The organism is Nocardia sp. NPDC055002 (assembly GCF_053608825.1).
In genome coordinates this window covers 630995-746337 of the sequence record NZ_JBSGWE010000002.1, presented here as the reverse complement: position 1 = coordinate 746337, position 115343 = coordinate 630995, and the positions used below count along the sequence as shown (strand labels likewise).

Annotated in this window: 107 protein-coding genes (2 of these 107 running past the window's edge); 46 read left to right on the top strand and 61 right to left on the bottom strand. The window is 69.2% G+C overall.

Going from position 1 to position 115343, the window contains the following annotated elements; translation table 11 throughout:
* The 4 genes in view from ACWF99_RS10665 to ACWF99_RS10650 are tightly spaced (at most 12 nt apart) and all read left to right on the top strand, a layout consistent with a single transcriptional unit that may run on beyond the window.
* Positions 1 to 756, top strand: partial view of a sensor histidine kinase gene (locus tag ACWF99_RS10665; protein ID WP_378627612.1) — the 3' end only. It extends 1590 nt beyond the left edge of the window; only the last 756 of its 2346 coding nucleotides appear in the window; the start codon falls outside the window, past its left edge; its stop codon occupies positions 754 to 756.
* 1 nt (position 757) lies between these two features.
* The gene (locus ACWF99_RS10660) at positions 758 to 1162 is read left to right on the top strand and encodes a roadblock/LC7 domain-containing protein (RefSeq protein WP_067453425.1); all 405 of its coding nucleotides are present in this window, start codon (positions 758 to 760) and stop codon (positions 1160 to 1162) included.
* A gap of 12 nt (positions 1163 to 1174) precedes the next feature.
* On the top strand, positions 1175 to 1549 hold the full coding sequence (locus ACWF99_RS10655) for a DUF742 domain-containing protein (protein ID WP_378627610.1): 375 nt from the start codon (positions 1175 to 1177) through the stop codon (positions 1547 to 1549).
* On the top strand, positions 1530 to 2135 hold the full coding sequence (locus ACWF99_RS10650) for a GTP-binding protein (RefSeq protein WP_101467406.1): 606 nt from the start codon (positions 1530 to 1532) through the stop codon (positions 2133 to 2135). The genes ACWF99_RS10655 and ACWF99_RS10650 overlap by 20 nt, the downstream gene beginning before the upstream one ends.
* On the opposite strand, the gene ACWF99_RS10645 is transcribed toward ACWF99_RS10650, so the two are convergent.
* Positions 2125 to 2991, bottom strand: coding sequence for an SDR family NAD(P)-dependent oxidoreductase (locus ACWF99_RS10645; protein ID WP_452535684.1), 867 nt, complete (start codon positions 2989 to 2991; stop codon positions 2125 to 2127). The genes ACWF99_RS10650 and ACWF99_RS10645 overlap by 11 nt on opposite strands.
* A gap of 117 nt (positions 2992 to 3108) precedes the next feature.
* Here ACWF99_RS10645 and ACWF99_RS10640 point away from each other — a divergent pair, with 117 nt between their 5' ends.
* Entirely contained in the window at positions 3109 to 3720 is a 612-nt protein-coding gene (locus ACWF99_RS10640) for a TetR/AcrR family transcriptional regulator (protein ID WP_452535683.1), read from the top strand.
* 103 nt (positions 3721 to 3823) lie between these two features.
* Here the strand turns inward: ACWF99_RS10640 and ACWF99_RS10635 are convergent, their stop codons facing one another.
* Positions 3824 to 4306, bottom strand: a complete 483-nt coding sequence (locus ACWF99_RS10635; protein ID WP_452535682.1) for a winged helix-turn-helix transcriptional regulator — start codon at positions 4304 to 4306, stop codon at positions 3824 to 3826.
* 53 nt (positions 4307 to 4359) lie between these two features.
* Between ACWF99_RS10635 and ACWF99_RS10630 the strand changes: the two genes are divergently transcribed.
* Together ACWF99_RS10630 and ACWF99_RS10625 are read left to right on the top strand one after the other, a co-directional pair.
* A complete protein-coding gene (locus tag ACWF99_RS10630) occupies positions 4360 to 5163 on the top strand; it encodes a thioesterase family protein (RefSeq protein WP_452535681.1) in 804 nt (267 codons plus the stop codon).
* A gap of 14 nt (positions 5164 to 5177) precedes the next feature.
* Complete coding sequence (locus ACWF99_RS10625; RefSeq protein WP_452535680.1) at positions 5178 to 6629, top strand: MFS transporter; 1452 nt, start codon at positions 5178 to 5180, stop codon at positions 6627 to 6629.
* A 50-nt stretch (positions 6630 to 6679) separates the two neighbouring features.
* Here ACWF99_RS10625 and ACWF99_RS10620 read toward each other — a convergent pair whose 3' ends face one another.
* Complete coding sequence (locus ACWF99_RS10620; RefSeq protein ID WP_452535679.1) at positions 6680 to 7024, bottom strand: hypothetical protein; 345 nt, start codon at positions 7022 to 7024, stop codon at positions 6680 to 6682.
* Positions 7025 to 7186: 162 nt separating this feature from the next.
* Between ACWF99_RS10620 and ACWF99_RS10615 the strand changes: the two genes are divergently transcribed.
* A complete protein-coding gene (locus tag ACWF99_RS10615) occupies positions 7187 to 9382 on the top strand; it encodes a molybdopterin oxidoreductase family protein (protein WP_452535678.1) in 2196 nt (731 codons plus the stop codon).
* 34 nt (positions 9383 to 9416) lie between these two features.
* Here the strand turns inward: ACWF99_RS10615 and ACWF99_RS10610 are convergent, their stop codons facing one another.
* Positions 9417 to 10463 (bottom strand): fused (3R)-hydroxyacyl-ACP dehydratase subunits HadA/HadB, encoded by a 1047-nt coding sequence (locus ACWF99_RS10610; protein ID WP_378627597.1) that lies wholly within the window; start codon positions 10461 to 10463, stop codon positions 9417 to 9419.
* Between the two features lie 107 nt (positions 10464 to 10570).
* Positions 10571 to 11089, bottom strand: coding sequence for a hypothetical protein (locus ACWF99_RS10605; protein WP_452535677.1), 519 nt, complete (start codon positions 11087 to 11089; stop codon positions 10571 to 10573).
* Between the two features lie 139 nt (positions 11090 to 11228).
* Between ACWF99_RS10605 and ACWF99_RS10600 the strand changes: the two genes are divergently transcribed.
* Positions 11229 to 11663, top strand: coding sequence for a Fur family transcriptional regulator (locus ACWF99_RS10600; RefSeq protein ID WP_056809750.1), 435 nt, complete (start codon positions 11229 to 11231; stop codon positions 11661 to 11663).
* A gap of 11 nt (positions 11664 to 11674) precedes the next feature.
* Entirely contained in the window at positions 11675 to 13903 is a 2229-nt protein-coding gene (katG, locus tag ACWF99_RS10595) for a catalase/peroxidase HPI (protein WP_378627593.1), read from the top strand.
* Positions 13904 to 13960: 57 nt separating this feature from the next.
* Here the strand turns inward: katG and ACWF99_RS10590 are convergent, their stop codons facing one another.
* Together ACWF99_RS10590 and ACWF99_RS10585 are read right to left on the bottom strand one after the other, a co-directional pair.
* Complete coding sequence (locus tag ACWF99_RS10590; RefSeq protein WP_378627592.1) at positions 13961 to 14416, bottom strand: SRPBCC family protein; 456 nt, start codon at positions 14414 to 14416, stop codon at positions 13961 to 13963.
* A gap of 57 nt (positions 14417 to 14473) precedes the next feature.
* Complete coding sequence (locus tag ACWF99_RS10585; RefSeq protein ID WP_378627590.1) at positions 14474 to 14884, bottom strand: nitroreductase family deazaflavin-dependent oxidoreductase; 411 nt, start codon at positions 14882 to 14884, stop codon at positions 14474 to 14476.
* Between the two features lie 113 nt (positions 14885 to 14997).
* On the opposite strand from ACWF99_RS10585, the gene ACWF99_RS10580 reads away from it, so the two are divergent.
* The 3 genes from ACWF99_RS10580 (at position 14998) to ACWF99_RS10570 (ending at position 17983) form a co-directional block, all read left to right on the top strand.
* On the top strand, positions 14998 to 15714 hold the full coding sequence (locus ACWF99_RS10580; RefSeq protein WP_378627588.1) for a metal-dependent hydrolase: 717 nt from the start codon (positions 14998 to 15000) through the stop codon (positions 15712 to 15714).
* A 215-nt stretch (positions 15715 to 15929) separates the two neighbouring features.
* Entirely contained in the window at positions 15930 to 17186 is a 1257-nt protein-coding gene (locus ACWF99_RS10575; RefSeq protein WP_378627586.1) for a lipase family alpha/beta hydrolase, read from the top strand.
* Positions 17183 to 17983, top strand: a complete 801-nt coding sequence (locus tag ACWF99_RS10570) for a HugZ family pyridoxamine 5'-phosphate oxidase (RefSeq protein ID WP_378627585.1) — start codon at positions 17183 to 17185, stop codon at positions 17981 to 17983. The genes ACWF99_RS10575 and ACWF99_RS10570 overlap by 4 nt, the downstream gene beginning before the upstream one ends.
* Here the strand turns inward: ACWF99_RS10570 and gloA2 are convergent, their stop codons facing one another.
* On the bottom strand, positions 17984 to 18370 hold the full coding sequence (gene gloA2 / locus ACWF99_RS10565; protein ID WP_378627583.1) for an SMU1112c/YaeR family gloxylase I-like metalloprotein: 387 nt from the start codon (positions 18368 to 18370) through the stop codon (positions 17984 to 17986). It lies immediately after the preceding gene.
* Positions 18371 to 18457: 87 nt separating this feature from the next.
* Between gloA2 and ACWF99_RS10560 the strand changes: the two genes are divergently transcribed.
* Entirely contained in the window at positions 18458 to 19330 is an 873-nt protein-coding gene (locus ACWF99_RS10560; protein WP_378627582.1) for an alpha/beta fold hydrolase, read from the top strand.
* A 15-nt stretch (positions 19331 to 19345) separates the two neighbouring features.
* Here ACWF99_RS10560 and ACWF99_RS10555 read toward each other — a convergent pair whose 3' ends face one another.
* A complete protein-coding gene (locus tag ACWF99_RS10555) occupies positions 19346 to 19696 on the bottom strand; it encodes a hypothetical protein (RefSeq protein ID WP_378627580.1) in 351 nt (116 codons plus the stop codon).
* A gap of 99 nt (positions 19697 to 19795) precedes the next feature.
* Positions 19796 to 20380, bottom strand: a complete 585-nt coding sequence (locus ACWF99_RS10550; RefSeq protein ID WP_378627579.1) for an HdeD family acid-resistance protein — start codon at positions 20378 to 20380, stop codon at positions 19796 to 19798.
* A 161-nt stretch (positions 20381 to 20541) separates the two neighbouring features.
* Between ACWF99_RS10550 and ACWF99_RS10545 the strand changes: the two genes are divergently transcribed.
* Positions 20542 to 21516: a glycosyltransferase family 9 protein gene (locus ACWF99_RS10545; RefSeq protein ID WP_452535965.1), complete on the top strand. Its 975-nt coding sequence runs from the start codon at positions 20542 to 20544 to the stop codon at positions 21514 to 21516.
* Here ACWF99_RS10545 and ACWF99_RS10540 read toward each other — a convergent pair.
* Positions 21498 to 21836: an ArsR/SmtB family transcription factor gene (locus ACWF99_RS10540; protein WP_378654704.1), complete on the bottom strand. Its 339-nt coding sequence runs from the start codon at positions 21834 to 21836 to the stop codon at positions 21498 to 21500. The genes ACWF99_RS10545 and ACWF99_RS10540 overlap by 19 nt on opposite strands.
* 184 nt (positions 21837 to 22020) lie before the next feature.
* Here ACWF99_RS10540 and ACWF99_RS10535 point away from each other — a divergent pair, with 184 nt between their 5' ends.
* Positions 22021 to 22782, top strand: coding sequence for a M23 family metallopeptidase (locus tag ACWF99_RS10535; protein WP_378627575.1), 762 nt, complete (start codon positions 22021 to 22023; stop codon positions 22780 to 22782).
* 6 nt (positions 22783 to 22788) lie between these two features.
* On the opposite strand, the gene ACWF99_RS10530 is transcribed toward ACWF99_RS10535, so the two are convergent.
* Positions 22789 to 23691, bottom strand: a complete 903-nt coding sequence (locus ACWF99_RS10530; protein ID WP_378627573.1) for a LysR family transcriptional regulator — start codon at positions 23689 to 23691, stop codon at positions 22789 to 22791.
* A 90-nt stretch (positions 23692 to 23781) separates the two neighbouring features.
* Between ACWF99_RS10530 and mqo the strand changes: the two genes are divergently transcribed.
* Entirely contained in the window at positions 23782 to 25224 is a 1443-nt protein-coding gene (gene mqo, locus ACWF99_RS10525) for a malate dehydrogenase (quinone) (protein WP_452535676.1), read from the top strand.
* 49 nt (positions 25225 to 25273) lie between these two features.
* Here mqo and ACWF99_RS10520 read toward each other — a convergent pair whose 3' ends face one another.
* Entirely contained in the window at positions 25274 to 25876 is a 603-nt protein-coding gene (locus tag ACWF99_RS10520) for a TetR/AcrR family transcriptional regulator (RefSeq protein ID WP_378627570.1), read from the bottom strand.
* Positions 25877 to 25990: 114 nt separating this feature from the next.
* On the opposite strand from ACWF99_RS10520, the gene ACWF99_RS10515 reads away from it, so the two are divergent.
* Together ACWF99_RS10515 and ACWF99_RS10510 are read left to right on the top strand one after the other, a co-directional pair.
* Positions 25991 to 26842 (top strand): SDR family oxidoreductase, encoded by an 852-nt coding sequence (locus ACWF99_RS10515; RefSeq protein ID WP_378654710.1) that lies wholly within the window; start codon positions 25991 to 25993, stop codon positions 26840 to 26842.
* Positions 26843 to 26946: 104 nt separating this feature from the next.
* On the top strand, positions 26947 to 27957 hold the full coding sequence (locus ACWF99_RS10510; RefSeq protein WP_452535675.1) for a hypothetical protein: 1011 nt from the start codon (positions 26947 to 26949) through the stop codon (positions 27955 to 27957).
* Positions 27958 to 28030: 73 nt separating this feature from the next.
* On the opposite strand, the gene ACWF99_RS10505 is transcribed toward ACWF99_RS10510, so the two are convergent.
* Positions 28031 to 28357, bottom strand: coding sequence for a hypothetical protein (locus ACWF99_RS10505; protein WP_378627566.1), 327 nt, complete (start codon positions 28355 to 28357; stop codon positions 28031 to 28033).
* Positions 28358 to 28563: 206 nt separating this feature from the next.
* Between ACWF99_RS10505 and ACWF99_RS10500 the strand changes: the two genes are divergently transcribed.
* Complete coding sequence (locus ACWF99_RS10500; protein ID WP_067453486.1) at positions 28564 to 28899, top strand: RNA polymerase-binding protein RbpA; 336 nt, start codon at positions 28564 to 28566, stop codon at positions 28897 to 28899.
* A 71-nt stretch (positions 28900 to 28970) separates the two neighbouring features.
* Here ACWF99_RS10500 and ACWF99_RS10495 read toward each other — a convergent pair whose 3' ends face one another.
* From ACWF99_RS10495 to ACWF99_RS10455, 9 genes are all read right to left on the bottom strand, one after another.
* Complete coding sequence (locus ACWF99_RS10495; RefSeq protein ID WP_358110415.1) at positions 28971 to 29771, bottom strand: ABC transporter permease; 801 nt, start codon at positions 29769 to 29771, stop codon at positions 28971 to 28973.
* Between the two features lie 86 nt (positions 29772 to 29857).
* Complete coding sequence (locus tag ACWF99_RS10490) at positions 29858 to 30847, bottom strand: ATP-binding cassette domain-containing protein (protein ID WP_378627563.1); 990 nt, start codon at positions 30845 to 30847, stop codon at positions 29858 to 29860.
* The gene (locus tag ACWF99_RS10485; RefSeq protein WP_452535674.1) at positions 30844 to 44511 is read right to left on the bottom strand and encodes an amino acid adenylation domain-containing protein; all 13668 of its coding nucleotides are present in this window, start codon (positions 44509 to 44511) and stop codon (positions 30844 to 30846) included. The genes ACWF99_RS10490 and ACWF99_RS10485 overlap by 4 nt, the downstream gene beginning before the upstream one ends.
* Positions 44512 to 44714: 203 nt before the next feature.
* Entirely contained in the window at positions 44715 to 46394 is a 1680-nt protein-coding gene (gene lnt, locus ACWF99_RS10480; RefSeq protein WP_452535673.1) for an apolipoprotein N-acyltransferase, read from the bottom strand.
* Between the two features lie 35 nt (positions 46395 to 46429).
* Positions 46430 to 48022, bottom strand: coding sequence for an amidohydrolase (locus tag ACWF99_RS10475; protein WP_378627555.1), 1593 nt, complete (start codon positions 48020 to 48022; stop codon positions 46430 to 46432).
* Between the two features lie 70 nt (positions 48023 to 48092).
* Entirely contained in the window at positions 48093 to 48296 is a 204-nt protein-coding gene (locus ACWF99_RS10470) for a hypothetical protein (protein WP_056809780.1), read from the bottom strand.
* A gap of 59 nt (positions 48297 to 48355) precedes the next feature.
* Positions 48356 to 48847: an FxsA family protein gene (locus tag ACWF99_RS10465; protein WP_378627553.1), complete on the bottom strand. Its 492-nt coding sequence runs from the start codon at positions 48845 to 48847 to the stop codon at positions 48356 to 48358.
* A 72-nt stretch (positions 48848 to 48919) separates the two neighbouring features.
* Positions 48920 to 49579, bottom strand: a complete 660-nt coding sequence (locus ACWF99_RS10460) for a response regulator (RefSeq protein WP_378627551.1) — start codon at positions 49577 to 49579, stop codon at positions 48920 to 48922.
* A gap of 70 nt (positions 49580 to 49649) precedes the next feature.
* Positions 49650 to 50825 (bottom strand): sensor histidine kinase, encoded by a 1176-nt coding sequence (locus ACWF99_RS10455; protein ID WP_378627549.1) that lies wholly within the window; start codon positions 50823 to 50825, stop codon positions 49650 to 49652.
* 56 nt (positions 50826 to 50881) lie between these two features.
* On the opposite strand from ACWF99_RS10455, the gene ACWF99_RS10450 reads away from it, so the two are divergent.
* Complete coding sequence (locus ACWF99_RS10450; protein WP_378627548.1) at positions 50882 to 51649, top strand: sulfite exporter TauE/SafE family protein; 768 nt, start codon at positions 50882 to 50884, stop codon at positions 51647 to 51649.
* Positions 51650 to 51661: 12 nt separating this feature from the next.
* Here the strand turns inward: ACWF99_RS10450 and ACWF99_RS10445 are convergent, their stop codons facing one another.
* Positions 51662 to 52312: a helix-turn-helix domain-containing protein gene (locus tag ACWF99_RS10445; protein ID WP_452535672.1), complete on the bottom strand. Its 651-nt coding sequence runs from the start codon at positions 52310 to 52312 to the stop codon at positions 51662 to 51664.
* 137 nt (positions 52313 to 52449) lie between these two features.
* Here ACWF99_RS10445 and ACWF99_RS10440 point away from each other — a divergent pair, with 137 nt between their 5' ends.
* From ACWF99_RS10440 to ACWF99_RS10430, 3 genes are read left to right on the top strand one after another with little or no spacing between them, the layout of a single operon-like run.
* On the top strand, positions 52450 to 53982 hold the full coding sequence (locus ACWF99_RS10440) for a TldD/PmbA family protein (RefSeq protein ID WP_378654736.1): 1533 nt from the start codon (positions 52450 to 52452) through the stop codon (positions 53980 to 53982).
* Positions 53983 to 53990: 8 nt separating this feature from the next.
* On the top strand, positions 53991 to 55370 hold the full coding sequence (locus tag ACWF99_RS10435; RefSeq protein ID WP_378628343.1) for a metallopeptidase TldD-related protein: 1380 nt from the start codon (positions 53991 to 53993) through the stop codon (positions 55368 to 55370).
* 51 nt (positions 55371 to 55421) lie between these two features.
* Positions 55422 to 56258, top strand: a complete 837-nt coding sequence (locus tag ACWF99_RS10430) for an HAD family hydrolase (protein ID WP_452535671.1) — start codon at positions 55422 to 55424, stop codon at positions 56256 to 56258.
* On the opposite strand, the gene ACWF99_RS10425 is transcribed toward ACWF99_RS10430, so the two are convergent.
* On the bottom strand, positions 56251 to 57402 hold the full coding sequence (locus ACWF99_RS10425; RefSeq protein WP_378627539.1) for an erythromycin esterase family protein: 1152 nt from the start codon (positions 57400 to 57402) through the stop codon (positions 56251 to 56253). The genes ACWF99_RS10430 and ACWF99_RS10425 overlap by 8 nt on opposite strands.
* 81 nt (positions 57403 to 57483) lie before the next feature.
* On the opposite strand from ACWF99_RS10425, the gene ACWF99_RS10420 reads away from it, so the two are divergent.
* Both ACWF99_RS10420 and ACWF99_RS10415 read left to right on the top strand, forming a co-directional pair.
* Positions 57484 to 58191 (top strand): TioE family transcriptional regulator, encoded by a 708-nt coding sequence (locus ACWF99_RS10420; protein WP_452535670.1) that lies wholly within the window; start codon positions 57484 to 57486, stop codon positions 58189 to 58191.
* Positions 58192 to 58203: 12 nt separating this feature from the next.
* Entirely contained in the window at positions 58204 to 58614 is a 411-nt protein-coding gene (locus ACWF99_RS10415; RefSeq protein WP_452535669.1) for a VOC family protein, read from the top strand.
* A gap of 2 nt (positions 58615 to 58616) precedes the next feature.
* Here the strand turns inward: ACWF99_RS10415 and ACWF99_RS10410 are convergent, their stop codons facing one another.
* Complete coding sequence (locus ACWF99_RS10410) at positions 58617 to 59906, bottom strand: acetyl-CoA C-acyltransferase (protein WP_452535668.1); 1290 nt, start codon at positions 59904 to 59906, stop codon at positions 58617 to 58619.
* Between the two features lie 76 nt (positions 59907 to 59982).
* On the bottom strand, positions 59983 to 60363 hold the full coding sequence (locus ACWF99_RS10405; RefSeq protein WP_378627531.1) for a PPOX class F420-dependent oxidoreductase: 381 nt from the start codon (positions 60361 to 60363) through the stop codon (positions 59983 to 59985).
* Positions 60364 to 60479: 116 nt separating this feature from the next.
* Here ACWF99_RS10405 and ACWF99_RS10400 point away from each other — a divergent pair, with 116 nt between their 5' ends.
* A complete protein-coding gene (locus ACWF99_RS10400) occupies positions 60480 to 61193 on the top strand; it encodes a VOC family protein (protein ID WP_378627529.1) in 714 nt (237 codons plus the stop codon).
* Positions 61194 to 61301: 108 nt separating this feature from the next.
* Positions 61302 to 62231, top strand: coding sequence for an SMP-30/gluconolactonase/LRE family protein (locus ACWF99_RS10395; RefSeq protein ID WP_452535667.1), 930 nt, complete (start codon positions 61302 to 61304; stop codon positions 62229 to 62231).
* A 25-nt stretch (positions 62232 to 62256) separates the two neighbouring features.
* Here the strand turns inward: ACWF99_RS10395 and ACWF99_RS10390 are convergent, their stop codons facing one another.
* A complete protein-coding gene (locus ACWF99_RS10390) occupies positions 62257 to 62826 on the bottom strand; it encodes a class I SAM-dependent methyltransferase (RefSeq protein WP_452535666.1) in 570 nt (189 codons plus the stop codon).
* 55 nt (positions 62827 to 62881) lie between these two features.
* On the opposite strand from ACWF99_RS10390, the gene ACWF99_RS10385 reads away from it, so the two are divergent.
* On the top strand, positions 62882 to 63670 hold the full coding sequence (locus tag ACWF99_RS10385; protein ID WP_452535665.1) for an AraC family transcriptional regulator: 789 nt from the start codon (positions 62882 to 62884) through the stop codon (positions 63668 to 63670).
* A 90-nt stretch (positions 63671 to 63760) separates the two neighbouring features.
* Positions 63761 to 64525 carry a 2-phosphosulfolactate phosphatase gene (locus ACWF99_RS10380; RefSeq protein WP_378627523.1) on the top strand — a complete coding sequence of 255 codons (765 nt, stop codon included), beginning with the start codon at positions 63761 to 63763 and terminating at the stop codon, positions 64523 to 64525.
* Between the two features lie 39 nt (positions 64526 to 64564).
* Here ACWF99_RS10380 and map read toward each other — a convergent pair whose 3' ends face one another.
* Complete coding sequence (gene map, locus ACWF99_RS10375) at positions 64565 to 65332, bottom strand: type I methionyl aminopeptidase (protein WP_378627521.1); 768 nt, start codon at positions 65330 to 65332, stop codon at positions 64565 to 64567.
* A 60-nt stretch (positions 65333 to 65392) separates the two neighbouring features.
* Positions 65393 to 66208 (bottom strand): mycofactocin-coupled SDR family oxidoreductase, encoded by an 816-nt coding sequence (locus ACWF99_RS10370; RefSeq protein WP_378627520.1) that lies wholly within the window; start codon positions 66206 to 66208, stop codon positions 65393 to 65395.
* A 119-nt stretch (positions 66209 to 66327) separates the two neighbouring features.
* Here ACWF99_RS10370 and ACWF99_RS10365 point away from each other — a divergent pair, with 119 nt between their 5' ends.
* Positions 66328 to 66591 carry a helix-turn-helix domain-containing protein gene (locus ACWF99_RS10365; protein ID WP_378627518.1) on the top strand — a complete coding sequence of 88 codons (264 nt, stop codon included), beginning with the start codon at positions 66328 to 66330 and terminating at the stop codon, positions 66589 to 66591.
* A 57-nt stretch (positions 66592 to 66648) separates the two neighbouring features.
* Here the strand turns inward: ACWF99_RS10365 and ACWF99_RS10360 are convergent, their stop codons facing one another.
* A complete protein-coding gene (locus ACWF99_RS10360) occupies positions 66649 to 69057 on the bottom strand; it encodes an MFS transporter (protein WP_378627517.1) in 2409 nt (802 codons plus the stop codon).
* A gap of 237 nt (positions 69058 to 69294) precedes the next feature.
* Complete coding sequence (locus tag ACWF99_RS10355) at positions 69295 to 70137, bottom strand: NAD-dependent protein deacetylase (protein WP_378627516.1); 843 nt, start codon at positions 70135 to 70137, stop codon at positions 69295 to 69297.
* A gap of 133 nt (positions 70138 to 70270) precedes the next feature.
* Here ACWF99_RS10355 and ACWF99_RS10350 point away from each other — a divergent pair, with 133 nt between their 5' ends.
* Complete coding sequence (locus ACWF99_RS10350; RefSeq protein WP_378627515.1) at positions 70271 to 70726, top strand: hypothetical protein; 456 nt, start codon at positions 70271 to 70273, stop codon at positions 70724 to 70726.
* Positions 70727 to 70808: 82 nt separating this feature from the next.
* Here ACWF99_RS10350 and ACWF99_RS10345 read toward each other — a convergent pair whose 3' ends face one another.
* The 5 genes from ACWF99_RS10345 to ACWF99_RS10325 all read right to left on the bottom strand — a co-directional run bounded on the left by ACWF99_RS10345 (position 70809) and on the right by ACWF99_RS10325 (position 78262).
* Positions 70809 to 71663 carry an acyl-CoA thioesterase domain-containing protein gene (locus ACWF99_RS10345; protein ID WP_452535664.1) on the bottom strand — a complete coding sequence of 285 codons (855 nt, stop codon included), beginning with the start codon at positions 71661 to 71663 and terminating at the stop codon, positions 70809 to 70811.
* Between the two features lie 91 nt (positions 71664 to 71754).
* A complete protein-coding gene (gene cobN / locus ACWF99_RS10340) occupies positions 71755 to 75417 on the bottom strand; it encodes a cobaltochelatase subunit CobN (protein ID WP_452535663.1) in 3663 nt (1220 codons plus the stop codon).
* Between the two features lie 272 nt (positions 75418 to 75689).
* Positions 75690 to 76172 carry a hypothetical protein gene (locus tag ACWF99_RS10335; RefSeq protein ID WP_378627512.1) on the bottom strand — a complete coding sequence of 161 codons (483 nt, stop codon included), beginning with the start codon at positions 76170 to 76172 and terminating at the stop codon, positions 75690 to 75692.
* Complete coding sequence (locus ACWF99_RS10330; RefSeq protein ID WP_452535662.1) at positions 76169 to 77554, bottom strand: DNA polymerase III subunit beta family protein; 1386 nt, start codon at positions 77552 to 77554, stop codon at positions 76169 to 76171. The genes ACWF99_RS10335 and ACWF99_RS10330 overlap by 4 nt, the downstream gene beginning before the upstream one ends.
* A 33-nt stretch (positions 77555 to 77587) precedes the next feature.
* Complete coding sequence (locus tag ACWF99_RS10325) at positions 77588 to 78262, bottom strand: hypothetical protein (RefSeq protein ID WP_452535661.1); 675 nt, start codon at positions 78260 to 78262, stop codon at positions 77588 to 77590.
* A 204-nt stretch (positions 78263 to 78466) separates the two neighbouring features.
* On the opposite strand from ACWF99_RS10325, the gene cobG reads away from it, so the two are divergent.
* Together cobG and ACWF99_RS10315 are read left to right on the top strand one after the other, a co-directional pair.
* Positions 78467 to 79750, top strand: a complete 1284-nt coding sequence (gene cobG, locus ACWF99_RS10320) for a precorrin-3B synthase (protein WP_452535660.1) — start codon at positions 78467 to 78469, stop codon at positions 79748 to 79750.
* Between the two features lie 81 nt (positions 79751 to 79831).
* On the top strand, positions 79832 to 80923 hold the full coding sequence (locus ACWF99_RS10315; protein ID WP_452535659.1) for an RNA ligase (ATP): 1092 nt from the start codon (positions 79832 to 79834) through the stop codon (positions 80921 to 80923).
* Positions 80924 to 81023: 100 nt separating this feature from the next.
* On the opposite strand, the gene ACWF99_RS10310 is transcribed toward ACWF99_RS10315, so the two are convergent.
* Positions 81024 to 82232 carry a low temperature requirement protein A gene (locus ACWF99_RS10310; protein ID WP_378627504.1) on the bottom strand — a complete coding sequence of 403 codons (1209 nt, stop codon included), beginning with the start codon at positions 82230 to 82232 and terminating at the stop codon, positions 81024 to 81026.
* Between the two features lie 35 nt (positions 82233 to 82267).
* A complete protein-coding gene (gene ddaH / locus ACWF99_RS10305; protein ID WP_452535658.1) occupies positions 82268 to 83131 on the bottom strand; it encodes a dimethylargininase in 864 nt (287 codons plus the stop codon).
* A gap of 131 nt (positions 83132 to 83262) precedes the next feature.
* Between ddaH and ACWF99_RS10300 the strand changes: the two genes are divergently transcribed.
* From ACWF99_RS10300 to ACWF99_RS10280, 5 genes are all read left to right on the top strand, one after another.
* Positions 83263 to 83700, top strand: a complete 438-nt coding sequence (locus tag ACWF99_RS10300) for an Lrp/AsnC family transcriptional regulator (protein ID WP_056809834.1) — start codon at positions 83263 to 83265, stop codon at positions 83698 to 83700.
* A 43-nt stretch (positions 83701 to 83743) separates the two neighbouring features.
* Positions 83744 to 84379, top strand: a complete 636-nt coding sequence (locus ACWF99_RS10295; protein WP_378627499.1) for a precorrin-8X methylmutase — start codon at positions 83744 to 83746, stop codon at positions 84377 to 84379.
* A gap of 5 nt (positions 84380 to 84384) precedes the next feature.
* On the top strand, positions 84385 to 85971 hold the full coding sequence (cobJ, locus tag ACWF99_RS10290) for a precorrin-3B C(17)-methyltransferase (RefSeq protein WP_452535964.1): 1587 nt from the start codon (positions 84385 to 84387) through the stop codon (positions 85969 to 85971).
* A 278-nt stretch (positions 85972 to 86249) separates the two neighbouring features.
* Complete coding sequence (locus ACWF99_RS10285) at positions 86250 to 86738, top strand: ubiquitin-like domain-containing protein (protein WP_452535657.1); 489 nt, start codon at positions 86250 to 86252, stop codon at positions 86736 to 86738.
* A gap of 157 nt (positions 86739 to 86895) precedes the next feature.
* Positions 86896 to 87438, top strand: coding sequence for a PadR family transcriptional regulator (locus ACWF99_RS10280; protein WP_378627497.1), 543 nt, complete (start codon positions 86896 to 86898; stop codon positions 87436 to 87438).
* 24 nt (positions 87439 to 87462) lie between these two features.
* Here ACWF99_RS10280 and ACWF99_RS10275 read toward each other — a convergent pair whose 3' ends face one another.
* The 3 genes from ACWF99_RS10275 to ACWF99_RS10265 form a co-directional block, all read right to left on the bottom strand.
* Positions 87463 to 88215 carry a cobalt-precorrin-6A reductase gene (locus ACWF99_RS10275; protein ID WP_378628338.1) on the bottom strand — a complete coding sequence of 251 codons (753 nt, stop codon included), beginning with the start codon at positions 88213 to 88215 and terminating at the stop codon, positions 87463 to 87465.
* A 213-nt stretch (positions 88216 to 88428) separates the two neighbouring features.
* Positions 88429 to 89703 (bottom strand): precorrin-6y C5,15-methyltransferase (decarboxylating) subunit CbiE, encoded by a 1275-nt coding sequence (gene cbiE, locus ACWF99_RS10270; RefSeq protein ID WP_452535656.1) that lies wholly within the window; start codon positions 89701 to 89703, stop codon positions 88429 to 88431.
* The gene (locus tag ACWF99_RS10265) at positions 89700 to 90452 is read right to left on the bottom strand and encodes an SDR family NAD(P)-dependent oxidoreductase (RefSeq protein ID WP_452535655.1); all 753 of its coding nucleotides are present in this window, start codon (positions 90450 to 90452) and stop codon (positions 89700 to 89702) included. The genes cbiE and ACWF99_RS10265 overlap by 4 nt, the downstream gene beginning before the upstream one ends.
* A 110-nt stretch (positions 90453 to 90562) precedes the next feature.
* Here ACWF99_RS10265 and ACWF99_RS10260 point away from each other — a divergent pair, with 110 nt between their 5' ends.
* Positions 90563 to 90961 (top strand): TIGR03618 family F420-dependent PPOX class oxidoreductase, encoded by a 399-nt coding sequence (locus tag ACWF99_RS10260; protein ID WP_378627492.1) that lies wholly within the window; start codon positions 90563 to 90565, stop codon positions 90959 to 90961.
* Between the two features lie 51 nt (positions 90962 to 91012).
* Here the strand turns inward: ACWF99_RS10260 and ACWF99_RS10255 are convergent, their stop codons facing one another.
* The gene (locus ACWF99_RS10255) at positions 91013 to 92140 is read right to left on the bottom strand and encodes a M24 family metallopeptidase (protein WP_378627491.1); all 1128 of its coding nucleotides are present in this window, start codon (positions 92138 to 92140) and stop codon (positions 91013 to 91015) included.
* Positions 92141 to 92237: 97 nt separating this feature from the next.
* Here ACWF99_RS10255 and ACWF99_RS10250 point away from each other — a divergent pair, with 97 nt between their 5' ends.
* Positions 92238 to 93212, top strand: a complete 975-nt coding sequence (locus ACWF99_RS10250) for a 5'-3' exonuclease (protein WP_378627489.1) — start codon at positions 92238 to 92240, stop codon at positions 93210 to 93212.
* A gap of 66 nt (positions 93213 to 93278) precedes the next feature.
* Here the strand turns inward: ACWF99_RS10250 and ACWF99_RS10245 are convergent, their stop codons facing one another.
* From ACWF99_RS10245 to ACWF99_RS10215, 7 genes are all read right to left on the bottom strand, one after another.
* The gene (locus ACWF99_RS10245) at positions 93279 to 94013 is read right to left on the bottom strand and encodes a DUF4333 domain-containing protein (protein ID WP_452535654.1); all 735 of its coding nucleotides are present in this window, start codon (positions 94011 to 94013) and stop codon (positions 93279 to 93281) included.
* 120 nt (positions 94014 to 94133) lie between these two features.
* Positions 94134 to 96815 (bottom strand): DEAD/DEAH box helicase, encoded by a 2682-nt coding sequence (locus tag ACWF99_RS10240; RefSeq protein WP_452535963.1) that lies wholly within the window; start codon positions 96813 to 96815, stop codon positions 94134 to 94136.
* A 21-nt stretch (positions 96816 to 96836) separates the two neighbouring features.
* Positions 96837 to 97790, bottom strand: a complete 954-nt coding sequence (gene tatC / locus ACWF99_RS10235; protein WP_452535653.1) for a twin-arginine translocase subunit TatC — start codon at positions 97788 to 97790, stop codon at positions 96837 to 96839.
* 110 nt (positions 97791 to 97900) lie between these two features.
* Positions 97901 to 98173, bottom strand: coding sequence for a Sec-independent protein translocase subunit TatA (gene tatA / locus ACWF99_RS10230; protein WP_378627484.1), 273 nt, complete (start codon positions 98171 to 98173; stop codon positions 97901 to 97903).
* A gap of 92 nt (positions 98174 to 98265) precedes the next feature.
* Positions 98266 to 99294: a 2-dehydropantoate 2-reductase gene (locus ACWF99_RS10225; protein WP_378627483.1), complete on the bottom strand. Its 1029-nt coding sequence runs from the start codon at positions 99292 to 99294 to the stop codon at positions 98266 to 98268.
* A complete protein-coding gene (locus ACWF99_RS10220) occupies positions 99291 to 100274 on the bottom strand; it encodes a helix-turn-helix transcriptional regulator (protein WP_378627482.1) in 984 nt (327 codons plus the stop codon). Before ACWF99_RS10220 ends, ACWF99_RS10225 begins: the two co-directional genes overlap by 4 nt.
* On the bottom strand, positions 100271 to 101266 hold the full coding sequence (locus tag ACWF99_RS10215; protein WP_378627480.1) for a helix-turn-helix transcriptional regulator: 996 nt from the start codon (positions 101264 to 101266) through the stop codon (positions 100271 to 100273). Before ACWF99_RS10215 ends, ACWF99_RS10220 begins: the two co-directional genes overlap by 4 nt.
* 98 nt (positions 101267 to 101364) lie before the next feature.
* Between ACWF99_RS10215 and ACWF99_RS10210 the strand changes: the two genes are divergently transcribed.
* Genes ACWF99_RS10210 through ACWF99_RS10200 form a run of 3 tightly spaced genes read left to right on the top strand, consistent with a single transcriptional unit; the run spans position 101365 to position 102895 of the window.
* Positions 101365 to 101670 carry a thiamine-binding protein gene (locus tag ACWF99_RS10210; protein WP_378627478.1) on the top strand — a complete coding sequence of 102 codons (306 nt, stop codon included), beginning with the start codon at positions 101365 to 101367 and terminating at the stop codon, positions 101668 to 101670.
* A 29-nt stretch (positions 101671 to 101699) separates the two neighbouring features.
* The gene (locus ACWF99_RS10205) at positions 101700 to 102515 is read left to right on the top strand and encodes a helix-turn-helix domain-containing protein (protein ID WP_378627475.1); all 816 of its coding nucleotides are present in this window, start codon (positions 101700 to 101702) and stop codon (positions 102513 to 102515) included.
* On the top strand, positions 102512 to 102895 hold the full coding sequence (locus tag ACWF99_RS10200; RefSeq protein WP_452535652.1) for a VOC family protein: 384 nt from the start codon (positions 102512 to 102514) through the stop codon (positions 102893 to 102895). Before ACWF99_RS10205 ends, ACWF99_RS10200 begins: the two co-directional genes overlap by 4 nt.
* Before the next feature lie 50 nt (positions 102896 to 102945).
* Here the strand turns inward: ACWF99_RS10200 and ACWF99_RS10195 are convergent, their stop codons facing one another.
* From ACWF99_RS10195 to ACWF99_RS10170, 6 genes are all read right to left on the bottom strand, one after another.
* On the bottom strand, positions 102946 to 103401 hold the full coding sequence (locus tag ACWF99_RS10195; protein ID WP_378627470.1) for a MaoC family dehydratase: 456 nt from the start codon (positions 103399 to 103401) through the stop codon (positions 102946 to 102948).
* Entirely contained in the window at positions 103398 to 104891 is a 1494-nt protein-coding gene (locus ACWF99_RS10190) for a long-chain-fatty-acid--CoA ligase (RefSeq protein WP_452535651.1), read from the bottom strand. The genes ACWF99_RS10195 and ACWF99_RS10190 overlap by 4 nt, the downstream gene beginning before the upstream one ends.
* Before the next feature lie 98 nt (positions 104892 to 104989).
* Entirely contained in the window at positions 104990 to 106189 is a 1200-nt protein-coding gene (pcaF, locus tag ACWF99_RS10185; RefSeq protein ID WP_378627466.1) for a 3-oxoadipyl-CoA thiolase, read from the bottom strand.
* Complete coding sequence (locus ACWF99_RS10180; RefSeq protein ID WP_452535650.1) at positions 106186 to 107343, bottom strand: acyl-CoA dehydrogenase family protein; 1158 nt, start codon at positions 107341 to 107343, stop codon at positions 106186 to 106188. The genes pcaF and ACWF99_RS10180 overlap by 4 nt, the downstream gene beginning before the upstream one ends.
* A gap of 16 nt (positions 107344 to 107359) precedes the next feature.
* Entirely contained in the window at positions 107360 to 108112 is a 753-nt protein-coding gene (gene fabG / locus ACWF99_RS10175) for a 3-oxoacyl-ACP reductase FabG (RefSeq protein ID WP_452535649.1), read from the bottom strand.
* Between the two features lie 16 nt (positions 108113 to 108128).
* Positions 108129 to 109280 (bottom strand): acyl-CoA dehydrogenase family protein, encoded by a 1152-nt coding sequence (locus ACWF99_RS10170; RefSeq protein WP_378627459.1) that lies wholly within the window; start codon positions 109278 to 109280, stop codon positions 108129 to 108131.
* Between the two features lie 128 nt (positions 109281 to 109408).
* On the opposite strand from ACWF99_RS10170, the gene ACWF99_RS10165 reads away from it, so the two are divergent.
* Positions 109409 to 110044, top strand: coding sequence for a TetR/AcrR family transcriptional regulator (locus tag ACWF99_RS10165; RefSeq protein ID WP_378654834.1), 636 nt, complete (start codon positions 109409 to 109411; stop codon positions 110042 to 110044).
* A gap of 94 nt (positions 110045 to 110138) precedes the next feature.
* On the opposite strand, the gene pafA is transcribed toward ACWF99_RS10165, so the two are convergent.
* The 5 genes from pafA to dop form a co-directional block, all read right to left on the bottom strand.
* The gene (gene pafA / locus ACWF99_RS10160; protein WP_194824832.1) at positions 110139 to 111497 is read right to left on the bottom strand and encodes a Pup--protein ligase; all 1359 of its coding nucleotides are present in this window, start codon (positions 111495 to 111497) and stop codon (positions 110139 to 110141) included.
* Positions 111498 to 111662: 165 nt separating this feature from the next.
* Positions 111663 to 112436, bottom strand: coding sequence for a proteasome subunit alpha (gene prcA / locus ACWF99_RS10155; RefSeq protein ID WP_301901013.1), 774 nt, complete (start codon positions 112434 to 112436; stop codon positions 111663 to 111665).
* On the bottom strand, positions 112433 to 113278 hold the full coding sequence (gene prcB / locus ACWF99_RS10150) for a proteasome subunit beta (RefSeq protein ID WP_378627456.1): 846 nt from the start codon (positions 113276 to 113278) through the stop codon (positions 112433 to 112435). Before prcB ends, prcA begins: the two co-directional genes overlap by 4 nt.
* Positions 113275 to 113469 (bottom strand): ubiquitin-like protein Pup, encoded by a 195-nt coding sequence (locus ACWF99_RS10145; RefSeq protein WP_019047503.1) that lies wholly within the window; start codon positions 113467 to 113469, stop codon positions 113275 to 113277. Before ACWF99_RS10145 ends, prcB begins: the two co-directional genes overlap by 4 nt.
* 119 nt (positions 113470 to 113588) lie before the next feature.
* On the bottom strand, positions 113589 to 115088 hold the full coding sequence (gene dop / locus ACWF99_RS10140; RefSeq protein WP_452535648.1) for a depupylase/deamidase Dop: 1500 nt from the start codon (positions 115086 to 115088) through the stop codon (positions 113589 to 113591).
* A 148-nt stretch (positions 115089 to 115236) separates the two neighbouring features.
* On the opposite strand from dop, the gene ACWF99_RS10135 reads away from it, so the two are divergent.
* Positions 115237 to 115343, top strand: the start of a protein-coding gene (locus ACWF99_RS10135) for a DUF418 domain-containing protein (protein WP_452535647.1). 1075 nt of this gene lie beyond the right edge of the window; 107 of the gene's 1182 nt are visible here — the first part of the coding sequence; the start codon lies at positions 115237 to 115239; its stop codon lies beyond the right edge, outside the window.

Here is a 115343-nt window from a genome sequence, read left to right as displayed (position 1 = left end):
GTGGCCGACCTCGTGCACCTGCTCGCCGAGCTCGTCGACAACGCCACCGCGTTCTCCCCGCCGCAGTCGCGGGTCGAGGCGAGCGGCAATGTGGTCGGCAAGGGCGTGGTCGTGGAGATCACCGATCAGGGCATGGGCATGAGCGCCGACGACCTGGTCCGCTACAACACCATGCTGGCCGATCCGCCGGACTTCGGTGTCGGCACGCTGTCCTCGGACTCGCGCCTCGGCCTGTTCGTGGTCGCCCGGCTGGCCCTCGCGCACGGTGTGTCGGTGCGGCTGAGCGAATCCGATTACGGCGGCATCCGCGCCATCGTGCTGATCCCTCAGCAGTTGCTGGCCGGCGAGGCCGACCTCGCGGGTACGCCACCCACGATGACCGGACCGCTGCGCCGTGGGCTGCCCGCACCGCAGGAATCGGGACCGATCGCCGCCCTCGAATCCGCGCCCGCGCCGGTCGCGACCCTGGTCGCCGATCCACCGACGCCGCGCCCGATGGCACCGGCCCCCGAGGCGCCCGCCGCGCAGACCCCGCGCTACGACACCGGCTCCGACGAACGACCCGCGCTGCCGCGCCGCAGCAGGCAGACCAATCTGGCGCCCGAGCTCGCCGAGCCCGCCGCCGAGGCGCCGCGCGCACCCGAGCGCCCCCGCTCCGCAGAACAGGCGCGCGACATCATGTCCGCGATCGAGAACGGCACCCGCCAGGGTCGCAAACAACAGACCACATCGAATCAGGACGAACAGGAAGGCTGAGGTGAACTCTTCCCCCGGTGATCTCAACTGGCTACTCGACGATCTCGTCGACCGGCTGGCAGGGGTCCGCTACGCGGTCGTGCTGTCCACCGACGGACTGCTGCTCGGACGCTCCTCGCAGATGAAGCGTGAAGACGCCGAACACTTCGCCGCCATGTCCTCGACCCTCTACGGTCTCGCGCGCAGCGCGGGCAGCCGGTTCGACGGTGGCGGCGTGCGCCAGGCGGTGATCGAGCTCGATCGGGCCGTGCTCTTCGTGACCTCGGCCGGTGACAACGCTTGCCTGGCACTGCAAGCCAACGAGTCGGCCAATCTCGGCATGGTCGCCTACGAAATGAATCTCACCGTGCAGCGGGTCGGCAGTTATCTGTCGACGGAGCCGCGGCACGGGCATGCACAGCTATAGAAAGCTTCGACAATGACTCGACTCGGCGATCCGTGGTTCGACGACGCGGCCGGACCCCTGGTCCGGCCGTACGCGGTGACCCGCGGCCGCACCATGGGCGCGGCGCACGACCTGGACATGCTCACGGTGGTGGTAGCGGTACATCCCGCCCCCACCCTGCGCAAACCAGAACCCGAGTACGCGACGATCGCACGCTTGTGCAAACGTCCGCAGTCGGTGGCCGAGGTCTCGGCCGTGCTGAAACTGCCTCTGGCGGTGACCAAGATCCTCGTCGGTGATCTCATCGCCGAGGGCCACCTCATCTTCCGGGCTCCGGTAGCGGCCGAGGCCGGTGCCGGTGACCTCAACATATTGCGAGCGGTTCTGGATGGCATCCGAAAACTTTGACCCGATGTCCGCAGGCGACCAGCACATGGCCGCCTCGGTCAAAATCCTCATCGCCGGCGGCTTCGGCGTCGGCAAGACCACCATGGTGGGTGCGATCAGCGAGATCGCACCGCTGCGGACCGAAGAACTGATCACCGAGGTCAGCACCGGCGTCGACGATCTGTCGGGGGTGGAGCAGAAGCACACGACCACCGTCGCGCTGGACTTCGGGCGCATCACCATCGACCGGGATCTGGTGCTGTACCTGTTCGGCACGCCCGGGCAGGACCGCTTCTGGTTCCTGTGGGACGAGCTGTGCCGTGGCGCCCTCGGCGCGATCGTGCTGGCCGACACCCGGCGGTTGAGCAATTCGTTCGCGGCGGTGGACTTCTTCGAGCGGCGCGGCTTGCCGTTCCTGATCGCGGTGAACTGCTTCGACGGCGCGCCGCGCTACACGGTCGACGAGGTGCGTGACGCGCTGGACCTGGATCCGAACACGCCGGTGATCCTGTGTGACGCGCGCGATCGGCCCTCTGCCAAGGCGGTGCTGACCCACCTGGTCGAGTACCTGATCGACCGCGCCGCACGAACTCCCGTCACCACCTGACCGACTCTGCCGAGCCCGGCGCGGGGACTGCCCGTTCCGCGGCTCGGCTGGTCTGCTCCCAGGCCGACCAGGTGGCCATCTTGGCGCGCGCGAGGTCGAAGGCCAAGTCGTACACCATGTTTCCGAGCAGCAGGCGCAGCGGCGGTTCCTCGGCGCCGACGAGCGTGAGCAGCGCCTCGGCGGCGAGGGCGGGCTCGCTGTCGACCGAGCCCTCGGCCCACTGGGCCTCGAGCTGGGCGCGCAGCGGGGCGTAGTCCTCGATCGGGGTCGTGTTCACCATCGCCGAATACAGGTCGGTCCAGTACCCGCCCGGCTGCAGAATACTCACGCGTACACCGAATTCCGCGGCTTCCATCGCCAGGGCCTCGCTCATGCCCTCGAGCGCGAACTTGCTCGCGGCATACATTCCCGACAGCGGGAACCCGGCGAGCCCGCCGATGCTCGATACCTGCACGATGTGCCCGCCGCGCTGCGCGCGCAACTGCGGGAGCACCGCCTGGCTCACCCAGAGCGCGCCGAAGAAGTTCACCTCCATCTGCGCGCGAGCCTCGGCTTCGGTGAACTCCTCGATCATGCCCATCGAGAGGGTGCCCGCGTTGTTGATCACGACGTCGAGGCGGCCGAAGTGGGCGACGGCGGCATCGACCGCCGCGTGCACCGCAGCACGATCGGTGACATCGACGGTCAACGGCAGTACCCGGCCGGGATGGGCCGCGGAAAGTTCGTCGAGGGCGGATCCGGTGCGCGCGGCGGCGGCGACCCGGTCCCCCGCCGCCAGCGCCGCTTCGGCGAAGGCGCGGCCGAGACCGCGGCTCGCTCCGGTGATGAACCAGACGCGGGATGCGGCGGTGGTCATGACGTTCCTCCTTACCTAGACAAGACGTTGCGTCTCGTCTGATGGTTCGAGGATGCCAGCGGTTCACCACCTTGTCAAGACGCAACGTCTCGTCTCTTTGCTTGCTAGAATGGCGGCATGAGTCAGCAGGTGAACCCCCGGCCGTCGGCCGACGCGACCCGGCGCAACGAAGGATCCCGGCGCGCCATCCTGTCCGCCGCCTTCGACCTGGCGGGCGAGATCGGCTACGACAAGCTGACGATCGAGGCGATCGCCGCCAGGGCAGGCGTCGGCAAGCAGACGATCTACCGGTGGTGGCCGTCCAAGGGCGCGGTGCTGCTCGACGCCTTCCTGATGCTCAGCGAGACCGGCGACGACGCGACACCGGGCCTGCCCGACACCGGCGACCTGGAAGCCGACCTGAAACTGGTCCTGCGCGCGACCGTCGCCGAACTCGCCGACCCCCGCTTCGACCTCCCCCTGCGCGGCCTGACCAGCGCCATCATGCACGACACCGCCCTGGCCGCCACCTACGTCGAACGCCTACAGGGCCCCGTGGACGACCTGAAACGTCGCAGGCTCGCCGCCGCGCAAACCGCGGGCCAGATCGCCCCCGATATCGACCTCGACGTGGCCATCGCGATGATCTGGGGCCCACTGATGGACCGCTGGCTCCTGCGCACCGGCACCCTCACCACCGAATTCGCCGATCGCGTTGTGGAGACCGCGCTGCGCGGACTCCGCGGCTGACCTGACCGAAACCACGTCCCGTGAACGACATTCGGCCTGCACCGCGCGATTGCCGTACCGCTGCCCCATGACCGGCGCGCGCGACGATGACACCGGGGCGAGTTCACCCACGTAGCGACTCGGGTAGCGGAGAACGATCACCTGCGCCGGGTCCGTCCATCAGTGTCAGGTCGCGGCCGTGGACTCGCTCGCCGCAGTGCGAGCAGGTGGGCTCGATGGTGGCGAGGTGGGCGCAGGTGCGGTGCAGGACCTCCACCGGGGGGCCGTTGGGGGCGGCCCATTCGTCGCCCCACTGGCGCATCGCGGTGATCACCTGCCACAGGGAGCGACCCTTGACTGTCAGGCGGTAGTCGTAGCGGATGGGGTTGTCCTGGTAGGGCTCTCTCGTCATGATCTCGTGTTCGACCAGGCCTTCGAGACGTTGAGTGAGGACGTTGCGGGCGATGCCGAGGCGGTCGCGGAACTCGTCGAAGCGGGTGACGCCGAAGAGGGCGTCACGCACGATCAGCAAGGTCCACCACTCCCCGACCACTTCCAGGCACTGGGCCAGGGAACAGTTCATGTCTTCGAAGCTGGTGCGCCGCATGCCCCGAGTCTAGTCGGTTGCATGAAAGAACTCACCCATCTACGTTGAGTTGCATGATGAAACTCACTGGGCGGTTCGGCGCGCGATTCGCCCTCACCGCCACGGACTCCGGGCGGTGGCAGGCCGTGGTCGACGACTCGTGGCGCGGCTGGACCGGCCCACACGGCGGCACGCTCGCCGGGCTCCTGATCGATGTCGCCCAGCGGGCGAGCTCGCGCGAGCACCCCGTGCGCGCCGCGGATGTCCGGTTCCTCGGCCGACCGGCGACCGGCGCGTTCACCCTGCACGCCACCGAACACACCGTCGGGCGCAGCACGACGATGCTGGACGTGGTCGCCGAACAAAACGGTGCGCCGGTCGCCGCGGCCACCGTCACCCTGGGCGCACCGGGCGCGACCACGATCCCCGCCCACAGCGCCAGACCCGCACCCGTAGTCGCGGCCGCACCGGACTGCGCGCTGTTCCGGCTGCCCCCGGAGATCGTGCCCGTCGGCGCGCATTTCGTCATCCGTCCCGCCGCGGGCCCGTTGCCCCTCAGCGGCGCGGACGAGGCGATGATGTGCGCCTGGATCGCACTCGACCCCGCGCTGCCCCTCGACGCGCCGAGCCTGGCCGTCCTCGCCGACGCACTCCCACCGGGACTGTTCCCGCTGCTCACCGCTCCGGTCGCCGTCCCCACCGTCACCCTGTCGCTGCAACTGCACGCCGATCTCACCCACCTCGGCGACACACCCGTGCTGGTCCGCGCCGCGAACGTCGGTTCCGGTGACGGCTGGTCGGTCGACGACACCGATATCTGGGACGGCGACGGCGTGCTGCTCGCCACCGCCCGTCAAACCCGCCGCGTCCTCGGCTGAACGAGAGCTGGAACATGCAATCCACTACCCCGCTCCGGGAGACCAATCCCCGGTTGGTGCTCGCCATCGTCTCCATCGGCGTGCTGTTGTCGAGCCTGGACCTGTTCATCGTCAATGTCGCCATGCCCGCCATGGCAGACGACTTCGGCGCCGGCCTGACCGAACTGTCCTGGGTGCTCAACCTCTATGCCATCGTCTTCGCCGCCCTGCTCGTTCCGGCCGGTCGGCTCGGCGACCGCGGCGGCAACCGCGCCACCTTTCTCACCGGCCTGGCGATCTTCGTGATCGGGTCGGCACTGTGCTCGGCGGCCTGGAACGTGGAGTCGCTCATCGCTTTCCGTGTTCTGCAGGCGCTGGGATGCGCCCTGCTCACCCCGTCCTCCCTCGCACTGGTACTCGCCGCGACACCGCCGCAGCAACGCGCGGGTGCGGTGCGGCTGTGGGTCGCGTTCGGTGGTCTCGGCGCCGCGCTGGGCCCGGTGCTCGGCGGCTTGCTGGTCGAAATCGATTGGCGCTGGGTGTTTCTCGTGAACGTGCCGATCGGGTTGGCGGCGCTCGCGATCGGTGTCCGTAAGCTGCCGTGCCCGCCCGCCGCGGGCGGCCCGCTGCCGGATCTGCTGGGTGCGGGCGCGCTGATCGGGGCGGTCGGGTCGCTGATCCTGGCCGTCGTGCAGGGGCCCGGCTGGGGCTGGACCTCCACCGGGGTCCTCGCCGCGTTCGGTATAGCGATCGTGCTCGGGGTCGTCTTCGCCGTGAGCTCGGCTCGTCATCACAGCCCGATCGTCGACCCCACCCTGCTCCGGGTCCCGAATTTCGTGCTCGCGGGGGCGAATTCGCTGGCGTTCCAGATCGCGTTCGCGGGCATGCTGCTCTCGGTCACGCTCTGGGCGCAGAACGTGTGGGGATGGTCGGCCTTGCAGACCGGACTCGCGATCGCGCCCGGCCCACTGGTCGTGCCGTTCGTCGCCATCGCCGCGGGCAAACTCATCGCCCGAATCGGTGCGGGACCGGTGATCGCGGCAGGCGGGCTCGCCTTCGGCGGCGGACTCCTGTGGTGGGCGCGCGCAGCCGAACTGTCACCGGACTACGTGGGTGGCCTGCTCGGCGGCATGCTGCTGACCGGTCTCGGTGTCGGGCTCACCCTGCCGACCGCGTTCGCCGTCGGCGCGGGAACCCTGCCCCCGCAACGCTTCGCGACCGGATCGGGCGTCCTGAGCATGGCCCGCCAACTCGGCCTCGCCCTCGGCGTCGCACTTCTCGTCGCGCTGCTCGGTACGCCCGACACCCCCGCCGCCACGCTCGACGCCTTCCAGCGCGCCTGGTACGTGACCGCCGCGATCGCGGTTCTCGCCGGACTCATCGGCTTCGCCGTGCGGACCCGATCGCAGGCCGGACCACCGATCGAATCGCCCGGCCACACTCCGGAGGCGACCGAAAGATCCGGGGGCGCGGCAGTGTCCGCGTGACCCCGAGCGGTCGGCGACCACGATGTCGCCGGCCGCGTCCTCCGGTCCGCTCAGCCCCAGGTCGCCTGATCGGGGACCGAGGAATCGAAGATCACGTAGAAGAAGTGACCGGGAGTCAGCTCGTTCATGTCGTGCCAGCGGCCCCAGGGGTCTCGCTGGTAGTAGTTCTCCATCCCGGTGCCGTCGTCGTAGCAGACGATGTTCGAAGTCCCGAACGGACTCCAGTACACCTGCGTGCCAGGACGTGGCATCTCCAGCGGGGTGCGGAACAGGTGACTGCACGGCGTGATGACGGGGTCGTAATAGCTGGGCTGGGCGGCGGCGGTGGCCTGCCCGGCGATCCCGGCGACGGTGACAGCGGCGACCGCGAGGCCGAGACGAACGGTGGAACGCATCGAATCTGCTCCTGACCTGAGCGGAAATGAAGGCTCTTCGTATCGCGAAGGATATTACGCCCGATCGCCGGTCGGCACGGAAATCCGACCACAGACGGATCTGCCGAGCGGTTCGGTCGCGCTACCGTGGCAGGAGCGGGTCGGCGGAGGGTAGGAAAAGCTGTGGACAGCACGACAATCGCACGGCAGTGCACACTGTGTGAAGCGCACTGCGGGATTCTGGTCACGGTCGAGGATTCACGGGTCACCCGCGTCGAGGGCAACCCGGACGACGTGCTGTCGAAGGGCTACATCTGCCCGAAGGCGACGGCCATGGGCGGTCTGCACCACGACCCCGACCGGCTGCGGACACCGATGCGCCGGGTCGGCGACAGCTTCGAACCGGTGGGCTGGGACGAGGCATTCCGCGAGATCGGCCGGCGTTTGCGCGCGGTACGGTCCGCGCACGGTCCCAGCGCCATCGGGATGTACATCGGCAACCCGGCCGCGCACAGCTCCTCGGTGATGTACGGAGCGCTGCTGCGGGCCGTCCTGCTGACCCGCAACTTCTTCTCCGCGTCCTCGATCGATCAGTTCCCGCAGGAGTTCGTCGCGTGGCGGATGTTCGGCTCGAACGTTCTCATGCCGATCACCGATATCGACCGCACCGACCGGCTGGTGGTGCTCGGCGCCAATCCCGCGGTGTCCAACGGATCGATCACCACCATGCCGGGCGCCAAATCGCGCATCAAAGCGGTCCGCGCCCGGGGTGGCACCGTCGTCGTGATCGACCCGCGCCGCACCGAAACCGCCCGGCTGGCAGACGAACACGTGGCGGTCCGGCCCGGCGGCGATGTGTACCTGCTGCTCGCGATGCTGCATGTGCTGATCACCGAGCAGCTGTGTGACGAACGGGCGGTCCGCGCGCTGTGCACCGGCTGGGACGAGCTGGCCGCACTCGTCGCCGACACCACTGTGGAACGCATGGCGCCACTGGCGGGCGTCGACGCGGACACCATCAGACGGCTGGCCCGTGACCACGCGGCGGCACCCTCGGCGGTGTTGTACGCGCGAATCGGGGTGTGCCAGCAGGTGACGGGCACGCTCACCCACTGGCTGGTCAACACGATCAACGCGGTCACCGGCAATCTCGATCGCGCGGGCGGTCAGATGTTCGCCACCCCCGTCGTCGACGCCGCCCGTTACGCGAAGTACCTGCCCATGGGACACGGCGCGTGGACCGACCGCTCCGGTGCGCACAAGTCGTTCCGCAGCGAACTGCCGGTCGCGGTCCTCGCCGAGGAGATCCGCGCCGAAGGACCGGGCCAGATCAAAGCGATGATCACCTACGCGGGCAATCCGGTGCTCTCGACACCCCAGGCCGACAAGCTCGACGCCGCGCTGGATTCCCTGGATTTCTACGTGGCCGTCGATATGTACGTCACCGAGACGACGCGGCACGCCGACTTCATCCTGCCGCCGGTCTCGGCGCTGGAACGCGAGGAACTGAGCCTGCTGTTCCCGATCTTCAGCGTTCGCAACAACGCCCGCTACGACGCCAAGGTGTTCGAACCGCCGTCCGACGGTTTGGAGGACTGGCAGATCCTGGCGCGATTGGTGACCGAAATGGTCCCGCTGCCGGTACGACGGTTCACCGGACGCGCGCTCAACGCCGCGTTCGAACAGTTCAGCCCCCTGCGACTGACCGCGGCCGCCGTCGCGACAGGCCCCTACGGAGTCCTGCGTCGTGGACGAAACGGGCTGACGCTCACAAAGATTCGGGACGCGGCGGGCGGTGTCGACCTCGGTCCGTTGCGGCCACGGCTGCCCGAACTGATCGGCACCAGCGACCGCAAGACACACTTGGCGCCCACGGATTTCCTGGCGGCGGTGCGCACAGTCCTCGACGACGCGACCACGGCGGCCGAACCCGGCTACGACCTCCAGCTCATCGGACGGCGTCACCTGCGCAGCAACAACTCCTGGCTGCACAACATCCCGTCGATGGTGAAGGGCCGCGACCGCTGCACCGTGCTCATCCATCCCGACGACGCCGCCGCCCGCGGTCTCGCCGACGGCGATCCGGCCACGATCGAATCCCCCGTCGGTTCGATCGTGGTTCCGGTGGAGATCAGTGCCGATATTCGCGCCGGGGTGGTGGCGATCCCCCACGGATGGGGCCATCGCGAACCCGGGGTCGGCTGGTCCGTCGCGGCGGGCCTGCCGGGCGCCAATGTCAACCTGCTGCACGACCCGGCCCGCACCGACCCGCTCTCCGGCACGTCGGCGGTCAACAGCACGTGGGTGCGGGTGCACCCGGTCGCGACCGAAACCCCGGACGCCACACCACGATCCGAGGTCGCCGCCGCGCGGCGGTGAACCCGGCTACGAAGTCGGGTCCACCGCGCCGGGGTCAGCGAAAGCGCAGGTTCGCGGTGGCGAGACCGAAGATCTTGCGGCCGCCGGACTTGGCGACGATGGCGATCACCGCGCTGCGGGTCTCGGGGTCGAGGGACTTCACGCGGCCGGTGTACTCGACCTGGCCGCCCTCCCGGCCGACGATGGTGTAGGTCGACAGGCGAACGCCGTAGCGGGTGACGGCGCCGGGGTCGCCGGACCACGTGGACACGAAGCCCGCGCCGAGACCCATGGTGAGCATGCCGTGGGCGATGATGTCGGGCAGGCCCGCCAGCTCGGCGATCTTCTCGTCCCAGTGGATGGGGTTGCCGTCGCCGGAGACGCCGGCGTAGTTGACGAGATCACCGCGCGAGACGCGCGCGTCGCGCAGCGGGAGTTCGTCTCCGACGGTGAGTTCGTCGAACGACATCGTGGTGCTGGGGACACGGGCGGCGCCCTCGACCGACAGCACAACCTCACCCTCGGGACGCAGGGTGGTCTCCACCACGGCGCTCTTGTCGGCGCTGTAGATGCTCACGCCGTGGAGCATGATGTTCTCCACCGCGGCGGTGATCGCGGGATCCACGCCGTCGTCCCCGGTGATGCCGACGACCGTGGTGTGCATGATGTGCACGGTCTCACCGAGCTCGTCGACGAAGGTGTTGGTGACGGTGATCAGGTCCTTGCCCGCGATCGTGCGCACCGAGGTCAGCTCGACATCGACCACGAGCCGGTCACCGGCCACGATCGGCTTGTGCTGTTCGAAGACCTGCTCGGTCTGCACGAACATGTCGTAGCCGACGACCACCGTTTCGAACAGCAATTTGTTCGCCGCCATAGCCGGGATGGAGACGAACGTCAGCGGCGCGACCAGACCCGGGTAGCCGAGCGCGGCAGCGGCCTCGTCCTCCCAGTGGGCGGGATGGAAGTCCTGGACGGCGCGCGCGTATTCGCGGATCTTCTCGCGACCGACCTCGTAGACGCCCTCTACCCGGTAGTAGTGCCCTACCTTCGACGCGGTGTCAGGGCCATCGACGGGCGGGGCATCGACTACGGAAGTCACTATGAATCACCTTCGTTCGGGGAACGGACACCCGGCAGGCTAGTCGACGCGCAGGCGGACCGGGCATTCCTTGGCACAGTTCACAGTTCTGTGCCCTTCCACCGCGGTCAGAAGGAGGGTACGTCGCTGGTGCTGGCGTTGCCACCGATCGAAGGCTGCAGCGTGATCTCCCAATCGGAGTCGCCGTCGAACGGGTCGTCGAACTTCTGGAACTCGCGCTCGCGGGTGAAGGCCAGCGTCGCCTCGTCCCAATCCTTGCCGGTCTTCAGATAGACGTAGTACGTGCCGTCGATCCCGGTGAGGGTGGCGTTGGAATTGCCCTGCACGTAGATGGTGGCCTGTGGCTTCTTGGGATCGCCGTTGGTCACCACGACCGCGAAGTCGTCGCTGTTGCCGTTGACGATGTCGAGCTTGCCCGCACCGACCAGCCCGTCCTGCTGAACCACCGCTCCGTTCTCGCCACGACGGTTCAGCACTGGCGCCGCGGGAGTGGTCGCGCGCACTGACGTGGTCGCCGTCGGCGAACTGCTCGCCGGCGCGGCGTCGACGGACTGTCCCGACTCGCATCCAGCTACCAGAAGGACCACCGCGATCGCGGACACGGCATACCACTGACGATTCGACATCGTTCCCACCCCATGCTCATGGACCGGACTCCCCGATCCGGTCTTCCTCGCCAGTATTGCGTGAATTGCCCGGTATGTCATCACAACTCATCCTGGAAACCCGCCCCCACATCATCTGGAATGAGTCATGATCTGGAATGTGTCCACCACATCGGACTTCGAACAGATGCTGCGCGCAGCCTCACTGCGCGTCACCGCGCCACGCCTGGCGGTGCTCACCGCAGTGCACCAGCATCCGCATGCCGATACAGACACCATTCTGAGCCGAGTCAGAGCCACCCTCGGGGCCGTCAGCCAGCAGGCCGTCTACGACGTACTGCGGGCACTCACCAGCGCCGGGCTGCTCCGGCGGATCCAGCCGATGGGCACCGTCGCGCGCTATGAGACCCGCGTCGGTGACAACCATCATCACCTGGTGTGCCGATCCTGTGGGGTGATCGTCGATGTCGAGTGCGCCGTCGGCGACGCACCCTGTCTGACTCCCCTCGACGACCGCGGTTTCGTCGTCGACGAGGCAGAAGTCATCTACTGGGGCAGGTGCCCCGACTGCACGACATCACCATCACTCTCCTGAAAGGATTCACCGTGCCCGAGGAACACCCACCTATCGCGGAAGCCAACACGGAAGCCGGTGACAGTGGTTGCCCCGTCATGCATCGTCCGTTCGCCTCCACCGACGCGCGCGGAGCGAACGCCGAGTGGTGGCCGAACCAGCTCAATCTGACACTGCTGCAGAAGAATCCGCCCTCGGTGAACCCCATGGGCGAAGACTTCGACTACGCGACCGAATTCGCCACCCTCGACCTGGCCGCGGTGAAGGCCGATATCGAGCAGGTCATGACGACCTCGCAGTCCTGGTGGCCCGCCGACTTCGGCCACTACGGCCCGTTCTTCATCCGGATGGCCTGGCACTCCGCGGGCACCTACCGGGTCGGCGACGGCCGCGGCGGCGCGGGCGCGGGCCTGCAGCGCTTCGCCCCGCTCAACAGCTGGCCCGACAACGCCAGCCTGGACAAGGCGCGCCGGCTGCTGTGGCCGGTGAAGAAGAAGTACGGCCGCAAGCTGTCGTGGGCCGACCTCATCGTCTACACCGGCAACGTCGCGCTCGAGTCGATGGGCTTGCCGACGTTCGGTTTCGGTGGCGGCCGCGTCGACGCGTGGGAGCCCGAGGAAGACGTGTTCTGGGGCCCCGAGCGCACCTGGCTCGGCGACGAACGCTACACCGGTGACCGCAACCTCGAGCGTCCGCTCGCCGCGGTCCAGATGGGCCTGATCTACGTCAATCCCGAAGGCCCCAACGGCAATCCGGATCCCCTCGCGGCCGCCGTGGACATCCGCGAGACCTTCGCGCGGATGGCGATGAACGACGAGGAGACCGCCGCGTTGATCGCCGGCGGCCACACCTTCGGCAAGACCCACGGTGCGGGCGACGCCGATCTGGTCGGCGTCGAACCGGAAGCCGCACCGCTGGAACAGCAAGGGCTGGGCTGGAAGAGCAGCTTCGGCACCGGAGTCGGCGAGGACGCGATCACCAGCGGCCTGGAAGGCATCTGGAACAGCACCCCCATCACCTGGGACAACAACTTCCTCGAAACCCTCTACGGGTACGAATGGGAGCTGACCAAGAGTCCGGCGGGCGCGCATCAGTGGATCCCGAAGGACGGCGCGGGCGCCGACACTGTGCCCGACCCGTTCATCACCGGCAAGAAGCGCGCACCGGTCATGCTGACCACCGACCTGTCGCTGCGGTTCGACCCGATCTACGGCCCGATCACCCGCCGCTGGCTGGAGAACCCCGCGGAGTTCGCCGACGCGTTCGCCCGCGCCTGGTACAAGCTCACCCACCGCGATATGGGACCGATCGCCCGCTACCTCGGCCCGCTGGTTCCGTCCGAGGAACTGCTGTGGCAGGACCCGGTGCCCGCCCAGAACGGCCCGGTGATCGGTGATTCCGAGATCGCCGCGCTCAAGGGCCAGATCCAGGCCTCCGGCCTGTCCATCGCCCAGCTGGTGACGACGGCGTGGGCGGCGGCCTCGTCGTTCCGCGGCAGCGACAAGCGTGGCGGCGCCAACGGTGGCCGGATCCGGCTGCAGCCGCAGGCAGGCTGGGCGGTCAACCAGCCCGACGAGCTCGCCCAGGTGGTGCGCGTCTACGAGGGCATCCAGGACACGTTCAACACCGCAGGCGGTACGCAGGTGTCGTTCGCCGACCTGGTCGTCCTCGGCGGCGCGGTCGGTGTGGAACAGGCCGCCCAGGCCGCCGGTTTCCCGGTGACGGTGCCGTTCACGCCGGGCCGTACCGACGCGACCCAGGCCCAGACCGACGTCGAGTCGTTCGACGCGCTCGAGACCCCGGCCGACGGGTTCCGCAACTACGTGTCCAAAGACGCGCAGATTCCCGCGGAATTCCTGCTGATCGACAAGGCGAACCTGCTCACGCTCAGCGCGCCGGAAATGACCGTGCTGATCGGCGGTCTGCGCGTGCTCGGCGCGAACTACCAGTCCTCGCCGCTGGGCGTGTTCACCGATACCCCGGGTGCGCTGACGAACGACTTCTTCGTCAACCTCCTCGACATGGGTACCGAGTGGGCGCCCTCGGCCGCCGACGAGAACGTCTACGAAGGCCGTGACCGCTCCTCCGGCGCGGTGACGTGGACCGGTAGCCGTGTCGACCTGGTGTTCGGCTCCAACTCGCAGCTGCGGGCCGTAGCCGAGGCCTACGCGACCGACGACGCGAAGGAGAAGTTCGTGCACGACTTCGTCGCCGCGTGGACCAAGGTGAGCAACCTCGACCGGTTCGACGTCACCGCCTGATCCGGACAGCGAAACACCCTGCGGCTCAGCATGAGTCGCAGGGTGTTTCGCTGGTGGCTAGGACTCGGCGAGGGCGGCCAGCCGGTCCACCGATGCCTGCAGCTTGTCGGCGGTGGTGGCCTTGGCTCGCACCTGACGCAACTCGTCGTGCAGTTCGGTCCAGTCGTAGGTGTGGGTCACCCGGGTGTGGGTGTCGTCGATCGGCTCGAGCTCCCAGCGCCACAGGTGTCCCGGCGGGGTCTTGTCCCGCTCCGACGGGTTCCACGCGATACGGCGACCCTCCTCGAATTCGACGATGTGGTTGTCGCGGTCGGCGCCGTTGGTCAGCGTCGTGGTGAACACGTCACCGACCGCGCGGACCCGCTGGCCTTCGACGGCCTGCGCGAGGTTGTCGTTGCCGTCCCAGCGCGGCTGCTGCGCGGGATCGGCGATCAGGTCGAAGATCGCGGCGGGGGTCGCCGCGATGTCGCGGGAGGCGTGGACGATGCGTGGCACGTCGATGGTTTCGGTCACCGGGCGATAGAACCAGCAGCTCACCCACCCCGGCAACCATTCCGCTCGAGCACGCGACTAACTCGTCCGGTACACCGCGAACACCGGGATCTCCCGATCGGTCTTGTCGCGGTACTCGGCGAAACCCGGCAGCCGCTCGACCATCCGGTCGTAGAGGGCGGTGCGCTCGGGATCGGCGACGAGTTCTGCCTTGCCCCGGTAGGTTTCGGTCCCGACCTCCACGGTGAGTTCCGGGTCGGCGAGGAGGTTGTGATACCAGGCCGGGTGTTTGTCGGCGCCACCGTTGGAGGCGATCAGCACGATCCGGTCGCCGTCGGGCAGGAACACCAGCGGATTGGTGATCGCGCGCCCGGACTTCGCGCCGGTGGTGGTGATGATCACCATGGCGTCGTTGCCTTCGAACATGCCACCGACGCGGCCGCCGTTGGCACGGAACTCGGCGATCACCTGGTCGTTGAAAGCATTCATCGTGGTCCTTTCGTCGGGTAACTCCCCCTGCCCCAACGATCCAGGCGCGCCCCGCATTCCGGCGCTGTCCACGGCATATGCGCCGAAGTAGTGACTTACTCTAACGTTGCGGGGTGCTAGGACATTCTCATGCGACGAGTGGGGCACTGGCCTGGGCCGGTACGGCCGCCGCGCTACCGCTCACGGTCGCCGCTTTCCCTCTGTTCGACAGCGACACAACGCGATTCGGCATCGCCGAACTCATCATGGGCACGCTGCTCACCGCGGGTGCGGCGCTGCTGCCGGACGCGGATCATCCCAGCGGCACCATCTCCCACGTGCTCGGGCCGGTGTCACATCACCTGTGCCGGTTGATCTCCTGGGCGTCGGGCGGACATCGTCACGGCACGCATTCACTGCTGTTCGTCGTCGCCGCGGTCGCGGCCACCTGGGCGGGCGAGCACTACCTCGGCAGACCGTTCACCCTCGGCCTCGTGTTCTTCCTGCTCGCCCTCGCGGTGCGATCGCTGCACCTGTGCCCGCCGGGAAAGAGTGTCCGGACCTACGGAACGGTGATCGTGCTGGCGACGGCGGGAACGTTCGCGGTCGACCAGTGGATCGTCGACCGACCGGCATGGCTGCCGATCTGCGTGGGTCTCGGCTGTCTGGCCCACCTGCTCGGCGACTGCCTCACCGATCGGGGCTGCCGGTTGCTGTGGCCGTTTCCGTTGCGCACCCGGGTGCCGCTGATCGAGCGGACCGGGAACCGGGTCGAGACCTGGGTCATCTCTCCCCTGTTCGTGCTCGGCACGATGGGCGCGCTCTGGTACGCGATCATCCACCGGCCGTGATCGCTGGGACGGCGGGGCTCCCGCCGTCCCGAGCCGACCGGCGTAGCCGGTTCTTCGCCGATCACTCCGACCGGTTCACATGTTTAGATGCGCATATCTCAGTCTCTGAATGATACTTGTGAGTCCTCCCAACGCCGACACTCAGGGCATCGTCGCAGGTCTCGAAGCCGCCCCAACCCCAGCATCATTCAGTGCACAGTTGTACTCTCAACTCCGTGACGGAGCAGCTCCCCCAAGCCCAGGCCGAAGTACAGGCGCTCACACGGCTCGCCGGTGACGAGTTCGCCGGGGCGGTCGATGGGATCGCGGCCATCCACCGAGCCCTCTCCGACCGGGTATTCGCGGCGGTGCGGCTGGGCGTCGGTCCCGCGGCGGCGCCGGTGAAGGTCGTGCACGACGCCATCACCGATGGCGTGTACGCCGCCGTCAGCGGCACGGGCTTCGTCGTCGGCGAGGTCGCCGGCGCGGTCCAGCTGCCCGGTGTCACCGCTCCCTCGCGCACCGTGTGGGGTGCGGGCATTCTCGCCGCGATCCAGGGGCTGATCGGTGACGCGCTCGAGGACGAGACCCCGATCCTCTCCTCCCCCATGACCTTTCGCGTCGACGGCGTCCCGGTCCCGCCCGAGGAGTTCGCCGCCCACGTCCCGGTGCCGACGACCCGGCTGGTCGTGCTCCTGCACGGACTCGTGGAGACCGAACACTCCTGGCGGCTCGGCAATCGCCCCACCTACGGCGAGCGCCTCGAAGACGATCTCGGCTACACCCCCCTCTTCGTCCGCTTCAATACCGGTCTGCACATCTCCGAGAACGCCGCCCAGCTCAGCGCCCTGCTGACCCGCCTGGTCGACAGCTGGCCGATGCCGGTGCACGAGATCTGCCTGATCGGGCACTCGATGGGCGGACTGGTCATGCGCAGCGCCTGCCATCAGGCCGAGGAGTCGGGCCAGCAGTGGGTGCGATCGGTGCGGCAGGTGGTGTGCCTCGGCTCACCACACCTCGGTGCGCCGCTCGAACAGCTCGTGCACTACGCGTCGGCCGCGCTCGATCTGCTACCCGAGACCCGGCCGCTGAGCACACTGCTGCGCAGGCGCAGCGCGGGCATCCGCGACCTGCGGCAGGGCTCGCTGGTCGACGAGGACTGGCGCGACCTCGACGTGAACACCCTGCGCGCGCGAGCGGTGAAGGAAGTGCCGCTGCTGCCCGGCGTCGATCACTACTTCGTCACCACCACCATCACCCACAGCCCGAAGCATCCGCTCGGCGTGATCATCGGTGACGGCATGGTTCTCACGGGCAGCGGGTCGGGGCGTGGACGGACCCGGCGCCTGGATTTCGACGCGGTCAACAGCCTGCACATCCCCGCGGCGAACCATTTCAGCCTGCTCAATCACGACGCTGTCTACGAAGCGCTGCACGGCTGGTTGACCAGCGCACCCCGCCGCGCGCGTCAGGTGGATACGCTGTGGCCATGACTCTCGACCACGGCGACCCGGGCGACGCACCTGCCATTCCGCTGCCGACCGCTCCCCTGGCCAACGAGGCCCGCCCCTCGCCGGCCGAAGAAGCCAGAACGATCGCAGCGGGCACCAATACCGGCACGCTGGCCAGCCTCACCGCCGACGGCGCGCCCTGGGCGTCGTTCATCACCTACGGATTGCTCGACGGCGCACCGGTGCTGAGCGTGTCGCGCCTGGCCGAACACGGCCGCAACCTGGCCGCCGACCCGCGCGCCAGCATCGCGATCGTCACCCCCGACATCCCGGCCGACCCGCTGGCGGGCACCCGGATCACCCTCGCCGGTTTCGTGGAACGCCCGACCGGTGCAGAGGCGGAAGCGGCCCGCGCGGCCCACCTCGCGGCGATCCCGGCGGCCAAGTACTACATCGACTACAGCGACTTCACGCTGTGGGTGCTGCGCATCGAGCGGGTGCGCTGGGTCGGCGGCTACGGCCGGATGGATTCGGCCTCGGCCGCGGAATACCTCGCCGCGCAGCCGGACCCGATCGTCGCGCACGCCGCGCCCGGTGTCGCGCACCTCAACGCCGACCATGCCGAAGCGCTGCTGGCGATGGCCCAGCAGCTGGGCGGGTTCCCCGACGCCATCGCCGCCACCTGCGAGAAGGCCGACCGCTACGGCCTCGACCTGCGGGTGGAATCACCACGCGGCGTGGCGCTCACCCGCGTCGGCTACGCCACACCCCTGTCCGAGATCAGCGAATTGCGCGCGGCGACCGTGGAACTCGCGCGCCGGGCCCGCGCGACGCCCTGATCACGCCTCGTACAGCTCGAGCGGCAGGTCGTCCGGATCGAAGAAGAAGGCCATCTGCTGACCGGTGTGCTCATCGGTGCGCAGTTCCTCGGTACGGACACCCCGCGCCCGCAGCTCGTCGAGGGCAGCGGGCACGCTCGCGACCGCCAGGGCCAGGTGCCGCAACCCCGCCGCTTCCGGCCTGCTCGGGCGTGCGGGCGGGTCGGGAAACGAGAACAGTTCGATGCGGACCCCGCCGGGCAACTCGATGTCGAGCTTCCACGAATCGCGATCGGCTCGGTAGTTCTCGTCGAGGACGGTGCCGCCGAGGGTCTCGGTATAGAAACTCTTGGAGCGGGCGTAGTCCGTCGCGATGATCGCGATGTGGTGGATGCCGAGAAATTGCACGCCGCAACGCTAGCGGATGCCCGCTGGCGGAACCCGCACGGACGCGCTAATTTTAGTCTCATAATGAGACCAGCCGCAGGAGGCGCGATGACGGATCTCTGGGACCGGTGGCAATCGGGCGGCGAACTGATCGATGTCGCGGTGCGCGGCGTGACGCGGCGGATATTCGTGCGCACCACCGGGTCGGGGCCGGTTGTCGTTCTCCTGCACGGCTTTCCGAGCTCCTCGCTCGAATGGTCCGGGATCGAACCGGCACTGGCCGCCGAACACACGGTGCTCAGTGTCGACTTCCTCGGCTACGGCGCCAGCGAGAAGCCACCCGGACACCGCTACAGCATCTTCGAACAGGCCGACCTCGTCGCCGGGGTCCTCGCCGCGCGTGGCATCACCCGCGCCCACATCGCCGCCTACGACTACGGCGGGATCGTGCTGAGCGAACTCCTCGCCCGCGGCGCCGCAGCGGGGTTCGAGCCGACCGGCGCGACCTTCCTCAACGGCGGGCTGATCGCCGAGCACTATCGACCGCGGCTCGTGCAGCGCGCGGCGCTCGTCCCCGGGCTCGGGCGCCTCCTGGCTCGGGCGTACACCGAGTCGGTGTTCGTTCGCAGCTGGGCCGAGGTCTTCTCCGCCGAGCATCCGCTCGATCGCGATCTCGCCGCCACGCACTATCGAGCACTGCGGTCGGGCGACCCGGACGGCGACGTCCATCGCAGGCTGCTCGCCTACATTCCCGAACGCGCCGCCCACCGGGAACGCCTGGAACGGGCGATCTTCGGCACCGAGGTGCCGGTGTCATTCCTGTGGGGCATGCGCGATCCGGTGTCGGGCGCGCACATGGCGACGGCGATCACGGAGCGCTCCCCCAGCGCCGACCTCGTCGAATACCCCGACGCGGGACACTGCCCGCACCTCGAGATCCCACACCGCGTCGCGGCCGATCTGCTCGCGCGCACCTCCTGATCCTTTCCCGTCGACTCAGGTCCAGAGCACCGCGACCAGCACGTTCACGATCGCGAGGCCGCCGGCGGCGTCGGTCATCCAGTCGATCTGCTTGCCCCGCTTCGCGTCACCGCGGCCCATTTCGGCGAACGCGGCCACCGCGACCGCGACAACCAGCTTCACAGCCAGCTTCGTCGTATCCGGATCCTTGTCGAGCGAGTCGATCCCCGACGCCAGCCCGGCCAGGATCACCCCGGTGATCAGCTGGGCGCGCGCGCCCCACACCATCAGCTCGGACACCACCGGACGCGATGCGACGTACCCACCGACCACCGCGGCCATGCCGAGCAGGTGGGTGACAACCACCAGGTTGTAAACGAATTCCATGGGTGCGAAGCGTAGTTCAGACGGCAGCGTAGTTCAGACGAAAGCGGCCGGTGCCCGAAGGCACCGGCCGGTTCAGACGAACTATTTCCGTGGGCGGGGTCAGCCCAGCTGCTCGTCCAGCAGATGCGCGTCCTTGCGGATGCCGAAGGCGGTGATGACTTCCATGACACCGATGACGATCAGGAAGATGCCGACGACCCAGACCAGCGTGGCGATGGAGCTGATCGGCCACACGATCAGGACGACACCGGCCAGCGCGCTGATGATGCCGTAGAAGATCTGCCAGCCCCGGCCGGGCACGCCCGACTCCGAGATGGCGGCGAACAGGACGGCGACGCCACGGAACAGCCAGCTGATGCCGATGAACAAGCCGAGCAACACAATCGAGGTGAGGTCGTCGCGGAAGCAGAACACACCGATGATCAGCGACAGCACACCACTGATGAACGACAGCACCCGGAAGCTGGTGCTCGGCAGGTGGGTGAAGGCGGCGATCAGCTGGAAGATGCCGCTGACAACCATGTAGATACCGAACAGAATGCCCGCCACGAGCAGCGACGGACCGGGCCACACCAGCACGATGATGCCGAGGACCACCGCGAGGAGGCCGGTGACCAGAACTGTTTGCCAGGTTTTCTTGGCAAGAGCCGTGAACGGGCTCCCAATCACGGTATTTGTCGTCATGACGAGATGTTATGCCCGCTCGCTCTGGTTTTCCGGAAATTAGCTGGAGCTGTAATCGTGTCGCGATCGCGCGCGGCGCCGTGAGCGGGAGCACAAGCGAGGCGTCACATCGTTGCCCTCGCGAAAGTTTGGTCGGCGACAGTCTCGGGTAGATGAAGAATGTGTCGGTTGTACTCGTGCTGCAAGCTCGGGGCCTCGGTGAGCTTCTCTCCGCGGTCCCGGCTCTGCGTGCCCTGCGCCGGGCCGAACCACAGAGCCGGATCGTCCTGGCGGCGCCGCATCGGTTGGAGCAGATCGTCGACCTGATCTCCTCGGTCGATGAACTCGTCGCCACCGCTGACCCGGCCGCCCTGATCTGGGATGGACCCGCGCCCGAATTAGCGGTGAACCTGCACGGCCCCGACGGCGCCAGCGCACGAGCACTGGCCGATACCGGGGCCGCGCGGATCATCGGTCATCGCACGCCCGCGCTGCCCAAGCTCGCGGGTCCGCGCTGGGATCCCGACGCGCATGTCGTCGACCGGTGGTGCCGCCTGCTCGAGGGCGAAGGCATCGACGCGGATCGGCGCAACCTCGGATTGGTGCCGCCGGTGGCCTCGATCAGCCGGCGCGATTGCGTCGTCGTCCACATCGGCGCGGGCGCGCCCGCCCGCCGGTGGCCGCCCGAGCGGTTCGCCGCGGTGGTGCGCCACCTGCTGGTGTTGGGCCGCGATGTGGTGCTCACCGGCGACCCGTTCGAGCACGATATCGCTCGGCAGGTGGCCGCCCAGGCCGGCCTGCCCGACGACCGGGTCCTCGCCGGTCGCCAGAACCTCACCGACCTGGCGGCGACGGTGGCCGAGGCCGCCCTCGTGATCAGCGGCGATACGGGCGTCGCACACCTGGCGACAGCGTTCGGCACTCGCACGGTCCTGCTGTTCGGCCCCACACCACCGCGTCGCGGCGGCCCGCCCGCGCATCTGCTGGGCAGGCACGCGGTGCTCTGGGCCGGGCAGGTCGGCGATCCGGACGGCCTGAGCACCGACCCCGGACTGCTGCGGATCGGCGTGCCCGAGGTGATCGCGGCGGTCGATATGCAGCTGGACAAGCAGGCGTGGGCCGAATCCGGCAGGTCGCGTTACCGCCGGGTGGGCTGAGCCGGGTCGGCGTCGGCCGCCTCCCGCAGGGCGGCGGCATGGGCGGCCAGCGCGCTGGGCCAGTACTTGTCGAGGTAGTCGCGCGCGTCGTTGAGGCCGCGGGGGTCGAGCGAGTAGAGGTGCCTGTTCCCGGCGCGGCGCATGCGGACCAGGTGGGCCTCACGCAGGACGCGTAGGTGCTGCGACGCGGCTGAACTGGTGATTCCGGTGGCGGCGGCGAGGTCGGACACCGAGCGGGGACCCTGCGGCAGCAATTCGAAGATCGCGCGCCGGGTGGGGTCGGATAACGCCGTGATCGCACGAACTCCGTTAGCGTCCACTGAATCAGTGTCCCCGGGATGCGGAATTTCGGCAACGATCTTGACCAGGGACATTTCACCCGGTGAGTAACAGGATGTTGGCTATTCGTTAGAGTATCGTTATAGATCAACTGCGGTTATAGCGCTTCGTGATCGCAGCCACATGATTCGCCGCGAAGGTTACGGTTTAGCTACGTTCATAACCATGTTCGTGACCAACCCGTTATCTGCTCGAGTCTCCGACGCCTTCGCAGGTCGTTGGGGAGGCGTGGTCGCGGGTGCGGTGGCTTTGTCCGCACTCGTGGGTACCTCCGTCGCCACTTTCAGTGAGCCCGAGAGCCCTGTTCCCACTACCACGATCGCCGCGGACGCCACCGAGGCCATCAACTCCGGCCAGTCGCCGTACCGCTTCACCGCGTACACCCCCGCCGAGGCCCAGGGCCCGCAGGGCGAGACCCCGGCGTCCGCCCCGATCCCGTGGGAGGAGCACCGCGAAGCAGTCGGCCTGGAACTGCCGCCGCTGCCGTTCATCGCTCCCCCGCCGCCGCCGCGCCCGCAGACCGTTCGCCCGGTCAGCGGCAGGCTGACCTCCTACTACGGCGCCCGCTGGGGCACCGCGCACAACGGCATCGACTTCGGTGACCCGATCGGCGCGCCGATCTTCGCCGTCACCGACGGTACCGTGATCGAGGCCGGTCCGGCTTCGGGCTTCGGCCTGTGGGTCCGCGTCCAGCAGGATGACGGCACCATCGGTGTGTTCGGCCACGTGAACGACATCCTGGTTCAGGTCGGTCAGCACGTCAACGCCGGTGACACCATCGCCACCGTCGGTAACCGTGGCAACTCCACCGGCCCCCACCTGCACTACGAGGTGCACGTGCCGGACGGCTCGCTCTACGGCGCCCCGATCGACCCGCACCCGTGGCTCGCCGCGCGTGGCGTCGATGCCGGCGTCGCCCAGGACTGATACCGCTCACCCACTGATCGCCGCCCGGCGCGCGATCAGGAATTCCCGAAGCCGCGCGACCGCGAGCGTCGAGTCATGGTCTCCCGAGACCAGGCCGACCTCGCGGTCGCGTTCGCCATCGATGGGTATCACCGCCAGGTCGGGGTTCACGACCTCGGCGGCAGGCAGGAGCGCGACGCCCTGCCCGAGTGCGACCAGTGCGCGCAGGGTTTCGAACTCGGTGATCTCGAATACCACTCGCGGTGTGAAACCCGCTGCGGCACACCAGCTGTCGAGCAGGGTGCGCAGCTGGTAGCTGGGCGGGTTCGCGATGAACGCCTCGTCGGCCAGTTCGGCGAGGTCGATGCGGGCGCGCCGGGCCAGCGGATGCGTGCGCGACACGTGCAGGTCGATGCGCTGACGGCCGAGATCGACGGTCGGCAGGTCGGACGGGGGCGGAATCATCACCGCGAGGTCGAGCCTGCCCTCGCGCACCTGCTCGGCCAGCGCCTCGCCGTGCGCCTGCACCAGGTGCAGCCGGATCCGCGGCGCGCGGGTATGGAACTGCGCGAGCAACGACGGGATGCTGACCGGGCCGAGCGTGAGCGGGAACCCGAAGCGCACCAGCCCGCTGTCGGGGTCGGCGTCGGCGCGCACCTGCCGCACCGCGTCGTCGAGAGCGCGCACCAGTCCCCTGGTGCGTGCGTAGAGATCACGCCCCTGCGGGGTGAGGGCGACCCCGCGCCCGACCGGCTGGAACAACGCTACGCCGAGGAGCTGCTCCATCGTTCTGATACGGCGGCTGAGTGAGGACTGCGGCACACCGAGTCGCTGGGCCGCGCGCGTGAAGTGGCCTTCTTCGGCCGCCGCGTCGAAGGCGGCCAGCAGCGGAGCCAGTGCCTGCGCTCCCGTCTCCGATGAATCATCCATATCCGGATCATATCTTCGGCGATTCCGTGTTGGACGGATCGCTGTTCCGGGCGCGACGATAGCGGTACACAGCTCACGGGAGGTTCGACGATGAACGACACCACACCCACACAGCCCGGCAGCGGCAGCGGCGACGACATTCTCGACGCAGTACTCATCGGCGGCGGCATCATGTCGGCCACGCTCGGCGCCCTGCTGAGCACCCTCGCGCCCGACTGGTCGATCGCGCTGTTCGAACGACTCGGCGAACCGGCGGCCGAGAGCAGCCATCCCTGGAACAACGCGGGCACCGGACACTCCGGATTGTGCGAGCTCAACTACATGCCCGACGCGGGCGACGGCGCCAAGGCGGCGGGGATCGCCGATCAGTTCGCGCTCTCGCGCCGGTTCTGGTCGGGCCTTGCCCGCCGTGGTGAGCTCGCGCCCGACACGTTCCTCACCTCGACACCGCATGTCACGGCCGTCTTCGGCGAGCGCGACATCGCCTACCTGCGCCAGCGGTACGCGACGCTGCGGAAGCTGCCCGCGTTCGCGGAGATGGAGTACACCGAGGACCGTGCGGTGATCGCCGACTGGGCACCGCTGCTCGTGCGCGGCCGGGCCGACGGCGAGGCGATGGCCGCCACCCGGCACTCCGCGGGCACCGATGTCGACTTCGGGGCGCTGACCAGGTCGTTGTTGTCGTCGATGAGCGCAGGGGGCAACGCGGTCCGGATGCATCGCGAGATCACCGGGCTCACGCGCGGCAAAGACGGTGTGTGGACGGTGCGCGGACGCGATCTCGACAGTGGGCGGCAGTTCCGGGTTCGGGCCCGGTTCGTGTTCGTCGGCGCCGGCGGCTACGCGTTGCGGCTGTTGCAGCGCGCCGGTCTGCCCGAGGTGCGGGGATACGGGGTGTTCCCGCTGGGTGCGCAGTTCCTGCGCACCGACAACCCCGAGGTCGTCGCCGAGCATCACGCCAAGGTCTACAGCCAGGCCGCGCTGGGCGCACCACCGATGTCGGTACCGCATCTGGATCGTCGCGAGGTCGACGGCGCCGGCGCGCTGCTGTTCGGCCCCTACGCCACCTTCAGCACTCGCCTGTTGCGCCACGGCAAGCTCACCGATCTGTTCACCACTCTGCGCCCGCACAATATCGTTCCGCTAATCGCGGTCGGTCTGCGGAATTTCGATCTGGTCCGCTACCTCGTCACCGAGCTACTGGCCTCACGCCGGCGCAAGTTCGCCCAGCTGCAACGCTTCTACCCCACCGCCGACGCCGCCGATTGGACCCTGGTCCACGCCGGGCAACGCGCCCAACTGGTCAAACCCGATCGCGAGCGCGGCGGCGTCCTCGAATTCGGCACCGAACTGGTCACCGGCGCGGACGGCACCATCGCCGGCCTTCTCGGCGCCTCCCCCGGCGCCTCCATCGCACCGTCGATCATGAGCGACCTGCTCGAGCGCTGCTTCCCCGAACGTCGATACGAGTGGGCCCCACTGCTCGCAGAATTGCTGCCGCCTGCCGGATCGACCACCGAAGTCACCTCGTAGAACACCTCGGACGACCGCATCCGCACCCCAGCCGGGGTGCGGATCGCGCTCACCGCGGGGCGGTGAGGAGTGCGCCGATCAGGCGGTGGCTGCGGGCGGACATCTGGGCGGCGGTTTCGCCGGGGTGGCGCAACCACCACAGGACCAGCGAGGTCACCGCGCCCATCCAGACATCGGTCAGCGCCGACAGGTCGGTGGGGTCGGTGAGCTCGACTGCGCCGATGGCATCGGCGACACCGCGCGCGGCCTGGGCGGCGATCCGGCGGCGGGCGGCGCGGACGGCGTCGGCGGCGGGGCCGTCGTCGGGGTGGGAGCGGTCGAACAGCACGGTCCAGTCGTGCGGCCGCGGTTCCAGCGCGACGAAGATCGCGTCGAGGGTCCGTTCCGCCTTGCTGAGCCCACCGGCCCCGGCGATAGCGGATTCGATCGCGTCGAACAGGACGGTGGCCGCCCGGTCCACGCAGGTGATGTAGAGCCCGTCCTTGGACTGGAAGTAGGTGTAGACCAGCGGCTTGGACACGCCCGCGCGCTGCGCGACGTCGGCGAGGGACAGCCCCGCGTAACCCACACGACCGATTTCGGCGACGGCGGCGTCGAGGATCTGCTGTTCGCGCTCGGGGCGCGGGACACCTTTGGTACCGGCTGTGCTCACCGGTCCATCCAACCATCGACCTCCGTGCCGGTTGACACCCAATTGGCCCCTTTGTAATTTACTATTCAGTAAATTACCTGTTCGCCCCCGCTGTACGCCTCGACAGGAGTCTCCGTGTTCGCCGAAGTCGCACAATCGGTACTGCTCAACCCACCCGCGCTCCCCCGGGTGCTCGCGCGGCTGGTCCGTGGTGAGCAGCACGAGATCGCCGGGAAGACTGTCGTGCTGACAGGCGCCTCGTCGGGCGTCGGCAAAGCCGCGGCACACGCGCTCGGCCGGGAAGGGGCGCGGGTGGTGCTGGTCGCCAGAAATGCCGAGCCGCTCGCCGAGGTGCGCGACGCGGTCCGCGCCGAGGGCGGAGATGCCGAGATGATCACCTGCGACCTCGCCGACGCCGAGCAGACCGACGCGCTGGCGAAGTCCCTGCTCGAGCAGTTCGGGACCGTCGACGTGCTGGTGAACAACGCGGGCCGTTCGATCCGCCGCGGCGCCGCCGACACCACCGACCGGTTCCACGACTACGAACGCACCATGGCGCTGAACTACTTCGGAGCGACCCGGCTCACGATGGGGCTGCTGCCGTCGATGCTCGACGCGGGCACCGGCCACGTCGTCAATGTCGCGACCTGGGGTGTGGCCGCGGGGTCGATGCCGCTGTTCACCGCCTACCACGCGTCGAAGGCGGCGCTCGGCGCGTTCGGACGCAGTCTCGGCGCGGAGACCCGACGCCGTGGCGTGCACGTCACCACCATCGGCTATCCGCTGGTGCGCACCGAGATGATCGCGCCCACCGGCAAGTACGCCGACGCGGCGGCACTGTCGGCCGAGGAAGCCGCCGACTGGATCACCACCGCGATCCGGACCCGCCCGGTCGAGCTGTACCCGACCTACACTCGCGTGCTCCAGGCCCTCGCGCTCGTCTCACCCCGCGCGGTCGACGCCGCGATCTGGCGCATGGGAATCTGAGACAACCCCTAGAACCCGAGTAGTCCGACCCGTACCCGGGTATCGGAGCCGAACCGTTCCGCAGCGGGACGTGGTGTGGCGCACCGGATTTCTACCTTCGGTACATGGCGACGATCGACCTCACCCACACGCTGGCCCGCATCACGTCCCCCACCGCGCGCGACGGCACCGACCGCGCCCCCTGGCACGGCCCGCTGCTGGTGAACTCCGCGCTCATGGCCGCACTGGTGGTGGTGTCGATGGTCGGGATGGTGGTCGACGACCGACTGCTGCTCGGCGAGTCGGTGTGGCTCAAACCGGCCAAGTTCGGCCTCGCCTTCGCCCTCTACGGCGTGACCCTGGCCTGGATACTGCGGCTGCCGCATCGCGGACGGCGTGCCACCTGGTGGCTGGGCACTGTCTTCGCGATCACCGGGGTCGCCGATGTGGGATTCATCGCGGTCCAGGCGGCACGCGGGACGTTCAGCCACTTCAACGACTCCACCGACCCGGTCAACGAGATCGGGCAGCAGGTGTTCGCGTCCGGCGTGCCCGGGTTGTTCCTCGCGAATCTCGTCCTGGCGGTGATCATCTCCTGGCAGAAACTGGCCGACCGGCCGACCAGGATCGCGTTGAAGGCCGGGCTGTGGCTGGCGGTGACCGGAATGGCGCTCGGGTATCTGATGGGGTTCACCGGGCCGCAGCTCGTCCGCAAGGCCGACGGCACCGTCGTGGGGTTGATGGCCGGGCACACGGTGCGGCCCGGCGATACAGCACGTGACGCTGCCGCAGGCATGCCGATCACCCACTGGAGCACCACCGGCGGCGACCTGCGCATCCCGCACTTCGTCGGGCTGCACGGCATCCAGGTGCTGCTGCTGATCGCCTTCGCCCTGGTGGCACTCGCGCCTCGTTACCGCTGGTTGCGCACCGAAACGACCCGTGCGGCGCTGCTCGTGGTCGCTGTCCTCGGCTACTTCGGACTGCTCACGCTGGTGGTCTGGCAGGCGCTGCGCGGACAGTCGCTCACCAGTCCCGACCTCGCGACAGCCGGTGCCGCCGCGGCCCTCGCGCTGTTCGTCGCCGGGGGTGTCACCGCCGTGTACCTGCGCGCCCGGGAGTCACTGTCGAGCTAGCGCGGTAGTCGCCCTCAGACGCCACTCCGTGTACCCCATCGTCTTATGGTGGGGCACACGGGGTTTCGCATGTTCAGCGGAGTCGTTCCGCTTCCCGCGCCAGCTGTAGCAACGTCGCGCTCAGCTCTGCCAGCTCCGCCGGAGAGGCTCCCTCCCCCACGGCCGTCGCCACGTCCTCGGCCGCGCACCGCGCGGCGAACCACCGATCGGCGAGATCGGCGGCCTCCTGCGCGGTCAGCACCACCGCGTCCTCGGGAATCCCGGTCCCCTTGAGGCTGCTCCGGTGCTCATAGGCACGTTGGCGACACGACTGGCGGCAATAGCGGCGACGCCGACCCGACTCCGAATCCACGATCTCCCGCCCGCACCACAGGCAGGACAGCAGGCGACTGCGCGACATGATCGGAAACCCTATCGGCCCGCGACACAATTCGCCGGTTCAGGTCTCGCTGAGCGGGCACCCTCCCGATACCGACCTACCGTCGGCGCCGGTTCGGGGGTCGCTCGGCTGATGCGGCCGGGCGACTACAATGGAACAGTTCAGACTTCCCGTGCGTTGAGGTAGTACGAGTTGCGGCACCAGCCGCCGAAATTACAGGAGCACACATGGCAGATCGCGTACTCCGGGGCAGCCGGCTCGGAGCGGTGAGCTACGAGACCGATCGCGACCACGACCTGGCCCCGCGCCGGATCGCCCGCTACCGCACCGACAACGGTGAGGAATTCGACGTCCCGTTCGCCGACGACGCGGAGATCCCGCCCACCTGGCTGTGCCGCAACGGCCAGGAGGGTCAGCTCATGGAGGGCACCTCCGTGGAGACCAAGAAGGTCAAGCCGCCGCGCACCCACTGGGACATGCTGCTGGAACGTCGCAGCAAGGAGGAGCTCGAGGAGCTGCTCAAGGAGCGCCTCGACCTCCTGAAGACCCGTCGCCGCGGGTAACGACAGAAGTTGTGAACGCCGAAGGCCGCCTCCCCTCGGGGAAGGCGGCCTTCGGCGTTGTGTGGCCGTACTCAGTGGCTGGCGACCTTGCGGTACTGCAGTAGTGCCGCGGGCATCGCGATGGCGAGGATGACCAGCGAGCAGATGATCGCGTAGAGGATGCAGTTCTCCGCGGCCCAGCCTGTCGCGGGGACGAAGGTCGGGGGCGAGTCGTTCTCGAAGAGCTTGCGACCCGCCGCCGACACCGCGGTGATCGGATTCCATTCGGCGATCGCGCGCAGGGGGCCGGGCAGGGTTTCGGCGGAGATGAACGCCGAGGAGATGAACGTCAGCGGGAACAGCCAGATCAGACCCGCACTCTGCGCCACCTCCACCGTCGGGGAGACCAGACCGGTCAGGGCGCCGACCCACGACATCGCGAACGCGAACAGCAAGATGATCGCGAAGGCGATCACGGCGTCGCCGAAGCTGCCGTGGATACGCCAGCCGACGATGTACCCGCAGATCGACATCACACCCAGGCTCACGATATTGACCACCAGGTCGGACAGGGTGCGCCCCATCAGGACCGCCAGCCGCGACATCGGCAGCGTCCGCATCCGGTCGATGATGCCCTTCTGCAGGTCACCGGCCAGGCCGACAGTGGTGAACGCGGCATTGAACGCCACGGTCTGGGTGAAGATGCCGGCCAGCAGGAACTCCCGGTACTGGTCGCCGCCGAGCGAGGCACCGAAGATGTAGGCGAACAGGAACACGAACATCAGCGGCTGGATGGTGGCGGTGACCAGCAGCGTCGGCACCCGCAGGATGGTCAGCAGGTTGCGGTAGGCCACGATCGCGCTGTCGCGCACGAACCGGGCTTTCGGTTCCATCTCCTCGGCAGCGGGCGGCCGCGGGGTGGCCGGCTGGATGGGCAGATCGCGGGTCTCGTACTCGTCCACCGTGACGTCGGGGGCACTCACGACAGGACCTCCTCTTGCACGTCGTCGGTTTCGGGTTCGGGGATGGGCTCGGCCGGGGTGCCGGTGAGGGAAAGGAACACATCGTCGAGAGTGGGGCGCACGACGTTCGCGTCGAGCACGCAGACACCGGCGTCGTCGAGGCGGCGCAGCGCTTCGACCATCGTGCGTGACCCGTTGCCGACCACCACCGACACCTCGTCGCTGCCGGGCTCGTGAATGGGCTCGCCGACCCCCACCTGCTGCAGGACCTGCACCGCGGGCCACGGGCTCTGTCCCGCGGCGAGGGTGACCGTGAGCCGGTCGCCGCCGATGGAGGTCTTGAGTTCGTCGGCCGAACCGCGGGCGATGACCGTGCCCTTGTCGATGACGGTGATCCGGTCGGCGAGCAGGTCGGCCTCTTCGAGGTACTGGGTGGTGAGCAGGACGGTGGTGCCGTCGTCGACGAGATCACCGATCACCTGCCACATGTCCAGGCGCCCGCGCGGGTCGAGGCCGGTGGTCGGCTCGTCGAGCACCACCACCGGCGGCCGCGCCACCAGCGCACCGGCCAGGTCGAGGCGACGGGCCATACCACCGGAATAGGTGCCTGCCCGCCGACCCGCCGCGTGGTCGAGTCCGAACGCGGTGAGCAGTTCCTCCACGCGGCCAACGGCCTGCTTGCGTCCCATGCCGTACAGACGAGCCACCATGCGCAGGTTCTCGTAACCGGTCAGGTTCGCGTCGACGGCCGCGTACTGGCCGGACAACCCGATCCTGGTGCGCGCGGTGGCCGGATCGGCCAGCACGTCGATCCCGGCGACCCGCACCGAACCGGCGTCGGGTCGCAACAGCGTGGTGACGATCCGCACGGTGGTGGTCTTGCCCGCACCGTTGGGGCCCAGCAGGCCGAGCACGGTCCCCGCCGGGATCTCCAGGTCGATCTCCTTGAGTACGCGTACCTTGCCGTAACTCTTGGCCAGGCCGCGCACTTCTACCGCGAGACTCACGGTCGCATCTCCTTCTGGCCGCTGCCGCACACAGTGATCTCCGGGACGGCATCGAGGTGGCGATGCAGCACGGGGCCGATCGCCGCCAGCGATTCCGGTGTGGTCATCGCCGCGTGCCTGCAGGGCAGGTCGTGGTTGTGGATGTTGCCGGTGACGAACGGCTGCCAGGCGTCGGCACAGCGGCTCGGATCGGCGGCGTTGATCTCGTCCGCCGCGGCGGTGAAGAACACGAGGTCGCCGTCGAAGGTGCGCGGCCGGAACCGGTTGGCCATGACGGTGCCGTCGGCGTACCCGGTGTAGAGGCGTTGCAGGTGTTCCACCGAGAGCGCGGCGAACGGGCCGGCTTGGGCCCGCAGCAGATCCGCCGCTTCGTTCAGGTCGAGATCGGCGGGCAACGGTTCGCCGTCGACCAGGTCGGCGCCGAACTCGCCGAGGATGTCGGCGACGCTGGGCATCGAGGTGTCGAGCCAGCGATCGCCGAGCTGGTAGCTGTCCATCATCGCCAGCAGCGCGACGTCTTCGCCCGCGTCCTGCAGCTGCACGGCGATCTCCTGCGCGATCAGGCCGCCGAGCGACCAGCCGAGTAGGTGATAGGGACCGTGCGGCTGGATCGACTTGATATGGGCGACGTAGTGTCCGGCGGCTTCGGGAATCGAGGTGAAGCTGTCGTCGCCGGACACGTGCGGGGCCTGCAGGCCGTACACCGGGCGCTGCGGGGCGAGATGAGCGAGCAGTCCCGCGTAGCACCAGGCCAGACCGATCGCCGGGTGCACGCAGAACAGCGGGGTGTCGTGCGGGCTGGTGGACGGGCGGATGGCCAGCACCGGGCTGGTGGCCGCCTCGATCACCGCGTCCGGGTCGACGTCGTCGAGCTTGGCCGCGATCCCCGCGGGAGTGGCGTCGCCGAACATCATCTGGACGGGCATGTCGTAGCCCTGCTCACGCAGTGCCGCGACAACTTTGGTGGCCAGCAGGGAGTTGCCGCCGAGTTCGAAGAACCCGTCGTCCACGCCGACCCGCTCGACCCCGAGGACTTCGGTGAACACCGCGCACAGCGCCATCTCGGCGACGGTCGCCGGCGCGCGGTACCCACCGGAGGCGGTGAACACCGGCTCGGGCAGCCGGGACCGATCGAGCTTGCCGACCGGACTCAGCGGCACCTCGTCGAGCAGCATGATCGCCTGCGGGACCATGTAGTTCGGCACGTGACCCGCGACGTGCTCGAGCAGTTCGGGCACGCTCGGCGCGCTCCCGTTGCGCGCCTTCACATACGAGACCAGCGCGGTGACGCCGGCCTGCGTGGTGTGACCGATGGTGAGCGCGAGCTCGACATCGGCGTGCCGGGCGAACGCGACGTCGATCTCGCCGAGTTCGATCCGGAATCCGCGGACCTTCACCTGATGGTCGGTGCGGCCGACGTACTCCACATCCAGCGCCGACTTGGCGCTGTCACGCCAGCGCACGAGGTCGCCCGTGCGGTACATCCGTTCGCCCGGTGCGCCGTAGGGATCGGCCACGAACCGCTGGGCCGTGAGTCCCGGCCGGTTGAGGTAACCGCGCGCCAGGGCCGAGCCCGCCAGCTGCAGTTCGCCGGTGACACCGATCGGGGTCGGGTGCAGTCGCCGGTCGAGCACGGTGGCCGCGACGCCGCGGATCGGCCCACCGATGGTGATCGGGCCCCGCGGGCTCATCGGCTGCGGCATCAACGTGACGATGGTCGTCTCGGTGGGGCCGTACACGTTGTAGAAGTTGCGCCCCGGCGCCCAGCGGGCGAGCAGTTCCGGCGGCAGCGCCTCACCACCGGTGAGCACGTGGGCCAGCGAGTTCACCCCCGTCGGGTCGACGGTGCCCAGCGCGGCGGTGGTGATGAACGCGTGGGTGATCCGTTCCCGGATGAACACCTGCCGCAGGTCCTCGCCGCCGACCACCCCGGCCGGGGAGATCACCAGCGTCGCCGCACCACCGAGCGCGAACAGGATGTCGAGCATGGCGGCGTCGAAGCTCGGAGTCGCGAAGTGCAGCACCCGGCTGCCGGGACGCACATCGAACCGGTCGGCGGTCTCGGCGGCGAAGTTCGACAGACCGCCGTGGGTGACCACGACGCCCTTCGGGGTCCCGGTGGAGCCCGACGTGTAGATCACGTACGCCGGATTGTGCAGGCGCAGTGGGCGAATCCGATCGGCGTCGGTGACCGGCGAGTCGTCGGTCCCCAGCACGGTGGCCCTGGTCTGCGGGTCGTCCAGGACCAGCCAGCGGGTGTCGGCGGGCAGTCGATCGCGGTGCTCGAGCAGCGTCAGACCCAGTGCCGCATCGGAATCGGTGAGCATGTGACTGATCCGCTGCGGCGGGTAGTTCGGGTCGACCGGCACGAACGCGGCGCCCGCCTTCGCGACGGCGAGCATGGTCGCCACCGACTCCACCGAACGCGGAATACCCAGGGCCACCAGGGTTTCCGGCCCCACACCCTGTCCGATCAGGACACGTGCGAGCCGGTTGGTCCACCGGTCGAGCGCGTCGTAGGTGACCACCGTGTCCCCGGCGCACAGCGCGACACCGTCACGCGAACGAGCCACGGCGGCACCGAAGACCGCGGGCAGCGTCACCGCCTGCTCGGCGCGGGCGCCGTGCACCGGTGCCAGCGCGGTCCACTCGACCGCGTCGAGCAGTGCCAGATCGCCCACCGCGGTGTTCGGGTCGGCGGCCACGGCGGTGAGCAGCCGGACCAGGCGGTCGCCGAGCCTGCGCGCGGTGACCTCCTCGAACAGGTCCGCCGCGAAGTTCACCGACAGGCTGATGCCGTCGCCCACCCGATCGGCGGTCTGGGTCTCGGTGAAGGTGAACTGCAGATCGAACTTCGCGATACCGGCATCGGCGTCGACGGCTTCGATCCGCAATCCGGGCAGTTCCAGCATCCGCACCGGGGTGTTGCGCACCGACAGCATCACCTGGAACAGCGGGTGATGTGCCTGGGAGCGCGCCGGATTGACGACCTCGACGAGCCGTTCGAAGGGCAGGTCGGCGTTCGCGAACGCGTCGAGGTCCCCGTCGCGGACGGTACGCAGCAGGTCGACGAACGCGCGCTCGTCCGACACCTCGGTGCGCAGCACCAGGGTGTTGACGAACATGCCGATCATCGCATCGAGCGCCGGATGCCCACGGCCCGCGCTGGCGGTGCCGACGGCGATGTCCTCGGTGCCGGTGACCCGGTGCAGCAGGACCGCCAGTGCCGCGTGCAACACCATGAACATGCTGACGTTGTTCGCCGTGGCGATACCGCGCAGCGCCCGGTGGGTCGCCGCGTCGACCGTGCAGTCGACGGTGCCGCCCTGGTAGGAGGGCACCGGCGGGCGCGAGCGGTCGGCCGGCACGGTGAGCAGTTCCGGCAGGCCGTCGAGCACACCGCTCCAGTGGTCGAGCTGCTTGCTGATCAGCGAGTCCGGATCGTCCTCGGTGCCGAGGAGTTCCTGCTGCCACAGGGTGTAGTCGGCGTACTGGACCGGCGGGATCTGTTCGCCGAACGGTTCACCGAGCTGGATGCCACGGTAGGCGGCGGCCACTTCGGCGGCGAGCGGTTCCAGCGACCAGCCGTCCATCGCGATGTGGTGCACGACCAGCACCAGCACATGCTCGGTCGAGCGCGCGACGGCGAACTTGGCCTTGGCCGGTGCCGACTGCCCGGTGTGGTCGACGCTGATCAGCGCCGCCCGCATGGGCACCGAGGCCGACAGGTCGAATCCCGGGGTGACGAAACGGGTCACGGCGGTGTCGACCTCGCTCGCGGTGGCCGTCGCGTGGAACAGCGTGACGGCGGCGATCGCCGGGTCGAGCACCAACTGCTCGGGCTCGCCCGCAGTCTCCGGGAACACCGTGCGCAGCGTCTCGTGCCGACGTTGCACCGTGTGCAAAGCGGCAATGAGCGCATCGAGGTCGACTGTGCCGTGCAGGCGCAGCACGACCGGGACGTTGTAGGCGCCCGAGGACTGACTGTCACCGTCGGCACCCGCGTTGAAGCGGTTGAGGAACCACAGCCTGCGCTGCGCCGCCGACAGCGGAATCCGCTCCGGGCGTGGCTGGGGCACCAGGTCCGGCCGGTGTTCGTCGCCGGACGGTCCGGATTCGATGAGCGCGGCGAGTTCGGCGACGGTCGGCGCCGCGAACACGGTGCGCACTTCCAGGCGCACATTGCTGGCCGCGGCCAGCCGGGCCACCAGCTGGGTGGCCAGCAGCGAGTTGCCGCCGATGTCGAAGAAGCTGTCGGTGGCGCGGACCTCGCTCGCCCCGACCAGCTCCTCGAACACTCGCGCGACCGTCCGCTCGGCGAGGGTCTGTGGTGCCCGGCCCGCGGCGGCGGTGAACTCCGGTTCCGGCAACGCCGTGCGATCGAGCTTGCCGACCGGAGTGAGCGGCACCCGGTCGATCAGGTTCAGCGAGGCGGGCACCATGTGCCCGGCCAGCCGGACCATCGCGTGCCGTTTCACCCCGGCCACCTCGGCCGGGTCGACGCCCTCGTTCAGCTGGATCCAGGCGACGATCCGGTCGTCGCCCGCGATCCGGCGGACCTCGGTGTGCGCGAAGCGGACCTCGGGATGACTGCCCAGGACGGCGCTGATCTCGCCGAGTTCGATCCGGAAACCGCGCACCTTCACCTGATGGTCGCTGCGACCCAGGTAGTCGATCTCACCGTTCGCCGTCCAGCGCACCACGTCGCCGGTGCGGTACATCCGGCTGCCCGCCGGACCGAACGGGTCGGCGATGAAGCGTCCCGCGGTCAGGCCGTAGCGCTCGTGATAGCCCTGGGCGATGCCGGCGCCGCCGATGTAGAGCTCACCCGGCACCCCGCTGACGACCGGCCGCAGCCGCTCGTCGAGGACGAGGGCCCGTGAGCCGCGCACCGGCGTGCCGATGGCGACCGGGACACCCACCCGCAGCTCCGACATCGCGGCGATGACGGTGAACTCGGTGGGCCCGTAGGCGTTGACGAACCGCCTGCCCGGCGCCCAGTTCTCCACCAGGTCCGGCGGCACCGCCTCGCCACCGGCCATCAGACCGCGCAGCATCGGCAGGGGGTGGCGGGTGGGGTCGATCGAGCCCAGCACCGCGGGCGTCAGAAAGGTGTGGGTGATCTGCTCGCGTTCCAGCAGGGTCCCGAGTTCGTCACCGCCGTAGATATCGATCGGGCCGATCACCATCTCGGCGCCCGAGTAGACGGCGAGGAGCATGTCGAGCACCGAGACGTCGAAACTGGGTGTGGAGAAGAAGAACGTGCGGGAGAACCGGTCAAGGCCCATCCGTTCACGCAGGTCGAGCGCGAGACTGGTGAGACCGCCGTGGGTGACGGTGACGCCCTTGGGCAGGCCGGTCGAACCGGACGTGTAGATCTGATAGGCCAGGTCGGCGGTGCGCACCGGGCGGACCCGCTCGGCGTTGCTGATGCGGACCCCGTCGTAGCCGGCCAGTTCGGCGTTCAGCTCGTCGCCGTCCATCAGCAACCACTGGGTATCGATCGGGCCCGCGGCCGCGCGCAACGAGTCCGCGTCGGCACGCGCGGTGAGCACCGCGCTGGCACCTGAGTCGGTGAGCATGTGCCGCACCCGGTCGGCCGGGTAGCGCGGGTCGACGGGCACGAACGCGGCACCGCTGGCCGCGACGCCGAAGATGGCGAGGGCGCAGTCCAGTGAGCGGGTCAGCCCGACGGCCACCCGGTCGCCGGTGCCGATGCCACGCGCGATCAGCGCCCGGCCCAGCCGGTGCGCCCGGCTCGCGACCTCGGCGTAGTCGAGCTCGCCCACTTCCCCGGCGACGCTGCCGCCGGCGAACCAGCGCAGCGCGGGCCGCTGCGGATACTTCGTGGCGGCACCGTCGAGGATGTCGGCCAGGATGACCGGCGTGACCGCGGCGGGTCCCTGCGCGGGGACGTGCTCACGGTGCTCGAGCACGGTGAGCGGGTCCAGGTCACACACCAGCTGCCGTGGGTCGGCGGTCACCTGGGTGAGGATCTGCACGAACCGGTCGGCGAGGGTCTGGATGGTGGCGGCGTCGAACAGTTCGGTGGCGTAGACGAAGTCGAACCGCAGCCCGCTGTCCTCGGCGGGCGCGACCCGCAGTTCCAGGTCGAACTTGGCCAGGGCGATGTCGAGCTCTTCCGCGGCCAGTCGCAGTCCGGGCAGTTCCAGCGCGGGTGTGCGGTTGTCCTGCATGCTCAGCGCGACCTGGAACAGGGGGTGGCGGTTGCTCGCCCTGCTCTCCCGGCCCAGCGCGTCGACGACGCGCTCGAACGGCACATCGGCGTGCGCGAGGGCGGCGAGCTCGCCATCGCGATCGGCGTGCAGCAGCTCGGTGAAGCTGCGGCCGGGATCGACATCGGAGCGCAGGACCAGGGTGTTGACGAACATGCCGACGAGGTCGTCGAGCTGGATGTCGGTGCGCCCGGCGACCGGGGTACCGATGGGGATGTCGCGGCCGCCGGTGACGCTGCGCAGCAGCACCGACAGGGCCGAGCGCACGACCATGAACAGGCTGACACCGGTGTGGCCGGCCAGCTCGTCGAGTGCGTGCTGCAGCGGTGCCGAGACCTCGCAGGTCACGGTGCCCGCGGACCCGGTGGGTTCGGCGGGGCGTGGCCGGTCGAACGGCAGCGGCAGCTCGTCGGGCAGTTCGGACAAGGTGTCGCGCCAGAACGCGAGCTGGGTGGCGGTGAGGCTGTCCGGGTCGTCCTCGCTGCCGAGCACGGCCCGCTGCCACAGGCTGAAGTCGGCGTACTGCACCGGCAGCGGCGCGCGCTCGGGGACGGCGCCGCCGGTGCGGGCCACGTAGGCCAGTGCGAGATCACGCGTCAGCGGGCCGAGCGACCAGCCGTCGGCGGCGATGTGATGGACGACGACGCCGAGCAGGTGCTCGTCGGATGCGGTGCGCAGCAACGACACTCGCAGCGGCGTCTGGCGGGTGAGGTCGAAGCCCTGGCGGGCCAGCGCGGTCAGCGCCGCGTTCGCCCGATCGGGTGCGGTGTCGACGGCGTCGATCATCGGCGTCGCCTGGTCGAGCGGCAGGATCACCTGCTGGGCACCGGAGAGGTCTTCGGGGAAGACCGTGCGCAGTACCTCGTGGCGCTCCACCAGGTCGCTGAGCGCGCCCCGCAATGCCTCGACGTCCAGATCTCCGCCGATTCGCAAGACGAATGCGATGTTGTAGGCGCTCGATTCGGGGGACAATCGGTTCAGGAACCACAGCCGTTGCTGCGGCAACGACAGTGGTATGCGTCCCGGGCGCGGGGTGTGTACCGCCAGCGCCACCCGCTGCGTCCGGGGCGCTTCCGTGATCAGCCCGGCGATACCCGCCACGGTCGGTGCCTCGAAGATCTGCCGGACCGGCAGGTCGACCTCGAATTCGGCGTGCAGTGCGGCGGCGAGCCGGGTGGCCAGCAGCGAGTTGCCGCCGATGTCGAAGAAGCTGTCCTCGGCGCCGGAGATCGGGCGACCGAGGATCTCGGTGAACACCGCGGCCACCCGCATCTCGAGGTGCGTGCGTGGCGCGCGCGAGCCACCGCTGACCACGAATTCCGGTGCGGGCAGCGACTTTCGGTCGAGTTTGCCCGCCGGGGTGACCGGCATCGCGTCGAGCACCGCCAGCGCGGCGGGCACCATGTAGCCGGGCAGTCTGCCGCGGGCGGTGTCGAGCACGGCGACCGGGTCGATCGGACCGTCGGCGGTGATGTAGGACGCGAGCCGCTGCTGCCCCTGCTCGTCGATGTGGACGACGGTCAGCGCGGACCGAACGCCCGGGTGCTCGCGCAGCACATGGTCGATTTCGCGCAGTTCGATCCGGAACCCGCGGATCTTGATCTGATCGTCGGCGCGGCCGAGGAAACGCAGCAGGCCGGTCATGTCGGCGACGACGAGATCGCCGGTGCGATACATCCTTTCGCCGACTCGGCCGTGTGGGTTGGCGACGAACCGCTGCGCGGTGAGTGCCGACTTGCCGAGGTACCCGCGGGCCAGGCCGGGCCCGGAGACGTAGAGCTCGCCCGGTGTTCCCGGCGGCACCGGGTTCATCCGGCCGTCGAGCACGAACAGCCGCATGCCGCGCACGGGGGTGCCCAGCGGGACAGGCTCGCCCGCAACCATGGCCGCGCTCGCGGTGACCGCGACGGTGGCCTCGGACGGGCCGTACATGTTGTGCATCCGGTACTTCGTGGCCCAGGCTTCGACGAGTTCGTCCGAGCACGCCTCACCGCCGACGATCACGGTGTTGAGAGCCGGGAAGTCGCCCGCGGGCACCGTGGCCAGCGCGGCCGGGGTGATGAACGCGTGGGTGATGCGTTCCGAGCGCAGGAATCCGGCCAGCTCCGCGCCGCCGTACAGGTCGGCGGGGGCCACCACGATCGTGGCGCCCGCGGCGAACCCGAGCAGCAGTTCCAGCACCGAGGCGTCGAAGCTGGGTGAGGAGAAGTGCATGGTCCGCGCGTGGTCGGTCACCTTGAACAGCTGGGTCTGCTCGCTGGCCAGCGAGGCGATGCCCGCGTGGGTGACCACGACGGCCTTGGGTGTGCCGGTCGAGCCCGAGGTGTAGATGAGGTAGGCGGGCTGACCGGCTCGCATCGGGTGCCTGCGGTCGGCGTCGGACAGCGGGGTGGCCGAGCGGACGGCGCAGTCGGCCTCGAAATCGGCCGTTCCGAAGACCATCCACTCCGGTGCCGACCGGTGCTTGCCGGTGGCGGTGGGCAGCGCGGCGAGATGCTCGGGCAGGGTGAGCCCGAGCGTGGCACCGGAGTCACCGATCATGTGCGCGATGCGATCGGCCGGGTAGGCGGGGTCGACGGGCACGTACGCGGCGCCGGTCTTGGCGACCGCCCAGATGGCGATGATCGACTCGAGGCTGCGCGGCAGCGCGACGGCGACCACCGTCTCGGGTGCGGCGCCGTGCGCGATGAGACTGCGCGCCAACCGGTTCGAGCGTTCGTCGAGTTCGCGGTAGGTGGTGTCGAAACCGAGGTAGCGCACCGCCACCGAGTCGGGCAGGTGTTGCGCGGTGTCGCCGAGCAGCCGGGCCAGGGTGCCCGCCGGTTCGGCAGGCGCACCGGCCACGGGGACCAGGCGGGCGATCTCGCGACGGTCGAGCACCTCGAGGTCGCCGATCGCCGTGGTGGGGGTGGCGACGGCGGCGGCCAGCAGCGTGGTGAACCGCCGGGCGATGGCCTGCACCGTGGCGCGATCGAAAACATCGGTGGCGAAACCGAATTCGGCGTGCAGCGGTCCGTCGTCGTGATTGTCGCGAACCTCGAGCTGCAGGTCGAACTTGGCGACACCGATCTCGATCGGCACCAGTTCCGCGGTGACACCGGGCAATTCGACCCGCAGTTCCGGGGTGCGGTCGTAGGACAGCATCACCTGGAACAGCGGATGCCGGGTGGTCGAGCGATCGGGATTGACCAGTTCCACCAGCCGTTCGAACGGCACGTCGGGGTTGGCGAAGGCATCGAGGTCGGTTTCGCGGACCTGGTCGAGCATGTGCTCGAACCCGGCACCGAGGTCCACTTCGGTGCGCAACACCAGGGTGTTGACGAACATGCCGACCAGCTCGTCCAGCGCCGGATCGGAGCGGCCCGCGATGGGTGTGCCGATGGTGATGTCGGTGCTCGCGCAGAGCCGGGCCAGCAGAGTGGCCAGGACGGCGTGCAGCACCATGAACATGCTCACGCCGCGCCCGGTGGCGAGTTCGGCTGCCGCGCGCCGGGTTTCGGCGTCGATGACGAATTCGACGGTGTCCCCGCCGGTGCCACGGTGTTGCGGTCGCGGCCGGTCGAGGGGCAGGTCGAGCTGATCGGGCAGCCCGGCCAGCGCGCCGCGCCAGTGCCCGAGCTGGCGCGCGATGGGTGCCTCGGGGTCGGTTTCCTCACCGAGCAGTTCGCGCTGCCACATCGCGAAATCGGCGTACTGCACCGGCAGCGTCGCCCACTGGGGCGCGGCACCGCCCGCGCGCGCCGACACCGCGACCATCAGATCCCGGGCCAGCGGGGCGACCGACCAGCCGTCACCGCTGATGTGGTGCAGCACCACGAGCAGGAGGTGATCCTCGGCGCCCACCCGGTAGAGCACGACCCGCAGCGGTGTCTCGGTCCGCAGGTCGAATCCGCGCCCCGCCACCTGCGCGGCCAGCGCGGGAATCTCGGCGGCGGCCACCTCGATCGGCATGAGCTCGGGTTCCACCCCGGCCGCGGGGTGGATGCGCTGGTACGGACCCTCGGGGCCTTCGGGGAAACTGGTGCGCAGGCTCTCGTGGCGGTCGAGCACGTCGCGCAGACCCGCACGCAACGCCTCGAGGTCGAGCTGCCCGGTGAGCCGCAGGGCCAAGGGCATGTTGTAAGCGGCGGCGTGTTCGGCGAACCGGTTGAGGATCCACAGCCGCTGCTGGGCCAGCGACAGCGGCACCCGCTCCGGCCTGCGTGCCGGAACCAGTTTCGGTGTCGAGGTCTCGGGCCGGTGGGTGCTGATGTAGCCGGCCAGTGCGGCGATGGTCGGCGACTCGAACATCTCCCGGATGGTGAGGTTCGCGTCGAGGGTGGTGTTGATCCGGGCGACCGCGCGGGCCGCGACCAGGGAGTTGCCGCCGAGATCGAAGAAGCTGTCCTCGATCCCGATCGTGGTGCCGTCCAAGGCGAGAACCTCGGTGAAGATCTCCGCGAGCGCGCATTCCAGCTCGGTCTGCGGTGCGGCGGCGCCGGTGGTGACCCGCACACCCACCTCCGGCGCGGGCAGTGCTTTGCGATCGACCTTGCCGTTGGCGCTCAACGGCAGTTCGTCGAGCACCACCAGTGCCGAGGGCACCATGTAGGACGGCAGGCCGCGGCGCAGTGCCGCGAGCAAGACGGTGGGATCGGGTGCCGACGCGCCGGGCGCGGCGACCACGTAGGCGACGAGTTCGTCCTCACCGATGCGGCTGGTGCGGGCCACGCAGACCGCGCGGGCGATATCGTCCTGCGCGAGCAACGCGGATTCGATCTCGCCGAGTTCGATGCGCAGTCCGCGAATCTTCACCTGGAAGTCGGTGCGGCCCAGGTATTCCAGAACGCCGCCGGCGATCTGCCAGCGCGCCAGGTCACCGGTGCGATACATCCGCTGCCCGGGGGTGAAGGGGTTGGCGACGAACCGGTCGGCGCTCAGGTCGGGACGGCCCAGGTAACCACGGGCCAGCTGCGCGCCCGCCAGGTACAGCTCGCCGACGACACCGGGCGGCACCGGGCGCAGGTGCGGGTCGAGCACATAGGTCTGGGTGTTCCACACCGGCGAGCCGATCGGCACCGTGGTGGCCTCGGCCGGGCACGGCCAGTAGGTGACGTCGACCGCGGCCTCGGTGGGCCCGTAGAGATTGTGCAACTCCGGTCCGCCGTCGGGGCCGTGCAGCGCGGCGTGGAAATCGGCGACCGTCGCGCCGGGCAGCGCCTCACCACTGCAGAACACCCGGCGCAGCCCCGCTCCGCCCCGCACTCGCGGGTCGGTGACGAACAGCGACAGCATCGACGGCACGAAATGGGCTGTGGTGATGGACCTTTCGGTAATGATCCGGGCGAGGTAGGCCGGGTCGCGATGCCCTTCGGGAGCGGCGACGACCAGGCGCGCACCGACCTGCAGCGGCCAGAAGAACTCCCAGACCGACACGTCGAAGGTGGCCGGGGTCTTCTGCAGGACCGCGTCGGTGTGGTCGAGCGGGTACTCGGCCTGCATCCAGCGCAACCGGTTCACGATCGCGGCATGCGTGACACCCACGCCCTTGGGTTTACCCGTGGAGCCGGAGGTGAAGATGACGTAGGCGAGGTGATCGGGGCGCAGCGGCGCGGTGCGATCGGCGTCGGTGATCGGCGCGACGTCGTTGCCGCTCACGTCGAGCGTGTCCAGATCGACCCGGACGGTGCCCTCGGGCAGCCGGACCCCGTCGCGGTCCGCGGTGAGTACACACACCGGATGTGCCTGTGCCACCACCGCTTCGATGCGATCGACCGGATGCCCGGGATCCAGCGGCAGGTAGGCCGCGCCGGTCGCGAGTACCGCGTAGATCCCGACGACCAGATCGACACTGCGATGCAGGCACACACCGACGGTGGTCTCCGGGCCCGCGCCGCGGGCGATGAGTTCGCGTGCCAGCTGGTTCACCCGGTCACCGAGTTCGGTGTATCCGAGTGTGCGATCGCCGAATTCGAGACCGATGGCATGCGGGCTGCGCGACACCTGGTCCTCGAACAGCGAGACCAGCGTCGCGGCCTGCATCGGCATCTCGGTGGCGTTCCACTCGCGCAGCACCCGCTCGTTCTCGGCGGTGGTGATCGCGGTGAGCGTGTAGGTGGGGGTGGCCGGCTCGGCGGCCAGGAAGCGCGCGAGGAAGTCGAGGTAGCGCGCGTGGTGGGCGGCGTTCTCGGACTCGCCGTAGAGCTTCGGATTGGCCTCGAAGTCGAGCTGGATACGGCCGCCGTCGCCGTTGTAGATGTTGATCGAGAGGTCTTCGACGGGTCCGGTGGCGAGCACATTGAGCTGACCGGCGATGTCGTCGAACTTCAGCTCGTCGTGGAACAGCATGATGTTGACCATCGGCCCGAAGAAGCCGCGCGCGTCGCGGGAGTACCCGCAGTCTCGCCGGATGTCGTCGGAGCGGTAGCGCTGGTGGCGCAGGGCGCCGGTGATCTGGAGTTCGGTCTGGCGCACGACGTCGGCGACGGTGGTGTGCTCGTCGAACCGCAGGCGCAGCGGCACCACGTTCGACACCACACCCGCCGAGCGGCGCAGCGCGACGGTGGTGCGTGCCGAAACCGGAAGGCTCAGTACGACATCCGGGTCGCCGGTGACCGAACGGACATAGGCGGCCAGCGCGGCGACGATCAGCGCGGAGTTGGCCGAACCGTGTGTGGTGATCGCGTCGGTGAGCAGCGTGTCGAGGTCGGCGTCGAGCACCGCGGTGGCACGGTGGCGCCCCGCGTCGTGGGTATCGCCCGCGGCGGTGACCGACGACAGCGTCATCGGTTCGCCCACGCCGGCGAGCTGTTCCATCCAGTACTCGCGGTCGGCACGGAACCGGCTCGACTCACGGTAGCGGGATTCGTCGGCGTAGAGGTCGACGAGCGCGGCGGCGCGGGAAACCGACGGCTCGCGCTGCTCGCCGACCGCGGTGTAGATCTCGGCGGTGCGCGAGAGCGCGTTCATCGCACCGTAACCGTCGATAACGATGTGGTGGCCACGCTCGTACCAGAACCAGTCCCGGTCACCGATCCGCAACACCACATTGATGGTGAGGGGCTCGTGCTCCATGTCGATCGGGGTGCTGGCATGGGCGTTCATCCAGGCCAGTGCGGCGGCCCGGGGGTCGGATTCGCCGCGGAGGTCGATCCGAGCCCAGCCGGGCCGCCACGTGGGGTCCACTCGCTGGTGGGGCACGCCGTCGATCTCGAGTAGGCGGACGTGTCCCACCTGGGATTCCGCGCCGTAGCGCTCGACCGCGTACAGCAACCGGCCGACGTCGAGATCACCGTGCAGTTCGACGTAATGAGCGATGGTGAGCGGAATATCGGGCCGAATCCGTTGCGCGTACCACAGTGCTGTCTGACCGGGCGAGAGGGCGAACGGTTGGCCCGGGTCCTCGTCGGTGATGCTCGAGCTGACGTGGTCGGTGGCCAAAGAACTCATCAAGCACTCCGTTTCTGCCTTGTGTCACAACTCCCCGAGCAGCGCCCGGGCACACGACGGCCCAGGGCGTGGCTTTTCCACGCCCATGATTCGGAGTACTCCGGCAGCCGGATGGCTACCAATGTGAATTTATTTCGAGCTCAACGAATTACGCCCCTGAAGCAGCAACTTTGTGCCGCTTCCCCCCGGTTAAAACAAACCGCTTATTCAGAATTGTCCGAACTTCGCGCAAGATGCGTCGGATTCGCGCGGCGGCGTCGAAGTAATAGCAATCCGACACCGATCGCGGTCAGGATAACGGACGCGAGTTCCGGCCACGCACCGATTCGGGTAGCGACTGTTGTTGTGTCGCGCAGCGGTAGCTGGGCCACCAGGGCGGCGGGGACGACTTGCTCGGTGTGCTGTCTGAGCACGCCGTCAGCGGTGATGATCCCGCTGACACCCGTGGTTGCTGACACCACGAGCGCACGCCCGTGTTCGACCGCGCGCACCCGCGACATCGCCAGTTGCTGGTAGGTCATCTCGCTCTCGCCGAAGGTGGCGTTGTTGGTGGGCACCGTCAGCAATTGGGCGCCTGCGGCGAGGGAATCCCGAAATGCCCGATCGAAGGCAACCTCGTAACAGGTCGCCACGCCGACCGGCACACCGGCGGCCGTCACCGTTCCGTCACCGTTACCCGGCACGAAATAGCCCGCACGGTCGGCATAGGAGGAGAACAAACGGAAGAAACCGCGCATCGGCAGGTATTCGCCGAACGGCTGGATGATCTTCTTGTCGTGGCGCTCCCCCGGGCCCGCCGTGCCGTTCCACACGATCACCGAGTTGGTGGTCGTGCGGTCACCGTTCACCAGGACTGCGCCGACCAGGATCGGGGCGCCGATCCGCACCGAGGCTTCGGTGATCTCGGCGGCGGCGTCGGCATTGCGCAGTGGGTCGATATCGGAGGAGTTCTCGGGCCAGATCACGATGTCGGGCCGCGCGGCCTGGCCGCGGGTGACGGCGTCGGCCAACTCCTCGGTGCGCCGGACGTGGTTGTCCAGCACGGCACGGCGCTGGGCGTTGAAGTCGAGCCCGAGCCGCGGCACACTGCCCTGGATGGCGGCGACCGTGATCGTCCTGGTGCCTGCGTCCGGGGCGGGCAGTGTCGGCCGCAGGATCACTCCGGCCAGGGGCATGATAGCCACGGCCACCACCGCGGTGGCAAATCCGGTGCGCACGGCGCGAGTGTTCGGGCGCGGCGCGGGCGTGCGGGCCCAGGTGACGATGCGCAGGACGAGTGCGGCGAGAGCGGTGCCGGTCAGCGCGACCGCGAAGCCGACCAGCGGCGCGCCACCGTAAGCCGCCAGCGGCAGATACCACCCATCGGCCTGACCGAAAGCGACACGCCCCCACGGGAATCCGCCGAACGGGAAGCTCGATCGCACCCATTCGCTCGCGGTCCATGCCACGGCGAGCCAGATCGGCCAGCCCGGCAGCGCGCTCAACCATCGGGCGAGCGCACCCCACAGGCCGAAGTACAACGCGCAGACCGTGGACAGCGCCAGCCACGGCACCGGACCCACATAGATCCCGGTCCACGGCAGCAACGGCACGAAGAAGGCCAGCCCGCCGAGCAGCCCGTACCCGAACCCGCCGCGCAGCCTGCCCGGCCCACGCACCGCGAGGGTGAGCAACGCGATGGCCACGGGTGCGAGGAACCAGAACGGGCGGGGCGGAAAGCTGCCGAACAGCAGCAGCCCGCCCACGACGGCCGCGAGCAGCCGCACCACCGTCGGGTGCGGCGTTCTCGCGGCGGATCGGCTCGCACCGGGATCCACCTCGCCCGCTGCTGATACCGGCTCGGCTGCGGAGTCGGGGTGGTCACCCGTCGCGGGGTCGATCATGGTGTGTCGCTCCGTGATTCGTTGCTGGCGGCGGGTCAGGCAGCGTAGATCGTGATGCCGTCGCGCACGGTGCGCAGGCAGGTCGGCAGGTCGACGCCCGGATCGAGGCGAGGGAGGCCGGGTACGCGGGAGCGGGGGTCGGTGGACCAGCGCTGCACGGTGTCGGCGGCCGCCGCGACGACGAGGTCGCCCGCGTCCCACACGGCATAGGAGGCGGGTGCACCGGGAACCAGCGTGCCCGCCATCCCGTCGCGCACGCCGCCCGCGCGCCAGGCACCGCGCGTGGCGGCGGCGAAGGCGGCGCGCGGGGACAAGCCGTGGCCCGGGGTGCGGTGGTGGACGGCCGCGCGCACCTGCTCCCACGGGTTCATGACGGTGACGGGTGCGTCGGAACCGATGGCGAGGGAGATGCCCGCCGCCGCCATCGCCGAGAACGGGTTGAGGCCAGCGGCACGCTCGGCGCCGAGGCGGGTCGCGTACATCCCGTCGGGACCGCCCCACGCGGCGTCGAAGCCGGGCTGCACGGACGCGATCACGCCGAGCTCGGCGAGTTGTGCGATCGCGGCGGCGTCGGTCATCTCCGCGTGTTCCACCCGGTGCCCACGCGAGGCGATCGCCGGACCACCGAGTTCGGCGGCGACACGGGCGAATCCGGCGACGACGGTGTCCATGGCGGCGTCGCCGATGGCGTGGAAGCCAGCCTGGATCCCGGCCTCGGTGCACGCGCGAATATGCGCGGTGACCGTGTCCTCGTCGAGGAAGCTCTTGCCGCAGCCCGCCGCGTCGGCGTAGGGCGCGCGCAGCAGCGCCGTGTGCGAGCCGAGCGAGCCGTCGACGAACAGGTCGCCACCGAGCGCGTGCACGCCGAGCTCGTCGAGCAGGGCGCGCGCGTGCTCCGCGGTGCGCACGGCCTGACCCCAGTAGGCCCGCACGGCCACGCCGTGGTCGAAAGCGAGCAGTTCGCGGATGTCGTCGCGCCCGGAGATCTCCGGGCCCGCGCATTCGTGGACCGCGACGATGCCGTGGGCGGCCGCCGCGTCCAGGGCCGCCCGACGAGCCGAATCACGCTGGGTACGAGTGAGTTCCGCGAGCGCGACCGTGCGCACCCGGTGGTGGGCGTCGGCGCGCAGCAGTTCGCCACGCTGATACCCGTCGCCGAGGTCACCGGCCGCGTCGAGCAGCGCCGAGGAGGCGACGGCCGAGTGGGCGTCGACCCGGGCCAGATAGACCAGCCTGCCCGAACCGGCTGCCTCGTCGAGTTCGGCGACCGTCGGCGGACGCTGCTCTGGCCAGCCGGTGTCGTCCCAGCCCTCGCCGATGATCACCCCGTCCGGCCGGCTCGCGGCGTGCGCCCGCACCGTCGCGAGCAGGTCGGACAGGGATCCGGCGCCACGCACGTCGAGCCCGGTCAGCTGGAGTCCCAGCGCGGTGACGTGGACATGGGGGTCGACGAACGCGGGCGCCACGAACGCACCGTCGAGGTCGATGATCTCCGCGTCGGGGTGCATCGCGCGCCCGGGCGCCTCGGCGCCCAGCCACACCACGGTGCCGTCGGTGACCGCCATCGCGGCCGCGTCCGGGGAGCTCGAACTGTAGAAACGACCGCCGATCAGCAACTGGGTACTCACGGTGCCCCAGTCTGCCGTATCGCCGGATCGGCACCTCGGCAGGGACAGTCTCCGGTCGGCGGCGCGAGCGTCAGGTCGGCAGCGACAGTGCGGCGCGCACCTCGGCGTCGCCGAACCCGGCGGGACAATGCCCGCCCGCCTCCACGGCGATCAGTTCCAGCCGCCATGCGGCGGTGGTGAAGTCCGACATCGACTGTCCGGCAGCGGCGCTCGCTCTGCGCACCGCGTCGGCCAGTTCCTCGCTCACCGTGACGGTGATCTGCTCGGTGGCCATGTCGGTACTGTAGACCCTTCACCGCCGCGCGCGGGCGTGTCGGTCGAGGCCTTGCCGGATCAGGCCGGGCCGAGTGCGCGCGGACCCGCGCTGTGACCATCGTCGTACCACTGCCCGACCACGGTTCCGTCGACCACGTCACCGTCCGCGTCGACGACCATCCCGCGATACGGCGAGGGTGCGAACGAGGGCAGCGGGCCGAAGCGCCGGGTACCGAGCTTCTCCAGCGCCGGTCGCAGCAGCGCCCTGGTCGGCGGGAACAGCGCGAGCAGGCCGACGAGCCCGGTGACCAGGCCGGGCACGAACAGCAGCACCGAGCCGGTGGCGACGATCACCCCGTCGGCGACCGCGCTCTCGGCGGTCACCTCACCGCGGGAGGCCCGCCGGAATCGGTCGAACACCCGCCTGCCCTGCCGTCCGAGCAGCACCAATCCCACGCCCGACACCGCGACGAGCACGACCAGCGCCCAGCCGATGCCGATCAACTGGGCGAGACCGACGAGGGCGGCGATCTCGACGACGAGGTAGAGGACGAACAGCACAGCGGTCATGGCGATCCTTTCGGACGATCTACCCCTTCAACGCACGAGCGCCCGATTTTTCTCCCGAGCGGGCGGGCGAACTCAGCCACCCGGCCGCACGAGCCCGGTCTCGTAGGCCAGCACCACCGCCTGCACCCGGTCGCGCAGACCGAGTTTGGTGAGCACCCGGCCGACATGCGTCTTCACCGTCGCCTCCGACAGGAACAGCGCCGCGGCGATCTCGGCGTTGGAGCGGCCGACCGCGATCTGTTCGAGCACCTCGCGTTCACGCGCGGTGAGGACGTCGAGGATCTTCGGGTCGCGCAGGCTCGTCGGGTCCTCGGCCACGAGCCGGTCCAGCAGCCGCTTGGTGACCTTGGGCGAGACCACCGCGTCACCGGCGGCGACGCTGCGGATGGCCGAGACGAGATCCTCGGGCGGGGTGTCCTTGAGCAGGAATCCGCTGGCGCCCGCACGCAGGGCACCGAGCGCGTGTTCGTCGAGGTCGAAGGTGGTCATCACGAGCACCCGCACGCCCTCCCCCGCGGCCACGATCTGCGCGGTGGCGGTCACCCCGTCGACGACCGGCATCCGCACATCCATCAGCACCACATCGGGGCGCAGTTCGCTCGCGCGCCGCACGGCTTCGTCGCCGTTGCCCGCTTCACCGATCACGTCGATGTCGGGGTGCGCGCCGAGCACCATTTTCAGGCCCATCCGCATGAGTTCCTGATCGTCCACCACGAGCACGCTGATCGGCATTGCCCCACCCTAATAGTCACCGCCTCGCGGCATTCCCCGTGTTTCCCGCCCGGCCGCGGGTGAGCGGGCTTCAGTCCGTTTCGGTCCGCAGTGGAAGGTCGGCGCGCACCTGCCAGCGGCCGTCGTCGAGTCTGCCCGCGTACAGAGTGCCGCCCAGGACCGCGACCCGTTCGCGCATACCGACCAGACCCATCCCCGCGCCGGGAATCTCGGCGCCCGGACTCACCTGCGCGGGAACACCGCCGCTGTCGACGACTTCGACGAGGATGTCCTCGTCGCGCCGATGCACCCGGACCACCGCCTTCGGCTCCGCTCCCGCGTGGCGCAGGGTGTTGGTGAGCGACTCCTGCACGATGCGGTGCACGCCGAGACTCACCTCGGGGGCGATGTCGTCGAGTTCGCCGGTCAGCTCGAGGTCGACGGCCAGACCCGCCTCGCGCATCATCTGGGCCAGCTTCGCGATCCCCGCGCTCCCGTGCTGGGGCAGCAGTTCCGGTGCGTGCTCGGTGCGCAGCAGGGCGACGGTGCGGCGCAGTTCGCGCAGCGCGTCGCGACCGGTACCCGCGATGGTGGCGAGCGCGCGTTCGGCGGTGTCGGGGTCCTGGCGCAGGGCGTACTTGGCGCCGTCGGCCTGCACGATGATGACGCTGACGGCGTGTGCGACCACATCGTGGAGTTCGCGGGCGATACGGGTGCGTTCGGCGGCGACCGCGTCGTGCGCGCGCCGCTCCTTGTCGTAGTCGGCGACCGCGAGCCGGGCCGCCACCTCGGAGTCGTACGCGTGCCGGGCACCGTTGAACTCGGCCAGTGTCCAGCACAGCGCGTAGATGAGCGCGGCCATCGCCAGATCACCACCGCGCGGCTCGTCGAGCAACAGGACCGACAGCGCCATGTCGAGCGCGAGGAACGCGAGGAAGATGAGCCCGTCGCGCCGGCCGACGTAGGCGACGAGCGTGTAGAGCATCACCCCCAGCCCGATCAGGGCGACATGGTCGGTGGCCTTCACATCGATCAGGTAGCCGATCAGGGTGTTCAGCAACGACAGCACCAGCATCGCCGCCGCCACCGCCCGCGGATACACCCGCCGCAGGATCAGCGGCAACGGCAGGATCACCGAGAAGATCAGGTAGACGACCTTGTTGTGTTCGTCGCCCACCCCGAGGGCATCGAGAAACAGCAGCAATCCCGCGAGAATCGAGTCGGCGACGATGGGTCGTCCGCGTAGCCACAGGCTGAACCGGCGCACGGGGCCCAGCGTAGCCCCGGCTGGCTTTCCGGCCGTGATCTTGATTGCCTGGACGCGTGCAACTCGGAGACTGGACGGTCCTGCTGGTGGCCGCCGCGGCGGCCGGCTGGGTCGATGCCGTGGTCGGCGGCGGTGGGCTGATCATTCTGCCGACCCTGTTCCTCGTCGTTCCCGGCATCGCACCGCAGACCGCGCTGGGCACCAACAAGCTCGCCGCCCTGGCAGGCACGGCGACCGCGGTGGCGACCTTCGCGCGCAAGGTGCCGATGCAGTGGAAGGTGCTGCTGCCCGGTGCGGTGATCGCCGCGATCACGGCCGCGTGCGGCGCGGCGGCGGTGTCGCTGATCGACCGCGACCTGTTCATCCCGCTGGTGATGGTGGTGCTCGTCGGGGTGGCGGTGTTCGTGACCGTGCGGCCCTCGGTCGGCCTGACGATGGCCACCCATCCGCCGACGCGGCGCAAGGTGATCCTGGTGGTCGGCCTCGCGTCCGGACTGATCGGCCTCTACGACGGGCTGCTCGGACCGGGCACCGGCACCTTCCTGATCATCACCTTCGCGACACTGCTCGGCACCGAGTTCGTGCGGGCGGCCGCGATGGCCAAGGTGATCAACTGCGGGTCGAACGTGGGTGCGCTGCTGTTCCTCGGCTCGACCGGCCACATCCTGTGGGGTCTCGGCGCGGGCATGGCGGTGGCGAATGTTCTCGGCGCGCTGATCGGTTCGCGGATGGCGCTGGCCAGGGGCGCGGGGTTCGTCCGGATCGTGTTGCTCGTCGTTGTGGTGGTGATGGTGATCCGGTTGGGGTGGCAGCAGTTCGGTTAGGCGGCGATTCGGTCAGCGCGCCGGTTCGGCAGCCGCGGAGGCGGCGAGCCACGGTTGCAGGACCCGCGAGGTGGTCTCGTGGATCTTGCGGTGGAGGCGTTCACCGTCGTCGATGCCGTGCTGTGGCTGCTGGAACAGCACCGTCAGCGCGCCCGATACCGCGCCGACCACGGCGCCGACCAGCGCCGCGGCGCCGACCTCGTCGAGTTCGTGCGGGAACGCGATGTGCAGCTGGTGGGCGATCTCGCGCTGCGCGACCAATTGCGCGTGCGCGGCGCGACCGCTCACCGAGGGGACGGTCCGCGAGACCCGCGCCCGCAGGGCGGCCACCCGCGAACCGACGTCGTCGACGAGGTGTTCGCCGGGGTTGTCGCCCGCCGCGCGCAAGGCCCGCAGCAACACCTCCACCGGGCGCTCGCCGGGCCGGCGGGTCGCGATGGCGGCGACCGCCGCGCGCACCCGTTCGTCGGGCTCGGGAAAGAGCAGTTCTTCTTTGCTCGCGAAGTAGTTGAAGAAGGTCCGGGTGCCGACCTCGGCCTCGGCCGCGATGTCGGCGACGGTTGTCTCCTCATAGCCTCTGGCCTCGAACAATTCGACGGCGGCCACGAGGATCGCACGTCGGGTTCGTTCCCTTTTTCGATCGCGCAGGGCAGATGGCGGCACGGCGGGCACCCTACGGCATTTTCGGCGCCGCTCGCGGGATGACCGGAGTCCGCGCGTCACGGCGGCTACCGACATGACGGTGCGCCGGAAGCGGTTCCGGCGCACATGTGTCGGTGGCACCGGTTAGCGTAGGTGCGGTGAGGGATACCACGACTTCCAGAGATGTGGACGAGGAGTTCCGCGCGCTCGGGCTCGCCACCCTGGCCGAGGCCGCGCTGTCGGCGGCCAGAGCGGCCGGCGCCGAGCACGCCGACCTGCGGGTGCAACGGTTGGTGACCCAGTCGATCCGGTTACGGGATGGTCGCGTCGAAGCGGTCACCGACGCGACCGAGCTGGGACTGGCAGTGCGCGTGATCGTCGACGGCACCTGGGGTTTCGCCTCCCACGCCGCACTCACGCCCCAGATCGCCGCCGAGGTCGCGCGCCGGGCGGTGACCGTGGCGAAGGCGCTGCGCGCGCTGAATCGCGAGCGCGTCGAACTGGCCGGCGAACCACGCTATGACGACGTCTCGTGGGTCTCGGCCTACGACCTCGACCCGTTCACGGTGTCGACAGCCGACAAAGTGGCGCTGCTGCAGGACTATTCGGAACGGCTGTCCGCGGCCGACGGTGTCGACCACGTCACCGCCTCGGTCCTGCAGGTCAAAGAGCAGACGTTCTACGCCGACACCGCGGGTTCGTCGATCACCCAGCAGCGGGTGCGGTTGCACCCCCAGTTGGAGGCCGTCACCGTCGATTCCGCGTCGGGGGTGTTCGAGACGATGCGCACTCTCGCCGCGCCCGCGGGCCGCGGCTGGGAGTACGTCACCGGCGCCGACGGAACATGGGACTGGACGGGCGAACTCGCACAGATCCCCGGCTGGCTGGCCGAGAAGGTGAAGGCGCCCAGCGTGGTCGCCGGCCCCACCGACCTGGTGATCGACCCGACGAACCTGTGGCTGACGATCCACGAATCCATCGGCCACGCCACCGAATACGACCGCGCGATCGGCTACGAATCCGCCTACGCGGGAACCTCGTTCGCGACTCCCGATCAGCTCGGCACGCTGCGGTACGGCACACCGATCATGCACGTCACCGGTGACCGTACCCAGGTCAACGGGTTGAGCACCGTCGGCTACGACGACGAGGGCGTGGCGGGCCAGCAGTGGGACCTGGTGCGTGACGGCATCCTGGTCGGCTATCAGCTCGACCGCGTGTTCGCCCCGCGTCTCGGGCTCGATCGCTCCAACGGATGCTCGTATGCCGATTCGCCCCACCATGTTCCGATCCAGCGGATGGCGAACGTGTCGTTGCAGCCGGATCCCTCGCGTGACACGACCACCGCCGAGCTGATCTCCCGTGTCGAGGACGGCATCTACATCATGGGCGACAAGAGCTGGTCGATCGATATGCAGCGCTACAACTTCCAGTTCACCGGTCAGCGGTTCTTCCGGATTCGCAACGGCGAGCTGGACGGGCAAGTGCGCGATGTCGCCTACCAGGCGACGACCACCGATTTCTGGGGGTCGATGGAAGCGGTCGGCGGGCCGAGTACCTGGCAGCTCGGCGGCGCCTTCAACTGCGGTAAGGCACAGCCCGGTCAGGTGGCGGCGGTGAGCCACGGCTGCCCGTCGGTGCTGGTGCGCGGGGTCAACATTCTCAATACCCGGACGGAGGGCGGTCAGTGAACGAGGGTCTGTTCCCGGCGGGCACGGTGGTCGAGCGTGCGCTGGCGGCGTCGAAGGCCGACGAGGCGATCGTGATCGTCACCGACGCGCACGAAGCGTCGCTGCGGTGGGCGGGCAACTCGATGACCACCAACGGCTCGTCGATTTCGCGGGAGTGGGCGGTGATCTCGGTGTTCCGTGACGGCCCGAACACCGCGCGGGTCGGTTCCATCAGCTCCACCAGCGTCGATCCCACCGAGATCGAGGCCGTGGTGCGCGCCAGCGAGGAAGCCGCGCGCACGGCCGCCCCGGCCCGCGACGCGATGCCGCTGCTCGAACCCACCGACGACGACACCGCCGCGTGGGATCAGGCACCCGGCGCCACCGAGATCGACGTGTTCGCCGGGCTTGCGCGCGACCTGTCCACCGGTTTCGACGGCACCGACCGGCTCTACGGTTTCGCGCACCACCAGGTGCACACCACCTGGCTCGGCACCTCGACCGGTGTTCGCCGCCGGTTCAGTCAGCCGACGGGTTCGGTGGAGATCAACGGCAAGCGCGGCGAGGGCAAGGATCTGGCGAGCGCGTGGGTGGGCGTCGGCACCGCCGATTTCACCGATGTCGACACTCCGGGCCTGCTCGCCGAGTTGTCGCGGCGCCTGGACTGGTCCGCGCGCCGCGTCGAGCTGCCCGCGGGCCGCTACGAGACCCTGTTGCCGCCGTCGTCGGTGGCCGATCTGATGATCTATCTGGCGTGGAGCATGGAGGGCCGTGGCGCGCACGAAGGCCACACCGCGTTCTCCCGCGCCGGTGGCACGCGAATCGGTGAGCGGCTCAGCGACATTCCGTTGACCCTGTACTCCGACCCGAACGCGAGCGGTCTGGAATACCGGCCGTTCGTGGCGACTCCGTCGTCGTCGGAGTCGCTGTCGGTGTTCGACAACGGTCTGTCCGCGCGGCGGGTCGACTGGATCGGCCATGGCGTCATCGAATCGCTGGTGTATCCGCGCGCGACGGCGGCCGAATTCGCCGCCCCCGCCACTGTTCCCGGCGAGAACCTGCTGCTCACCGGCGGCGGCGAGGCATCGCTGGACGACATGATCGCCCGCACCGAACGCGGTCTGCTCCTCACCTGCCTGTGGTACATCCGCGAGGTCGACCCCGCCACCCTGCTGCTCACCGGTCTCACCCGCGACGGCGTCTACCTCGTCGAGGACGGCAAGGTCACCGGCGCGGTCAACAACTTCCGTTTCAACGAGAGCCCCCTCGATCTGTTGCGGCGGGTTTCGGAAGCGGGTGCCACCGAGATCACCCTGCCCCGCGAATGGAAGGACTGGTTCACCCGGACCGCCATGCCCCCGCTGCGCATCCCCGACTTCCACATGTCGTCGGTGAGCCAGGCCACCTGACCGGGGTGAACCCCCTCCGTTGGACGGCCCCGAGCGTGAAAGCATGATCGGGTGACCGGTATCCGGATGTTCGCCACCGACCTCGACGGCACCTTGTTGCGTTCCGATCGCACGATCTCGCCGCGTACCGCCGAAGCGATGGCCGGTGCGCAAGCCGCAGGCATCGAGGTGGTGTGGGCGACGGCCCGGGCTCGCCACTCGGTCCACGAGCTGGCGCAGTCGTGCGGTTTCCGCGGCAAGGCGGTATGCGCCAACGGCGCGGTGCTGCTCGACCTGGCCGACGGCACCCCGGAGATCATCGACACGGTCTCGATCGACACCGGCGCGGCGGGTGCGGTGATGGCGCAGATCCGCGATCTGATTCCCGGTGTGGTGTTCGCCAATGTCGGCGCCACCCGGTTCGTCGCCGAGCCCGCCTATGCCGCCCTGTGCACATTCGCCGATCACCACCGGAACCCGCACGAGATGGAATTGTCCGACACCTTGCCGACGGGCGTCGAGGCGATGGTGAAGATCGTCGCCCGTCACCCCGAGTTGCCGGGCTCCCAGCTGTACCGCAAGGCGGTGGCGGTCGGGATCACCGGCGTGGAGCTGACCCACTCCGGCGCCGCGTACATGGAGATGGCCGCGGAAGGTGTGTCGAAGGCCAGCGCGCTGGCCCGATTGTGCGCGCTCGACGGCATCCACCTGTCGGAGGTCGCGGCCGCGGGCGATGCGCTCAACGATGTCGCCATGCTGACCTGGGCGGGTACCGCGCTGGTTCCGGCGAACGCGGTACCCGAGGTCATCGCACTCGCCGACCGGGTGCTCCCGACCAACGACGAGGACGGTGTCGCCTCCTACCTGGAGGAATTGGTCGGCTCGGCACAGCGCGACCCGGCTAGCTGACCGCTGTCGGCGCCCGGCCCACGCTGAGGTGCAGGATCGTATCCGTCACGCTCACGGTGTCCGCGTCCAGCGGGAAGTACCCCTGCTCCTGGGTGACATCGGTGCGGGTGTGTCCGGGTCCGAGTTCTGCCGCCGGGATCAAACCCCAGGTGCCGATGCGGTTCTGCAGCGTGTGTTCGAAGGTGCCCGGCTCGGGTTCGGCGAGTTCGAGGCCGTCACTACGTCCCAAACTGCCGAGTATCACCCCGTAGTGCTCCCCCAGGAGCGATCCGACGATCGCCCCCGCCCCGGACCAGACGAGCTCCATCGGCCCCATCTGCATGACGCTGGTGTTGCGCCGCAGGTGCAGGTTGTGCGAGTACACCAGGGTCGGACCACGGCGCGCTTCGACGGACCGGATGTCGAGCAGGTTCTGGGCCATCAGCGCGTCACGGGCGGCGGCCAGGCTGTTCCATCGCACGCCGTCCTCCGTCGGCTGGGCCGCCTGCCGGTGATACCGGAGCAGGCCGAGCCCGGCGGTGAGATGAATTGCCGCCCTTCGCCACTCGGCGAGTGAGGTGGCCGCGATCCGTTCCGGTGCGCGGGTGTAGAGCAGGGCGAGCATGTCGTCGGCCATCACCCGCAATCGCTCGGCGTCGGGGGTGGCACCGGGCGAGACGTCGGCGTCCAGGACCGCTTCGGTGCGGCTCCAGCGCTCGTCGCTGCCGGCAGGCCCGCTGATGTCGAAGTCGAGTTCGAGGTAGTCGCGGGCGAATTCGAGGTAGGACCGAGGGCTCGGCGCACTCATCGTCTCCATCGCGGCGTCGAATCCGTGGAAGCGGACCTGATCCTCGACCGGCCTGCCCGCGTTGTAGTCACGCAGCCAGGCGACCAGTTGCCGGTTGCCGTCGAGTTCGCCGAACTCGTGCGAGAAGCCTGTCCGCATCACCTCGTCGAAGGCGCCGTGGCCGCCGCGAACGTAATCATCCACCGCGAGCGCGGCGACCCGATCTGTTTCGAGAGCGATCGACCGGAACCCACTCGCCACCAACTCGGCGAACAGTTCGTTGCGGACCGACGCGAAGCCGGGTTCTTTGTGCGTCGGTTCTCCGAGCGCAAGCAGTTCACAGGACGGACGGACGAAGTCGCTGATTTTCTGGCTCATACCTATCAACCGTATCGTTGAAAGAACGGTTGAGACTCGAGCAGCGTCGATTCAGGAGATATGTCGTAAAGTCTCAAATCAGTGAGAACCCTACGACCGTCCGACCTGGCCCGCGAGCACGCGATTTCGACCCAGGCGGTCCGCAACTACGAGCAGGATGGCTGCCTTCCGCCGGCTGAACGCACCCCGGCCGGCTACCGGATCTACACCGACCTGCACGCGGTCGCGCTGCGCACCTACCTCACCCTGATCCCCGCCTACGGCCACGCGCAGGCGGGCGACATCATGCGGGCGCTGCACGCGGACGACCTCGACAGGGCTCTCACGGTCATCGACCGCGGGCACAGCCAGCTCCTGCGAGACCGTGAGACCCTCGCCACGGTCCGCCGGGCCGTCGACCACCTGATCACCGAATCGAGCTCTGCCACAGGGGGTTCGGCGACGACACGAACCATCGGCGAACTCGCCCACCACCTGCGAGTCACCCCGGCCACCCTCCGGGCGTGGGAAGCGGCCGACATCCTGTCTCCCGTTCGGGACCCGGCCACCGGCTACCGCCGCTACGACCCCACCGACCTCCGTGACGCCGAACTCGCTCATATCCTGCGCCGAGGCCGCTACCGCCTCGACCACATCGCCACCGTCATCGGGCAAATTCGCGCCGCGGGCAGCACCGAGGCGCTTGCGAAGGCCCTCACCGACTGGCAGGCCACCATCACCGCCCGTGGCGTGTGCATGCTCGACGCCGCCGCCGCTCTGAGCCGGTACTCCGCGGCGCTACGCCGCTAGGCTGGCACGACCATGCCTGATCTCCTCGGAATCAATCATCTGACGCTCACCACCGCCGACCTCGATCAGCTCGCGCGGTACTACACCGAATTCCTCGGCGCGACATTGTCTTTCGAGCGAGCGGCTACCGCGACCGAGCCGCGGATCGCGATCGTCGACGTAGGCGGCGCCGACCACCTCATGCTCGTGGAGACCACCACCGCGCCGCGCACCGATCGCGACCCACTCGGCCGCGCGGGATGGGGTCTGCGCCTGGGCACGCTGGACCACTTGCGTGCGGTGCGCGATCGCCTCGCGGACGCGGGCTTGCCGGTCGGCCCGATCGAGACCCTGCCCACGCAGTGGACGATGACGGCCGAGGACCCCGATGGACGTCCGGTGGACATCCGGGCGCACCGTCCCCGCCCCGGTGCGCCCGCCTGACCTCAGACGCGTTCGAGTACCGCCGACGCGCCGATGCCGCCCGCCGCGCAGATCCCCAGCAGCGCGGTCTCCTTCCCGGTCCGGGCCAGCTCGTTGGCCATGGTCGTGACCATGCGGGCGCCGGTGGCGCCGAACGGGTGACCCAGCGAGATCGAGCCGCCGTGCACGTTCAACCTTTCGATGTCGACGGTGCCCACCGGCTCGTCGCGGTCGAGACGGGCCTTGGCCCACTCGGTGCTCTCCAGCATGCGCAGCACCGACAGTGTCTGCGCGGCGAAGGCTTCGTGGATGTCGACGAGGTCGATATCGGCCAGCGTCATGCCCGCCTTGTCGAGAGCGCGCGGCATCGAGATCGCCGGGCCGATGAGTACCTGGTCGGCGGGGTCGACACTGACGAAGCTCCAGGAGCGGAAGGCTGCCTGCGGGGTGAACCCGAGAGCGCGCGCCTTCTCCTCACTCATCAGCAGCACCGCCGACGCGCCGTCGGTGAGCGGGCTGGCGTTGCCCGCGGTGACCGTGCCGTTCTTCTCGAACACCGGTTTCAGGGTGGCGAGTTTCTCGACGCTGGTGCTCGGGCGAACGAGTCCGTCGACGTCGATCAGCGTGCCCGACGGCGTGATGACCGGTACGACCTCGTCATCGAAACGTCCCGAGGCGATGGCGGCCGCGGCCCGCTGGTGCGAGCGGGCGGCGAACGCGTCTTGATCGGCGCGGGAGATCCCGTTGATGCGGGCCATCTTCTCCGCGGACTCGCCCATCACCTCACCGGTGGTGCGCTCGGCGATCTTGGGCTGGCGCGGCAGGATGTCGGTGAACGGCGCGAGCTGACGGACCACGTCGAGGTAATCCGTCGCCTTGGGCTTGCCGAGCGCGACCGGCGCGACCGCGTGCACGACCTTCTGCGGCAGCTTGATCTCGGCGTTGCTGGTGGAGTCGCTGCCACCGGCGATCATGATGTCGTACTCGCCGCGTTCGATCGCCGCGGCCGCCGAGGTCACCGCCTGCAATCCGGACGCGCACGCGCGGGTGACCGTGTACCCCTCGCACCCGAAGTCCAGGTTCAGGTCGAGGGCGATCTCGCGCGCGATATTGGGCGCGTGACTGGGCAGGACCACGCCGCCCCAGACGATGGACTGGATCTCGCCGGGCGCGATCCCGGTCCGCTCGATCAGCCCGCGGACGGCCGCACCGGCCAGCGCAATGCTGTCGAGGCGGGTGAAGTCGGTGAACGCGCGCACGAACGGCGTCCGCGCGCCCCCGACGACGACGGCTCGGTTGCGTTTGTCGGCCATGTGAGTCCCTTCGGAAGTGCTGCCGAAGACTCACAGTATCCGATACCGGCGGTTCTACATATCGGATCGACGCAAATCAGGAAGGCGTGATCTCGATGCCGATCGTGCCCGCCTTGCCCCGGCGCAGATTGCTGCCGAGAATCACGAGCGGGCCGGTCAGCCAGTACTTCTTGCGCAGCACCGAGCGGAGTTCGTCGGTCTCGGCCGCGTCGAGCAGCCGTGCGGTGCCGGTCACGATGTCGCCGTGCGCATCCCCGCGCACGTTGCAGGGTTGCACCGTCACCTCGGGGTTGCGCCGGACGCGCTTGACCTTCCAGCTGTCGGTGACCGTCCAGACGAACAGCTTGTCGTCGCGAGCCACCGCCCAGACGGGTGTTCCCACGGGCGTGCCGTCCTTGCGGAAGGTGGTGAGCAGTACGTAATTCGCGGTCGCCAGTTCGCCGAGGCGGTTCGTCATGCCCACAGCCTAGTGGGCGCGGCGATCCGCGGCCGAGCGGCAAAAAGAGTACGGGCGCTTTCGCGAAACTGTTCGTAACCTCTGGGGCGAATCGACTCTCTGGCGAAAGGCCGACGATGACCGATACCGCGGTGCCCCTGCTCTGGAGCGGCGACCTGCCGAGCACCCTCGAGTTCTACCGGGCGCTCGGCTACACCGTCACCCATGAGCAAACCCGCCCCTACGTGTACGGCGCGATCGAACAACACGGCTGCGCCCTGCATTTCGCACCCGCGCCACCGGGCATCGAACTGCCGGTGGAGCATGCGGGCGCGCTGGTGATGGTCGACGACGTCGCCGCCCGTCATGCCGAGTACACGGCCGCACTGCGCGCGCACTACGGCAAGATCCCGAGCAAGGGCTGTCCGCGGATCACCCGATTCCGGCCGGGCCAGTCCCGGTTCTCCCTGGTCGACCCGGTCGGCAACACCGTCCTGGTGATCCAGCGCGACGAGCCCACGGAACTCGAGTACGGTGGCTCGCGCACGCTGGAGGGGCTGGCCCGGGTGCTCGACAATGCCCGCATCCTGCGCGATTTCAAGAACGACGACCGCGCGGCGACCCGAGCCCTGGAGGCGGGCTTGCGCCGTTTCGGCGCCGCCGCGAGCGCGCTCGAGCGGGCCCGTGCCTATGCCGCGCTCGCCGAACTCGCCGTCGTCGCCGCGGACACCGACCGGGTCGCGCACTGGAAGTCCGAACTCGACTCGGTCGAGTTGACCACCGAGGAGCGCACGGCGATCGCCGCCGAGGCCTCCGATCTCCTCACCGCGTTGCTCACCGCGACCGACTGAACCCGGGCCATCGGGGCGCTCGGCCAGTAGGCTTCGGCTATGCGAGGTCGATGGCATGAAAGCACCACCCGTGGGCGGCTGATCCGTTGTCTGGCAACAGCAGTCACGGTGGCTGCCGCCCTCGGGGTGGGCCCGCCCGGTACGGCGCACGCAGGTGCGCCGTCGTGCGCCGACGGCTGGCACATCGACGTGCTGGCGGCCGATCTCGGCGGACTGGAGAACCTCGAATACGACGGCCGCGGCGGCTTCTACGTCAGCGGCATCGTCCGTGGGGAGATCCTGCACGTCGCCGCCGACGGCCGGGTCACCACGATCCGCACCGGCCTCGACAATCCCGCCGGACTGCGGCTGATCGGCGGCGATCTCTACTTCGTCACCGGTGACGGCACCACACCGAACGGCGGCGGCACCCTCAGCCGACTCGACACGGCCACCGGCGACGTCACCGTTGTGCTCCCGAACCTGGTGCAGCCCAACGGATTACTGCTGCTGCCCGACGGCGACCTGCTCATCTCCCAGCTCTCCGTTCCCTGGCCCCCGGTCGGCATCAGCCGCTACCGCCCCGCCACCGGCGAATTCACCCTCGCCTGGTCCCCTGTCCCCCGCCCCAACGGCCTCGCTCTCACCCCCGACCACCGGGCGGTCATCACCGAGGACGTCCTCACCTCCCAGCTCGTGCGCGTCCCCCTCGACGCCCCCGACCTGCCCACTCCCATCGCCACCGTGAACGACGGTCTCCTGCCCGGACTGGACGACCTCGATGTCACCGCCGCCGGGCTCGCCTTCGTCACCGGCGACTACTCCGGCAGCGTCTACCAGGTCGACCCGGCCACCGGCGCCTGGTGCACGCTCGCCACCGGCTGGACGACTCCCAGGGGCTCGCTCCCCAGCCCACCACCGATCGGGCCCACCTCGGCCCGCCTGGCCCCCGACCTCACCACCGGAGCGTGGTCGCTCTATGTCACCAGCATCGACGGCACACTCCGCCGCCTGCGGCCACCACCCGGTATCGACCTCACTCCGTCGTTCCTGCGCTGAGCACGAGCAAGCTCCGAGCGAAGGGTCAGCGGGGCCGCTCGGCCCGGAACCGGAACATTCCGAGGCCGGTTTCCACGTCGATGCCCGTGAATCCCGCGACCGCCAGCCGGTCGGCGAGCGTGTCCGCCGGGACCGGTACGCACGTGTCACCCACATGCTGGAGCCGGAACAGCGGACTGTCGAGTCCGTCCGACCCGGCGAACACCCCGCCGGGTCGCAACACCCGCAGCGCTTCGGCGAACAGGTCGTCCTGCTGTGCGGGTGAGGGGACGTGGTGCAGCACCGTGAACCAGACCACGGAGTCGAACTCCTTGTCCGGCAACGGCATCGCGGTCGCGTCACCGTCGACCACCCGCAGATCCCGCGCGAACCGGGTGCGCAGGCGCGCGGCCAGCACGGGGTCGATTTCCAGACCGGTGAGCGAGGCCGCGCGGTCGCGCAGTGGCGCTATGTTCGCGCCGAAACCGGGGCCGATCTCCAACGCGGACGCCCCGAGGTCGATGTCGCGCATCACCCACGGCACGATCTTCGTCGCCGTCACCCATTCCCACGCCGTGGACCTGCACAACAGCCTGTGCCAGTAATTCATCGCCATAGCTACGACGGTAGAAGCCGGGGGCCGTGGCTGACAGTCACTACGCTGACAGACTATGTCGCAGAACGGACATGACCTGCTGCTGGCCGCGGACACCGGTCCGACGGCCATGGTGCTCGGCGCGGGAATCCTGCCCGCCGGATACTGGTTCGATGAGCACCGCCACCCCCAGCATCAGATCGCCTGGGCGGGCAGAGGAGTCATCGGGATCGACATCGGCGCCAACCACTGGGTGCTCCCGCCGACCAGAGCCCTGTGGATCCCCGGCGGCGTCGCGCATCGCACCGGAACGACGGCCGGGGCCGATATGCGCGGCATCTTCGTCGAACCCGACCGGTGCCCGGCACTGTTTCCCGGTCCCATGCTGCTGAGTGTCTCCCCGCTCCTGCGAGAACTCTTCGACCACATGACATCACGGCAGCTGACAGACGACGGACGGACGCGGGCCGAAGCGATGGTGTTCGATCTGCTCGAGCCGGTCGAGGTCATTCCGGTCGGCGCGCCACTGCCGAGCGACCCCCGTGCACGCGTGGTCGCCGAGGTCCTGCTCGACAATCCCGCCGACGACCGCACCCTCGCCGAACTGGGCAGGCACGCCGCGGCCAGCTCGCGCACCCTGGCTCGCGCGTTCCGCACCGAGACCGGCCTGACCTTCGCACAATGGCGGACCCAGATCCGCCTGGCGGCCTCGCTCACCCCGCTGGCCGACGGTGTACCGGTGACCCGCATCGCCGCCCGGGTCGGCTATCGCAGCGCGAGCGCGTATGTGGCGGCGTTCCGGCGGGCCGTCGGCACGTCGCCGGGACAGTATTTCGCCGGCTCCGGTGGCAATCGGCCGTCCTGATCGGCCGGGGTTTCACGCGTGGTGAGGCCAGCGGTGGCGCATCGTCGACCGCCGTGGTGGACTGGCGGATTCGGCTATCGGGAGGTCAGCGTGCGATCGGCACCGCAGTGGGCACGGCAGGACGGATTCGGGATTCGGGTGGAGTGGGGGCGAACCGGCGCGGCGGTACTCGGGCCCGGGGCCGGGTGTCTGGTGGTGATCGACGTGTTGTCGTTCACGACGTCGGTGTCCGTCGCTACCGCCGCGGGTACCGCGGTGTACCCGTATCGGTGGCGTGACGAGTCGGCGCGGTCCTTCGCCGCGGAGAATGCCGCCGCACTGGCCGTCGGACGGCGGGAGGCCGGTCCCTGGTCGCTGTCGCCGGCGGCGATCCGGCGCGCGCCGTTCACGCCACGCCTGGTGCTGCCCTCGCCCAACGGTTCCACCATCGCCGCCGCTGTCGAGGAGACGCCGGTCGTCGCCGCCTGCCTGCGCAATGTCAGCGCGGTCGCCGACTGGCTCGTCGCCCAGCACTGGGGCACTCCCGATCGACCGATCGCGATCATCGCGGCAGGCGAGCACTGGCCGGGCACCGACACCGTGCGGCCCGCGCTCGAGGACTGGCTCGGTGCCGGTGCGCTCGCCGCCGCGCTGATCGATCGCGGAATCACTACTCCGTCCCCCGAAACACACACGGCTGCGGCAGCATTCGAGACGACAGCCGACGTGGGCGCGCTGATCACGGAATGCGCGTCCGGCCGCGAACTCGCCGCGATCGGCTTCGCCGAGGATGTGGCCATCGCGATCGAACGCGACGCCGACACCACCGTCCCGGTTCTCACCGGCGACGCCTTCGTCGACCGCCGACCCCGCTAGCAAGGGCCCGCGAGCTTCGGCGCGTCCGGGGCCGATCGATCAGTCTTGGGAAGTGAGGATCCGTGGGCCGTCGGCGGTGACGGCGATGGTGTGCTCGCTGTGCGCGCAGCGGGAGCCGTCGGCCGAGCGGATGGTCCATCCGTCGGCGTCGGTGTAGACCTTCGCCGTGCTCGCCGCGAACCACGGCTCGATGGCCACCGTGAGACCGGGCCGCAGCCGGAACCCGCGCCCGGCCCTGCCGTCGTTGGCGATATGGGGATCCTCGTGCATCGTCCGTCCGAGCCCGTGCCCGCCGAACTCGGTATTGACCGGGTATCCGTACCCGCGAGCGACGTTCGCGATCGCGGCGGAGATATCGCCGATCCGGTTGTCGGGTTGTGCGGCCGCGATGCCGGCGGTCAGGGCCTCTTCCGTGGCCCGGACCAGTCGCTGGTCCGCGGGCGAGGGGGTACCGACGATGAACGAGATCGCCGAGTCGGCGACCCAGCCGTCGATCGACACGGCCAGATCGGCCGTCAGCAGGTCACCGTCGCGCAAGACGTAGTCGTGCGGAAGCCCGTGCAGCACAGCATCGTTCACGGCCAGACACACCGTATTGCGGAACGGCCCGCGTCCGAACGACGGCGAGTAGTCCCAGTAGCACGACACGGCCCCGCGCTCGCGAATCCGTTCCCGCACATACGCTTCCAGTTCGAGCAGGTTCACCCCGACCGCCGCGCGGTCGCGCACCCCGGCCAGCACGTCGGCGACGAACCGGCCGGTCACCCGCATGCGCTCGATCTCCGCGGGTGATTTCAGCTCCACCATCACGCCTCCAATTGGTATTTTCATACCGACACTAGCCGCGCCGGTATAAAAATACCAAAATCAGCGGTTCAGGTTGCCCATGTCCACCGGAATCTGCGCACCGGTGATCTGGCTCGCCTCGTACGAGCACAACCAGGCCACGGTCGCCGCGATCTCCTCGGGCTGACAGATGTGGCTGGGCAGGGCGTTCATGAAGATGGGTGCGAGAGTGGCACCGTACTCCTCGAACAGCGGGCCCATCTCGTTGATCTGCATGCCGCTCGCCACGCCCGCGGGATGGACGGTGTTCACCCGGATCCGGTGCGCGCCGAGCTCGTTCGCCATCGTCTTGGCCAGACCCGTGATCGCGTGCTTGGTCGCGACATAGTGGCCGGTGAACGGCGTACCCTTCAGACCCGCCACCGAACTGGTGAACACCATCGCGCCACCCTCGCCCTGCGCGATCAGGTGGGGCACAGCGGCTTTCGCGGTATGGAAGACGCCCGTCAGGTTGACGTCGATGGTCTCCTGCCACTGCTCGGCGGTGATCTCCCACGACATCGCCGCCGAACAGATGCCCGCGTTGGCCACCACCACATCGAGTCTGCCCAGCTGCTCGATGCCCGCCGCCAGCGCCGCGGACAGCCCGTCGAAATCGCGCACATCGACCTTGCTCGCGACGATCTTGCCGCCCGCCGCTTCGACGAGCTTCACGGTCTCGGCCAGATCCGCCTCCGTCGCGCCCGCGTAGCTGGTGCTGGCGAACTCCGCGCACGCGTCGATCGCGATCACGTCGGCACCCTCCTCGGCGAAACGCACCGCCTCCGCCCTGCCCTGCCCGCGCGCCGCTCCCGTCACGAAAACGACCTTGCCCTCGAACCGTCGTGTCATACCCATACCTTTCGAACTTCGATGTCCTCCCCTGACACCTACCACCGCCACCGCCCGGGCGAGGCGAAAACGGAGATCCCTACTCAGCTTGGCCATCGCGTTCCCGAGGACATACCATCGGTCGCATGGTCCGACTCCCGCTCAGCCCCGCGCAGGTCGAAGCAGGCCGCCGTCTCGGCCGCCGCCTGCGCACCGCTCGCGGCGACCGCGACCTCGCCGAGGTGGCCCTGCGAGCGGGTATTTCCCCGGAGACGCTGCGCAAGATCGAGTCGGGACGGCTGCCCTCACCGGCCTTCGGCACGGTCGTCGGCCTGGCCGAGGCCCTCTCGATTCCCCTGACCGAGCTGGCCGAGTCCTACCGCGACGAACAGGTCGCCGAGTCCGCCTGATCGGCGACGGCCTGCGCTGCACGCCGCGCACACTGCCCGATGCTGCGCTCGACCCGCCTACCGGCGGTTCATCGACTCCTCGTTCTCGTATCCCAGCGTCACATCATGGGTGATCTCGCCGCGGGTCACCGATACCTGACTCGCGACGGGCGGGTAGCCGCGGGCGACCACCGTGTACTCCCCCTCCGGCAGGTCCGGCACCAGGTATCGCCCCTTCTCGTCGGTACGGGCCGTCGCTGCCGGATCGCCACCCGAGTCCAGGACCGTGATCTGCACGTCGGGGACGGGGCGGTCGCCGTCCACCCACGCCGAGCCGAGGAGGATGGCCATCGGTTCGAGGTCGATGTCGCGATGCAGCGAGCCCGTCTCCGGCACGGTCAGCGCGACTGCCGCCGGCCGCATGTGATCGGCGACCGCGACCAGGGTGTAGGTACCGCTCACGACGTCGCGGCACACGTAGGTGCCGTCTTCGCCGGTGATCGCCGCGCCCACCACCTCGCCCTCGGGATCGGTCAGCGTGATCGTGGCGCCCCAGAGCGGTTCGCCGCGCCGTGCCGATCGCACGATCCCGGTGAGTTCACCCGCGCCGGTGAGCATCAGGTCGACGTGCTGGGCGCGCTCCCCGATCGACACGCTCACCGCTTCGGGCTGATGACCGGCCGCCGCGGCGATGAGTACATAGTTGCCCGGCCGGGGCGCCTCGATCACGTACGCGCCGTCGGCGTCGCCGTTGCCGCGGGCCACCTGATGCCCGTGCTGATCGATCAGGGTGAGCGTCGCGGCGGGTACCGGGCGCGCGTCGTCGCGTCGCAACAGCCCCGCGATCACCCGACCGGTGGCGACGGGGTGCAGTTCGCCCGCCATCTCGTGCGCGTCGTGCAGGCTCACATCGCGCAGCGCGGTGGCATCGGACCGATCATCCGGCGCCGGATCCTCCTGCAGCGGAATCTCTTTCATGAAGACCAGCACCAGGCAGGCCACCACCGCGAGGTCGGCGGCGAGCAGGAACACGCTGTGCATCGAGTCGGTGAATCCTTCGAGGATCGGGATCCGCAACTCGTCGGGCAGCGTGGCGATGCCGCTGGTATCGCTCAACAGCCCTTCGAGGCGCGCGCCGTCGAATCCGGGCGGCAGACTCCCTCCGAAGGCTTCCAGGATCGACGCGGGCAGACGGTCGAACAGCACGGTCAGGAACACCGCGACCCCGAGGGTCCCGCCGAGCTGGCGGAAGAACGTCGCCGCCGCGGTCGACACACCCATCTCGGTGCGCCCGACCGCGTTCTGCGCGGCGATGACCAGCGTCTGCATGCAGCCGCCGAGCCCGAAACCCATGATCGCGCTGAAGGCCAGCGGCTGCCACAGCGGACCGTCGTAGGTGATCCTGGCGAACAGCGCGCACCCGATCGCCAGGATCAGCGCGCCGAGGACCGGCAGCACCTTGTAGCGCCCGGTGGCTTTCGTGATCAGCCCCGAGATCTGCGCGCCCACCATGATCCCGAGGACCAGCGGCAACATCAGCAGCCCCGCCTCGGTCGGCGAGAAACCACGCACGACCTGCAGATACTGCGGAACCATCGTGATCGCGCCGAACATCGCGACGCCCACGAGGAACCCGCCGAGGATCGCGATGCTGAACGTGGAGCTGCGGAACAGCCGCAGCGGGATCAGCGCCGAGTCCTTCATGAGGAATTCGACCAGGACGAACAGCAGCAGACCGCCCGCGCAGATGCCGTAGCAGAGCAGCGATTTCGGCTCGGTCCATCCCCAGATCCGACCCTGCTCGGCCACGATCAGCAGCGGCACCACACCCACGATGAGGGTGATCGCGCCGAACCAGTCGATCCGGCTGCGCTGGCGGGTGTGCCCCACGTTCAGCACCTTCGCGACCACGAGGAACGCCAGCACCCCGACGGGCACGTTCACCAGGAACACCCAGCGCCAGCCCTCGATGCCACCGAGGCTCTCGTAGTCGGACAGGAAGCCACCGACCACCGGGCCGAGCACTGTCGCGATGCCGAACACCATGAGGAAATACCCCTGGTAGCGGACCCGTTCGCGCGGCGGCACGATGTCACCGACGATGGTGAACGCCAGCGACATCAACCCGCCCGCGCCCAGCCCCTGGAAGGCCCTGCACCCGGCCAGCTGATACATGGTGGTCGCGAAGCAGCAGGCGGCCGAACCGATCACGAACAGGGCGATCGCCAGCAGATAGAACGGTTTGCGCCCGTAGATGTCGGCGAGCTTGCCGTAGAGCGGCGTGGTGACGGTGGCGGTGATCAGGTATGCCGTTGTCGCCCATGCCTGTTCGTCGAACCCGTCGAGACTGTTCGCGATCCGGACGATGGCGACGCTGACGATGTTCTGGTCGAGCGCGGCGAGGAACACCCCCAGTAGCAGCCCGGACAGAATGGTGAGTGTCTGGCGGTGCGTGAGGCGTGATTCGGCAACGACGGTATCGGTCATGGAAAAGCCCTGGTTCTGATCGGCTGGCAAGTGGGGGTCGATCATTCGGCCCACACGAGGGCCGACAACCCCGCTGCGAGGAAAACATTGCGCCGCGGGTGGAACTCTTCATGCACTGGTGCGCAGAGCTTACCCACGTCGGATTCGCCGCCTTCACCGAGGGATCAAGTTACCGTTCATTTCACACGGAAACGATAGGCCGCGGGGCAGTGAACTGTCAGTTCGGCATGCGGGAATTCAGCAGCCGAGTTCGGCCAGCGCGCACAGAGTTTCCGAACAGCCCGCGTCGATCCGAAGGGTGGCGAGATCGTCGCCGCGGGTACGTCCACGATTCACGATCACCACTGGCACACCGCTTTTCGCGGCTCTGCGCACGAATCGCAGGCCCGACATCACCGTCAGCGAGGAACCGGCCACCAGTATCGCCTGCGCTCGTTCGACCATGCCGAAAGCGGCTGCCACCCGGTCCGGCGGCACATTCTCGCCGAAATACACGATGTCGGGTTTGAGCATTCCGCCGCATGCCAGGCAATCGACCATCCGGAATCGATCGGTATCGGTCACCACGGCGTCCGCGTCGGGTGCCACTTCGATACCGGTGGCGCCCGCCGAAACATTTTCCGCGAAACCGGGATTGGCCGCCTCGAGGTGTTGCGCGAGGGTCATTCGGGAGATCAGATTCTCGCACCGCAGGCAACGCACTCGCGCGTACGTTCCGTGCAGATCGATCACCTGACGCGCCCCCGCCTTCATGTGCAGCAGGTCCACGTTCTGGGTGATCACTCCCGACACCACGCCCGCCCGCTCGAGCCGCGCGACAGCGCGATGACCGGGGTTGGGCCGGGCAGCGTCCATCCGCCGCCAGCCGATGTGGTTACGCGCCCAATACCGCTGCCGAAACACCGGGTCACCGACGAACTGCTGATAGGTCATCGGCGTGCGCGGCGGCGAGCCGGGACCACGGTAATCGGGAATCCCGCTGTCGGTGCTCAGCCCGGCGCCGGAGATCACCACAGTGCGGCGCCCGCGCAGCAACTCGGCCGCGCGCGCCACCGCGTCGGTGGTGTCGTGGTCCACCATGGGTTCCACTCTACGAGCGGGGCGGCGGCGCGTCGTGCGCGGGACGAACACGCCGGGGCCGAGTTGCGTGTGGTGGGCGCGCGGCGACATGATGTTTCATCCGCCCGGCATCGACCGCTGCAGAGGAAAACCTATGTCCGACACCGATGAGCACGGCCGCACCGCGCTCAATGCCGCGGTCGACGGGACCATCGTCGCCGTCCGCCGGATGTTCTATGTCCTGGGCGACGAGATCGACCGCACCGAGGGCCCGATCGAATTCACCTTCCACAACGGTTCGACCCTGCTCTTCGACGCCGGCGTCGACGGTGCGGAACTGCGCATCGGCGGCGCACCGTGGCGCGACCCGTTCGAGCCGCTGGTCGACCCGGTGAACATCGAATACGTCGCCAACTCCGGCAAGTACACCGCCTTCGACGTCACCGACGAGTCACCCTACGACGAGCTCGCGGGCCGCCGCGTCGACGCGGTCTCGGTCGTACCGCTGGCCGACGGCCGCCCCCGCGCGGCAACCCTCTACCTGGGCACCGGCATGGTGAAGGCCGAGTCGATCGCCGACGAACTCATCGTGACCCTGATCTCCGCATAGCCGGCGACGATCGCGCCGGGCTACCTGCTCGCCACCACGACGACCGGCACGATCCTGTGCGCGGCGACGGTCGCGGTGGCGTTCACCGGACCTGCGGCTGCCCGATCGCGTCCGCCACGAACGACTCCGACAGCTCGTCGATGACATCGCCGCGGATCTGCCTGCGTTCGTTGGCCAGCGCGGTCGTCGTGCAGATGCCGAACGCGCCCTGCTCGTCGTAGAGCACCGCCGCGCCCGCCGCGATCCCGTCGTCGCTGAGGTGGCTCTCCGCCTCGAGGCCCATCTCGTCGCCGACGGGCATGCGCGAGAACGTGATCGACACATCGGTGTTGATGAAACCGATGCCCTCGGTGCCCCAGTTGGTGACCAGGCTGGTCTGCTCGCCGGTCATCGCCGCGTAGCAGAACGGCGACGACGGCTCCCCCGCGACGACCGGGATATTGCGCACCCACTTGCGTTTGCGAGCGTCGTTCTGATGTTCGGTCATATTCATCGACCAGCCCTGCCCGTCACTGCCGAACAGGTGCATCGTCTGGTCGATGGTGGCCAGCACGCTCGGCGGCGGCAGCGGCCGATCCCGGTCAGGGCGCCACACCTCGCCCGGGGGCTGGGTCGAACGCTTCAGCAGGAGCGCGCTGCCGCGGGCGACGATCTCGCCGTCGGCGCGCACGACGATGGACACCGAGCGGACCCGATTTCCGTCGCGCACCAGTTCGCTGGCGATGGTCAGCGGCACGGCGGGCACCGGACGGTGCAGGTCGACGGTCAACCGCGCCGGGGCGAACCCGTCGGCGCAGTAACCCGCCTCCACCTCGCGCGCCATCAACCCGCACACCGGCGGCCCGGACAGCGTGCTGGGCGACCACAGGCTCAGCGAGTACCGCATCGGCGTGTAGACGCCGTCCGCGTGCGTGAAATAGCCAGGGGAGGTACTCATCGTGCCCCTTTCCTCCGCGGGTGCCGGGCGGGATCGCCGCGGCACACCATGCCTCACACTAGAACGTGTTGCAGTTTTGCGGCAAGTGCGGTCACTCCAGCTCACCCTCGGTTTCCAGGTAGACCTGCCGCAGTTTGTCCAAGGTCTCCTGCTCGGGGTGCTCCCACAGCTTGCGCTCGGCGGCTTCCAGGAGCCGTTCGGCGATGCCGTGCAGCGCCCACGGGTTGGACTGCTCCATGAACTTGCGGTTCACGTCGTCGAACACGTAACTCTCGGAGAGCTTTTCGTACATCCAGTCGGCGACGACATTGGTGGTGGCGTCGTAGCCGAACAGGTAGTCGACGGTGGCGGCCATCTCGAAGGCGCCCTTGTACCCGTGCCGGCGCATCGCCTCGAGCCACCGCGGGTTCACCACGCGCGCACGGAACACGCGGGCGGTCTCCTCCGAGAGCGTGCGGGTGCGCACGGCATCGGGGCGGGTCGAGTCGCCGATGTAGGCCTCGGGGTTCTTGCCGGTCAGCGCGCGAACGGTCGCGACCATGCCGCCGTGGTACTGGAAGTAGTCGTCGGAGTCGGCGATGTCGTGTTCGCGGGTGTCGGTGTTCTTGGCGGCGACCGCGATGCGCTTGTACGCGGTGCGCATGTCGTCGGCGGCGGGGGCGCCGTCGAGATCGCGGCCGTAGGCGTAGCCGCCCCAGGTGGTGTAGACCTGCGCGAGGTCGTCGTCGGTGCGCCAGCTCTTGGAATCGATGAGCTGGAGCAGGCCGGCGCCGTAGGTACCCGGCTTGGACCCGAAGATGCGCGTGGTGGCGCGCCGGGTGTCACCGTGCTCGGCGAGGTCCGATTGCGCGTGTGCGCGAATGTAATTCGACTCGGCGGGCTCGTCGAGATCGGCGACGAGGCGGACCGCGTCGTCGAGCAGCGCCAGCACGTGCGGGAAGGCGTCGCGGAAGAACCCGGAGATGCGCACCGTGACGTCGACGCGCGGGCGCCCGAGTTCTTCGAGATCGATCACCGCGAGCGAGGTGACGCGGCGGCTCGCCTCGTCCCACACCGGCCGGACACCGAGCAGCGCGAACACTTCGGCGATGTCGTCGCCGGAGGTGCGCATGGCCGAGGTGCCCCACACCGACAACCCGACCGACTTCGGGTACTCGCCGTGGTCGGCCAGGTAGCGGGCCAGCAGCGATTCCGCCATCGCCTGACCGGTTTCCCAGGCCAACCGCGACGGGACGGCCTTGGGGTCGACCGAGTAGAAGTTGCGACCGGTCGGCAGCACGTTGATCAGACCACGCAACGGGGAACCGCTGGGGCCCGCCGGAACGAACCCGCCGTTGAGCGCATGCAGCACACGCGGGATCTCGATGCTGGTCTCACGCAGGCGCGGCACGACCTCGGTGGCGGCGAACCGCAAGATGGTGGCGACCTGGTCCAGCCGCTCGGCGTCGGCGACCACCACGGCGAGGTTCGTGCTCGACGCCGCGGCGCGGTGCCCGTCCAGGATCGCGGTCTCGAAGTCCGCGACCAGCTGCTCGACCGCGTCGACCGACCAGTCCGTCGCCTGCAACGCACCGAGCAGTTCGCGAGCACGGGCCTCGACCACATCCACGCGAACGCGGGCCTCGTCGCCGGATTCACTGAGCCCCAGCGCCTCTCGCAGGCCGGGCACATTCTGCTCGCCACCCCACAGCTGACGGGCACGCAGCATGGCCAGTACCAGGTCGAGTTCCATCTCCCCCTCGGGAGCCTGGCTCAGGATGTGCAGGCCGTCGCGGATCTGGACGTCCTTGATCTCGCACAACCAGCCGTCGACGTGCAGGAGCATGTCGTCGAAGACGTCCTCTTCGGGGCGTTCGGCGAGACCGAGGTCGTGGTCCATCTCGGCCGCGCGCATCAGCGTCCAGATCTGCTGGCGGATGGCGGGCAGTTTGGCGGGATCGAGGGCGGAGATGTTGGCGTGCTCGTCGAGCAACTGCTCCAGGCGGGAGATGTCGCCATAGGTTTCAGCGCGCGCCATCGGCGGGATCAAATGGTCGACGAGGGTGGCGTGGGCGCGACGCTTGGCCTGGGTGCCCTCGCCGGGATCGTTGACCAGGAACGGGTAGATCAGCGGCAGATCGCCCAGCGCCGCGTCGGTACCGCAGGAGGCGGACATGCCGAGGGTCTTGCCGGGCAGCCACTCCAGGTTGCCGTGCTTGCCCAGGTGCACCATCGCGTCGGCGCCGAAACCGTCGGGCGCGGACAGCCAGCGGTAGGCGGCGAGATAGTGGTGACTCGGGGGCAGATCGGGATCGTGGTAGATCGCGACGGGGTTCTCCCCGAACCCGCGAGGCGGCTGCACCATCAGCACCACATTGCCGAAACGCAGTGCGGCGATGACGATCTCGCCCTTGGGATCGGCCGACCGGTCGACGTAGAGTTCGCCCGGCGGCGGCCCCCACGCCTCGACGACGGCCTCGCGCAGGTCTTCGGGCAGTGACTCGAACCAGCGGGTGTAGGTGGCGGCGCCGATGCGAATCGGGTTGCCCTCCAGCTGTTCCGCGCTCAACCACTCCGGGTCCTGACCGCCCGCCGCGATCAGGGCGTGGATCAGCGCGTCGCCGTCTCGTTCCACCAGGCCGGGGATCTCGTCGATATCGCCGAGATCGTAACCGGCGGCGCGCAATTCGGTGAGCAGGCGGATCGCGCTGGCCGGGGTGTCGAGACCGACGGCATTGCCGATGCGGGCGTGCTTGGTCGGGTACGCCGAGAGCATGATCGCGATCCGCTTGTCCGCGGCCGGGATGTGGCGCAGGCGGGCGTGCCGGACGGCGATCCCCGCCACGCGGGCACACCGTTCGGCGTCGGGAACATAGGCGGACAGACCGTCGGCGTCGAACTCCTTGAAGGAGAACGGCACCGTGATGATGCGGCCGTCGAATTCGGGCACCGCGACCTGGGTCGCGACGTCGAGCGGCGACAGGCCGTCGTCGTTGGCTTCCCATTGCGCGCGCCCGCTGGTCAGGCACAGGCCCTGCAGGATCGGCACGTCCAGCGCGGCGAGCGCGGCCACGTCCCAGGCCTCGTCGTCACCGCCGGCCGAGGCGGTCGCGGGCTTGCTGCCACCCGCCGCGAGGACCGTCACCACGAGGGCGTCGGCACGACCGAGCAGGCTGAGGAGTTCGGGTTCGGCGGTGCGCAGCGAGGCCGCGTAGACCGGGAGCGGGCGAGCGCCCTTGGCCTCGATCGCCTTGCACAGCGCCTCGATGTAGGCGGTGTTGCCCGCGAGATGCTGGGCGCGGTAGTAGACCACGGCGACAGTCGGGGCGTGCGGTTCGAGGATCCGCGAGGACCGGTCGAGCTCGCCCCAGGTGGGCAGCTGCGCGGGCGATTCGAAACCGTGCCCGGTCAGCAACACCGTGTCGGACAGGAAGTTGTGCAGCTGCAGCAGGTTCTCGGCGCCGCCCGCGGCGAGGTAGTTGTGCGCGTCGGCCGCGACACCGACCGGCACCGTCGAGCATTCCATCAGCTCGGCGTCGGGTGCGATCTCGCCACCCAGCGCCACCATCGGCACGCCGCTCGCCCGGATCGCGTCGAGACCCTCTTCCCAGGCGCGCTTGCCACCGAGGATTCGCACGATCACCAGATCAGCGCCGTCGAGCAGTTCCGGCAGATCCTCCACGAGCAGCCGCGCGGGATTGCCCCAGCGGTACTCGGCGCCGCTCGCGCGGGCGCTCAGCAGGTCGGTGTCGGAGGTGGACAGCAGCAGGATCACAGGGTGAGACCTTCCTCGGGTTACGCGCCCATCGGGGTATGCGGTGCTCGCCGGGGAGGGTCTGGCTGTTCACAGTGGCGCGACCGCACCGGATTTCCACCGGTTTCCTCGACGCCCGCCGAGCAAGTCGATGCTACTGGGCCTGTCCCGCCCGCAACTTTCCAGCCCGCTCCCCGCCGCTGGACAATCGATCAGCAGGCGATGGCGCGAGGGCTCCGCGCCACTGCCTGATGATCTCGATCCGCGAGGCGGTGCTCAGCCGGTCGCTGTCGTCAATGGGTGGGCCGCCGGGTGGTGTCTTCGGCCGCGATGGACACGGCGAGCTCGGCGACGACGCCGCGGATCACTGCGCCGTAGTCGTCGTCCGGAAGGATGTCCAGGCGTTCGCGGGCGGCGTCGAGGTGCCGGGTGGCGGCGGGGAACGCGCCGAGGCGGCGGAAGTTGTCGGCGAGATTGAGGTGCAGCGAGGGGTAGAAGCCGGCGACCTGGAGGCCCGCGTGGTGGTCGTTCAGGCGGGTGTCGGTGAGGGCGTCGGCGGCGTCGAGGGCGCGAACGTCCCAGACCAGGGCTTCGGCCGGGTCGTCGTAGACGTCGGCCAGGTAGTGGGCGAGGGTGCAGCGGTGCAGCGGGTCACCGGCGGGGCCCACCTCGGCCCAGACCTCGAGCAGAGTCGTGCGGGCACGTTCGGCGTCGCCGATGCGGAAGTCGTTGACCCCCTGGGTGATTCGGTCCATGATCGGGTCGGCGGTGGTCATCGGGAGGTCTCCTCGGTGGGTTCGGGTCTGCACGGCATGGCCAGGGTCGACAGGTCGCCGTCGTCGGCGGAGCGGATCAGAACAGGTTGGTCGGGGGCGATGAGGTCGAGCATCACGTCGGGCCCGACGGCGGTGGCGACGGCCGGGTAGAGGGTGGTGACGGCGAAATGGATCGTCATGGCAGGGCCGGTGGCCCTGGCCTGCGGGATGTGCCGCGCCGCACCCGGTTCCGGTGCCTGGCACGCAGCGGCCGCGGCGCTCGAACTCTCGTGCGCGATACGGCCGCCTGGCGAGGCGGTGACTGTCGGTGAGGCGTGCTCCCTCCACGAGCTGGAGGCCGTCACGGATACGGTGCCGGTGGCGGTCGTGTGCAGGACCACGGTGGGCGAGTCGGCGTGTTCCATGGCGTCGAGCAGCGCCGCACGAGTGAGCACGACTCGGGTGCGCACCGGGGCGAGCGCGGCCAGCATCGCTCGGTAGTCGGGGAAGTCGTGGGTCGAGCGGCGGCAGCAGCGGCGGGTGTCGTCCGGCTGGGCGGCGTGGCGCGTCGGCGGCTCGCCGTCTCCGTCGGCGCGGTCTCGGTCGACTGAATCCGTTGTGGCCATGCGGAATTCGATGCTGTCGCGATGGGGGCGGATCGCGACGGCGTGCCGGCGACGCAACCAGGACGCGGCCGCACGGAGGTCGTCGACGTCCACCGTCGCGTCCCAGACCGCGGCACCGACGCGGGTGGGGCGGACGGTGCGGGTCGCCAGGCGGTAGCGATCCGTCGCGGTGAGGATCAGCTGGTGCCCGTCGGTCTCGAACAGCATCGTGTCGAGTACCGCCAGATCCGGATCGGCGACGGTGGCCGTCGCGACCTGGTCGATCGCCGCCGCCAGCACCGGTCCGCGCACCCAGACGTCGTCGCGCGTTCCCGGCAGACCTTGCTCCGACTCCGGGTTTCGCACGAGCGGCGATCGAGTACTGCCTCGATCACCGGTCGGCACCGAGATCTGGTCGCGGTGCCCGCTCCCACCGGATGCGGACGCCGATCCGTGGGTGGACAGGAGGGCGCCGAGGGCGGCCGCGGCGGCGGCGCGGATCTCGCCCTGGTGCCGGTCCAGGTCGGCGAGATGCTCGTCGAGGAGGACGAGCGCACGGGCGGGGTCGGGTTCGGCGAGCAGGGCGGTCACCGCGGGTAGTGGCATGTCCATCGCGCGCAGGTGACGCAGAAGGCGGGCGGGAGCGGACTGCTCCGGGGCGTAGTAGCGGTAGCCGGTGACCGCGTCGACGACGGCAGGGGCGAGGATGCCGGCGTCCGCGTAGAAGCGCAGGGCACTGGCGCTCAGGCCGCAGGCGCGGGCGAAGGCTCCGATGGTGATCAGCTCGGTGTCGGGCACCGGTTCATGATCGGGGTTCGAGTGAGTCGAAGGTCAAGTCGTCGATCGGTCGGTGCCCGCGGCGACCATCTCCGGGGAACCCGTGCCGAGATTGCGGTACACGTTCGCGACCACCAGCTGACCGAGGGCGTTGTTGCCGACGCCACCGATCACCGCACCGATACCCGCCGGAATCAGGGTGCCGAACAGCAGCAGTGTGCGTTTGACCAGGTAGTTGACGATGAACCGCTTGGCCGGGGAGTCGGGCATGCTCGCCAGACCGGGGATGTGGTCGGTGACGACCGAGAGCCACTGGCCCGTCTTGTGGCCCGCGGTCTCGTCGAGCACCTTGGTGCCCGCGTCGCCGAGCACGACCTTCGACACCAGACGCGCTTGCCGCGAATCGTCGGGATCGAGGCCGTACGCCGCGGCGGCGCCGACGGACAGCACCGAGGACGCCTCGAGGAACACGAGGGTGTCCACTCCGGTCGCGGCCAGGCCGAGCACCGTGCCCACCCCCGGCACCGCGGCGGTGAGCCCCACCGTGACCCCGCTGGCGGTGACGACCACCAGGTACTGGCGCGAGAGCCGCTGCACGATCTCCACCGGCGCGTCCTGCGGGTGTCTGCGGCCCAGCCAGTCGACGTAGCGGTGCATCACCGGCGCTTGCGCCTGCGCGACCCTGTCGAGCGCGGGAACGACACGCTTGTCCACGAATTCACGCAGCATGCGGCGACTCTCCTGTCGGTACTCGGCTGGCGAAGGATCCGCCACTCACCCTAGCGACTACCCGCGAATCGCAGTGTCACGCGAGACGGCCTCGTCACATCCGCCGGGCCGCGCGGCCGGTCGACCGCACCGCAGGGTGGAGTGAGCGGCGGCCCATCACGCTGAGGTACGGGGCGTAGCGGGTGCGTCGTAGGCTTGAGCATCATGACCAGGAGCGCGCCCGATTCTTGCCCAGGGGTTCTGCGGTTGCATCAAGCTGCCGACGGGCCGTTGGCGCGGATCCGCGTGCCGGGCGGGCGGTTGACATCGGCGCAGTTGCAGGCATTGGCCGACGCGGCGCGCGACCTGGGCAACGGGAACCTCGAGCTGACCTCGCGGGGAAATATCCAGCTGCGGCAGGTCCGGGACGCCTCCGAACTCGCGCAACGGCTGGACGAGGCGGGTCTGCTGCCCAGCGAGACCCACGAGCGGGTGCGCAATATCGTGGCCTCACCGCTGTCCGGGCGAGTCGGCGGGTTCGCGGACGTGCACGGGCTCGCGATCGACCTCGACGCCGGATTGCGCGGCGATCCGCAGCTGGCGCAGCTGCCGGGACGCGTGCTGTTCACCCTCGACGACGGACGCGGTGATGTGAGCACGCTGCGCGGTGACATCGGCGTTCAGGCGGTGGGCGCCGACGAGTTCGCGCTGCTGCTGGCGGGCGCCGACACCGGGCTTCGGGTCACCGCGGGCGAAGCGGTCGACGTGATGCTCGACGCGGCGCGCGGCTTTCTCGATCTGCGGGGAACCAGCGAGTCGGGGCAGTGGCGGTTGCACGAGATTCCGGGCGGGGTCGAATCGGTGGTCGAGACGCTCGACCGCTCTCCCGTCGGCGAACCTCTCGAACTCGGTGCGACACACGCTGTTCCGATCGGCTGGCTCGATCAGGAGGACGGCCGCGTCACGCTCGGCGCCGGGGTACCACTGGGTACGTTGTCGGCCAGGACGACCGAATTCCTCGCCGCTGTCGAACGGCCCGTCTTCGTCACCCCCTGGCGCAGCCTGGTGATCACCGACCTCGACGAGGGGCCCGCCGAAACTGTGGTGCGCGTGCTCGCGCCGATGGGTCTGATCTTCGATGCGAATTCCCCGTGGTTGCAGGTCAGCGCATGCGCCGGGCAACCCGGCTGCGCGAAATCGCACACCGATGTCCGCGCCGACCTGGCCGCCGCCATCGAATCCGATCGCGTTCTCCCCGAGGCGGCCGGACTCGGGCGGTCGACCACCGCCGTATCGGCCGATCCCGAGAACGGCACCGCCACCGAGACCTCCGAGCAGCGGCTGCCCACGAAGGAACTCGTTCCGGCCGAATCCGTCACCGTGGCGGGTCGCCAGCACTGGTCCGGGTGCGATCGACGCTGCGGTCGCCCACGCGGTCCCGTGACCGATGTCGTCGCCACCGATCACGGCTATCGCGTCGACACCGACGACGCGACCACCACGTCCTGACCCCACCCCGGCCGAGCGAAACTCGATCGACGGTCGCGGAATCGTTTCGTACCCTTGCCTTCTCACTACGAGGGGGTTCCCATGTCCACACTGCAGGTGACGGCCGAGCGGCTCGTTGTCGTGCCACATCCGAATGCCGATCGGCTCGAGCTGGCCCAGGTGGGGCTGTACCGGGCCGTGGTCGCCAAGGGCCAGTTCGCGACCGGGGATCACGCGATCTACATTCCGGAACAGTCGGTGCTGCCCGAGGAGCTGATCGCCGAGCTCGGCCTGACCGGGAAACTCGCGGGCTCGCTGCGCAATCGGGTGAAGGCGGTCCGGTTGCGTGGTGAGCTGTCGCAGGGCATCGTGTGCACCCCGGCCGCGCTGGACGGAGCGGATCTCGCGGCCGCCGCGATCGAGCGGACCGACTTCGCCGAGTCGCTGAGGATCGTGAAATGGGTTCCGCCGGTACCGGTCTCGATGTCGGGACAGGTCGAGTCGGCGCCGGATCTGCTGCGGTGGGTCGACGTCGAGAACATCAAGCGGTTTCCCGACATCTTCACCGCCGGGGAGCCGGTGGTGGCGACCGAGAAGATCCACGGCACCGCCTGCCTGCTCACCCATGTGCGTGACGGCGACCGAATCCTGGTGTCGTCCAAGGGTGTCGGTGGTCGGTCGCTGTCGCTGACCGAGGCCGACGGCAACCTGTACTGGCGCGCCATGCGCGCCCACGGGCTCGACGAAGCCGCTCGCAAACTCGCCGCCGCGCTCGACGCGGACCGCATCGGCCTGTTCGGCGAGGTGTACGGCGCGGGCGTGCAGGACCTGCACTACGGCGCGTCCGCCGCGCACGACGAGTCGCTCGGCTTCGGGCTGTTCGACATCGCGGTGGACGCGGGCGCGGCGCCGGTCCGCTGGCTCGACCATCACGAGATCAGCGCCCTGCTCGACGATCTCGGCCTCACCGTCTCGCGCGTGCCGGTCCTCTACGAGGGCGCCTACGACGCCGAGTTGCTCATGGAGTTGGCCGAGGGCACCGAAACCGTCAGCGGCGCGGGCGCCAACATCCGCGAGGGCCTGGTGGTGCGGGCTGCCGCCGAACGCCCGTCGCCGATTCTCGGTGGCCGGGCGATCGGCAAGATCGTCTCCGAGGCGTACCTGTTGCGCGACGGCGGCACCGAGTACGAGTGAACCACGGCGCTACGCGTGCACTGCCCATCGACGATCGGATTTCTTCTCGATCACGGGGACAGTGCACGCGTAGCGCGGCATTCAGCAGATTCCGCGCCGACTACGCCGGACGCGCTGAGCGCAGTGTCTCCGAGACCACCGCGGCGGCGAGGGTGACCAGCACGCCGAGCACCAACCACACCCCACCGATGTGCGGCGCCGCCCCACCGAGCGCGAGCGCCGCCACCAGGCACGGCACCGGCCACCGCAGCAACCACCCTGCCCCGGCGCTGCGCACCCCACCGAGGCCGCACACCAGGAAGAAGGCGGCGGCACCGCCACCGAGCACCCAGCCGAGCCCGGCGGGCAGATGACCCGACGGGTGCGCCGCCACCAGACCCAACCCCGCGGCGACCGTCGCGATCGCACCACTGATCGCGCAGTGCACGGCCATCACCCGCTGATAGGGCATACCGACAGCGCCCGACGCCTCTCCCATCAGGCGCGGCACGAACCCGTAGCGCAAGGTCAGCGCCCACATCGCGATCAGGCACAGGAACGATCCCGCCCCGATGACGCACACCGCGACGGTCCATTCCTCCGCCGACACCGCCGCGATCACCGAGATCACCCCTTCACCCAGCACGATGATCAGATACTGGCCGAGCCGTTCCCCCAGGTGCGGCGCATCGGCGTGCAGCGCTTGCAGTTTCGGTGGCGTCATCTCGCGCGAGCGTCGACCCGGCCCGCCGCGTGGTGGCCGACCGCCGCCGCGGCGCACCCGGGCCCGCACCCGCCGTTCGGCGTCGACCATCAGCCGTTCCGAGTCGATGGCGAACATGATCCACAGGTCGATCGCGAGCCCCACCGCCCACAGCACGAACTTCCACGGTGCGGGCACCCACAGCGACACCAGCCAGGGCACGGTGCCCGCGCCGATCTGCGCGATCGGCCAGTCCACCACGATCTGGCCACGCTGCCACGCCGACGACGACGCCACCCGCACCAGCACATAGATGGCGGCGAAGACGTTCATGTGCTCGTCGGGGGCACCGTCGACGGCGGCCATCATCACGCACAGACCGAACATGCACCCGAACACCATCGTGGTGCGCGCCTGCTCGCCCGCGACGTTGCTGTACACGGTGACACAGGCCCACACCACCCAGAAGGCCAGGTACAGCACCACATACAGCCCGAACTCACCCAGCGAGGGGCCGCGGTGCAACAGGTGGGTGAGCTGGCCGATACCCGCCACGGCGACCAGGTCGAAGAACAGCTCGGTCCAGCTCGCGCGCCGCTCCTCGGTGCTGTGCTCGGGGTGTGCCATCGGCCCAGTATGTGGGCGGTGGCGGTGCGGTCCGGCTAGCCCGCGATCGTGTCGCGGCGAGTGTGCAGCTCGAGCACGCAGCACTTCACGCCGCCGCCGCCCTTACGCAGTTCGGACAGATCCAGCGCAACGGGGACGAATCCCCGCGCACGCAGCTGCGCGATGAGGCCGGTGGCGCCGGGGTCGAGGAAGACGTGTTCGCCGTCGCTGAGTCCGTTCAAGCCGAAGCACAGCGCGTCGTTGTCGTCGGCGAGGATCGCGTCGGGGTAGAGCGCGGTCAGCACGTCGCGAGCGGCCGGGCTGAACGCGGCCGGGTAGTAGGCCACGGTGGTGTCGTCGAGGACCATCAGCGCGGTGTCGAGATGATAGAAGCGCGGGTCGACCAGCTCGAGCGACACCACCGGCACGTCGAAGAACCGTTCCACCTCCGCGTGCGCGGACAGCGAACAGCGGAACCCGACACCGGCCAGAATCCGCTGTCCGGCGAACGCGAAATCGCCCTCCCCCTCGTTGGTTTCGGCCGCGGCGGCCAGGGCCCGCAGTTCCCGTGCGGCGAACCACCGGTGAAAAGCGGGCCCCTCGGCAGCGCGTTCGGGGTGGGCGAACCGGGCCGAGAGCGCGTGTCCACCGATCACGATGCCGCTGTTGGCGGCGAAGACCATATCCGGCAGACCGGGTTCGCCGGGCACCGTTTCCACGGTGTGCCCGTGTGCTTCGAGGGTCGCGCGCAGGATCTCCCACTGGGCGAGCGCGCGCGCCCGATCGACCGGAGCGGCCGGATCCATCCACGGATTGATCGCGTAGGTGACCTCGAAATGGTCGGGGCGGCACAGCACATAACGGCGCGGGGAGGCGGTCCGCGCGGGTGCTGAGACACGAAGGGGGCTAGCGGCGGTCATCAGGACTCCTGGTGGCAGCGCGGACGGTTTCACCGACCGTAATCGCCGTTCCATTGCGTCCGGAACACCGATTCGTTGTGCATTTCGATGTAAGAATGGGGAATCATTGCGTGCCGCAGCGAAGGAGCGACGTGGACGATATCGATCGGCGCATTCTCGCGGAGCTGCTCGTCCACGCCCGCGCCTCGTTCCAGGAGATCGGTTCGGTGGTCGGGTTGTCCGCGCCCGCGGTGAAGCGGCGGGTGGACAAGATGGTCGCGAGCGGACAGATCACCGGGTTCACCGCGCAGGTCAACCCGGCCGCGCTGGGCTGGAAAACCGAGGCCTACGTCGAGGTCTACTACCGCGACAACATCTCCCCGGCCGAGCTGCGCCGCACCCTCGAACCGATTCCACAGGTCGTCGGGGTGTGGACGATCGCGGGCGAGGCCGACGCGCTCGTGCACGTGATGGCCACCGATATGGCCGAGATCGAGGTGACGGTCGAGCGGATCAGGGAGAACGCGCGCGTCGGGCGCACCCGCAGCTCGCTGGTGATGTCGCGCATTCTCGAACGCCCCCGCACCTGAGCCGCCGGACACCACGTCAGACCCAGGTTCTAGGGTTGTCGCCATGTCCGACGTGCGTGCCAGCTACCTCACCGACGGGGCCGAGATCTATCGGCGCTCGTTCGCGACGATCCGCGCCGAGGCGGATCTCGCCGGTTTCCCCGCCGATGTGGAACGGGTGGCGGTGCGGATGATCCACGGCTGCGGGCAGGTCGACCTGGCCCCCGACATCGCCTTCTCCGCCGGTGTGGTCGCCGCCGCGCGCGCCGCGCTGCACGCGGGGAAGCCGATCATCTGCGATGCCAATATGGTCGCCTCGGGGGTGACCCGCAAGCGGCTGCCCGCCGACAACGCGGTGCTGTGCAACCTGACCGACCCGCGCGTGCCCGAACTCGCCGCGCGACTGGGTAATACACGCTCGGTGGCGGCGCTCGAGCTGCTGCGCGACCAGCTCGACGGCGCGGTGGTGGCCATCGGCAACGCCCCGACCGCGCTGTTCCACCTGCTCGACATGCTCGATGCCGGTGCGCCGCGACCCGCGGCGATCATCGGCATCCCGGTCGGGTTCATCGGCGCCGCCGAATCCAAGCAGGCACTGATCGACTTCGGCGGGATCGAGTATCTGACCGTCCGCGGCAGGCGCGGCGGCAGCGCGATCACCGCGTCGGCACTGAATGCGATTGCGAGCGAACAGGAGTGAGTGAGATCAGCACCGGCAAACTGTGGGGCATCGGCCTCGGTCCCGGCGACCCGGAACTGGTGACGGTGAAGGCCGCCCGGCTCATCGCCGAAGCCGATGTGGTCGCCTTCCACAGCGCCAAGCACGGCCGCAGTATCTCCCGCGCCATCGCGGAACCGTATCTGCGCGCCGGGCAGATCGAGGAGCACCTCGTCTACCCGGTCACCGTGGAGACCACCGATCATCCCGGCGGATACCAGGGCGCGATCGACGAGTTCTACGAGCAGGCGGCCGCGCGGCTGGCCACCCATCTGGCCGCGGGGCGCACCGTCGCGTTGCTCGCCGCCGGTGATCCGCTGTTCTACTCCTCCTACATGCACATGCACCGGCGGCTGGCCGATCGATTCGACGCCGAGATCGTCCCCGGCATCACCTCGGTGAGCGCGGCCTCCGCGGCGCTGGGAACTCCGCTGGTCGAGGGTGAGCAAGTGCTGACGGTGCTGCCCGGCACCATGCCCGTCGAGGAGCTGACCGAGCGCCTGCGCGAGACCGACGCCGCGGCGATCATGAAGCTGGGACGCATGTTTCCCGGTGTGCGCCAGGCACTCTCGGATTCCGGCCGGTTGGCCGACGCGTACTACGTCGAACGCGCGAGCAGCACTCGACAGCGAGTACTCGCCGCGGCCGACGTCGACGAGGCCGACGTGCCGTACTTCTCGATCACCCTGGTCCCGGGTCCGACGCCGACCACTGTGATCCCCGCTCGCGGCACCAGCGTTCGTCAGCCCACCGTCGCCGACGACCGCACAGGCACTGCGGCTGCGGCGACTGGCCTTCCTGACGAATCGGCGAATGCGCCGGGCGAGGTCGTCGTCGTCGGCCTCGGGCCCGGCGACGCGGACTGGACGACGCCGCAGGTCACTGCCGCGTTGGCCGAGGCGACAGACCTCGTCGGGTACACCACCTACATCAATCGCGTCCCCGAGCGGACGGGTCAGCGTCGGCACGCCAGCGACAACAAGGTCGAATCCGAGCGCGCCGCGATGGCGCTGGACCTGGCCAAGCGGGGCGCGCGTGTCGCAGTGGTGTCCTCGGGCGATCCGGGCGTTTTCGCGATGGCGGCCGCCGTCCTCGAGGTGTCGGCCGAACCTCAGTTCAAGGACGTCCCGGTGCGGGTGCTGCCCGGCCTGACGGCCGCCAACGCGGTGGCCAGCCGGGTCGGCGCACCGCTCGGGCACGACTACGCGATGATCTCGCTGTCGGATCGGCTCAAGCCGTGGGATGTCGTCGCACAACGCCTTTCGGCGGTCGCGGCGGCGGATATGGCCATCGCGATCTACAACCCGGCCTCCTCGCAGCGCCGCTGGCAGGTGGGCGCCATGCGCGAGGTCCTGCTCGAGCACCGCCCGCCGCACACACCGGTGGTGCTCGGTCGCGATGTCGGCGGTCCGACCGAATCCGTCCGGGTGATCACGCTCGGTGAGCTCGATCCCGACGAGGTCGACATGCGCACCCTGCTGATCATCGGATCCTCGACCACCACCATGTTCGACACGCCGGAAGGCACCCGCGTTTTTACTTCGCGTAGGTACGGGTCGACAGCAAGCCGGTAATCCGCGTCGGACACTACACAAACCGCACGGTCGGTACCCCGCATCACCCCGGCCGAGCGGGCACCGAATCCGCACCGCAGGCAACCCTGGCGACCCCATGGTCGACCGAGACTTCCGCGGCCCTCGGCAACCCCGCGCGGCCGGCGAGGCACGGCGACACGCCCGTGCGATGGCACACTTGTTCCGCGGGCATGCCCGCATGCACAACAGCGTGACAGCTCGTTTCCTGGTTCGATTCCCCAACGCGTCCCACGAGGACGATGAAAGGATTCACCACGATGAGAGTTCAGCACCACGCAAAGAACACTGTCGGTACCCGATTACGGCGCGGTGTGACGGTCGGCCTGATAGCCGCCGCCATGGCGGTTCCCGTCGCGGGGATCGCCTCGGCTCAACCACCGGCCCCGCCCGCGCCACCAGCGGCACCCGCCGCGCCCGCAGCACCTGCGGCACCGGGCGCACCCGAGCCCGGGGCACTCGGGGCACCCGGATTGCCCGGCCTGCCGAGTCTGCCCGGGGCACCCCTCGCCGAGAGCGCTGCCGGCATCACGCTGATGGTGAACGGCCTCGACGGCGAGCCCATCCAGGTCAGCATCGACAGCACGGCCACGGTCAAGGACCTGAAGGGCCTCATCCAGGAACAGACCGGGGTTCCGGTGGCCGATCAGCAGCTCATCACCGAGAGCGAAGTCAAGCTCGAGGACTCCAATACCCTGGCGTCCTACGAACTGGCCGACGGTGACGTCGTGAACCTCGCGTTGGCCTGACCCGACGGGTCGATCACCGCGGCGGTGGCGCTCAGCACGCGAGCACCACCGCCGCACCCCCGGTCCGGCGAACGCGCCGCAACACCGGCACTATTGGTGGACTGCGCACCCAGGCGTAACATTCCACTTAGGAATGTAGTTCGAAGGGAGTTGACCGTTGACCGACACCGCGACTCGACGCCGCCCACTGAACTCCACCGCGGCCTCGCTACTCGGGTTCCTGCACGAGGGCCCGAAGTCGGGCTGGGATCTCGCCACGCAGGCCCAGCAACGCATCGGCGACTTCTGGACCATCACACAGAGCCAGGTCTATCGCGAACTGTCCACGATGGACACCGCGGGCCTGGTGACCAAAGGCGAACGTGGCGCCAGGGAGCGCACGCCGTACCGGATCACCGATATCGGGCGTGAGGCCTTCGCCGAGTGGATCGGGCGCGATCCCGGCGCCGAGACCATCCGCGTGCCACTGCTGCTCACGCTGTCCTTCGGCGAGCACCTGGATCCCGCGCATCGCGATCGGATCATCGCCGCCAACAAGAACATTCATCAAGATCGCCTCGACCGCTACCTCGACGAAGACGAGACCGCCCTGGCTCCCCACCAGCGCGCGACCCTCGAATTCGGCATCGCCTATGAGCGCGCGGTCCTGCACTGGTTCGACCAGCTGCCGACGATCTTCACACCGCCGAACCCGCGCTGACGGAATTCGGCCCTGCCGCTCGGTTCAGCCCACTCGGTGCGATGCGGATTCCCGCAGCCACTCGACCGCGTCGCCGACCTCGGCCACGGTGACGGCGCCCGCGGGCAGCGGTGGCCGGTCGATCATGATCACCGGCAGCCCCGCGGTGCGGGCAGCGAAGATCTTCGCCTCGGTCTGCTCGCCGCCGCTGTTCTTCGTGACCAGCACGTCGATGCGATGCCGCGACATCAGCACGAGTTCCTCGTCGAACGTGAACGGCCCCCGCGCCAGCAACAGTTTGGCGCGCGGCGGCAACGGGACATCAGGGGCGTCGATGGAGCGGATGACGAAACCGTGACCCGTGCAACCCGCGAACGCGCCGACGCCCTGGCGGCCGATGGTCAGCAGGACTTGTTCGTCGCGCGCGGTCAGTGCCGCGGCCGCCGCGGCGAGATCGGGCACGCGGGTCCACAGGTCGCCGCGCCGCTGCACCCACTCGGGGCGGCGCAGATGCAGCGCCGGGATATCCAGCTCGGCCGCGGCCGTGGCGGCGTGCGCACTCACCTGTGCGGCGAAGGGATGGGTCGCGTCCACGACAGCGTCGATCGCGTTCTCGCGTAGCCAGGTTCGGAGGCCCTCGACACCACCGAACCCACCCACGCGGACCGCACCGACCGGCAGCCGCGGATTGGCGACTCGGCCGGCGAGGGAGGACACGATGTCGAGTCCACGCTCACCGGACGCTCTGCGCGCCAACTCCCTGGCTTCGCCGGTGCCACCGAGGATCAAAACTCTCAGGACAGCCCTCCGAAATCATCGGCACCGGCATCGCCATCGAACTTCGAGTACTTCATGTAACTCTCCATCGTGGAAAACGGCCCGGGGGATTACCCGGAACGGCAACGACCCTACCCCCGAGCCGTGGGTTCTACACGTTCGGTCCGAAACTTTTACGGCGTGCGGACCCTGCGGGAACGGATTCACCGTGATCTGCGCGTGATCTGATCGTGATCAGGGCTGGACGTCCACACTCCGGCGACCAGCGGGTTTTCGGACAATCCACTGAGCGACCGGCAAGTGCGGCCGCCAGGCCGTGAACCCGCCGAGCGGTTCACCCCGATAGATCTGAAATTTGCGCAGGGTGCCACCGAACCTCGCCGAGCAGTCGAGCAGCAGCGCTTCCGATTCCGCGGTGACCGCGTTGGCGACCAGGCGGCCGCCGGGGCGCAGCCGCTGCCAGCACTGCTCGAACATGCCGTCCTGGGTGAGACCACCGCCGAGAAATACGGCGTCCGGTGCCGAGATCTTTTCCTCGGCTAACTCTGAGCGCACCTCACCGCGGATCGTTATTCCCGGTACTCCGAGGGCGGTGATATTGGTCGCGATTTGTTCCCGCCGGGCAGGCAGCCGCTCGAACGTGACGGCGCGGCACAGCGGATGGGTACGGCACCATTCGATGGCGATACTGCCCGACCCGCCGCCGATATCCCACAGCATTTCCCCCGGTGCGGGGGCGAGAGCGGTGACGGTGAGGGCGCGAACCTCGGCCTTGGTGAGCTGGCCGTCACCGGCGAAGGCAGCGTCGGCCAGGCCGGGCAATCGGGTGTCGCGACGGGTATCGGGATCGGCGCGGCAGTCGATGGCGACGATGTTGAGCGGATCGCCGGGCGGGTGCGACCAGGTAGCCGCGGAGCCGGTGTGGCGGTGTTCGGCGGGGCCGCCAAGTTGCTCGAGAACCGTCAGCGCGGAGGGTCCGAAACCCTTGTCGCGCAGCAGTTCCGCGACTCGGCTCGGTGTCGTCTCGTCTTCGCTGAGAACGAGAATCCGCCGACCTTCGGACAATTCGGGCACCACGGTGGGCAATGGCCGGGCAACCACACTCACCACCGGGGTTTCGGCCAGTGGCCACCCGAGCCGCGCGCACGCCAGCGACACCGAGGAGGGCTGCGGGAACACACGCAGCGCCGCCGGGCCGAACCGGCGCGCCAGGGTGACGCCGATGCCGTAGAACATCGGATCCCCGCTGGCCAGCACGCCGATGCGTCGACCGGCATTGCGCCCGAACAACTCCGGCAGGGCGGGCAGCAGCGGTGTCGGCCACGGCACCCGCTCGATATCACCGGCCGGGAGCAGCGCCAGTTGACGCGAGGAGCCGAACACCACGTCACAGTCCCCGATGGCCCGGCGGACGTTCTCCCCCAGCCCCGCCCAACCGTCGGCCCCGATGCCGGCCACCACGATCGGGTGGCCGGTCCAGTCCGTCGCCGCGTCGCCGGACGCGGTCACCGTGGCATCCGACGCCAGACGGATTGCGGGAGCAGGCGCATCACGAAGAAGGCGAGGGCAAGGCGGCCGGGGACCGCGACCCGGGTGGCGCCCTTGCCGAGGCTGCGGACCACGGCGTCGGCGACCTGGTCGGGAGTGCTGGCCAGAGGGGCGGGTTCCATGCCGGTGGTCATGCGCCCGATCACGAAGCCCGAGCGCACCAGCAACAGCTGCACGCCGGTGCCGTGCAGGGCGTCGCCGAGGCCGCTGGCGAAGCCGTCCAGGCCCGCTTTGGCCGAACCGTAGACATAGTTCGCCCGCCGCACGCGCACGCCCGCGATCGAGCTGAAGACGACGATCTGGCCGGATCCCTGCGCACGCATCACGGCCGCCAGGGTCGTGAGGACACTGACCTGGGCGACGAAATCGGTGTGCACGACCGCCACCGCGTGCGCCGGGTCGTGTTCGGCACGATCCTGATCGCCGAGGACGCCGAAGGCGAGCACCGCTGTCGCGATGCCACCGTGCTCGGCGGCGAGCTTGTCCAGCAGGGGCGCGTGGGTGGCGGTCTCGTCGGCGTCGAATTCCACGGTGTGCACGGCGGTCGCGCCTGCCGCGCGCACCTGCTCGACCTCGGCCGCCAACGCGTCGGCACGGCGAGCGGCCAGGATCACCACCCGTCCGGGTGCCAGCCTGCGCGCCACTTCGAGGCCGATCTCACTGCGCCCGCCCAGGACCAGCACCGGCCCATCGTTCTGCTGCGTTCCCATAGCGCCAGTCTGTCATCCGGCCCGTGCGGCCGGTGCCGGCCTGCCTCTGTTGTGTGCACGACGCGAACCCGCGCAGCAACGCGCTGGTCGGCCCGGCTACCGTTTCCGGCATGCCGACCGCCACCGCCCAGCTGTCCCCCGCTGCCCTCGCGTTCGTCACCGAGCGGCATCTGGCCACGCTCACCACGCTGCGCGCCGACGGCACCCCGCACGTGGTGGCCGTGGGCTTCACCTGGGATCCGGAGAGCGGGATCGCTCGCGTGATCACCGACGGCGCGTCGGTGAAGGCACGCAATGCCGGACGAGGCGGCTACGCGGCGGTGAGCCAGGTCGAGGGGCCGCGCTGGCTGACCCTCGAAGGGCCGGCGACAGTCCTCGACGACAGCGCCGACGTCGCCGAGGCCGTGCGTCGCTACACCGAGCGCTACCGGGTCCCCCGCGAGAACCCGACACGTGTGGTCGTCGCGATCCAGGTGCGCCGGGTGCTGTCGTCGGGCACGCTGAAATAGCCTCCCGAACCCGCTCGGCGCAACGCGGGCGCGCGCCGCTCCGGGGCCCGCCTACAGCACCGTCAGGCCGTGCGGCCGATTGTTCATCGACTCCACACCGTCGTCGGTGACGACCACGATGTCCTCGATCCGCGCGCCCCATTCGCCGCGGAAATAGATTCCCGGCTCGATGCTGAACGCCATGCCCGGCTCGAGAACGAGGTCGTTGCCCGCCACGATGTAGGGCTCCTCGTGCACCGACAGGCCGATGCCGTGGCCGGTGCGGTGGATGAAGGCGTCGCCGAGGCCCGCGTCGGCGAGCACGGTGCGGGCGGCGGCGTCGATGGATTCCGCGCTCACTCCCGGCCGGACCGCCGCGACAGCGGCGGCCTGGGCGGCCTCGAGGACCGCCACCTGTTCGACGATCTCCGGGTGCGGGGTGCCGAGTACATAGGTGCGGGTCGAGTCCGAGTAGTAGCCGGGTTCGACGGGGCCACCGATGTCGATGACCACCACGTCGCCCTGCTCGATGACGCGATCGGAGACCTCGTGGTGCGGGTCGGCGCCGTGCGGTCCACTGCCCACGATGACGAATGCCGCCTCGGTGTGGCCTTCTTCGACTATCGCGGCGGTGATATCGGCGCTCACCTCGGCCTCGGTGCGACCGGCCCGCAGGAACTCGCCCATCCGCGCGTGTACGCGGTCGATGGCCGCGCCCGCCCGGCGCAGCGCGTCGATCTCGGCCTCGTCCTTGATCATTCGCGACTCGCGCAGTACCGGCGTCGCCGAGGCGGGCAGACCGGTGGTCGATTCGGCGAGCGGGATCAGGTGCAGTGCGGGCATGGCATCGGCGACCGCGATGCGGGAACCGGCGTGCAGAATCGAGCGGACCAGCTGGTACGGATCGACGCCGTCGACCCAGTCGAGCACCCGCAGGCCGAGTTCGCCCGCCGCGGAATCGGCGAGGGAGGCCAGCTCGAGTTTCGGGATGACCACCGAGGGCGTCGATCCGTCGGCCGGGATCACCAGGCAGGTGAGCCGCTCGAAGGATTCCGCGGCCGAACCGATCAGGTACCGCAGGTCGGGGCCCGGAGTGATCAGCAGGGCGTCCAGATGCGCCGCGCGCATCAACTCGACCGCCCGCTCCAGCCGCTGACCGTAGACCTTCGCCGCGAACCTGGCATCCGTGTGCGCGCTCATAGGATCCGACGTTACCCGCCCCGCGCCGAGGGCAGCCACCGAAGCCCATCGGCACGGCCACGGCCACGGTGTCGGTGGTTCGGGGCACAATCACCGGGTGACCGCTGACGAGAGCACCCGTGGACCCCTGTTGATCCTCGACGGCGCCAGCCTCTGGTTCCGCGCCTATTACGCCATCCCCGACAAGCTCAGGGGCGCGGACGGCCGCTCGGTGAACGCGCTGCGCGGATTCACCGACATGGTGGCCTCGCTGGTCACCAAGCATCGCCCGAGCAGGCTCGTCGTCGGACTCGACCTCGATTGGCGGCCCCCGTTCCGGGTGGCCCTGGTGCCCTCCTACAAGGCGCACCGACTCGACACCAGCACCGGCGCGGCGCCCGGCGCGGAGGAAGTGCCCGACACGCTCACCCCGCAGGTCGAGATGATCCTCGAAGTGCTCGAGGCGGCGGGCATCGCCACCGGCGGCGCGGACGGCCTCGAGGCCGACGATGTGCTCGGCACCCTCGCGAGCCGGGAGCGCACCGACCCGGTCGTCGTCGTCAGCGGCGACCGCGACCTGCTGCAGCTGGTGCGCGACGAGCCCGCCCCACCGGTCCGCGTGCTCTACGTCGGCCGGGGACTCGCCAAGGCCGAACTGTTCGGCCCCGCGGAGCTCTCGGCGAAATACGGTGTGCCCGAACGGAACGCGGGCCCGGCCTACGCCGACATGGCGACCCTGCGCGGCGACGCCTCCGACGGCCTGCCCGGTGTGGCGGGCATCGGCGACAAATCAGCCGCCCAGTTGATCACGAAGTTCGGCTCGCTCGACGCGCTCATGGACGCCGTCGCCGATCCGGCGTCCGATATCGCCAAGGGTGTGCGCGCGAAACTCGGTGCCGCGCAGGACTATCTGAAGGTCGCCGCACCGGTCGTGCGGGTGGTCCGCGACGCGGAGGTGATCCTGTCGCGTCCGGATGTCCTGCCCGCCAGCCCCGCCGACCCCGACCGGCTGCTCGCGCTGGCCACCGCGTACAACGCCGAGAGCCCGATCACCCGCCTCGTCACCGCGCTCACCGCCGCACATACCGGCTGACCGGGACGCACGACGCCGGGCCGCCCGCAGACTGCGCGGACGGCCCGGAAAACGTAGTGCGAGCGCCTAGTTGGGGCGGCCGACCTCGTAGGTTCCGTCTTCCTTGGTGATCTTGACGGTGACCTTCTTCGCCTCGCCGCTGACCTTCAGGTCGCAAATGAAGGTCGCGTCGACCTCCACCGCCTGACCGGAGGGGCAGCTGACATCGGAGACGTCGGCGATGCCGTAGGAGTCCTTCAGCACGCGCGAGACACCGTCCTGTACCGCGGCGTTGTCGAGTTCGTCCGAGGAGAACACGACCAGGATCAGACCGATCACGGCGGCGACCACGAGCACGCCCGCGGCGATGAGCCCGATGATCAGGCCCTTGCTCTTGCCACCGGAAGACGGCTGCTGGCCCCACTGCTGCTGCGGGGCGGGCTGCTGGCCCCACTGCTGCTGCGGCGCGGGCTGACCCCACTGCTGCTGCGCGTTGGCGGCCTGGTTGTTCCAGTCCTGCGGCGGCGGCTGGGTCTGGCCCCACTGCTGCTGCGGCCCGGTCGGCTGCTGCGGCGGCACGCCACCCTGCTGCGGCTGCTGGCCCCACGGCTGCTGGGGCTGTTGTCCCCACTGCTGCTGTGGCTGCTGCGCGTTCGGGTCTTTCCACTGCTGGGTGGGCTGGGCGCCCTGTGGTGGCGGCTGCTGCGCGCCACCCCAGTGCTGGGTGGGACCGGCGCCACCGGCCCCCTGCTGACCCCCCCAGTGCTGGGTGGGATCGTTGTTCCCCTCCCCGGGGTTGTTCGGTCCGTAAGGGCCGCTCATCCACTCGCCTCCACTCGCATCATTAGTCCATACGGTAGCCCCCCGCGCCGGGCCTGCCGCATTCGCACGACATCCGCCTCACGGTCGGTACGCGAAGAAATCAAATCACAGACGTGCCGACTACGCGGCGTCCACCGCGACGACACCCCGCCGTACGGCACGCACCGCCTTGGCGGCGGTGGACGCGATCTCGGGGTCGTCGGCGGTGTTGTGGATCTGATCGAGCAGGTCGATCACCTGCCTGCACCACCGCACGAAATCGCCCGCCGACATCGTCGTCCCCGGGTCGCCGCTGGCCAGCAACGCCTCGGCCAACGCGTCGCCGCGCGCCCATTTGTAGACCCCGGTGACGAAACCCAGATCGGGTTCGCGGGTGGGCGGAAGTTTGTGTCGCGCCTCGTCGGAGCGCAGATCCGACCACACTTCGATGGTGGCCGCGACCGCACGGCGGATCGGATCGGTCGGCCCCGCCGGCGTCAGCAGGCCGGTTTCCTGGCGCGATTCGTAGACCAGTGTCGATACCACCGCGGCGAGTTCGGCCGGGCCCAGTCCGCGCCACAGACCTTGGCGCAGGGCTTCGGCGACCACGAGATCGCTCTCGGCGTAGATCCGGGCCAGGCGCCTGCCGTCGGCGGTCACCTCACCGTGGGCGACGAACCCGCGTTCCTCGAGCAGCCCGACGATCCGATCGAAAGTGCGCGCCAGCGAATTCGTGGTCGCGGCAACTTTCTGGCGCATCGTCTCGGTCTCACGGGCGAGGCGCGAATACCGCTCGCCGGTGCGGCTCAGCTGCTCCCGATCGGGGCGATTGTGCGCGGGATGGGACCGCAGACTGCGCCGCAGCGTCGAGAGCTGACGATCTTCACCGCCTCGAACACGATCGTTGCGCTTGCCCCGGCGCGGAGCCGAGATCCCGGTGCCGCGCAACGCCGAGGCCAGGTCGCGGCGGATGCGCGCGGTCCGGTGATCGACCCGGCGCGGCAGATCCATGCGCCCGAGCGCTTCGGCGGGCTCCGGGAAATCGGCCGCCGACACCCGACCCGCCCAGTGGTCCTCGGTCAATACCAGTGGACGCGGATCGCCGGGCGTCTGGTCGGGTTCGAGGATCACCGCGAGCCCGGAACGCTTGCCCACGGGGATGGACACCACGTCGCCACGGCGCAACCCGATCAGCGCTTTCACCGCGGCGCCGCGCCGGTCGGCCCGCCCCTGCTGCTGGATATCGCGTTCGCGTTGCTTGATCCGGTCACGCAGCGACAGGTACTCCATGAAGTCGCCGTCGACGCCGCCGAGCTGACTCTCCAGCTTGCGCAGCGCGCCCTCGTTGCGTTCGATCCCGCGGACGAGCCCCACGACCGACCGGTCGGCCTGGAACTGGGCGAACGACCGCTCGAGCAGCGTTCGGGCCTCCTGGGCGCCCATCCGGTCGATCAGGTTGATCGACATGTTGTAGCCGGGCCGGAACGAGCTGCGCAGCGGATAGGTGCGGGTGGAGGCGAGGCCGGCCACCGCGCTGGTGTCGACCTCGGGCTGCCACAGCACCACCGCGTGGCCCTCGACGTCGATGCCGCGCCTGCCCGCGCGGCCGGTGAGCTGGGTGTACTCGCCGGGGGTGAGCTCGGCATGGGTTTCGCCGTTGAACTTCACCAGCCGCTCGAGGACCACCGTGCGGGCGGGCATGTTGATGCCCAGTGCCAGGGTCTCGGTGGCGAACACCGCGCGCACCAGACCCTTGACGAACAGTTCCTCGACGGTGTGCCGGAACGCGGGCAGCATACCGGCGTGGTGGGCTGCCAGGCCGCGTTGCAGTGCCTCGCGCCACTCCCAGTAGCCGAGGACCTCCAGATCGCCCTTGGGCAGGTCACCGGTGTGTTTCTCGATGATCTCGTCGATCTGCGCGGCCTCGCCGGGACGACTCAGATCGAGGCGGGCGCGCAGGCACTGGGCCAGCGCGCCGTCGCAGCCCGCGCGGCTGAAGATGAAGGTGATCGCGGGCAGCAGGTTTTCCTCGTCGAGGCGCGCCAGGACATCCGGTCGCGGCAACGGGCGGAAATTGCCGCCGCGTCCACCCCGTCCGCGCGGACCGCCGTAGCCGTGCATCCGGTCGGCGCTCTCGCGCTGGCGGATGAACCGCACGAGGTCTTCGTCGACCACGACCTTGCGGTCGCTGGACTTGGTGTCGAACAGGTCGAACATCCGCCGGCCGACCATCACGTGCTGCCACAGCGGCACCGGCCTGGTCTCGTCGACCACCACCGCGGTGTCGCCGCGCACGGTTTCCATCCAGGCGCCGAACTCCTCGGCGTTGGACACCGTCGCCGACAGGCTCACCAGTCGCACATCCGGCGGCAGGTGCAGGATCACTTCCTCCCACACCGCGCCCCGGAACCGGTCGGCCAGGTAGTGCACCTCGTCCATCACGACGTAGGACAGACCGTGCAGCGAGTCCGAGGACGCGTACAGCATGTTGCGCAGCACCTCGGTGGTCATCACGACCACCGGCGCACCGGGGTTGATCGACTGGTCACCGGTGAGCAGGCCGACGCTGTCGCGGCCGTGGCGGGCGGTGAGATCGGCGAACTTCTGATTCGACAGCGCCTTGATCGGCGTGGTGTAGAAGCACTTTCCGCCCGAGGCCAGCGCCATGTGCACGGCGAACTCACCGACGATCGTCTTGCCCGCTCCGGTCGGGGCGCACACGAGCACGCTGTGCCCGTCTTCCAACGCCGCGCACGCGGTGCTCTGGAAGGGGTCCAGATCGAACGAGATTTCACCGGCGAATTTCGCCAGTTCGCTGGGCATCCCCGGAGTGTCGGTCACCCCTCAGAGCGTATCGGAGTAGTCCGACACCGGGCGCGCGGTTTTCTCCGGCTCGCTCACCGGATCGGCGGACGCCACCGGCTCGGGGGTCTCGAGCGGAGAGGCCTGTTCGTCGTCGAGCGTGCCCCAGCCCTCCTTCTCTTCCCGGCGGGCCTTGCGCGCGTCGCTGAACCGCGCGAACTGCACGGCGAACTCGAACAGCACGGTCAGCGCGATCGCCAGCGCCAGCATCGAGAACGGGTCCTGCGGTGTGACGATCGCGGCGAAGACGAACAGACCGAAGATCATCCCGCGCCGCCACGCCTTGAGCTTGGTGTAGGGCAGCACCCCGACCAGGTTCAGCCCGATGATGATCAACGGCGTCTCGAAACTGACGCCGAAGATGATCAGCAACTGGATGATGAATCCGAAGTACTGATTACCGCTGAGCGCGGTGATCTGGACGTTGTCGCCGATGGTCATCAGGAACGACAACGCGTGCGAGACCACCACGTAGGCGAGCACGGCACCTGTCACGAACAGCACCGAACCGGTCACCACGAACCCGATCGCGAGCTTGCGTTCCTTCGCGTACAGCCCCGGGGTGATGAACGCCCACAGCTGGTACAGCCAGAACGGGGTCGCGATCACCACACCGGCGGTGAACCCGACCTTCAACCGGAGCATGAACTGGTCGAAGGGTCCCGTGGCGAGCAATCGGCAGGCGCCGTCGGGGGTCAGGCTGGCCCGCGCCGATTCGGGCAGCGCACAGTAGGGGCCGCGCAGGATCTCGCCCAGGCTCTCCATCCCGAAGAGGGTGTGCGCGTACCAGAAGAAGCCGATCAGGGTGGTCACCGCGATGGCGGCCAGTGCCAGCAGCAGCCGGGTGCGCAGTTCCTGCAGGTGCTCGACCAACGACATGGTGCCGTCGGGATTCGTCCTGCGCTTGGTGCGCCGGGGATCGAACGGGATGCGCATGGTGGGTGGTGGCCTCTAACCCTCGGTTCGGCGGATGCTCGGCGGCAACTTCTGACGAGACAGCACTTCGCCCCGGAGCGATGACTACCGCTCCGGGGTGATGGCCGAGGTCAGAGGGTTTTGTGGCCCTGCTGCGGTTCGACGATCGGGGTCTGTGCCTGCGGCGCCGACGCGGACAGCTGCTGCTGCGGCGCGGGGGTGGCCGGGGTGGCCGCCGGTGCGTCGGATGCCGACGACTCCGCCTGCATCTGCCCGACCTCGCTCTTGAAGATCCGCAGCGAGCGGCCGAGACCGCGTGCCGCGTCGGGAAGCCGCTTCGCGCCGAAGAGCAGAACGAACAGCAACGCGATGATCAGCAGGTGCGTCCAGCTGAACGTGCCCATTATCAGATACCTCCAAAGACTGTGGTGATTACCGATGCTACCTGGGTTCGCACCGTGGTGGACGCCGAGCCGCAGCGGTGTTCGCCACGCGTTCAACCCGCGACAGCGGCCGCCGCCCCGGTCAGCTCGGCGAACAACCGGCTTCCGGTGAACCGGGTGGTGTCGCCGGACTCGGCGATCCTGATCAGCTCGGTCAACCTCCGGTTGACTGGCGTCGGGTGCCCGACCATGTCGCCGAGCCGCACGATTTCCCCGCACAACCACGCGATTTCGGTCCGTCGGCCGAGCGCGAGGTCATCGGCCATCGACGAGCGGGCGAGCGGATCGATGGCGAGCACCCGACCGAACACCCGCCGGAAGACCGCGTCGGGAACGCGCAGCAAATGCACCATCAACTCGGGCGGAACGGGGGTGAGCTGCGCGGGCCGAATTCGCGCGGTGTTCATCACAGCGAGGGCTTCGGACTGGGTCAGCGCGAGGCAGCGGCGGTAGTCACGCTCGGCGAGCTCCTCACGCAGCGGCCTGCCCGACAGCGCGTTGATCGGGTTGTTCAGATTGAGTAGCAGTTTCGCCCATTGCACCGGACGCAGGTCGCGGTGGCGGCGTAGCGGCAGTCCCGCCGCCCGGAAACCGTCGGCGAAGCGGTCGACGACCTTGTCGTCCTGGATCGCGAGGTCGCCATCGCTGGCGCGGTGGAAACACCCGCGACCGCTGTGCACCACGTTGAACATCACCATCCCGGCCAGGGCGATGCTGGTCGGCAGGATCTCTCGAATCACGCTGGCGTTGCCGATGCCGTTCTGCAGGCTCACCACCGGCGTGCCGGGGCGTAATCGGCCCGCGACCGCACGGACCGCGGCGGCGGTGTCGGCCGATTTCACGGTCACCAGGACCAGGTCGGCCAACTCGGGTTCGTCGGGCTCGAGCGCGAGGCCGAACCGGTCGGGCGTCACCTCGGTCGAGCCGCCGTCCAGATCGGTCAGGCGCAGGCCGTGTTCGGCGATGTCGTCGAGGATCCGCTGACGGCCGACGAAGATCACTTCCATGCCCGCGGCGGCCAGGTGACCGCCGACGAAAACCCCGACGCTGCCCGCGCCGAGGACCAGTACTCGCTGACTCACGCGGGTTCGGTCTCCCCCACCAGTCCGGCGGCCGCGTAGGCCGCCAGGGCGGCGTCGGCACGCAGGCGCACCGCCGTTACCAGTTCGGGTGGCCCGAGCACGGTGACGCCGGTGCCGAAGCCGAGCAGCAGCCGGGCCATCCAGTCCGGTGAGGCGAAGCGCATGCCCGCCTCGATGCTGCCGTCGGCACGCGATTCGATGCGGTGCATGGGGTACTGGTCGAGCACCCAGGCGTAGTCGGCGCGAATCCGGAGCCTGGCCAGCGGCACATCGGGGTCGTCCTGGAACAGGTCGAGTGCCGCGGCGTCGTTGGCGGCGTGGCTCGGCGCGTGGGCGGGTTCGTCGAGTTCGGTGGCGTCCTCGATCCGATCGAACCGGAACAGGCGAACGCCTTCGGCCTGCCTGCACCAGGCCTGCAGGTAGCTGTTGTTGTCGACCAGCACCACGCGAATCGGGTCGACGATGCGTTCGGACACCTCGTCGCGGCTGGCGGAGTAGTAGACCAGGCGCAGGGCTCGCGCGTCGGCGAGCGCGGCGCGCACGGTCGCGACCACCGGCTTCTCGACGGGGACATCGACCGGCTTGCCGGTGACGACGGCGTCGGTGCTGGCGATCGCCGATTCGATCTTGGCGATGGCGGCGTGCGCGGCGGTCGGATCGACCATGCCCGGCATCTCCACGATCGAGCGCAGCGCCACCAACAGCGCGGTGGCCTCGGTGGAGGTGAGCCGTAGCGGCCGTTCGATACCGGCCGAGAAGGTGACCTCGATGCTCTCCTCGGAGAACGACAGGTCGATCAGATCGCCGGGACCGTAGCCCGGCAATCCGCACATCCACAGCTGATTGAGGTCGCTCATCAGCTGTTTGGTGGTGACCCCCAGTTCGGCGGCGGCCTCGGCCGCGCTGATACCCGGGTGCGCGAGCAGGTACGGCACCATGTTCAACAGGCGCGAAAGGCGTAGGGACAGACGCGAACTCACGACGTGACCTCCGTGTGGTCGAGTACCGACCGTAGCCGGTTCATCACGTCGGCGCGCAGTTCCGGTGGTTCCAGAACGAGAACATCGGGACCGAGACCGGTGATCAGCCTGGCCACCCAGTCGCGGGATCGCACCGGCACCTCGAGCACCGAGCCGGGACGTCCGCCCAGGTCACGGGTGTCGACTTCGGTGCCGATGCGGCGCAATTCGCGACCGCGACCCTTCGCGACCCACACGGTGGCCGACCCGGTGACGGGAGCGTCGCCGGTGACCCGGTCGACGATCGCGCGCAGGTCGGTGTGCGCGGGCTTGTGGACCGCGTCGACCGGACCGTACGGCCGCACCTGTCCCCCGATCCGCGAGAGCCGGAACGTGCGAACGGCATCGCGTTCGCGGTCGTGGCCGACCAGATACCAGCGCCCGTGGCGGGTCACCACCCCCCACGGTTCGACATCGCGGGTCACGAACGGATCGGTGACGGCGCTGTGGTGGCCGAATCGCACCGCCTGCCCCGCGTCGATCGCCGCGAGGAGTTCCCGCAACACCGGCTCCGACCCTCGGGTGCGGGCGGGCACCGCGGGCACCGACACCCCGACGTTGTCGGTCTCGACGGTGACTCCGGCCGCGCGCAGCTTCAACAGCGCGCCCTCGGCCGCGCCCGCCAACTCCGGTGAGGCCCACATCTGCACCGCGACGGCGACCGCCGCGGCTTCCTCGCTGGTCAGGTCGATATCGGGCAGCTCGTAGGCGTCCCGGTTGATCCGGTATCCCTCGAGTGTCGAGAACCGTCCCACCGGACCGACTTCCAACGGGATGCCCAGATCGCGCAATTCGTTCTTGTCGCGCTCGAACATCCGGCTGAACGCCTCGTCGGTCGCGGAGTCCTCGTAACCGGCCACGCTGGCGCGAATACGTTCCGCGCTCAGGAACTGCCTGGTCGACAGCAGCGCGATGACCAGATTCATCAGCCGCTCGACCTTGGATATCGCCACTCGATAGAGGGTAATGGTCGCGCCCGGTCCCCCGCGCGTCGGCGCACACTTGGGCCACGGTCCCGCGACCATGGGACGCACCCGTCGAAAGGATCACGATGCTCGTCGCCTTCTCCGTTGCTCCCAGCGGTTCCGCCCACCACGACGGCTCGGTCGGCGAAGCGGTCGCCGCGGCCGTCCGGGTGGTACGCGCTTCCGGCCTGCCGAACCGCACCGACGCGATGTTCACCACCCTCGAGGGCGAATGGGACGAGGTGATGGCAGTGATCAAAGCCGCCACCGACGCCATCCTGGTCACCGCACCCCGCTGCAGCCTGGTCCTCAAGGCCGACATCCGCCCCGGGGTCACCGACGCGCTGCACAGCAAGGTCGACACGGTCGAGCGCTACCTCGCCGACGGGTAGCCGACGCCCACGGATGCGAGAATGCGAGGGTGGAACTCCGTCCGGCATGCCGTGCCGCGGGCATCGGCGTGGTGTCGATCAGCGAGCACGTCGGCCCGGCTCGGGCGCATCGGGCCGTCCCCACCTTGTCGGCTCGACTCGTTGTCGGTCTCGGGGCCCCGCTCGAGGTCGACTACGACGGACAGACCTTGCGCACGCAGGCTGTCGTGGCCGGCTTGCTGCGGCCGGGGCTCGCGACGCCGGTCACCACCCTGCTGCCGAGGCAGCCGACGGCTTATGTCGAGCTGTCGGCATCGGCCATGCGCCGCCTGATCGGCATGCCACTGAGTGAGGTGGACGCGGGCGGCGTGATCGCCGACGCCGTACTGCCGTGGGTGAGTTCGATGTGTGCGGAGTTGGCGGAGCTCCCGGCCGGTCGACGCGAGGCTGTTCTGCGCATTCGGCTGCTCGACCAGCTGAACCGGGCCGGGTACGACACCACCGCCGACCACGCCCTGCGCGCGCTGGATCTGATCAGAGCCGGGAGGGGAACAGCGTCGGTCGACGATCTCGCCGACGACGTGCACCTGAGCGCCCGGCGTCTGCGCGAGGTGATGCGACGTTCGCTGGGGGTCACCCCGAAATTCGCCTCCCGCGTGGCCCGTCTCGAGTGCGCGGTGCACCGCGCCGGCACGGGCGCGACATCCTGGGCCCAGGTGGCAGCCGAGTCGGGCTACCACGACCAGAGCCACCTCGTGCGCGAGTTCCGCGATTTCATGAACACCACGCCGACCGGCTGGCTCGCGGAAGAGGGCCGAAATCTACAAGGCCGGCAACGCCCTGCTCGACGAGCATGGGAAAGATGAACAGCCAACTGGTCCCGAAACTGCTGGTCTCCGACGCGGACGCCGCGATCACCTTCTACACCCAGGCGCTCGGAGCCGAGGTGAGTCTGCGCGTCACCGAGGACGCGGTGGTCCACCACGCCGAACTCACGCTCGGCTCCGTCGTGTTCGCCCTGGCACAGAGTGTCCAGGAGTGGGGGTGGTCCGACCCCGGGTCGGTGGGTGGCTCGCCGGTGCTCCTCGTGCTCACTGTCGCCGATCCCGACGCCACAGCGCAGCGGATGGCGCAGCACGGAGCCGAGGTCGTGATCCCCGTCGACAACCGTCCCTACGGCAAGCGGCAGGGCAGGGTGAAGGACCCCTTCGGGCACCTCTGGATCCTCAGCGGCGACCTGCGATAGGCCGCCGAGCCACCGTGGCGAGCGCGGGGTGCGCTCGCCACGGCCGGATCTCACAGCATGCAGCGGGCGATCGAGTCGGCCACACACGCTGGGCGGTCGGCGTTTTCGAGCTCGACGGTGACGTGCCGATGGACTTGGACGCCGCCGGGCACCTCGGTGACCTCGGTGAGCGTGAGGTGGGCCCGAATACGGCTGTCGACCGGGACGGGAGTGAGGAAGCGGACTCGGTCGAGGCCGTAGTTGATGCCCGCCTTCGCCGCGCTGACGGTCATGATCTGCTGGGTCATCGGCACGATCAGCGACAGGGTGAGGAAGCCGTGGGCGATGGTGGTTCCGTAGGGGCCCGCGGCGGCGCGTTCGGCGTCGACGTGGATCCACTGGTGATCGTCGGTGGCCTCGGCGAACAGGTCGATGCGCCGCTGGTCGACGGTGATCCAGTCGCTGGGGCCGAGTTCTGTGCCGACCGCCGCCCGCAGGGCGTCGACATCAGCGAAGTCCGTGGTCATGCCGTTCCTCCGAAACGTTGGCGCAGTGCGCGTTTGAGAACCTTGTGGGTGGGGCCCAGGGGTAGCTCGGTGACGAACTCGACGCGGCGCGGGTACTTGTACTTCGCGACCTGCTGCTTGGCGAAGTCGATCACCTCCCGCTCGGTCAGCGCGCCCTCGGGCACGACGACCGCCACGATCTCCTCACCGTAATGGGGGTCGGGCACACCGATCACCGCCACCTGCGCGATCCGTGGGTGTCGCATCAGGGCCGCTTCGATCTCGGTCGGATACACATTGAATCCGCCGCGCAGGATCATCTCCTTGATCCGGTCGACGATGCGCACCCGACCGGTCTTGTCGCGGGTGCCGAGGTCGCCGGTGCGGAACCAGCCGTCGACCACCGCGGCCGCGGTCGCCTCCGGCCTGCCGGTGTAACCGCTGAACACGTTGTGCCCACGCACCACAACCTCCCCGACGTCGCCGATCGGCAACAATTCGATGCGGTCGGTGATCGCGGGATCGGCGATCTCCACGTCGACGCCCCACACCGGATGCCCCACGGTGCCCGCCTCGGTGCCGAAGCACGGCTGGTTCACCGCGGCGGTCGGCGAGGTCTCCGACAGGCCGTACCCCTCGAGCACCGGCGCGTGGAAGTTCCGCTCGAATTCCTCTAGCACGGCGACGGGCAGTGCGGCGCCGCCGCTGACGCACAGTTTCAGCTCGGGCATGGCCGGTGCCGAAGCCGCCGCCTCGATCAGCGACAGGTACATCGTTGGCACACCGTGGAACAGGTTGACCCGCTCGGCCGCCATCAGCGAAATAGCGGCGGCGGCATCGAATCTCGGCATCAACACCAGGGTGCCACCGACTCGCCAGTGCGAATTCATCGACACCGTCTGGCCGAACACGTGGAACAGCGGCAGCGCGCCGAGAGCGATGTCGTCGCGGTGGATCTCGTTGGCGTCGAAGGTGTTCACCGTCGCGCACATCACCATGTTGAGGTGGCTCAGTTCGGCCCCCTTGGGTGTGCCGGTGGTACCGCTGGTGTAGAAGACGACCGCGGTATCGAGCGGGCTACGGGAGACGAAGTTCGAGATCGCCTCGCCGACAAGCTCTTCGGGCGCGACGACGTCGATGCCCGCGCTGCTCGCGGCTTCAGCGCCCGTGGCCGCGACCATCGGATGACAGATCAGCAGTGAGGCACCGCTGTCGCGCAACACGTACTCCATTTCCGGCGCGGTGAGCAGTAGATGCACGGGCACCACGGTCGCGCCCGCTGCCAGGATGGCGAAATAGGCGCGCGGGAAGTCGGCGGTGTTCGGACACAGCAGGCCCACCCGGTCACCGGGTTTCACGCCACGCGCGATCAGGGCACTTGCTTGCTCGCGGGCCTGCAGCCACAGATCGGCGAAGGTGACGCGGGTGTCGCCTTCGATCAGGGCGAGGTGGTCGGGTCGGCGGCGGGCGGGTTCGGCGAGAATGCTCGCCAGGGAGAGGGTGGCGTTCACGGGTGGTTCCTAACGACAGCGATGGCGAGAAGCGGGGCGGCCACCGCGGGGAGCGGGGGCGTGGGTGCGGTGACCACCAGCGGTGATCACCGCACCGGTCAGCGGTGGAGGTGGACGGCGAGGCCTTGGCCGACACCGACACACAGGGTCGCGATCCCATGACGGGCATCGCGGTCGGCGAGTTCCATCGCGGCGGTGAGCGCCAGTCGCGCACCGCTGGCACCGAGCGGATGACCGAGTGCGATCGCGCCACCGTTGGGGTTCACGTGATCGGCATCGTCGGGCAGGCCGAGCCCGCGCAGTACCGCGAGCGCCTGCGCGGCGAAGGCCTCGTTGAGCTCGAGCACATCGACCTCGCCGATGGTCAAACCTGTTCGAGCGAGCAGTTTTTCGACGGCGGGAACCGGACCGATGCCCATGGTCCGCGGTGCTACGCCCGCCGCCGACATCGCCCCGACTCGTGCGAGCGGTGTGAGACCGTACCGGCGAACGGCATCCTCGGAAGCCAGCAACAGCGCCGCGGCACCGTCGTTGATCCCCGAGGAGTTTCCCGCGGTGATCGACCCGCCGGGTACCACCGCCCGCAACGCGGCGAGCGAGTGCGCGCTGGTCTCGCGCGGATGCTCGTCCCGATCGACGAGTACCGGTTCGCCACGACGCTGCGGCACGGGGACCGCGGTGATCTCGCGAGCCAGCCTGCCCCGGGCGATCGCCGCCGCGGCCCGCTGCTGCGAGCGCACGGCGAACGCGTCCTGATCAGCGCGCGCGATCGTGTACTCGTCGGCGATGTTCTCCGCGGTCTCGGGCATCGTGTCGGTGCCGTAGCGTTCGTGCATCCGCGGATTCACGAACCGCCAGCCGATCGTGGTGTCGGCGAGCTGGGCCGACCGATCCCAGGGTGCACCGCTTTTCGGCAGGACATAGGGCGATCTGGTCATCGACTCCACACCGCCGGCGATCACCAGATCCGCGTCACCGGCCCGGATCGCCCTGGCCGCGTAGCCCACGGCATCCAGACCTGAAGCACACAGCCGGTTGACCGTCACACCGGGCACGGTCACCGGCAGACCCGCCAGCAGCGCGGCCATCCGAGCGACATTGCGATTGTCCTCACCGGCCTGGTTCACACAACCGAGAACCACATCGTCGACCGCGTCGAAGTCCACGCTCGGAAGCCGTTCGACCAGGGCGGAAATCGCGTGCGCGGCCAGGTCGTCGGGACGCACCCCGGCCAGCGCGCCCCCGTACCGGCCGAACGGCGTTCGCACACCGTCCACCAGATACGCGGTGCCCGTCACAAGCCCATGTCCTTGGCGATGATCATCTTCATCACCTCGCTGGTGCCGCCGTAGATCCGGTTCACCCGGTTGTCGGCGTACAGGCGAGCCACCGGATACTCGTTGATGTAGCCGTAGCCACCGTGCAACTGCAGGCACCGGTCGATCACCCGCGAGGCCACCTCGGAGCAGAACAGTTTGGCCGAGGCCGCGTCGGCGGCGGTGAGTCCCTCGCGGTCGAGGGCCTCCAGTGCCCGGTCGACGACCGCCTCGGCGGCGTCGACCTCGGCCTGACAGGCGGCCAGTTCGAACTTGGTGTTCTGGAACTGCGCGACCGGCTGGCCGAAAACGCGACGGCCCCTGGTGTACTCGAGAGTGAACCGGATCGCCGCCTTGGCCTGGGCATAGGCGCCGAGCGCGATCGAGAGCCGTTCCTGCGGCAGATTCTGGCCCAGGTAGCTGAATCCCCTGTTCGCCTCCCCCAGCAGGTCCGACACCGGAACCCGCACGTCGGTGAAGGACAGCTCGGCGGTGTCGGAGACCTTCAGACCCAGCTTGTCCAGCTTGCGTCCCACCGCGTACCCCGGCGACTTCGTATCGACGACGAGCAGCGAGATCCCGTGGCGGCGATCTGTTTCCGACGGCGGAGCGGTCCGCGCGCAGACGATCACCCGGTCGGCGTGTACACCGCCGGTGATGAAGGTCTTGGACCCGTTGAGCACATAGTGCGTGCCGTCCTCGGACAGCTGTGCGGTGGTACGCATTCCGGCGAGGTCGGAGCCGGTGCCGGGCTCGGTCATCGCGATCGCGAACATGATCTCGCCCGAGACGAATCCCGGCAGCCAGCGCTGCTTCTGTTCTTCGGTCGCGAGGTTCTTCAGATACGGCAGGCACAGGCCCACGTGCACGCCGGACCCGCCGAAAGACACACCGGCGCGGGTGGTTTCCTCCAGCAGGATCGCCTGGAACTTGAACGATTCGATGCCGGCGCCACCGTATTGCTCGGGCACCTCGATGCCGAACACCCCGAGGTCGGCCAGCTCGGCGTAGAACTCGCGCGGCACGATGCCCGCCTCGTACCACTGGTCGTAGACCGGCGAGACCTTCGATTCGATGAACGCCCGCACGGTCTTGCGGAATGCTTCGTGCTCGTCGTTGAAAACTGTTCTCTGCATGAGGTTTCTCCGCAATCTAGAGACGGCGTCCGCCGTCGACGTACAGGGTCTGTCCGGTGACGAAGCCGGCATCGTCGGAGGCGAGGAACGCCACCACGTTCGCGATGTCGGCGGGCACGCCGACCCGTCGCAGCGGGGTGATCTCGGCGGTCTTCGCCTGCAGGTCCTCGGCACTCACGCCCATGCGCGCCGCGGTGGCCGCGGTCATCTCGGTGGCGATGAAGCCGGGCGCGACCGCGTTGACGCGGATCCCGAACGGGCCGAGTTCCATGGCGAGGGTGCGGGTCAGGCCCTGGATGCCCGCTTTGGCCGCCGCGTAGTTGGCCTGGCCGCGATTGCCGAGCGCCGAGACGCTCGAGGTGTTGACGATGGCGCCGCCACCGTTGTCCACCATGTGCTTCTGCGCGGCCTTGCTGCACAGAAACGCACCGCGCAGGTGCACCGCTATCACCAGGTCCCAGTCCTCGACCGACATCTTGAACAGCAGGTTGTCGCGCAGCACGCCCGCGTTGTTCACGAGCACGTCGAGCGAGCCGAGGTCGGCCACGGTGCGCGCGACGGCATCGGCCACCTGCGCCTCGTCGGCGACATCGCAGCCGAGGCCGATCGCGGTGCCGCCCGCCGCGGTGATCTTCTCGGCGGCCAGCACCGCGGCGTCGGTGTCGAGATCGACGACGGCAACGGCGAATCCGTCGTCGGCCAGGCGGGCAGCGGTCGCCGCGCCGATGCCGCGAGCCGCCCCGGTGACGAAGGCTGTTCTGTGGGTCATGGGTCGTACTCCTGTGTCAGACAATGGCGTTCACGCCGGTGAGGGCGCGCCCGATGAGCAGTTTCTGGATCTGGGTGGTGCCCTCGTAGAGGGTCAGTACGCGGGCGTCACGCAGGTACTTGGCGACGGGGTACTCGTCGATGTAGCCGTAGCCGCCGAACACCTGGATCGCGTTGTTGGCGGCCGAGACCGCGGCTTCGGAAGCGAACAGCTTCGCCATCGACGCGGCGGTGCCGAAGGCTTGCCCGCGGTCGGCGAGATCGGCCGCGCGCCACGCGAGCAGCCGGGCGGCGTCGGTCGCGACGGCGATATCGGACAGCAGCTCCTGGACGAGCTGGTAGCCGGCGATCGGCTTGCCGAACTGTTCGCGCTCACCGGCATAACGCACCGCGGCTTCGAGGCAGGCACGGGCCACGCCGACGCACCCGGACGCGACCCCGATGCGCCCCTTGTCGAGCGCGGACATCGCGATCCGGAAGCCCTGCCCCTCCTCGCCGAGGCGCAGCGCGTCGGGCACCCGGACGCGATCGAGGACGAATTCGGCGGTGGCCTGGCCGCGCAGCCCGAGCTTGCCCTTGATCTCGGTCCGGCCGAAGCCCGGCGCGTCCGTCGGCACCACGAACGCGGTGACACCCTGGGGGCCGGGCCCACCGGTCCGAGCGAACACCAGCGCGTGATCGGCCCAGGTCCCGTTGGTGATGAAGATCTTGGTGCCGGACAGAACCCAGTCCGACCCGTCGCGGACGGCGCGGGTGTCCAGATTCGCCGCGTCGGAGCCGGTGCCGGGCTCGGTCAGCGCGAAACAGCCGAGCTGTTCACCCGCGCAGATCCCGGGCAGGAATCGCTGCTTCTGCTCCTCGGTGCCGTACGCGGCGATCGACTTGCCGAACAGCCCGAGCGAGACCGACACGATGCCGCGCACCGCGCTGTCACCGCGTCCGAGCTCCTCGAGCAGCAGGCAGTAGTCGAAGGTGTCGCCGCCGGAGCCACCGTATTGCTCGGCGATCCCGATGCCGAGGAAGCCGAGAGCGCCGAGTTTGCCGACGATCGCCGGGTCCACCGATTCGTCGCGATCCCACTGCGCGGCGTACGGCACGACTTCCTTGTCCACCCATGTTCGGGCGAGTTCACGCAGGTCGGACTGCGCGGGGGTGAGCTGGAAATCCACGGAACCACTCCTGAACCAAACGGCGTTAGGTTTACTCGGGCACCGTATCCTAACGCTGTTCGGTTAATCAAGAGTCATTTTCGGCATCGGTGATACCGTTCGATTCCCGACGAGAGAGGGAGTACCGCATGGCGAGGCCGCGCGTTCCGCTGTTGAGCCGCGAGCGCATTCGCGACGCCGCGCTGGTCCTGATCGACCGCGACGGGCTCGCCGAAGTCTCCATGCGCAAATTGGGCGCCGAACTCGGCGTGCAGGCCGCCTCGCTCTACGGCCACTACCCGAACAAGGACGACCTGTTCGACGACATCGCCACCGGCATCATGAGCCACGTCGACACCTCGGCCTTCGACACCATGAGCTGGGATCGCGCACTCGCGGACTGGGCGCGCAGCTATCGCGGCGCGCTGGCCACCCACCCGAACTTCGTGCCGTACCTGGCCACCGGCCCGGGCCGCCGGGCCGAGAACCTGCGCGCCGCCGACGCCGTCCACGGCGGTCTGGTCGGCGCGGGCTGGCCACCGCGCTACGCCACCATGATCGGCGCGGCCACTCGCTACCTGGTCATGGGTTCGACAGTGGGCTCGTTCGCCGGCGGCTTCGCCGACGACGTGCAGGTCTACCGCGACCGCTACCCGCACCTGAATCAGGCACACCTGCTGCGGGCGATCGCCGACGAAATCGATGACGACAGTTTCGAATTGGCGCTCACCGCGTTCATCGCCGGTCTCACCGCCACCTACGCGACCGTCGTCACCGCGGACTGAGCGTGCCCCCACACACAACAAAACCGGTGGCGCCTACGCGATCGCTCCCATGCGCCACCGGTTCTGTTGTCGGTCCCCCGTCTGAGGGGTTCGCCTACATCGAGGCGATCAGCCGGTCGACGCGTTCGTCGACCGATCGGAACGGATCCTTGCACAGCACCGTGCGCTGCGCCTGATCGTTCAGCTTGAGGTGCACCCAGTCGACAGTGAAGTCGCGGCCGGCTTCCTGCGCGGCGGTGATGAAGTCACCACGCAGCTTGGCTCGCGTCGTCTGCGGCGGGGTGTCCACGGCGGCATCGACGGCGTCGTCCTCGGTGATCCGCTTGGCCAGACCCTTGCGCTGGAGCAGGTCGAAGACCCCGCGACCACGCTTGATGTCGTGGTAGGCCAGATCCAGCTGGGCGATCTTGGGATCCGACATCTCCATGCTGTAGCGGTCCTGGTAGCGCTGGAACAGCTTGCGCTTGATCACCCAGTCGATCTCGGTGTCGACCTTGGCGAAGTCCTGCGCCTCGACCGCGTCGAGGGTGCGACCCCACAGATCCACCACCGCGTCGACCTGCGGATCGCGATCGCGGTTGCGCAGGTGCTCGACGGCGCGGGCGTAGTACTCGCGCTGGATCTCCAGGGCACTGGCCTGGCGGCCGCCCGCCAGGCGCACGGGACGGCGGCCGGTGAGATCGTGGCTGACCTCGCGAATGGCCCGTATCGGGTTGTCGAGCGCGAAATCGCGGAACGACACCCCTGCCTCGATCATTTCCAGCACCAGCGAGGCGGTACCGACCTTGAGCATGGTGGTCGGTTCGGCCATGTTGGAGTCACCGACGATCACGTGCAGGCGCCGGTACTTCTCGGCGTCGGCGTGCGGCTCGTCGCGGGTGTTGATGATCGGGCGCGAGCGGGTGGTCGCCGAGGAGACGCCCTCCCAGATGTGCTCGGCGCGCTGCGACAGGCAGAACGTGGCCGCCTTCGGCGTCTGCAGCACCTTGCCCGCGCCACAGATGAGCTGGCGGGTGACCAGGAACGGGAGCAGCACATCCGAGATCCGGGAGAACTCGCCCGCCCGGACCACGAGGAAGTTCTCGTGGCAGCCGTAGGAGTTGCCCGCGGAGTCGGTGTTGTTCTTGAACAGGTAGATGTCGCCGCCGATGCCTTCTTCGGCGAGGCGCTGTTCGGCGTCTATGAGCAGATCCTCCAGCACCCGCTCGCCGGCGCGGTCGTGGGTGACCAACTGCACCAGGCTGTCGCATTCGGCGGTGGCGTACTCGGGATGCGATCCGACGTCGAGGTACAACCTGGCACCGTTGCGAAGGAAGACATTGGAGCTACGGCCCCAGGACACCACCCGGCGGAACAAGTACCGGGCTACCTCGTCGGGGGACAGCCGACGGTGACCGTGGAAGGTGCATGTCACACCGAACTCGGTCTCGATCCCCATGATTCGTCGCTGCACACTATCGACACTACAGCCATGACCAGTGCCCGCGCGGCGCTCCTGACATCCCATTCGCATACGTGTTCACAACGATTCGGACAGCGAACGACCTCCGCGCACACGACGAGATCGGGCCTGCGAACCGGTGTGATTCGCAGGCCCGATCATGATCGTGACGGTGGGTTATTTCCCCGCGTCGTCGTCGGGTTCGGGCAGCTTCGCCTCTTTGACCGGCTTGGGCTTGGACTTCGACGCGGCCAGCGCCGACTCCAGGGCGGGGCCCTGCAGCCTGCGGAACGCCCGGCGCGGCCGCTGCTGCTCGAGCGTGGCCACCTCGAGGGAGGCCTCACCGAGCGAACGCTTGTCCTTGTCGGCTTCGGGCTGACCGGCCAGCAGTGCGCCGATCGCCACCTTCAACGCGTCGTCCAGGGACAGACCCGGCTTGTAGGTGGCTTTGAGCTGGGTCAGGATCGGCTCGGTGGTGCCGCCCATGACGACGTACTCGCGTTCGTCGACGATGGACCCGTCGAAGGTGATCCGGTACAGCACCGAGGTCGGTGACTGTTCGGGATAACCCACCTCGGCGACGCAGATCTCCACCTCGTAGGGCTTGAGCTGATCGGTGAAGATCGACCCCAGGGTCTGCGCGTACAGGTTGGCCAGTCCACGCCCGGTGACATCGCGCCGGTCGTACTGGTAACCCTTGAGGTCGGCCTGCAAGATGCCGCCGCGGCGCAGGGCCTCGAACTCGTTGTACTTGCCGACCGCGGAGAATCCGACGCGGTCGTAGAGCTCGCTGACCTTGTGCAACGTCGCCGACGGGTTCTCGGCGACGAACAGCACGCCGTCGGCGTAGACCAGCACGATCACACTGCGACCGCGACCGATGCCCTTGCGGGCGAGCTCGGTCTTGTCGCGCATGATCTGCTCGGCCGAGGCGTAATACGGCAGCGTCATAGGACGGCGCCCCCTTCTTCCGCGGCTTCCCGGTCGGCGATCACACCGCGGGCGATCTCGGCGAGACGATCCTCACCGATCTCGTCCGCACCGTCGGCGTCGATCACCACCGCTGTCGGGTAGATCCCGCGCAGCATGTCGGGACCACCGGTGGCGGTGTCGTCGTCGGCGGCGTCGAACAGGGATTCGACCGCGATCCGCAGCGCCCGGTCCTGGTCGATGCCGCGCTGGTAGAGCTTCTTCAGCGACGACTTCGCGAACGTCGAACCGGAGCCGACCGCGGTGTAGCCGAACCGCTCCTCGCTGCGCCCGCCGACCACGTCGTAGGACACGATGCGGCCGGACCGGTCGAGGTCGAGGATCTGGTCGTCGAAACCGACCAGCAGCGGGATCGCGGCCAGGCCCTGCATGGCGGCAGGCAGGTTGTCGCGAACCATCTTCGACAGCTTGTTGGCTTTACCGTCGAAGGTGAGCGGCACGCCTTCGATCTTCTCGTAGTACTCCAGCTCCACGGCGAACAGCCGCACCATCTCGATCGCGATGCCCGCGGTACCGGCGATACCCGCGGCCGAGAAGGTGTCGGTGATGTACACCTTCTCGGTATCGCGGCTGGCCAGCAGGTTGCCCATGGTGGCCCTGCGGTCGCCCGCGATCAGCACGCCGCCACGGTAGGTGACCGCGACGATGGTGGTGCCGTGCGGCGCCAGATCCTTCGTCGCGGTCAGATCCGAGACCGGAAACCTGTTGGCGGGCAACAGGTCCGGAGCGTGCATGCGGAGATGTTCGGTGAACGAGGAGAGAGCCCGCCCCGCGTGGAGGCGCAAGGGGTCACCTGGGGTCACTGGCCGCCCTTCTGCACATATGCCCGCACGAAGTCTTCGGCGTTCTCTTCGAGCACGTCATCGATCTCATCGAGCAAGTCGTCGGTTTCCTCCGCGAGCTTCTCGCGGCGTTCCTGCCCTGCCGCGTCTACGCCCTCGGGGCCCTCGTCCTCGTCGCCACCCCCGGCGCGCTTGGTCTGCTCTTGTGCCATGGCAGCCGACCTCCTCTTCCTCATCACGATGATCGTGTGTGTCCCACAACCCTACCGAGCGGATCCGACAAGGTGGTCGATAGCGATCGGATTGTCGCGCAGTCGACCCCTCGATCGCGTCAGTGGGTGAGCTGCTCGACCAGTTCCGCGGCCGTGCGCGAGGCATCGAGCAGCCTGCCGACGTGCGCTTTCGTGCCCCGGCGCGGTTCCAGCGTCGGAATCCGGACCAGCGAATCGCCACCGAGATCGAAGATCACCGAATCCCAACTGGCGGCGGCGATATCGGCGCCGAAGCGTCGCAGGCACTCACCGCGGAAGTAGGCGCGGGTGTCGGTGGGCGGGTTGGTCATCGCGTCGAGCACCTGCTGTTCGGTGACGAGCCGCTCCATCGACCCGCGGGCAACCAGGCGGTTGTAGAGCCCCTTGTCCAGGCGAACGTCGGAGTACTGCAGGTCCATCAGGTGCAGTTTGGGCGCGGCCCAGCCCAGGCCTTCCCTGGTGCGCATGCCCTCGAGCAGTCGCAGTTTGGCCGGCCAGTCGAGCAGGTGCGCGGCGTCCATCGGATCGCGCTCGAGCAGGTCGAGGACCATCGCCCACTTGTCGATGATGTCGAGCACGCGCGGGTCTTCGTTGGCTTCGCGCTGGACGAACTTGGCGACGCGCTCGTGGTAGAGCCGTTGCAGCGCAAGGCCGGTCAGCTCGCGTCCGTCGGCCAGCGCGACGGTGGCGCGCAGCGTCGGGTCGTGGCTGATCTGGTGCACGGCGGTGACCGGGCGGGCCAGCTGGAACTCCGAGAGGTCCTCGCCCGCCTCGATCATGTCGAGCACCAGCGCGGTGGTGCCGACCTTGAGGTAGGTCGACATCTCGGCGAGGTTGGCGTCACCGATGATCACGTGCAGCCGCCGGTACTTGTCGGCGTCGGCGTGCGGTTCGTCGCGGGTGTTGATGATGCCGCGCTTGAGCGTGGTCTCGAGGCCGACCTCGACCTCGATGTAGTCGGCACGCTGGGACAGCTGGAAACCGGCGTGGTCACCCGATTGACCGATGCCGACCCGGCCCGCGCCACAGATCACCTGGCGGGAGACGAAGAACGGGGTCAGTCCGGCGATGATGTGGCTGAAGGGGGTGTCGCGGCTCATCAGGTAGTTCTCGTGGGTGCCGTAGGACGCGCCCTTGCCGTCGACGTTGTTCTTGTACAGCTGCAGCCGGGGCGCCCCCGGCACGCTCGACGCGTGCCGGGCGGCCGCCTCCATCACCCGCTCGCCCGCTTTGTCCCAGATCACCGCGTCGAGCGGGTCGACGACCTCGGGGGCGGAGTACTCCGGGTGGGCGTGGTCGACGTAGAGCCGGGCGCCGTTGGTGAGGATCATGTTGGCCGCGCCGACCTCGTCGGCGTCGATGACCGGGGCGGGCCCGCTCATCCGGCTGAGGTCGAAACCACGCGCGTCACGCAGCGGGGATTCCACCTCGTAGTCCCAGCGGGTGCGCTTGGCTCGCGGCACTCCCGCGGCGGCGGCATAGGCGAGAACGGCCTGCGTGGAGGTGAGGATCGGGTTGGCCGTCGGCTCCGTAGGGGTCGAGATGCCGTATTCGACCTCGATTCCGATGATGCGCTGCATACCGTCGAGCCTAGGCGACGCGCTGTACCCGCACCCGCATCTCGGCCCAGCGGGGCTGCTGGAGGCCGGCAACCTCCCCCAAGAGGGGGACCCCGGAATCGTTCTCGTGAGCGATCCGCCGGGCCGCTCACGCGCTGATACTCGGTGCATGACCGATGTCGTCGCACCCACCACCGAAGCGCCCGTCGCGCCCCGGCCCGCTCGCCTGATCGCGCTGGATGTGCTGCGCGGCATCGCGATCCTGGGCACCCTCGG

Bases quoted from the DNA above. Each gene is read 5' to 3' on its own strand.
- ddaH (WP_452535658.1), bottom strand. From the start codon at position 83,131: ATGACCGCCGCTAGCCCCCTTCGTGTCTCAGCACCCGCGCGGACCGCC.
- ACWF99_RS10530 (WP_378627573.1), bottom strand. From the start codon at position 23,691: ATGGATGATTCATCGGAGACGGGAGCGCAGGCACTGGCTCCGCTGCTG.
- ACWF99_RS10635 (WP_452535682.1), bottom strand. From the start codon at position 4,306: ATGCGGCGCACCAGCTTCGAAGACATGAACTGTTCCCTGGCCCAGTGC.
- ACWF99_RS10365 (WP_378627518.1), top strand. From the start codon at position 66,328: ATGGTCCGACTCCCGCTCAGCCCCGCGCAGGTCGAAGCAGGCCGCCGT.
- ACWF99_RS10325 (WP_452535661.1), bottom strand. From the start codon at position 78,262: ATGCTGCGTGAATTCGTGGACAAGCGTGTCGTTCCCGCGCTCGACAGG.
- ACWF99_RS10310 (WP_378627504.1), bottom strand. From the start codon at position 82,232: ATGGCACACCCCGAGCACAGCACCGAGGAGCGGCGCGCGAGCTGGACC.
- ACWF99_RS10505 (WP_378627566.1), bottom strand. From the start codon at position 28,357: ATGTCGCGCAGTCGCCTGCTGTCCTGCCTGTGGTGCGGGCGGGAGATC.
- ACWF99_RS10510 (WP_452535675.1), top strand. From the start codon at position 26,947: ATGGCGACGATCGACCTCACCCACACGCTGGCCCGCATCACGTCCCCC.
- ACWF99_RS10240 (WP_452535963.1), bottom strand. From the start codon at position 96,815: ATGCCCAGCGAACTGGCGAAATTCGCCGGTGAAATCTCGTTCGATCTG.
- map (WP_378627521.1), bottom strand. From the start codon at position 65,332: ATGGTGGAGCTGAAATCACCCGCGGAGATCGAGCGCATGCGGGTGACC.
- ACWF99_RS10195 (WP_378627470.1), bottom strand. From the start codon at position 103,401: ATGACCACGGACTTCGCTGATGTCGACGCCCTGCGGGCGGCGGTCGGC.
- tatA (WP_378627484.1), bottom strand. From the start codon at position 98,173: ATGGGCACGTTCAGCTGGACGCACCTGCTGATCATCGCGTTGCTGTTC.
- ACWF99_RS10655 (WP_378627610.1), top strand. From the start codon at position 1,175: ATGACTCGACTCGGCGATCCGTGGTTCGACGACGCGGCCGGACCCCTG.
- ACWF99_RS10145 (WP_019047503.1), bottom strand. From the start codon at position 113,469: ATGGCACAAGAGCAGACCAAGCGCGCCGGGGGTGGCGACGAGGACGAG.
- ACWF99_RS10645 (WP_452535684.1), bottom strand. From the start codon at position 2,991: ATGACCACCGCCGCATCCCGCGTCTGGTTCATCACCGGAGCGAGCCGC.
- ACWF99_RS10400 (WP_378627529.1), top strand. From the start codon at position 60,480: ATGACCGATACCGCGGTGCCCCTGCTCTGGAGCGGCGACCTGCCGAGC.
- fabG (WP_452535649.1), bottom strand. From the start codon at position 108,112: ATGACCCACAGAACAGCCTTCGTCACCGGGGCGGCTCGCGGCATCGGC.
- ACWF99_RS10570 (WP_378627585.1), top strand. From the start codon at position 17,183: ATGACTCTCGACCACGGCGACCCGGGCGACGCACCTGCCATTCCGCTG.
- ACWF99_RS10385 (WP_452535665.1), top strand. From the start codon at position 62,882: ATGTCGCAGAACGGACATGACCTGCTGCTGGCCGCGGACACCGGTCCG.
- ACWF99_RS10360 (WP_378627517.1), bottom strand. From the start codon at position 69,057: ATGACCGATACCGTCGTTGCCGAATCACGCCTCACGCACCGCCAGACA.
- ACWF99_RS10345 (WP_452535664.1), bottom strand. From the start codon at position 71,663: ATGAGTACCTCCCCTGGCTATTTCACGCACGCGGACGGCGTCTACACG.
- mqo (WP_452535676.1), top strand. From the start codon at position 23,782: ATGAACGACACCACACCCACACAGCCCGGCAGCGGCAGCGGCGACGAC.
- ACWF99_RS10485 (WP_452535674.1), bottom strand. From the start codon at position 44,511: ATGAGTTCTTTGGCCACCGACCACGTCAGCTCGAGCATCACCGACGAG.
- cobG (WP_452535660.1), top strand. From the start codon at position 78,467: ATGACCAGGAGCGCGCCCGATTCTTGCCCAGGGGTTCTGCGGTTGCAT.
- ACWF99_RS10550 (WP_378627579.1), bottom strand. From the start codon at position 20,380: ATGACGACAAATACCGTGATTGGGAGCCCGTTCACGGCTCTTGCCAAG.
- ACWF99_RS10500 (WP_067453486.1), top strand. From the start codon at position 28,564: ATGGCAGATCGCGTACTCCGGGGCAGCCGGCTCGGAGCGGTGAGCTAC.
- ACWF99_RS10630 (WP_452535681.1), top strand. From the start codon at position 4,360: ATGATGAAACTCACTGGGCGGTTCGGCGCGCGATTCGCCCTCACCGCC.
- ACWF99_RS10640 (WP_452535683.1), top strand. From the start codon at position 3,109: ATGAGTCAGCAGGTGAACCCCCGGCCGTCGGCCGACGCGACCCGGCGC.
- lnt (WP_452535673.1), bottom strand. From the start codon at position 46,394: ATGATCGACCCCGCGACGGGTGACCACCCCGACTCCGCAGCCGAGCCG.
- ACWF99_RS10495 (WP_358110415.1), bottom strand. From the start codon at position 29,771: ATGGAACCGAAAGCCCGGTTCGTGCGCGACAGCGCGATCGTGGCCTAC.
- ACWF99_RS10410 (WP_452535668.1), bottom strand. From the start codon at position 59,906: ATGGCCGACAAACGCAACCGAGCCGTCGTCGTCGGGGGCGCGCGGACG.
- ACWF99_RS10460 (WP_378627551.1), bottom strand. From the start codon at position 49,579: ATGCCGATCAGCGTGCTCGTGGTGGACGATCAGGAACTCATGCGGATG.
- ACWF99_RS10390 (WP_452535666.1), bottom strand. From the start codon at position 62,826: ATGGCGATGAATTACTGGCACAGGCTGTTGTGCAGGTCCACGGCGTGG.
- ACWF99_RS10355 (WP_378627516.1), bottom strand. From the start codon at position 70,137: ATGGTGGACCACGACACCACCGACGCGGTGGCGCGCGCGGCCGAGTTG.
- ACWF99_RS10415 (WP_452535669.1), top strand. From the start codon at position 58,204: ATGCCTGATCTCCTCGGAATCAATCATCTGACGCTCACCACCGCCGAC.
- ACWF99_RS10265 (WP_452535655.1), bottom strand. From the start codon at position 90,452: ATGGGAACGCAGCAGAACGATGGGCCGGTGCTGGTCCTGGGCGGGCGC.
- ACWF99_RS10255 (WP_378627491.1), bottom strand. From the start codon at position 92,140: ATGAGCGCGCACACGGATGCCAGGTTCGCGGCGAAGGTCTACGGTCAG.
- ACWF99_RS10260 (WP_378627492.1), top strand. From the start codon at position 90,563: ATGCCGACCGCCACCGCCCAGCTGTCCCCCGCTGCCCTCGCGTTCGTC.
- dop (WP_452535648.1), bottom strand. From the start codon at position 115,088: ATGCAGCGCATCATCGGAATCGAGGTCGAATACGGCATCTCGACCCCT.
- ACWF99_RS10605 (WP_452535677.1), bottom strand. From the start codon at position 11,089: ATGTCGAATCGTCAGTGGTATGCCGTGTCCGCGATCGCGGTGGTCCTT.
- ACWF99_RS10370 (WP_378627520.1), bottom strand. From the start codon at position 66,208: ATGGGTATGACACGACGGTTCGAGGGCAAGGTCGTTTTCGTGACGGGA.
- ACWF99_RS10585 (WP_378627590.1), bottom strand. From the start codon at position 14,884: ATGAATGCTTTCAACGACCAGGTGATCGCCGAGTTCCGTGCCAACGGC.
- ACWF99_RS10620 (WP_452535679.1), bottom strand. From the start codon at position 7,024: ATGCGTTCCACCGTTCGTCTCGGCCTCGCGGTCGCCGCTGTCACCGTC.
- ACWF99_RS10200 (WP_452535652.1), top strand. From the start codon at position 102,512: ATGAACAGCCAACTGGTCCCGAAACTGCTGGTCTCCGACGCGGACGCC.
- ACWF99_RS10180 (WP_452535650.1), bottom strand. From the start codon at position 107,343: ATGCAGAGAACAGTTTTCAACGACGAGCACGAAGCATTCCGCAAGACC.
- ACWF99_RS10625 (WP_452535680.1), top strand. From the start codon at position 5,178: ATGCAATCCACTACCCCGCTCCGGGAGACCAATCCCCGGTTGGTGCTC.
- ACWF99_RS10165 (WP_378654834.1), top strand. From the start codon at position 109,409: ATGGCGAGGCCGCGCGTTCCGCTGTTGAGCCGCGAGCGCATTCGCGAC.
- ACWF99_RS10470 (WP_056809780.1), bottom strand. From the start codon at position 48,296: ATGGCCACCGAGCAGATCACCGTCACGGTGAGCGAGGAACTGGCCGAC.
- ACWF99_RS10535 (WP_378627575.1), top strand. From the start codon at position 22,021: ATGTTCGTGACCAACCCGTTATCTGCTCGAGTCTCCGACGCCTTCGCA.
- ACWF99_RS10210 (WP_378627478.1), top strand. From the start codon at position 101,365: ATGCTCGTCGCCTTCTCCGTTGCTCCCAGCGGTTCCGCCCACCACGAC.
- ACWF99_RS10335 (WP_378627512.1), bottom strand. From the start codon at position 76,172: ATGACCACCGCCGACCCGATCATGGACCGAATCACCCAGGGGGTCAAC.
- ACWF99_RS10405 (WP_378627531.1), bottom strand. From the start codon at position 60,363: ATGACGAACCGCCTCGGCGAACTGGCGACCGCGAATTACGTACTGCTC.
- prcA (WP_301901013.1), bottom strand. From the start codon at position 112,436: ATGACGCTGCCGTATTACGCCTCGGCCGAGCAGATCATGCGCGACAAG.
- ACWF99_RS10425 (WP_378627539.1), bottom strand. From the start codon at position 57,402: ATGAGCCAGAAAATCAGCGACTTCGTCCGTCCGTCCTGTGAACTGCTT.
- ACWF99_RS10555 (WP_378627580.1), bottom strand. From the start codon at position 19,696: ATGGAATTCGTTTACAACCTGGTGGTTGTCACCCACCTGCTCGGCATG.
- tatC (WP_452535653.1), bottom strand. From the start codon at position 97,790: ATGCGCATCCCGTTCGATCCCCGGCGCACCAAGCGCAGGACGAATCCC.
- ACWF99_RS10560 (WP_378627582.1), top strand. From the start codon at position 18,458: ATGACGGATCTCTGGGACCGGTGGCAATCGGGCGGCGAACTGATCGAT.
- ACWF99_RS10295 (WP_378627499.1), top strand. From the start codon at position 83,744: ATGTCCGACGTGCGTGCCAGCTACCTCACCGACGGGGCCGAGATCTAT.
- ACWF99_RS10285 (WP_452535657.1), top strand. From the start codon at position 86,250: ATGAGAGTTCAGCACCACGCAAAGAACACTGTCGGTACCCGATTACGG.
- ACWF99_RS10315 (WP_452535659.1), top strand. From the start codon at position 79,832: ATGTCCACACTGCAGGTGACGGCCGAGCGGCTCGTTGTCGTGCCACAT.
- ACWF99_RS10650 (WP_101467406.1), top strand. From the start codon at position 1,530: ATGGCATCCGAAAACTTTGACCCGATGTCCGCAGGCGACCAGCACATG.
- ACWF99_RS10350 (WP_378627515.1), top strand. From the start codon at position 70,271: ATGTCCGACACCGATGAGCACGGCCGCACCGCGCTCAATGCCGCGGTC.
- ACWF99_RS10245 (WP_452535654.1), bottom strand. From the start codon at position 94,013: ATGAGCGGCCCTTACGGACCGAACAACCCCGGGGAGGGGAACAACGAT.
- ACWF99_RS10465 (WP_378627553.1), bottom strand. From the start codon at position 48,847: ATGACCGCTGTGCTGTTCGTCCTCTACCTCGTCGTCGAGATCGCCGCC.